The following is a 114,763-nucleotide window of genomic DNA, read 5'->3' on the forward strand; positions in this document are numbered from 1 at the left end:
CGCTTGTTGCCGGATTCTTCGAGCGATCCGGCGGGTACGAGCGCGCGGGTGAAGCCGAGCCGCGCGGCTTCGGTGAGCCGCCTCCGGACGTCCTTGACCGGCCGCAGCTCCCCGGCCAGCCCGACCTCGCCGAGAGCGACCAGACCGGAAGGCAGCGGTTTGTCACCCGCCGCACTGGCCACGGCGAGCATAACGGACAAATCCACCGCGGGGTCGGCAATTTTCAGCCCGCCGACCGTGGCGGTGAATACGTCGCACCCGCCCAGCTTGGCGTTGAGCCTGCGTTCGAGTACGGCCAGCACCAACTGCACCCGGTAGGAGTCGAGCCCCGAGGTGGTGCGCCGGGGCTGCTGCGCCTCGGTGCGCGCGACCAGCGCCTGGACCTCGGCGGGCAGCGGCCGGGTGCCTTCGACGGTCACGGTCACGCAGGTGCCGGGGACGGGCTTGCTGCGCTGGGAGACGAACAGCCCGGTGGGGTCGGTGATGCCCTCGATGCCGCGCTCGTGCAGGTCGAAGCAGCCCACCTCGTCGGTCGGCCCGAAGCGGTTCTTCACCGCGCGCACCAGGCGCAGCCGCGAGTGGCGGTCGCCCTCGAAGTTGAGCACCACGTCGACGAGGTGCTCAAGCGTGCGGGGCCCGGCGATCGAGCCGTCCTTGGTGACGTGGCCGACCAGCACGGTCGCCATGTTGCGTTCCTTGGCCAGCCGGACCAGGTTCGCCGCGACCTCGCGCACCTGGGTGACGCCGCCGGGCACGCCGGTGGCCTGCGCGGAGCCGATCGTCTGCACCGAGTCGACCACGAGGAAGCGGGGCTGGACCTTCTCCACGTGGGTGACCAGCGCGGACAGCTCGGTCTCCGCGGCCAGGTAGAGGTTGTCGCGCAGCGCCCCGATACGGTCGGCGCGCATCCTGACCTGCGCCGCCGACTCCTCGCCCGTGACGTAGAGAACGGTGGCGCGCTGGGCGATGGACGCGGCCGCCTCCAGCAGCAGCGTGGACTTGCCGATGCCGGGCTCGCCGGCCAGCAGGATGACGGCGCCGGGCACGACCCCGCCGCCGAGGACCCGGTCGAGCTCGCCCACGCCGGTGGTGCGCGCGGTCGCGAGCTCGGCCTTGACCTCGCCGATCGGTACGGCCGGCCCCGTCGTGGCTCCGGCCCGCACGACGTGGACGCCCTTGGCGCCCTCCTCGTCGACCGTGCCCCACGCCTGGCACTCGCCGCAGCGGCCGACCCACTTGAGCGTGCGCCAGCCGCACTCGGTGCAGCGATAACCCGTCGCAGTCTTGGCCATGCGGAGCAGGCTAGCGGGCGGGGGCGACAATCTTCGTCAGGAAGGCGGTCGTGCGCGGCTGGAGCTGCATGCTGCCTTCCGGGACCCGGTATCCGGGGATCACCGACATGTCGTACTCCTGTTGGTAGATGCGGATCTTGGCCTCGCCCGCGCGGAGCGTCAGCGTGACCTCGACGCCCTCGGCGGGCGGCGCGTGGAAGGCGAACCCGGCCCGCTCGCCCAGCTCGCGGCCCGCCACGGTGATCTTCGGCCGCTGTCCCTCGACGTCCAGCCCGACGACCGGCGCGGCCCCGGACGGGGTCAGGCGGAGCGCCATGGTCCTGACCTCGCCGGAGGTCGTGTCCTTCAGCACGGTCAGTCCGGGCGCGCGCAAGGGGGCCGCGGGGGCCCGGCTCGTGGTCAGGTCCTCCTCGCCGAAGAACCGGACGCCGTCGGCGTCGCCGCCACCGGGCCGTCCCCAGCGCGCCTCGCCGGTGCCGGCGTCGATCGCGTAGGAGAGGTGCTCCTGGCGCGGGTGGGCGGCGTCGAAGCGGTCCGCGAACAGTCCCGCCGCGATCAGCGCCGCCGCCGCGACGGGCAGCCCCACCCACACGGTACGGCCCGGCGGCCGCGCCACCACGGGCAGCGCCAGCAGCAGCAGGAGCGCGAAGTGCGGAGCCGACAGCATGCCGCCGATGCCCAGCCCGATGTCCAGCGAGGTCAGCGCGGTGCCGCCGAGCATGACCGCCGCCGGCGCCAGCCCGGCCGTCAGCGCCACGATCCCGCCCCGCGGCAGCTTCAGGGACACCAGCCACCCGAGCGCCGCGAACAACGCCGGCCAGGCGAACACGTGCGACCCTCCGGGCAGCAGCAAGGCCGACACCATCCCGAGCGACGCGACAAGAAGCAGCCCACCGCAGGCCGGCCCGCAGAGCACCGGCCCATCCGACCGGCGGCGGAACAGCGACGCGCACACCAGCACGATCGCCGCCGTGAACACCAGCAGAGCCGCCCAGTACAACCAGGGCCGGTAGGGGTCGCCGGTGAACATCATCGTGTAGTCGGGCCGCAGCGCCCCCAGCAGCGGCCACAGGGCGTATCCCCAGGCCCCGGCCAGGACCACGGTCACCAGAGACATCCCCAGCCCGGCGAGGGCCCCGGGCCATCTCACCAGCCCCCGCCGCCGCATCACGAACACCACGGCCAGAGCCATCACGAGGGCGAGCGCCGCGATCGGGATCTCCAGCCATCCCGGATACCTGACCAGCGCCCCGGGCACGGTGAAGAACACCGACTCGCCCGCGGACTCCAGCGTGCCCAGGTCCTTCGACCCCAGCGCCGCCGCCACGGCCAGCGCGTTGTCGCCCATCTGCTGGAGACTGCCCCGGTCCAGGTGGGCGGGGTCGTCGAGCGGGGTGTGGTAGTACGCGCCGCCGCCGACGAAGGCCGAGTCAAGACCCATCCACCGGGCCTGTTCGAAGACGTGGAAGTCGGTGTTGTTGGGCAGCAGGCCCATCAGGGAGGCGAAGGCGGAGTCCGCGGCGGGGTGCGGGGCGGCGGTGCCGTACACGTCGATGAGGCCACCGGAGGAGCGGAACATCTGCACGGTGCCGCGCACACCGCGGGCCTCGTGGTTGAGCACCACGACGGGGCCGTCGAAGCGGTTCTGGCGCGCGAAGGCCTCGGCGCCGAGCAGTCCTGCCTCCTCGGCGTCGGTGAGCAGGACGACGACGTCGTTGCGGAGGTTCGGCGGCAGGGTGCGGGCGACCTCCAGGACCGCCGCGGTCCCGGCGCCGTCGTCGGCGGCGCCGGGCGCGCCCGGTACGGAGTCGTAGTGGGCGGCCAGGATGATCCGGCCGGTGGAGGCGGTGCCGGGGCGGGTGGCGACGATGTTGCGGACCCGGCCGACGGGCGTGCTGCCCGTGTAGGTCAGGGGCAGCACGCCGACGCCCTCCTGGACGCGGGTGTCGAAGCCGATTTCCTTCAGGCGAGCCACGAGGTGGTCGCGGACGCGGTCGTTCGCGGCCGAGCCGGTCGGGTGCGGCGCCTTCGCGACCACCCGCACGTCCTCGAAGGCGCGGGCCGCGCTGAAGGCCGTGGCGCCGCTCCTGGGCGGCGCCAGGTCGAACATCGTGACCGCCACCAGCGCGGCCAGCGCGAGAAGACTGAGAACTCGGCTCATGACCGGCCACGTTAGGACGGTCACTCAGCGGAGCGGATCGCTCGCGATGAGGATCCGAACTACACAAAAGGGACTACGCGAGGCCCAGTTCGCGCTCCAGCAGGCGCTTGGGCTTGGCGCCGATGACCTGCTTGACCGGCTCCCCGTTCGCAAAAAGGATCATGGTCGGAATGCTCATCACTCCGAAGCGGGCCATGATCTCCGGGTTCTCGTCGGTGTTGAGCTTGCCGATCGCCAGGCCGCGCGTGGCCTCGATCTCCTCCAGCACCGGGGCGACCATACGGCAGGGCCCGCACCATTCGGCCCAGAAGTCCACGAGCACCGGCTTGTCGCTCTTCAGTACCTGCTCGTCGAAGTTCTCGGTCGTCAGCGTGATCATTTCTCTCCCTTGAAGACACATCCGGAGCACAGTTGCGCGGCCACCTCGGCACGGCGGGCGAGCAGCGTCCGGATCTCGGAGTCGATCTCCTCCAGCTTGCGCCGGTAGACCTCCACAGAACCGGCGCAGTCGCCGCCGGAGGAGTGGCCGGAGCGCAGGCATTCGACGAACGGACGGGCGTCGTCCAGCGTGAAACCGTTGGTGAGCAGTGTGCGGATCTCGCTGACCAGCCGGACGTCGTCCTCCTGATACTCGCGGTAGCCGTTGGCGGCGCGCCGGGCGCTGATCAGGCCGTGCTGCTCGTAGTAGCGCAGTGACCTGGTGCTCACGCCCGCCCGTCTGGCCAGTTCACCGATCCGCATGCCTCCACGCTAAACGTTGACACCAACGTCAATGTCAATAGGTACGCCACCGCAGCACGTTCGGATAGGCCACTTCCAGGCCCGGAGTCTCCCGGATCGCCTCGGCGGCCACCTCCGGCGTGAACTCGATGCGCAGCACCGCCTCCAGGTCGGCCCGCCGCTCGAAGGACATGCGCAGGTCGAGCGGACGGCGCAGCCAGCCCTGCCGGGTCCAGAAGGTCTCGACGGCCGTGGGGGAGTAGCTGGGCACGGTGCGCTGGAACCAGCGGCCGAAGTCGCCCCGGGTGGCGTCCAGGTCGACGACGAAGGCGGCGCCGCCCCGCCGTACCACGCGGTCGAGTTCGCGCAGGCCCGGCTCGCAGCCGGGACCGAAGAAGTACGCCCAGCGCGCGATCACGACGTCCACGCTCGCGTCGGGCACCGGCAGGCTCTGGGCGGTGGCGCGGTGCACCTCGACGCCGGGCAGGCCCGCGCAGCGCCGCAGGGCCAGCTTGACCAGGTCGCCGTGCGGCTCCACGCCGATCACCCGGGCGGCCTCCGCGGCGAGCGCGGGCAGGTGGTAGCCGGTGCCGCAGCCGATGTCGAGCACGACCGCGCCGTCTCGCGGACGGATCTCCCGCATCGCCGCGTCGGCCGCGCCATCGGGGTCGACGGCGCGGTTCTCCAGCTCGTAGACCTGCGGCGTGTTCCATATGTTGGGACTCGGGATGGCGCCGTGGGCAATGCGTGACATGGGTCAACCGTAGGCGCATGCGCCACGCCGCAGCCTCGCCCCGCTTAGGCTGGCAACGTGGCTGACGTCATCCGCGTGCCCAATGCGAAGATCGCATTGTCCACTGCTTCGGTATATCCGGAACGCACACCCGATGCGTTCGAACTGGCCGCGCGCCTGGGTTACGACGGGGTCGAGATCATGGTCGGCGCCGACCCTGTGAGCCAGGACATCGACGTGATCGAGCGGCTTTCGCAGCACTACGAGGTGCCCGTGCTGGCCATCCACGCGCCCTGCCTGCTGGTCACCCAGCGTGTCTGGGGGCGCGATCCGTGGGCCAAGCTGGTCAGGGCGCAGAAGGCCGCCGAGCGGCTGGGCGCGCAGACCGTCGTGGTGCATCCGCCGTTCCGCTGGCAGCGCGACTACGCTCGCGACTTCGAGACCGGCCTGGCGCGCATGCGCGAGGAGACCGACATCGTCTTCGCGGTGGAGAACATGTTCCCGCTGCGCGCCCGCGGCAACGACGTGGTGCCGTACTCGCCCGACTGGAACCCGGTCGACTACGACTTCCCCCACGTCACGCTCGACCTGTCGCACACCGCGGTCTCCGGCTCCGACGCCATGGAGATGGCGACCAAGCTGGGCGACCGGCTGGCCCATCTCCACCTGGCCGACGGCCTCGGCACCACCAACAAGGACGAGCACCTGGTGCCGGGCCGCGGCAACCAGCCGTGCGCGCCGATGCTGGAGCGCCTGGCGAGGAACGGCTACGACGGCCTGGTCGTGCTGGAGATCAACACCCGCAAGGCGGCCTCGCGGTCCGAGCGGATCGACGACCTCGCCGAGGCGCTCGCCTTCGCCCGGCTGTACCTGGCGGCGCGCACATGATCGAACGTGAACTCGGCAGGGTGTTCGACCGGGTCGCCGAGGCCTACGACGCGGCCCGCCCGCACTACCCCGACGAGGTTTACGGCGCCGTGTCCGAGATCACGGGGATCGAGCTCGCGGGCGCGACGGTCGTGGACGTCGGCGCGGGCACGGGCATCCTGACGCGTGCCCTGCGGGCCCGCGGCGCGCGGGTGCTGGCCGTGGATCCGGGCGCGGAAATGCTCTCCTACCTGGTCTCCCGCCTCTCCGGTACGGCCGGCGTCGCCGCGGTCGTGGCCGACGGCAACGCGTTGCCCGTGGGCGACGCCAGCGCGGACCTGGTCACCTATGCCCAGTCGTGGCACTGGCTCGACCCGGCCGTCTCGATCGCCGAGGCCCGGCGGGCGCTGCGCCCCGGCGGCGCGATCGCCGCCTGCTGGAACTTCGCCGACGCCGGCCAGGCCGAGTGGCTGGCTGCCTACGAGGCGAGGCTGTCGGCCGAGGCGCCGCGCTACTGGGGCCCGGCGCACGAGAAGTGGTCGCCGCCGCCGATCGCCGCCGCCTTCGAGGTGGTCGAGGAGCGCTGGATCCCGTGGAACCGGCTGGTCGGCATCGAGGAGTTCCTGCTCGACCTACGTTCCCACTCCTACATGGCGGCGCTGCCGGCCGAGCTGGCCGACGAGCTGGTGGAGCGGCGCCGCGGCGAGCTCAGGCTGGCCTTCCCCGACGGCATGCTGAGCGTGCCGATGCGCGTCTACCTGGCGGTGGGGAGATGACCGTCAAACGGCGCCCCGGCCGTCGGCCGGGGTCCGCGGACACGCGGGGCGAGATCCTCACCGCGGCCAGGACGGTCTTCGCCGAGAAGGGCTTCGACAAGGCGACGGTTCGGGGCATCGCCAGGGAGGCGAAGGTCGATCCCGCGCTGGTGCATCACTATTTCAACACCAAGGAGGGCATGTTCGCCGAGGCCATGCAGCTCCCGATCAATCCGGAGGAAGTGGTGCCGGCGCTCCTGGAGGGGCCGCGTGAGGAGGTGGGCGAGCGGCTGGTCCGCCTGTTGCTCACGCTGACCTCCGAGGAAGAGGCCCGCCAGCCGGTGATCGCGCTGATGCGCTCGGCGATGACCAACGAGGCGGCGCTGGCGATGCTGCGGGAGTTCATCACCAACGCCCTGCTCTTCCGGGTGGCCGACGGGCTGGGCGTGCCGCACCTGCGGATAGAGGCGGCCTTCTCGCAGATGTTCGGGCTGGTGATGGCGCGCTACGTGCTGCAGCTGGAGCCCTTGGCCACCGCCGACGACGAGGAGCTGGTGGCGCTGATAGCGCCGACGATTCAGCGCTATCTCACAGGCTAGAGCATTGTTCTAGAAGGCGGGTTGACCTTAGGGTGGGTCGCGTTGGGCCCGGAATGTTACTCGCGGGTAGGATTCTGGGCAGACCTGGTCATTGCGTGGATGACCGGCAACCGTACGCTGGCAGCCAACGCCGTCTGTGGGAGGACCCGTGCTCTGGGTAGCCGTGCTCGCGCTCGTCATGACCGTGGCGGCGGTGGCCGTCGCGGGCCGCAGGGCCCTGTTCCTGTTCAAGCTCGCGACCGTGGGACCACCGGCCCCCGAACGCATCGAGTACGCCAAGACCCACGTACCCGATGAGCTCAAGGCCCAGATCGTCGAGGTCTTCGGGCAGAAGAAGCTGCTGAAGTGGACGCCGTCCGGCGTGGCGCACTTCTTCGTCATGTGGGCCTTCTTCATCCTGCTGACCGTCTACATCGAGGCGTACGGCGGGATCATCCAGGGAGCTGTCACCGGGCGGCCGAACTTCCACATCCCGCTGATCGGGCAGTGGTCGGCGCTCGGCTTCCTGCAGGACTTCATCGCGGTGGCCTGCGTGCTCGGGCTCATCGCGTTCGCGGTCATCCGGATCAAGAACTCGCCGAAGACGCTGGGCCGCAAGTCCCGCTTCTCCGGTTCGCACCTGGGCGGCGCCTGGCTCGTCCTGTTCATGATCTTCAACATCATCTGGACGTTGTTCCTGGCGCGCGGGGTGGCTTCGGCCAACGGCAACCTGCCCTACACCGGCGGCGCGTTCGTCTCGATCGCGCTGGGCGAGATCCTGCCCGCCAGCGCGCTGCTGGAGGAGATCGCGCTGCTCCTGCACATCGGCTTCATGCTGGTGTTCCTGGTCATCGTGGTGAACTCCAAGCACCTGCACATCTTCACCGCGCCGCTGAACGTGTTGTTCTCGCGTCGCCCCGACGGCCTGGGCGCCGCCTCCGAGCTGCGGGTGGACGGCAAGCTCGTCGACTTCGAAGACGAGGACCTGGACCCGGAGAAGCTCGGCCGGGGCAAGATCGGCGACACGACCTGGAAGGGTTTCCTCGACTTCTACTCCTGCACCGAGTGCGGACGCTGCCAGTCGCAGTGCCCGGCGTGGAACACCGACAAGCCGCTGTCGCCGAAGATGCTGATCCTCGACCAGCGCGACCACGCCTTCAAGGTCGCCCCATATCTGCTGCAGGGCGCCGACACCAGCCACGCCGACACCGACGTGCTCGCGCTGCTGGAGAAGCCGCTGGTCGGCGAGGAAGGCATCATCCACCCCGACGTGCTGTGGTCGTGCACCAACTGCGGCGCCTGCGTCGAGCAGTGCCCGGTGGACATCGAGCACATCGACCACATCCTCGACATGCGCCGCTACCAGGTGATGGTGGAGTCGTCGTTCCCGTCCGAGGCGGGGGTGATGGTGAAGAACCTGGAGAACAAGGGCAACCCGTGGGGCATGTCCGAGATGAAGCGGGCCGACTGGATCGAGGAGCTCGACTTCGAGGTCGAGCTGGTCGAGGACAAGATGCCCGAGGACGCCGAATACCTCTTCTGGGTCGGCTGCGCCGGCGCCCTGGAGGACCGGGCCAAGAAGACCACCAAGGCCGTCGCCGAGCTCCTGCACATCGCGGGCGTGAAGTTCGCCGTGCTCGGCCCGATGGAGGCCTGCACCGGTGACCCGGCCCGCCGCCTGGGCATGGAGTACCTGTTCAACATGCTCGCCCAGCAGAACATCGAGACGCTGAACGAGGCCGGGGTCAAGAAGATCGTGGCCACCTGCCCCCACTGCTTCAACACGCTGGCCAACGAGTACCCGCAGCTCGGCGGCACCTTCGAGGTCGTCCACCATACCCAGCTGCTGTCGCACCTGGTCGACACCGGCAAGCTCACGCCGGTCACGCCGATCGAGGAGAAGATCACCTACCACGACCCGTGCTTCCTCGGCCGCCACAACAAGGTCTACTCCCAGCCTCGCGACATCATGTCGAAGGTGCCCGGCGTGCAGACCCAGGAGATGCACCGGCACAAGGACCGCGGCTTCTGCTGCGGCGCCGGCGGCGCCCGCATGTGGATGGAGGAGCGCATCGGCAAGCGCATCAACACCGAGCGCGTGGACGAGGCGCTGACCACCAACCCGGACACGGTCTCGACCGCCTGCCCGTTCTGCATGGTGATGCTCGGCGACGCCATCAACGAGAAGAAGAACAGCGGCGAGGCGAAGGAGTCGCTGGAGGTCGTGGACGTGGCGCAGCTCTTGATCAAGTCGGTCAAGGGTGTGTCCTGACGCGGGAAAGTCGGACTCCTTCACAGCCCTTGTGGAGGAGTTTCGCACGTCAGACCGGTCAAGCGCCGGAAATCCGCCATCCACATAACGGGAAAATCACGGTAACCTCAACGTCGCATGGCTTCATTCGACGGGGAGGGGGCTCGCGATGCGCGTCGTCGTCACAGACGCGGAAGTCACTCTGGCTGACGTGCTCTCCCTGCGACTCGCGATCGACGACCCGCTCGATGAAGGCACCGAACTGGTGCTGCGCCATCGGGGAACGGGCGTCGAGCGCGACGTGGTGCTCGGCAAGCCGGGAAGCAGGTCGCGCGAGGCCACGCTCGCGGTCTCACTCGCGCCGCTCGGCCTCATCGCCGGCAGATGGGACGCCTACCTGCGCCACGACGGCGCCAGGACCAGGCTCAGGAGCGTGGACCCCGGCTTCTCGCTGGACCACCTCGACACCTACGCGCTGTGCAAACGCACCTTCGCCTACCGCTCCTACCGCACGCGCAACGGCTTCCTCGCGCTCAAGATCGACGAGGCGGAGCCCGTGGCCGAGGTGCGCTCGGTGTGGTTCAGGGAGGGCCGGTTCGAGGTGATGGGCCTGCTCGCCTTCACCGGCCTGGACGACGACGACGCCCGCCACGAGGCCAGTCTCGCGCTGCGCCGCAGGCAGTCGGCCGCGCACCTGTCCGCGCGGGCCACCGTCCAGGGCGTGCGATTCCACGCCGCGGTCTCCCTCGTGGACGTCATCGCCGCAGACCCGGAGGCCTCCGGCACCTGGGAGCCGTCGCTGGAGGTCGAGGGACTGCCGGAGCCGCTGCGGCTGGGCTCGCGGCTCGACGACGTGGACGGCAAACGCCGCCGCCTGCACTATCCGGCGACCAAAGTGGACGGCGTGCCCGTCCGGCCCTGCTACACCGCCGACGACGAACTGCGGATCGAGGTGGGCGGGTGAAGGTCAGCCTGATGCTCCCCTCCGCGTACGGCATGCGCGGCGACATCCGGTCCACCCTCAACCTCGCCAGCGCCCTCGCGGAGCGGCACGAGGTCGAGGTGATCAGCATCAGGCGGCAGAAGGAGAAGCCCTTCTTCCCGGTCGGCTCCAAGGTCAGGCTCCGCTCGGTGGTGGACGTCCGGCCGGGCGTCAGGCACCTGTTTCCCAGCGGGCAGATGCGCACGGAGGTGGCGCTGTGGCGGACGTTGCGCGGGCTGAAGAGTGATGTTCTGATCACGACGCGGCCAGCATTGTCTGTCCAGGCCGCCAGGTACGGCCCGCGCGAGATCCTCCGCATCGCCCGCGAATGGGGCCGGCCCTCGGTGCCCGCCCCGGTGCGCAAGTTCTACCCCCGGCTCGACGCGGTCGTCACGGCCACCGAGTCGGCGCGGGAGGAGTGGACGCGGCTGGTCGAGGGCGGGCCGGAGGTGCTGGCCGTACCGGACGCGCTGCCCCGGGGGCCGTGGCCGCGCTCGCGGATGGACAACCGGATCGTGGCGGCGGGCGGGAGGTGGGTGCCGGCCAAGGCGTACGACCGGTTGATCAGGGCGTTCGCGATGGTGGCCGACAAGCGTCCCGACTGGCGGCTGCGGCTCTATGGCGGCGGGCCGGAGGAGCGGCGGCTGCGCGCGCTGGTGCGCGAACTGGATCTGCACAATCACGTGTACTTCATGGGCACCACGCCCGATCTGGCCGGCGAGTTCGCCAAGGCCTCGATCGTGGCGACGACCTCGCGTACCGAGGACCTGGGGATGACCGTGCTGGAGGCGATGGGCTGCGGGGTGCCCGTGGTGGCCTTCGACGGGGCCAGGGGGCCGAGCGAGTTCGTGGCGACCGGCTACAACGGGGTGCTCGTGCCCGAGGGCGAGGAGCGGCTGTTCGCCGCGGCGCTGCTGGCGCTCATCGACGACGAACGGCGGCGCCGTTCGCTGGCCGCGGGGGCGCTGGAGACGACCGCCCGCCACTCGGCCGACGGCGTGGGCGAGCAGTGGGAGAAGCTGATCAGCGAACTTCGCTGAACGCGGCCCGCGATACCGCTTACGGGTACCGTAGGACCATGCATGGGTACAGCGGAGACAAGCAGGCCTATCTCACGCGGCTGCGCCGGGTCGAGGGCCAGATCAGAGGCCTCCAGCGCATGGTGGAGGACGACGCCTACTGCATCGACATCCTCACACAGGTCTCCGCCGCCACGCGGGCGCTTCAGGCCGTGGCTCTCGGGCTGCTGGAGGAGCACATCTCGCACTGCGTGGCCGACGCGATCAACACGGGAGGACCGGAGGCGGACGCGAAGGTGAAGGAGGCGTCCGCGGCCATCGCGCGTCTGGTTCGCTCCTAGTCGAAGTGACTAGTCCTGTCACCGCGGTCCCGGACCCCTGGGGAGTCCGGGACTAGGTCTTTGTACTGGCCCATTTCAGTGACTCGCTGAAGTCCGCAATCCGAGCGCGTCGTCGAGCTCGGCCAAGGTGAGTCGCCGGTCGCTGATTGCCACGGCGGTCAGCACCTCGGCGTAGAGTGCAATCTCGTCCAACGCGACACGATCGTGGACCCGATAGTCCAGGTCATCGTGCCCCACCGCGTCGTCCTTCCTTCCGCAGCCCACACCCTCTACGAGGTTACGGCCCGGGGCCCTTCAGGCGACATGGCCCATCGGGGTCATTCCTTTCTGTACCGCCGGGCCCCATCAGGATCATTTCCCGTTTCCGAGATCACAATTCAGCCAATGCCCGGTTGTTCAGGAGAAAGAACGATATAGGGGGAGTAAGAGAGAAATTACGGTATTAGTGGTTTACGGGTGGATGTCGTCGCGCTCGTGCACGAGCCTGCGGACGATCGCCCGCGCCCCGGCCAGACCTTCCTCCGGCATCCGCGCCCCCGTCAGCCTGCACCACGTCAGCCCGGTCGCGTACGCCGCGCCCAGCACCGCCGCCGCCGAACCCCTGTCCGGCGGGGCGACCACCACCCCGCGCGCCGTCGCCGGCGAGGTCGCGCGCTCCGGCCAGCCGCCCGTCGCGCCCGTCCACAGAAACGCCGGTACGGCGAAGCCGTCGGGCTCGGTGTGCTCCCCGTACTCGGCGACATGCGCGGTGAGCTCGGCGTAGGCATGGCGGACCCGGTGGTCCAGCCAGTCGTGCAGCCGATCGCCCGCCCCCGGCAGGTCGGTCAGGAAGGACGCCGCCGCCCTCGGCGCGTCTGAGGTGAACGCCAGGGACTCCACAAGGTCGTAGACCGTGTGGCGGAAGGCGGTGCCGGGGTCGGTGTCGGGCAGGATCCACCTGGCCAGGTCGGCGGGTACACGGGCCAGCCACGCCCGCCGTACCGTGTCGTCGCCCCTGAGAGCCGCGGCGTGGTCGAGTGCGGGCTGGTGGAGCAAAGGCTTGAGCATGGCCAGCAGCGCGTGGGCACGGGGGGCGAAGCGCGGGTCGTCGGCCAGGATCTGCGCTGTGTCGGCCATGAGGGCCACCAGCCGCAGCCCGGCCTTCCCCGGAGTGTCCTTCCCGCTCCGCGCGCCGCCGGACGGTCCTGAGCCGCCGCCGTGGGAGTGCTCGGTCGTGCCGTACGCGGAGTGGCCCGTCGCGTGGGGACCGGACACCGAATGGCCAGACGTCGAGTGGCCGGACGTCGAGTGGCCGGGAGCCGGGTGGCCGGGGCCTGTGGAGCCGGGGGGCTCGTCCGGGCGGGTGTGCCAGGGGTAGGGGGCGGACAACTGCGAGGGGTCGGACCGGCCGATGGCGCGTACGCGCTCCGCGTACAGCGTGACCAGGGCCTCCAGGGAGGGGCGGGTGAGCCAGCGGACCCACTCGTCGCCGGGCAGGGGCCGCCGCAGGTACTCGCCGAAGATGGTGAGCAGGCGCTCGTTGCCGTCGAACGCGGGCGCGTACGCGCACCACATGATCGTGCCCCAGACGGCGGCGACCGTGCTCGGGACGTCGGCGGCGAAGACGTCCCTGAAGGAGGTCAGCGGGTAGTCGAGCTCCGACTTGCGGCCCGCACGACGCAGCAGGACCCGGATCTCCTCGGTGAGGCCCGGGTGCACGTCGGGGCCGATGAAGGCCTGGGTGGACCCGTCCGGGCCGATGAAGTCGGCCCCCGTGGGCAGCAGGCCGGGGTTCAGGACGGGCGAGCCGTGGCGGCCGGTGCGGACGGGCAGGCCGCGCGGCGGGGCGGCCAGGTGCCAGCGGCCGTCGCCGGGGTCGTGGAGGTACCAGCGGGCGTGGGCGCCGAAGAGCCAGCGGCCGCCGTCAGGGGTGACGACCGTCATGGTCGCCAGCGCCTCGGCCCTGAGGTGATCGGGGAGCCCGGCCCAGCGCGGGTTCGCCACGAGCGCGCGCACGTCCGCTTCGACGGCCGAGAAGGGGTCCAAGGGGTGCACGGCGGCCATCGTACTTCGCCGGTCCGCCACGGTCGGCGGCAATAGGGGGCAGAATGTCCGTTATGACGATCGGAGGGGGGACGCCGAACGGTGTCTGATCGCCTTGGCCATATAGGAATCCGGGGTACGCGCGAACGTGGCCCTGTCGTCGTCGGTGAGCTCGCGCACGACCTTGCCGGGGACGCCTGCCACGAGCACGCCCGGCGGGATCGTCTTGCCGGGGCCGACCAGCGCGCCCGCCGCCACGAGGGTGCCCGCGCCGACACGGGCGCCGCCGAGCACGATGGCGCCGATGCCGATCAGGGCGCCGGTCTCGACGTACGCCCCGTGGACCATCGCCTTGTGGCCCAGGCTGACCCGCGGCTCCAGGATCGCCGGCTCTCCCGGATCGGAGTGCAGGCAGCAGAGGTCCTGGACGTTGCACTCCTCCCCGATCTCGATCCGCTCGTCGTCTCCACGCAGGACGGAGCCGTACCAGATGGACGCCGCGCGGCCCACGCTGACGCGGCCCACGACGACGGCCCCTGGCGCTATGTACGCCTCGGGATGAATGTCCGGAACTGCCCCGTTGTCCAACGCTGCTATGTACACCCGGGACATCGTAATTCCTGCCCCAGGTGTGGCGTTCCGGTTGCGGACGTGGGCAGATGGCAGGAAAGTCGATTCCTGACGTCTCGTCGTCAGACACTCACAAATTGCAGTCCCCCGCCTCACGCAGACCATAGGTAACCCCCATGAAAAACCAGCACGAGAGCATCCCCGATCTGATGCAAGAGGACACCTTCGAGGTCGTGATGCGCGGCTACAACCGCCGTCAGGTCCACGACTACATGATGAGAACCCGCAATCAAATCCGAGATCTCGAAGAGCGGCTGGCACGGGCGATCGACCAGGCGGAGCAGGGTCGCATCGAACTGGCCGAGGCCAGGCGGCGCATGGTCGAGGCGCCGCAGAGCTACGAGGACCTGAGCCCGCGCCTGGCGCAGATCCTCAAGCTGGGCGAGGAGGAGGCGGCGGCCAAGAAGGAGGACGCCGCCAGCGAGGCCGCCAGCGTGCGGGAGAGCGCCAGGTCGGAGTCCGACCGCATGGTCACCTCCGCCCGTGAGACCGCCGACAACATCCTGACCTCGGCCCAGGCCGAGGCCGAGCGCCGCGTGGGCGAGGCCACCTCGGCCGCCGAGCGCATGCTGGCCCAGGCCGGCTCTGACGCGGAGGAGACCCTGACCACCGCGCGGGCCGAGGCCGAAGAGGCCCTGCGCGAGGCCAGGTCGGAGGCCGACCGTGCGGTCACCGCTGCCACGACGGAGTCCGAGCGCCTGGTCGAAGGGGCGCAGGCCGAGGCCGAGCGGACCACGAACGCGGCCAGGGCCGAGGCGGAGCAGACGCTCGACTCGGCGCGCGGAGAGGCCGAGTCGACGCTGACGGCCGCGCAGCAGCGGGCCGCCTCGCTGGACGAGCACGCCGGGCGCCGGGTCAGTTACCTCACCGACACCCATGGCGAGGTGGTACGCCGCCTGACCGAGATCAGCGCGGTGCTGGGCGACCTGATGCGCAGCGAGTCGGCCGCCGGGCCGCTGCTGGAGGGGCCGCCGGCCGTTCCCGCCGACGAGGCGCTCACGCTTCCCGCCCAGGAGACGCCCGCGGCTCAGGACGTGGTCACGTTTCCGGCTCAGGAGGAGCCCGCCGTACCCTCGCAGGAGGACGTGCGGGTGATCGTGGCCGACTCGATCGAGGAGCCCCAGCCCCAGCCCCAGCGGGCGAGTGACGACACGGACGTCAACATCGGCGGGTTGACCGACGTGCGCAAGTGACCGGCGGTGTCGCGGGCCCCGCTACGGCGGGGCCTGCGTCATGTCCAGGTACGCCCGTCCGCGCGGCGAGACGCGATAGCCGGTTTCGAGGCTGATGGTGAGGCCGAGGTTCTTGAGCTTGCGGACATTGATCTTGAATTCGCGCAGTTCCTGGCCGATCTCGGGAGCGAGGTCGCCGGCCCGCACTCCGGGGCGCTCGGCGATCAGGCGGAGCGTGGGCAGAGCCCAGGGACCGAAGCGGGCCATACGGGTACGAAGGCCGGCGAGATCGTCGGGGGAGAGCTCGGCGGAGTCGGCGAGCGCGTCGCGGGGGTCGCTCGCGTCGGCGAGGTGGAATGCGATGCGGTGGATCGGGTCGTCACCGCGGGCGTCGAGGTCGCGGCGGAGCGTCGCGGCGTCGGGGAAGCCCGCGGCGCGGGCGTCGGCGTCGGTGATGGCGGTGACCACCTCGACCGAGGAGACGCCGGCGATGCGGCCGTCGCCCATGCGGTAGCGGCCGCCGGGCTTGACCTGGCTGCGTTTCCAGCGCCGGAAGGCGAGGGTGACGGTGCCGTCGGCGATGCCTTCGCGCAGGCGCTGTTCGAAGAGCATGGGTCCGACGCTACTCCGTGGGCGGAAGCCTCCGCCCCCGATAGGGTCGGAGGCTTCCGCGACCTTGGCCCCGTTCTTTGGTGGCCCGGTGCCGGAGCCGCCGAGACGCTGGACCCGGCACCGGGCTGCTCATGTCGCCTGAACCGGCTGAACCGTGAGAACGGTCCAGCCGTCAGGCGGGCGGCGGGGTTCCCGCTCGCCTCTGCTGGTCCCGGAGCTGGTCGCGCAGACCGTCCGGGTCGTCGGCGTCGATCGTCATCGCGCACCCGGCATCACGCTGCTCGGCGCTGAGCGGGTGATGCCGAGTGGCCCACCAGCGTCCCGCGTCGCTCCGCCAGATGGTCCAGTGCGGAAACTCCCGGGCGATCTCCGCGAGGTGCCGGTCAAAGGACATGACCACCCTTCCCGGGACCCGCTGCTAGGCGATGATTCCTTCCCTTCCGACGATGGGGTACCTCTCTAGAGAAGGCAAGATCCGCGAGAGACAGGTCAACCTATCGCTTGACATTTCGGCTTGACCTAAGCATCGAAATCGTACTGAAGTACATAGGCTGCGGAGTCCAAAACCATCTCGTTCAGCTCGACCGGAAGTCCGCCGGAGGTGTAGGCGGTCCGGCAGACCTCGATGACGGGGGTGCCGCCGGGCAGGCCCAGGAGCCCGGCCTCGCGCGGGCGGGGCATCCTGGCGCGTACCTCCTCGGTGAAGTGGGCCGGGGGCAGCCCGAGGTCGCCCAGGCGGGCGTAGACGCCGCCGGGGCCGGTGTCGGCCACCGTGATCGCCGAGCCCTCGACCAGCGCGGCGGGGAAGTAGGAGGTGGCGAGCTGGACGGGGCGGCTGTCGACCGAATAGCGCCGCCGCCGTACCCAGACCTCACCGCTCTCCAGCACCGCTGAGACGTCTTCCGTGGCGTTCTCCCTGGCCACCTCCACCTCGTCGACAGTGAACGGACGGCCGCGCGTGTCGGCGTCCCAGATCGCCCGCCCCTGCCCCCACTGCTCGCGGGACAGGCGGCGGGAGCCGTGTCGTCGGATCGGTTTGAACAAGCGCACGTAGACCCCCGAACCTCGCTTGGGTACCGCCAGCCCTTCGTTGATGAGTACGGCAAGCGCCTGCCGAGCGGTGGCGCGTGCCACGTCGTGCTCTGCCATGAGCGCGTTCTCGCCCGGTAGCCGATCCCCGTCGCGCAATTCGCCGGCCATGATCCGCGCGCGGAGGCCGTCGGCGATCCGTCGATAGATGGGGGGCTCGTGGGGTACCGGGGATTCAGACACGTTTGACCACCCTCTGTCACCAACCGGGTTTGGCGTCTCCAGAGAACTTGCCCCGTCTTGTCCACGATCGCACAGATACGCAGGTTGGTCGCGTGCTTCTTTTGAGTGGATCGTGCCTGTGTGGTGATCTTCGGGGGTTTTCGCGGGCCGTTACCTTGGAACGGTCCTGCCCGGTATTGCGGGGGCCCACCAGCGGCGAGTAATCACGGCAGCCAGTACGGCCCCGGCCGTGTTGACCAAGACGTCGTCGGTGGCTGAGTCGCGGCCCAGTCGCAGGCCGTACTGGAGGGACTCGACGGTCATGGAGGCCAGTGCCGCGATGAGGGCGATGCGCGCCAGAGAGGTGAAGCGCGCCGAGCGGACCGGGAGTAGTCCCCCCAGGGCGGCGAATACCAGTAGATTCCCGCCAACCTGCACGAATGCCGTCTCCCACGGCCCGGAGGCGAGGTCGATCAAGACCTGGAAGGGGGCGAGTTCGACCGTGTTCCGGCGGCTGGAGGGGGTGAGGATCATCCAGATCCAGGGCGCGGTGCCGATGACGATCCCGACGTCGGCGACCGCGCTGCGGAGGGGCGCGGGATGCCCGCGGCGAGCGCGGCCGCGGGTGAGATGGAAGATCGCCAACGCCGCCGCCGGAACGGTCAGAAGCGTCGCGATGATGACATTTCCCCACATGGTGAAGATCTCTGTCACGGCTTCATCGTGGGGTACGGGGAAGTGGCGTACCAGACAGGGTGTGTGGGGGCCGTGTGCAGCTTCTGTGCACGCCTATTACGGTCGGACCGGAATGTGGTTCCCGAGAAAGTCGACGGCCACCCGCCAGAGGTCCGCCGCGGCCTCCTCGTGGTAGAAATCCGGGGCCTCATGGTTGTGGAATGCGTGTCCGGCCCGCTCGTCCACGTGCACCCGGACGTTGGGGCGGCCCGCCGCCGCCCGCTCCACCTCGGCCACCCGTTCGCGGGGGATGTAGGGGTCCTGGCCACCGAAGGCCAGCAGCAGGGGAGCTTCGATGCGCTCCATGAGGGCGAGGGTACCGGGCACCTGCGAGCCGTAGAACGACAGCACCGCGTCCATGGGCTCGTCGGCGGCCAGCGCGAAGTTCAGCGAACCGCCCAGGCAGATGCCGAGCGAGCCGACGCCGCCCGTGACCTCGGGCAGCGCGCGCAGGTGCGCCAGCGTCGTGCCGCTGTCGGCCACGCCCTGGGCGCCGTCGAACCGGCTCGCGACCTCGATCGAGGCCTGGAGCCCCGCCATGTCGTGGGCGCCCTGCCAGTTGCGCCGCACCCGCCAGAACAAGTCGGGGGCGGCCACGACGTAGCCGAGCGCGGCCAGGTCCTCGGCGACCTTCCTGATGTACGGCCCGACGCCCCAGACCTCCTGCAGCAGCAGGATGCCCGGCCCGCGGCCGGAGTCCGGCAGCCAGACGTGGACGTCGAAGGAGCCGTCATGGGCCTTCACCTGATCGATACGAGTCCGCATAACAGGCAGCGTAATTGGCATAGATCGCCCGCAGGGGAGACGATGACGAGAGCCCACCATCAGGCTGGAGTGATTCAGATGCACGATGAATGGTCGGAAGCGGTGGACGTGCGCACCCAGGCGGCCGACCGGCTGCTGGACGCGGCCACGTCGGGCAAGCCGTGCCCGCCGGTCCGCGACCTGGTCGGGTCGGTACGGGACGGCTACGCCGTACAGGAGATCAACACGCGGCGCGCGCTCCAGGAGGGGCGCAGGCTCGTCGGCCGCAAGGTCGGCATGACCAACGCGGAGGTCCGCGGCAGGTTCGGCATCGGTGAGCCGGACTTCGGGATGTTGTTCCAGGACCGCTGCCATCTCGACGGGCAGCCGATGCCGATCGGGGACTTCCTGCAGCCGAGGGTCGAGGGCGAGGTGGCGTTCGTGCTGAAGGAGGATCTGGAGGGCGGGCCGTTCACCACCGCCGAGGTGATCAGGGCGGTGGACTTCGCGCTCGCCGCCATCGAGGTGGCCGACTCCCGGATCGAGGGCTGGGACATCACCCCGGCCGACACGATCGCCGACAACGCCTCAAGCGGCGCCTTCCTCCTGGGCGGCGACCCCCGGGATCTGCGCGGGCTCGACCTGCGCACGGCGGCCATGACGATGACGCGCAACGGTGAGCAGGTGTCGTCGGGGTCGGGGGCGCAGGTCATGGAGCACCCGCTCAACGCGCTGGTCTGGCTGGCGGGCGCGACGGGACGCTCGGCGTTCCCGCTGCGCGCGGGCGACGTGGTCCTGACCGGGACGCTGGGGCCGTTCGTGGAGGCCGTCAGCGGGGACGTCTTCGAGGTGCGGATCGACGGGCTCGGCTCCGTGCGCGCCGTGTTCGGGTAGGGAGGAGCGGGAGACTTCCGGTGGTACTGCCGGGAGTACGGGGCCCAGGCGCACGAGGTGGAACTCCAGGTACGCGACGTCGTCAAGGACCTGCCGCCGGTTTTCGCCGCCTTCTACGCCGACCAGGCGGCGCGGACCTGCCGCGACTGCGGAGCGCTGCATTCGGGCAAGGGATGGCGCTCTTCCCTTCTGCCGCCGCACGCGCGAGGATCTCGGAAACGCTAGCGGCAGCGGGAGCCTCCGATGAGATTTGCCTTGCTCGCTCTGGCCGTCGCGCTGGCCGCAGGGTGCGGTGGCGCGGCCACTCAGCAGGCGGCCGACGACTCCGTGGTGAAGGTCGGCGCGATCATCTCGCAGACCGGCGTGTACGCGGCGCTCGGTGACGACATGGAGGCCGCCATGCGCCTCTACCTGGACGAGCACGGCGGCGAACTCGGCGGGAAGACGGCCAGGCTGGTGGTCGCCGACGACGCCGGCACCCCGGAGACCGGCCAGCAGAAGGCCAGGCAGCTCACCCTGCAGGACCAGGTGAACGTGATCACCGGGCTGATCGCCTCCCCGGTCGCGGTGGCCGTGGCCAAGGAGGCCGACGCCCAGAAGACGCCCGTGGTCATCGCCAACGCCGGCGCCGACGCGCTGGGCGGCCCCGGCGTCTTCCGCGTCTCCTACACCAACTACATGCACGGGTACGCGGCCGGCCGCTACGCCGCCGAGTCGTACGGCAAGGACGGCGCGGTGCTCATGGGCGCCGACTACTCCGCCGGCACCGAGACGCTGAAGGGCTTCGCCGAGGGCTACGCCAAGGGCGGCGGCGCCAAGCCGCTGAAGCAGATCCTCACCCCGTTCGGCAAGACCCAGAACTTCCAGCCGTACCTCAGCCAGATCCCCGCCGAGGCGAAGTTCCTCTACGTCTTCTACGCCGGCGGCGAGGCCATCACGTTCGCCAAGAACTTCAAGCAGTTCGGCTACGACACCAAGCTCAAGCTCCTGACCTGCCAGAACATCACCGACGAAGACGTACTGCAGGCGATCGGAGCCGACGCGGAAGGCATCACCAGCGTCGGCCTGTACTCGCCCGCCCTCGACAACCCGGACAACCAGGCCTTCACCGCCAAGTGGAAGGCGAAGACCGGCAAGAACCCGTCGGTGGTCGCGCTGCAGAGCTGGGACGCCATGAGCCTCATCGACCGGGCCGCAGGGCGGGGCGGCGACCTCGCCCAGGCACTGGGCCAGGTGGGGGAGATCGCCAGCCCGCGCGGCCCGTTCACGCTGGACGCCAAGCACAACCCCGTCCAGAACTGGTACGTCCGCGAGTACTCCGGCGGCGTGAACAAGGTGATCGCCACCATCGCGCCGGAGGCCTCGTGAGCCTGCTCGTCAACGCGTTCGACGGGCTGGCGTTCGGGGCGCTGCTGTTCGTGCTCGCGGTCGGGCTGACGCTGATCTACGGCATGCTCGACGTGCTCAACCTGGCCCATGGCGCGCTCTACATGGCCGGCGGCTACGTCGCCTTCCTGCTGCTCGGCGGGGTCTCGGTCTCGCTGGGCCTATGGGCGGGGGCCGCGCTGCTGGTTGCCGCGCTCGGCGTGGCGCTGGGCGGCGTCCTGTCGGCGGCGATCCTGCCGCTGCGCGGGCGCGGCCATCTGGACCAGGCCCTGCTCACGCTGGGGCTGGCGATCCTGCTCTCGGAGTTTCTGCTCGGCGTGGTGGACCGGGGGTTCCATACCCTTCCGCCGCCCGGCGGGCTGGACGGGAGCGTCCTCGGCAGCTATCCGGTCTACAGGGTGGCGGTGATCGGGGCCGGTCTGGTCATCGGCGGGATCGTGTACTGGGTCTTCGAGCGGACCAGGGCGGGGGCGCTGGTCCGGGCCGCGGTGGACGATCCCGGGATGCTCGCGGCGATCGGCGTGGACGTCGCGCGGGTCCGATTATCGGTCATGCTGGCCGGCTGCGGGCTGGCCACGTTCGCCGGGGTGCTGGGGCTGCCGCTGCTCAACCTGCGGGCCGGGCTGGACAGCGAGGTGCTCGTGCTGGCGCTGATCGTCATCGTGATCGGCGGTCTCGCCTCCGTCCGCGGGGCGGTGGTGGGAGCCCTGCTGGTCGGGCAGGTGCAGACCGTCGGGGTGGCGCTGGTGCCGGAACTGGCGGCGTACCTGCTGTTCGCGGTCATGGCGGCGGTGCTCCTGTGGAACCCGTCCGGGATGTTCGGGCGGGCCAGGTGAAGGCGATCCTGGCCGCCGCCGTGCTGGCCGCGATGCCGTTCGTCCTGGGGGCCTACCAGCTCAGCCTGCTCACCGGCGGGCTGGCCTACGGGCTGATGGCCGCGAGCCTCGCCCTCCTCGTCGGACACGCGGGGCTGCCGTCGCTGGGGCACGCGGCCTTCCTGGGAGTGGGCGCCTATGCCGCGGGGCTGACGGCCAAGCATCTCAGCGAGTCGGCGGTGGTGCAGCTGAGCGCGGCGGTGCTGGCGGGGGTGGTGTTCGCGCTGGTCACCGGGTGGTTCGCGGTGCGTACTCGGGGGTTCTTCTTCCTGATGTTCACGCTGGCGATCGGGGAGATCGCGGTCCAGGCGGCCACGCGGGCCGGCCGGGTCACGGGCGGGGACAACGGCCTGGCCGGCATTCCGGTCAGCACGTTGTTCGGGCTGGAGACGGCCATGCCGTACGCCGTGGTGTTCTACTGGTGGGCGCTGGCGGTGGTCGCGGCCGGGTTCGCGGTGCTGGCGGTGGTGCGGCGCGGGCCGCTCGGCGCGGCCATCGCGGGCACGCGCGAGAACGAGGCGCGGATGGCCGCGTTCGGTTACTCCGTTCCGGGGGTACGGCTGGCCGCCGTCACCGTGGCCGGAGCGGTGTGCGCGGCGGGCGGCGCGCTGGTGGCGCAGAAGGACACCTTCGTCGCCCCGACCCACCTGGGCGTGGGCGTCTCGGTGCTGCTGCTGGTCATGGTGCTGCTCGGCGGGCGCGACTCGCTGGCCGGGCCGGCGCTGGCCGCGGCCGGCCTGATCGCGCTGCGCGAGGCCACGTCAGGCGCGCTGGGCGACAAATGGCTGCTGGTCGAGGGGGCGTTGTTCGTGCTGTGTGTCTACCTGCTGCCCGAGGGGCTCGCCGGGCTGTGGAGGAAACGTGCTCGTGCTGCGTGAGCTGACCGTCCGCTTCGGCGCGCTGGCCGCCGTGGACCGGGTCTCCCTGTCCGTCGAGGAGGGTGAACGGCGGGCGCTCATCGGGCCCAACGGCGCGGGGAAGTCGACGGTGTTCGCGGCGGTCGCCGGGGCGCTGCGGCCGTCGGCGGGGCGGATCGAGTTCGCCGGGCGGGATGTGACCAAGCTCTCCGAGTCGCGCCGGGCCAGGCTCGGGATCGGGCGGACCTTTCAGCACAGCAGCCTGTTCACCGGGCTGACGTGCCTGGAGAACGTGTCGCTCGCCGTACGGGCGAGGCAGGGGCTGAGGCTGCGGGCGTGGCTGCCGCGCGGGCGGCGCGCGGAGATCGAACGGGAGGCGGCCGGGCACCTGGCGGCGATGGGCGTCGAGCCGGGCGGTCCGGCCGGCGCGCTCTCGCACGGGCAGGGGCGGCGGCTGGAGCTGGCGATGGCGCTGGCGGCGCGGCCCAGGCTGCTGCTGCTCGACGAGCCGGCGGCGGGCATGTCGGCGGCCGAGAGCGCTGAGCTGGCCTCGCTGGTGCGGACGTTGCCCCCGGAGCTGACCGTGATGATCGTGGAGCACGACCTCGACCTGGTCTTCGCCGTCGCCTCACGGGTGACCGCGCTGGCGGCGGGCCAGGTGATCGCCGACGGCACGCCCGCGCGGGTTCGGGCCTCGCGCGAGGTCCAGAAGGCCTATTTGGGGACATGATGCTGACCGTCCAGGACCTCACCGCCGGATACGGCACCGCCCAGGTGCTGCACGGCGCCGATCTCACCCTCGGCGAGGGCCGGGCCGTGGCCGTGCTCGGGCGCAACGGGGCAGGCAAGACCACGTTCGTGCACGCGCTGATGGGTTTGGTCAGGCCATGGGCCGGGTCGATCAGCCTGGCCGGGCGCGAACTGTCCGGCCTGGACACGCGGCGCATCGCCCGCTCGGGCGTGCGGATCGTCCCGCAGGGGCGCCGGGTGTTCCGCTCGCTCACGGTCGAGGAGACGCTGGCGATCTCCCGCGTTCCTGGCGACTGGACGGCCGAACGCGTTTACCAGATCTTCCCCGCCCTGGCCGCGCGCCGCCGCCACCGCGGCGACCAGCTCTCCGGGGGCGAGCAGGAGATGCTGGCCATCGGGCGCGCGCTGCTCGGCAACCCGCGGCTGCTGCTGCTCGACGAGCCGTCGGAGGGCCTGGCGCCCCGGCTGGTCGAGGAGTTCGGCGTCGTGCTGGCGGGGCTGCGTGAGACGGGGATCTCGGTGGTGCTGGTCGAACAGAACCTCCGGCTGGCGCTGGAGGTCGCCGACGAGGTCAGATGCATGGTGAAGGGCCGGTTCGTATACGCGGCGGCGGCCGGGGAGTTCGCCGGTGACGACGCGGCGATCGCCGCGTACCTGGGAGTGGGGTCGTGAGGACGGACCTGTGCGGGGGGCGGGTCGTGAGGACGGATCACGTCGCCTAAGATTAGGTCTGCCCACAAGGCATATTTGTGTTCACCCGCGTTCTCGTGCGGCCTGCGCACCAGCGGGTTGGCGGGAGCGCGCCCCCAGTGCTTCCGGGAGACCCCCGCCATGCTGCTGACCTTCTCGGTCACCGCCCTGATCATGATCATGATCCCCGGGCCCGACGCCGCGCTCATCATGCGCAGCTCGCTCGCCCACGGCCGCACCGCTGGGCTCCTCACCATGACCGGTGGGCTGCTCGGGCTCGGAGTGCACGCCGTCGCCGCCGCGATCGGACTGTCGGCATTGCTCGCCGCCTCGCCTACCGCCTTCTCCGTGTTGCGGTGGCTGGGGGTGGCGTACCTGTTCTGGCTGGGCGTACAGGGACTCAGGGCCCGTGCCGCCGTCGCGCCGGTCACCGAGCCCGCCGCCGCGGGTACGGGGCTGCGGCACGTGCGCAACGGGTTTCTGTCGAACCTGCTCAACCCCAAGGTGCTGCTGTTCTTCGTGACGTTCTTGCCGCAGTTCATGGAGGGGGCGGCGCCGATGCTGCTGTCGGCGATCTTCGCGGCCCTCTACGCGTTGTGGTTCAGCTTCTACAACGTGGTGGTGGACAAGGTGGGCGCGTTGCTGCGCCGGCCGAAGGTGCGCGCGCGGGTGGAGCGGGTGACGGGGGTGCTGCTCGTCGGGTTCGCGCTACGGCTGGCCGTCCAATAACCCTTCGCGCTGTTACGGCGGGCCGCGCGGGTATCGCCTTTGGCGTTGCCACCGCTGGCGGCTTTTGACGCTGCTACGGCGGGCGGTCCAAGAGCTTGATGGCCCGTTTCGGGGCGATCGCCCGGTAGCTCTCCTCGACCCAGTCGAGCAGGATCTCGGTCTCGGGCAGCTCGCTCATGAACGGGACCGTGACCCACCCGGCCTTGCCGAGACCGTAGCCGCTGGGCTCGGCGCCTTCGACGGTGAGCGCGTGGCCGTGGGTCTCCGACAGGAGCTTCACGCCGAAGGTCGGGTCCCACTTCTCGGTCGGCTCGTCCATGCCGAGGAAGAGGAACACCTTCTTGTTGACCTTGATGACCGATTCGCCCCATGGATGGTCTTCATGAGTCTCCGGCAGGCCAAGTGCGAAATTTCGTAGCTCGTCTCTTATGTCGTGCCAGTCGCGCATGTGGTAGACGCTATCCCGTGACGGTCGACGAACTCATGGACATCCTCACCCGCTGCGAAGACGCCTGGGACAGCCCCGACCGTACCGGCGACCCGGTGGCGCTGCTCGACCACGGCCTGCAGGTCGCGGCCGTGGTGCGCGAGTGGCATCCCGACGATCTCGAACTGCAGGTCGCCGGGCTCGTCCACGACATCGGCCACCTGCTGCATCCGGGCGACGAGGCGGGACACGCGAACGCCGGCGCCGACGCCGTCCGGCCGCTGCTGGGCGAGCGGGTCGCCGGCCTCGTGGAGCTGCACGTGCCGGCCAAGCGCTATCTGGCCACCGTCGAGCCGTCGCGCGCGCTGTCCCCGGAATCCGCCCGGACGCTGGAACTGCAGGGTGGGCTGATGTCCGACGCGGAGGTGGCCGCCTTCGAGACCCACCCGTACGGCCTGGCCGCCGTCACCCTCCGCCGAGCCGACGACCTGGGCAAGGTGATCGGCCTGACCAGGCCGCCCCTGGAAGAACTGGGCACGTGGCGCCCCATCATCGAACACCTCACCCACCCGCTTCCGGCTTGACCCCCGACCGACGCATCAACCACGATGTCCCTCCGTGTCGGAGCGCCGGACGACCTGCCGTTGTGCTGTTACCCGGTTCGGAGGGCGCCCGTCAGCCGTGGCCGGCGCCATGGCCCCGCCGCCTGACCCGCGGCAGACCGGGCCGTCCCCTCGAACCTGCCGGCTGAGATACTGACCGGCACGGATTGGGCTGCCCGGCGAAGGGAAAGGCTGTGCGTCAGGCCATCGACACCGCGCTGCTGTCCATCATCGGCTACGCCAACCAGGCGGTTTTCGCGATCTCCAGGGGCCACGTGGTGCTCTATCGCTTCCACGGCCTGCCGGGGGCGCTCCTCACCGTCACCGGCCAGGATGAGCACGTCGGCGAGACCATGATGGTGGGCTACCTCCCCGACGGTGACGAGTACATCGTCCTGGCGACCGAGGCCGAGACCGCGATCTCGGCCGCACTACAGACGGCCACCGCCGCGACCCTCTTTGATCAGCAGGTTCCCGTCGACATCACCATGCTGACCGACGCCACAGAACGCACTGCCGCGCTCAAGCGGGTCCTCAAGCAGGCTTCCCTTTCCGAACGCCACGAAGCGACGAAGCACCACGAGATCCCCATCGCCCGACTGACACCGCACGACCAGCCCACACCCCGTAGCCCGGTCGCCATTGCCAGGCTGCCCTGAAGACGTTCACCCGCTCCGGCTATCACTGAGTGGGCCCCAAGGGCCCTGCTCCACCCGGGAGACTCCTGTTCACCGAGTCCCTTTCCTTGCTCGGCAGGCAGGCATTCTCGGGGCGGCTCGATGGTGGTTTGTCCTTGCACGCCGTTGGTCCTATCCCCGGATGGGGGCGCGCCGCACATCCCCGGGCTCCAGGCTGTCGACGGCGCTTGCTGCGAGTTCATATCTTCCATGTATGTCGCAAGCTGAAGACGCGAAGCCCGGCAGCTTACCGATGATTGGCGGCATCTTGCTGCTGCTTCTTTCCGCGAGCCTCGCCGGTGTGGCATGGGTGGGCTACGAACGTGGCGTTCCCGGCGTGCCGGACACACCTCCCGAACAGGCAGGAGGAGTGGTCTTATATGCGCCGCCCGACGTTGAATTCGATACCTGGGTCTCCTATTCCCAGAAGGGCTCCCCGAACAGCCCCCTGGCACCCCTGGAAGGGGACTCCATCCTGATCCAGATCAGGTTCACCACCACGCACCGGTCACCGTTCGTGATCGTCGCTGGTTTTCGAGGCGACGCCCGGCTCACCCAGAGCAGCTTCCCCGGTGAGAAGGCGTTTGACGTGGACGAGGCCACCATCGGCAGGTATGACGACCGGCTCTTCTGGCCCTTGAACGGTCAGCGGGGCCTCAGCGGCGAAGGCGACAACGCGCCAGGCCCCACCACTATCCGATACACCTACAAAATCGCCGAAGAGACGGTCACCGCCGGAAACACCATGGTCATTGCCGGTGGCGCGCTCGCCCATCCGGTCTTCAGCTCCGACAATGCGAGAACCGCGATACGCACCAAACGCCTCTACCAGGTGGCCCGCTGCCCAGCATTGAACGACCCGGCCGCGGCCACGTCTTTCAGTCGCGAGCAATGGCTCAGCGCGGTCCTTCCTGCCTGCCGATCCGATTCCGGCCTCACCGATGAGGATCGGCGACGCAATCGCCGCCAGAAATCCGCGATCAATGTCGTACCCGCGTTCTCCAACCCCCGGCTGGACTTCGTAACACGCCCTGTCTCGGGCGATACCGTCCTCGGCTGGCAATTCCCAGGTGACGAGACGGCCCGCGTCAGCGCCAGCTTGACCGACCTTGATGAGGAAGCCCGCGGACAGTCCTCTTTGTTCGCCTCCGGCGTCGCAGTCGGCCTGGCCACCAGCCTTTTCCCCGGCAGCGTGAAAATCATCTACGACCAGCTCAACCAGCGACGCCGATGGCGGCGACAACAGGCACGGCAAGACCCGTTGCCGGACCAATCCATGTAGGCACGGCCGACTCCGGCGCGGCTGGATCAACTCGCACCCGCGCCGCGCGGACGACTTGCCGTCGGGCAGGAGGCGGGATCGCCAAGGCCGGGCACGACCATTGTGACGACGCGCAAGACCTGACGGCGACCGTCGGGGACCCAGAGCCCAGACCATTTGCATGCTTCTCGCCGAGAGGGCGCCTGAACAACTCAGCTCGAAACCGTTCAGACCAAAGGGTCGTGCCGCACGCCAGGACCTGTCCTGGCACGTGAGCTTCATTCGGAAGGGACCGGTATGTCGGCAAAGGTGCCAGCCGCCGCGGCCACGGGTGATCAGCTTGAGGGCATGGGCACCGCACCGACACCCGGATTCCGGCAGCTGCGGAGCCTCCCCGATCAAGATGGTGGTGCAGGCCGGCCTCTGGCGTTTGGTCACGTGGTGTTCTTGTACGCCGCTGGTCATGCCTGGGCTTGCCCCCTGATTGGGGCGCGCGAGCGGAGCGACCACCATGCTTTTAGGGGCGGTATTCGGCCAGTTTGGTGGCTATCTTGTCGCGGATGCGGTCGCGGGCTTCCTTGCGGGGGACGCCGGACATGAGGAGGCGGTCGTAGTCGGTGTCCAGGTGGCGGATCGAGGCCACCACCGCCAGGGTGATCGCGTTCTCGTCCAACGCTCTTGCCGCTGCTGACCGGCCCACTCTGCCGCTGCCGCGTTGTCCCGCGTGCTCGGCGATTTCGCGGGTTCGTTCGGGTGGGCAGCCGGGGAAGAGGCGGGCTATCTCGGTGGCCATCCGGGTCTGGTATTCGACGTCCTGCTCCGCCCGCCTTACCCGGTCGCGGTCGCGGCGGCGTAGCCGTACCTCTTCGTCGGCCAGGCAGGACTCCTCGGCCAGCGCCAGGGCGGACTCCTCCACCAGCACGCCCACGCGCTGGTAGATCTTGCGTCTGCGGTTGTACTCGACCACCACGGCGGACAGGCCGCTTTCCTTCTTGGCTCGGCGGCTCAGTGTGGCGTTTCCTGCCGGTAGCAGGACCAGGCGGTCCAGGTCCGCGCACGTGAGGCAGTGCGGGCGCTCCTCTTCCATGATCAAGTAGTCGCCGGTGTCGCCGCATTCGGCGCAGGTCCAGGCGTCCACTGGCTTCACGGCCACCAGGTCGGGGGCTTTGGCCTGGCGTTCGGTGATCTGTTTGACGCGGGCTTCGCTCAGGTCGGGGGAGAGCCAGTGGGTTCTGTAGGGCTCCTGGTCTCCGTCTCTGGTGAAGCGCAGGTCGCGGCGGTCGCGGCTGCCGGACACGTACGGCGTCGCCACTGGCCGCAGCCCCTTGCCCAGCGCCCATTCCCGCAGGTGCGCGGCGGCGTCGAGCAGCCGGTCGTCGTCCACCGCGGCCAGTTCGGCCAGCGTGGCGGCCCGGCCCTGGCGCCAGGTGTCGACGTGCCGCGTGTGCAGCCAGCGCAGGCCGGTGACGACGTCGACGAAGGTCACGTATTTGCGGTGGGTCAGCGCGATCTCGGCCGCTTCCGCCACCCGCCGCGCGAGGTTGGGCCTGCTCACCCACCCAGCATGCCGCATCCTGAGACCGTGTGGTTTTGGGGGTAGATGCCAATCCCTTGGAGTGATCGCGGCAAAGAAGCGAAGTGTGCGACTGATCTGTTTTGCCGCAATCCTGCTCGCCGTCTCATGCGGGCTCACCGCTTCCTGTGGGCTCGCCGCCTCCTGCGGGCTCACCACCTCCTGCGGGCTCGCCGCCGCCACCCCGAGGGTGTCCGGCGCCTTCGGCACCAAGCCGGTCATCAGCCTGCCGACCGGGCGCCCGGACCGGGAGCCGCGGGTCACCGTGCTCTGGGAGGGCGGCGGGCGGGTGACGCAGAAGGGCGACGTGGTGGTCACCGATGTCGAGGTACGCCGCTGGGAGGGCAACAAGCCGTACATGAACACCTACGACACCCGCCAGCCCGCCACCGTGGTGCTCGGCGGCGGGCAGGTGCCGGACGCCTGGCGCGAGGCGCTGGCCGGGCACGCGGCGGGCAGCCGGGTGATGCTGGTCGGCCCGGCGGGCGACGGGGCGCCGACGGGCGTCGGCCCGGGGGAGACGCTGGTGGCGGTCTTCGACATCCTCGGCGGCTACCCGGCCGACGCCCGCCTGCTCGGGGAGGGGCTGCCCGAGCTCCCGGCGGACCTCCGGGCGCCGGGCCCCTCGCGCACGCTCATCGACGGCTCCGGTCCCGTGGTCGAGGCGGGAGCCAAGGTCGTGGTGCAGTACGTCGGCGCCAGGTGGCCCGCGCGCACGGTCTTCGACTCCTCTGTCCGGCGCGGCGGTCCGCGCGGCTTCACGCTCGTACCCGGGGCGGTGCCGCCCGGCTGGGTCGAGGCGCTGACCGGCAGGGCCGTCGGCAGCCGCGTGGCCGTCACCGTCCCGGCCGCCAAGGGCTTCACGACCACGGGCGGCATCGGCGTTCCTGGCGGTGGACCGCTCCTTTATGTCGTGGACATCATCGACACCTTCTGACGGGTCTGGACAACAGGTGGTGCGGGCTGCGCAATCTTGACCGGTGAGCCGCACCTTCAACCTGGCCGACCTGTTCGAGAGCGTGGCGCGGGCGGTGCCCGGCCGTACGGCGCTGGTCGCGGGCGAGCGCCGCCTCACCTACCGCGAGCTGGACGAACGCGCCACCAGGTTCGCCTGCCACCTCAGCGGGATGCGGGTCGGGCGGGGTGACAGGGTCGGCATCCTCGCGCGTAACCGGGCCGAGTGGAAGGAGAGCGAACTGGCCTGCTTCAAGCTGCGCGCGGTGCCGGTGAACCTCGACCACCGCTGCCGCGAGGACGACCTCACCCACGTGCTGCGCGACTCCGGGTGCGCCGCTCTGGTGGGCGAGGCGGGTCTGCTGCGGCGGGTGCCGTGGTTCACGAACACGATCGCGTACGGCCGGCCGTACGAGCGGGCGGTGGCCCTTCCCCGCACTCTGCCGGAACCCCAGGAGCGCTCCGGCGACGATCGCTACCTGATCTACACCTCCGGCACGACCGGCCGCCCGAAGGGTGTGCTCTGGCGGCAGGAGGACGTGTTCTTCGCCGCGATGGGATCGTTCGTGAGTGAGCCGGTCGCCTCGCCGGAGCAGGTCGCCGAGAACGCCGCTGCCGGGGCCGGGCTGCGGATGCTGGTCTGCGCGCCGCTCGCCCAGGCCGCCGGGCAGTGGCTCGGCTGGACCTGTCACACCACGGGCGGCACGCTCATCCTGTGGACCGGGCACGGCTTCGACCCCCGCGCGGTCGTCCGGCTGGCCGAGGCGGAGCGAGCCCAGGTCATGGTGCTGACCGGTGACGCGATGGCCAGGCCGCTGCTGGCGGCGGTGCGGCCGGGGGAACTGGCCGGGCTCATGGCGGTGGTGACGGGCGCGGCGGCCATGTCGGGGCGGACCAAGGCGGGGTTGCGGGCGGCGGTTCCCGGTCTCGCGGCGATCGTGGACGCGCTGGGGGCCGCCGAGTCCGGGCTGGCCTGCCAGGCGATGGGCGCGGGGTTCGGGCTGGCGGACGGCGCGGCCGTACTGGCTGATGGTCTTGAGCCCGCCGCGCCCGGTGAGGAGGGGGTGCTGGGCAGGACCGGGCGGGTCGCGCGCGGCTACTGGAACGGCGCGGACTTCCCGCGCGACGCCCAGGGCCGCAGGTGGGCGGTGCCGGGCGACCTGGCCAGGGTCGAGGACGACGGGAGCGTCACCCTGCTCGGCCGCGCGGCCAACGTGATCCGCACCGGCGGAGGGAAGGTGCGCGCCGAGGAGGTGGAGGCGGTGGTGCGGACGCATCCGGCGGTGTATGACGCGGTGGTGGTCGGCGGTCCCGGGCAGCGGGTGACGGCGGTCGTGGCGCCCGTCGCGGCGCTGTCGCTGGAGGACCTGGCCGCGCACTGCGAGGGGAGGCTGGCCGCGCACGCGGTGCCGGGGGCGTTGCGGCTGGTCAGCGAGATCCACCGGAGTCCGGCCGGCCAGCCCGACTACACGTGGGCCAGATCCGTGGCCGGCACATAGAAGGGGAGCGCGGCGAGGCGCCGCGCTCCCTCAGGAGGTTTCTAGCCGCAGTGTTCGAACGGGCTCGTGTAGGTGGAGCTGCCCGCGGAGCCTCCCCACTTGACGCACTTGTCCGGTGCGGCAGCTCTGACCGGTCCGGCGTAGTAGGAGAAGCTGCCGGAGTCGGTGGTCCTCGGGCTGCCCTGGACTTCAAGGAAGGCGCTGGTCGCGGTGGCCGTGCCCAGCGACGTGTGCTTGATCGTGACCACGCAGTTGTTGCCGTTGGTCGGGTTGTAGAGCAGGTAGACCGTGCCGGCGCTGCCGAGCGCCTGCGAGTCGATGATCTTGTAGCCGCTGCCGCAGACCGACTCGGGCGTGTGCGGGTTGCCGCTGCCGCCGGTCACGTAGCTCATGTACTTGTTCCAGTCCCAGTTCGGGCCCGGGTCGGTGTGGTCGTTGCCGGGCACCTCGACGTGGCCCACGATGTTCGAGCGGGTCTTCGGGATGCCGTAGCGGTCGGCGATGTTGCGGGTCAGCGCCGCCGACGCGCGGTACATCTGGTCGGTGAACCACGAGGCGTCGCTGATGTAGCCCTCGTGCTCGATGCCGACGCTGTTGGTGTTCGCGCCCTTGACGTGCCAGGCGATGTCCTTCTCGCGCACCATCTGCGTGATCTGCCCGTCGGACGAGCGGACCACGTAGTGGGAGGAGACCTTGGCGGCCGGGTTCTTGAACCAGGAGATCGTCCCGGCGTAGGAGCCCTGCGCGACGTGGATGACGATCTTGTTGATCGCCGCGCTGGACGGGCGGCTGGCGACCGTGTAGTTGGAGGAGCTGGCCGCCGACCACAGCGCGCCGGGGTAGTCGACCGCCGCGGCGGCGAACGGCGTGTAGTCCTCGCCGCGCTCCGGCTGCACGGCCTGCGGCTTGACGCGCACGCCCTTGGCCTCGAAGCCGCTGGACAGCGCCTCGTAGACGGCGTCGGCGTAGATGGTGGCGGTGCTCTTCGCGCCGCCGTACGCGCCGATCGCCGCGTACCACCGCGCCGGGTCCTTGCGCGCGCTCGCGTCCATGCCGAGCGCGTCGGCCTTGGCCCGCAGTACGGCGGCGCCGCCGAGCACGTTCGCCGCGTCGTCGGTCCTGAGCTGGTCGGCCGGGGTGGAGGTGAGCTTGGCCGCCTCCTCAAGGGCCTTCGGAACCAGGTGCATCAGGCCGTATCCGCCGCTGGCGCTCGGCTCGCCCCGGTGGCCGTCGAGGTGGGTTTCTGCGTAGGCCAGCGCGGCGAGGAGGTCGCGCGGGACGTCGTAGCCGCTGGCCGCCTTGTCGAAGGCGTCGGCGAGCGGGCTGGATTCAGCGGAGGCCGTTGCGGCCTGCTGGCCGGACATCACGAGAAGTCCGGCCAGCAAGAGGATTCTCAGTTTCATGATCCACAGTGCTCGAAGGGAGAGTCGTACACGGCTGTTCCGGCCTTGCCGCCCCACTTGACGCACTTGCCGGGGGCCGCTGCCCTGACCGGGCCCGCGTAGTAGCTGAAGTTGCCCGAATCCGTTATCCGGGCGCTTCCTTGGACTTCCAGGTAGGCCGCGACCGGGGAGGCGGTCCCGAGCGAGGTCTTCTTCAGCGTGACCACGCAGTTGTAGCCGTTGGAGTTGTTGTAGAGCAGGTAGACGGTGCCGCTGGTGCCGAGGGCCGCCGAGTCGACGACGCCGTAGCCGGCGCCGCAGACCTGCTCGGGGGTGTACGGGTTGCTGGACCCGCCGCAGTTCCTGGAGGTCAGCGTCTGGACCGGGTAGCCGAAGGTGGTGCCGTTGAAGACGGCCTTGCGGATGTTGCCCGGGTAGCCTTCGCCCTGCCGTACCTCGTAGTGCAGGTGGGCGCTGATGTTGTTGCCCGGCTTGCTGGTCTTGCCCACCGTGCCGATCTGCTGGCCCTGGGAGACGGCCTGGCCGGCGCTGACCGAGCGGACGTTCAGGTGGGCGTAGTAGGTGGTCCAGCCGCTCCCATGGTCGATCTTGACCAGGTTGCCGTAACCGTTGGTGGAGCCCTGGTGCGCCGAGATCACCACGGTGCCCGACGCGGCGGCGACCACGGGGTCGCCGAGGTCGGCGTCAGCGCTGCCACCGCGGTTGAAATCGATCTCCCACGACTGGTGCGCGCTGCTGGCGCTGGAGTTGCCCGTCCAGCTCTGTCCACAGGGGAACGGCAGCTGGAAGTTGGTGGCAAGGATCTCCGCTTCCGCGGAGAACGGCTCTGGGTCGGCCGACGCGACTGACCCTGTGGTCAGCATCGCGCCGAGGCTGAGTAAGAGGGTGACGCCTGCGACCACTGCTCCTCTGAGCTTCATGGTGATCCTCTCGGGGGGTTCTGGGATCTCTGAGACCAGGGTGTGCATAAGCCGCACAAGAAACGTCCAGAACAGATACAAAGGGCTGTCAGGTCTCCATAAAGGAGCGGATGCGGTCATGTCGGTCACTTTTCATGTGCTCGGACCGTTGGAAGTCAGGTCCGCCGGCGACCCCGTGCGGGTCTCCGGCAAGAAGCCCCGCATGCTGCTCGCCACCCTCCTGCTGAACGCCGGACACGTGGTGGGCGCCGACCAACTCGTCGAGATCCTCTGGCCGGAGCGGCCGCCGCGCTCGGCCCAGGCCAACATCCGTACCTACGTCAGCTCCTTACGCACCGACCTCGGCGGCGGCCACCTGCGCGGCGACGGCAGCGGCTACGCCATCGACGTGCCCGGCGGCGCGCTCGACCTGCTCGTGTTCGAGGACCTGGTGACCCGCGGCGACTACGCCGGCGCGCTCGCGCTCTGGCGCGGCGCGCCGCTGGCCGACCTGCCCGGCAGCCCGCTCTGGGACCGCCGCCTCGAACCCCTCCTGGAGGTACGGCTGCGCGCCGCCGAGAACCTGATCGCCCACCACCTGGAAAGCGGCGACCAGCCCGGCGCCATCGCCCTGCTGAGAAGCCTGATCGCCGAGCACCCCTACCGCGAGGACCTGTGGCAGCAACTCCTGCTGACCCTGCACCGCGGCGGCAGGAAGGCCGAGGCGCTCAAGGCGTACGGCCTCATCCGGGCCCAGCTCGTCGACGAACTCGGCGTCGAACCCGGGGCCGACCTGCGCCGGGCCTACGAGACGATCCTCGCCGACGAGGGCACGCCGGTCGTGCCCAGGCAACTGCCGCCCGACGTGCCGGACTTCACCGGGCGGGCCGAGCCGCTCGCGACCCTGGCGGAGCCGTTCGAGGTGGCGATCGTGTCGGGGCCGCCGGGGGCGGGCAAGACGGCGCTGGCCGTACATGCCGGGCACGCGCTGCGGGAACGCTACCCCGCCGGGCAGCTCTACCTGGACCTGGCCGGAAGGGAACCCGCCGAACTGCTCGCCGAGGCGCTGCGGGCGCTGGGGGTGGACACGCCGCCGCCCACGGCGCACGAGCGGTCGGCGCTGCTGCGCACGGTGCTGTCCGAACGGCCGATGCTCATCCTGCTCGACGACGCCGACGGCGCGGACCAGATCCGGCCGCTGCTGCCCGGCAACGGCTGCGCGGTGATCGTCACCAGCCGCAGGAAGATCACCGAGCTGCCCGGCGCCCTCCAGCTCGACCTGGGCGAGCTGCCGCCCGCCGACGCGCTGCGCCTGCTCGGCCGGATCGCCGGCGGCGACCGGGTGGCCAGGGAACCGCGGTCCGCCCGCGCGATCGTGGCCGCCTGCGGCGGGCTGCCACTGGCCGTGCGCAGCGCGGGGGCCCGGCTGGCCGCCCGGCCCGGGTGGTCGCTGGCCGTACTGAAGGAAAGGCTCGAAGAGGACCTGCTCGGCGAGCTCAAGGAAGTACGCGCCAGCCTCGACCGTAGCTACGCGGCGCTGCCCGACGAGGCGGCGCGCACGCTCGGCACGCTCGGCCTGCTCGGCGGCCAGGCGCAGCCCGGCTGGGTGGTCGGCGCCGTGCTCGACCGCCCGCGCGCCGACGACGTGACCGACCTGCTCGTCGACGCCAACCTGCTCAGGCTCGTCGGCACCGACCCCGTGGGCCAGCCGCGCTACGTGGTGCCCGGCCTCATCGGCGCCCACGCGCTCGAACGGCACGCCGACCCAGCAGCCCTCGGCCGCGTGCTCGCGGCATGGACGGCCACCACCGAGCACGCCATGACCCGCCTGCCCACCGTCGTCTTCAGCCTCACCTCCGACCGGGCGCCGCGCTGGCAACTGCCCGCCCGCACGCTCGACCGGCTGACCGCCGACCCCACCGGCTGGTTCGAGGCCGAGCACGACACCCTGGTCGGCGCCGTGCGCGTGGCCGCCGAGGCCGGTCTCGCGGCGTCGGCGTGGGGGCTGGCCGCCGCGATGGTCCCCTACTTCGACCTGCACTGCCACTTCGACGCCTGGTCCCGCACGCACGCGCTCGCACTCGCCGCCGCACGCTCCTCAGGCGACAGGTACGGCGAGGCCGCCATGCTCAGAGGCCTGGCCCAGGTCAGCCTCTACCAGGACAGATACGAGGAGTCGGCCGGCCAGTTCAGCCGCGCCCGCCGCATCTTCCGCGAACTCGGCGACACCAGGGCCGAGGCCACCACGTTGTGCGGCCTCGGCGCCGTGCGGCAGTTCCGGGGCGACGTGGCCAAGGCGCTCGGCCACTACCGGCGGGCGCTCGCCATGTTCCTGGCCGCCGGCGACCAGAACGGCGAGGCCTTCGTCCGCCAGGCCATCGGCCGCCTCTGCCTCAGGAACGGCGACCTGGCCCAGGCGGGCAAGTGGCTCAAGCAGGCCATGCGGCTGGCCCAGGAACTCGGCGACTCCCACCGGGAAGGCTGCGTGAGCCTGCAGATCGGCCGGCTCCAGCAGGCCGTCTCCTTCCACCGGCACGCCCTCGACATCTTCGAATCGCTCGGCGACCGGCACTGCGGCGCCTACGCCAGGCAGAGCCTCGCCGGGCTCCAGGTGGCACGCGGCGAGTGGGCGCCGGCCTCCGCCGGTCTCGAACGTTCCCTGGAGGTCTTCCAGGAACTCGGCGACCGCAGCGGCGAGGCGCAGACCACCGAGATGCTCGGTGAACTGCACCGCTCGGCCGGACGCACCCATCTCGCCAACGACTACCTGGAGCACGCGAGCACGCTGCGCCGCAGCCTCTAGTTGAGGTCGGCGCGCAGAATGCTGTACAGAACACCGTCCTGCCACTGGCCGGCCCGGAAGCCGATACCTCGAAGGACGCCCTCCCTCGTGAACCCGGCCTTCTCCAGCGCCCGCTGCTCGGCCAGGTTGGACAGCTCGGTGGCGGCCTGGATCCTGTTCACCGTCGAGTGGTCGAACAGGTATCCGACCAGCAGCCGCTGGGCGAGCGTGCCGTAACCCCGGCCGCGGGACCCGGGAGCGACGATGAGTCCCATCTCGTAGCAGAAGGAGACCCTGCTGGTCATCTTCTTGTGCCACGACACGAAGCCGAGCCGGTCGTCGTCTCTCGTGATGATCAGATAACCGCCCTCGTCGTTGAGGAAGCCGTTCTCCTCCCAGCGCCGGCGGTGGTGGTGCGGGTCGTGCCAGCCGTACCACTGGTGGGCCCCCGAGCCCTCTAGGTCGTTGGTCAGGTGATTGAGGAAGGGTAGGTCGTCTTCGCGCACAGGACGCAGTGAAACATCCATGATCAAGACAGTACGCGGCGGAAGAGGCGCCTGAGACGGGATTCCTGACGAATGCCTTCCAGGGACGCCAGGCTGTCCGCGGCGGTGGGCCGCTTGGCCGGAGCGTCGTCGAGCATCCTGGCCACGACCTCGGGGACGTCCTTGGCGTCCGTGTCCTCCGGCAGGCCGCCGGTCAGGAGCTGGTAGGCGATCACCCCCGCGGCGTACACGTCCGAGGCCGGGGTCATGCGGTCCGGGCCCTCCTGGCACTCCGGCGCCACGTAGTGCATGTCGAGGACGTTGCCGAGTTCGTGGGCGACGGTGAAGTTGCGGGCGCCCGGCTTGGCGTAGTCGAAGCCCGTCAGCACCGCGTGACCCTCGTCCGTCACCAGCACGCTGGCCGGGGTGAGGGCGCGGTGGATGACGCCGTTGGCATGGGCGTGGGCCAGGCCGCGCAGCATGTCCTGGACGACGGTCAGGCGGGCGCTCTGCCGTACGTGCAGGGCCTGGCCGTGCACGTCGTCCAGGACCAGCACGAAGCGGCTCTCGTCGTCGATGGCGAAGAAGTCGCGGGAACGGACCACGTTCGGGTGGGGCGGGATGCGGGTCAACGACTGGTAGGCGTTGGCTATGCGCTGGCGTTCGGCGACCCGGCTCGGCTGGTCGGCCAGGGGGTCGGCCTGGTAGACGCGGAGCAGGACGGTCTCGCTGCCGGGGAGGGTGGCGTTGAAGGCCCGGTACTCGGTCACCTTGGCGTCGCCGCCCAGTTGTTCCTCCACCTCCCAGTTGCCGAACCTGGGTGGGGCGGTGCTGCGCCGTACGGACTGGTGGAGGGCGTCCAGGATCGCGGTCACATAGAGGCGTACGTCGGGGCTGCCGCCGCGGCGCACCCGCGTCACGTCGGCCAGCGTGGAGATCAGGGCGTCGAGGTCGGCCACGTTGACGGCGTCGCGGCCGGACGGGTCGTGCAGTTCGGCGTCGGGCGAGGTCAGGACCACGAGGCTGTCGACGTAGACGCGCTCCAGCCTGCGGTGGGCGTCGACCAGCAGGCCCTTGAGCGCCCTTGCCGTGCCTCTGAGCTTGGTGACCGGCGAGCCGACCGCGCCGCCGCGCTGCGGGAACCACCGTCCGCCCGAGACCTCGATACGGCCCCGCGTGCCTTTGACGTCCACCACCACGAGGGAGTGGGGCGTGAGGACGATCAGGTCCACCTCGAACAGATCGTCGCCCCGGGGGACCTCGACGTTGTGCAGCAGGAGCCAATCGTGGGGGGCGTGGTCGCGTAGGTGGGCGATCACCCTTCGCTCGGCGTCGTTGACCGGAATGCCTCCGCCGACGATCTCTGCCATAGGGGCCATCCTCGCACGCCCCCCACCCACTCCCCGCCCGCCTCCAGCCCGCTGGGACCCGCGCCCCTCGCCGCCCGCATCCGCCGAAGACCCCAACCTCGTACCTCCTCGCCGCCCGGCTCCCTGGACCTCGAAGGGCACCCCGACCCCGGGGCAGGACGCCGCAGAGACATGGAGCTGTGGGCCCCCGGACAGCGGAGCTTGAGGGCGCGGGGTCCGAAGGCGCAGGGAGCGCAGGGATCGAGGCTCGGGGGCACGGGGTCCGGGGTTAGAAAGCGCGGTCCTGTCCCGGAGGGCGGAGGTCTCGGGAGGCGGGAGCTTGTGGGGAGATGGACCATTTCGAGAGTTGACAGCATGCTGTCGTCATGACAGAATACTGTCATGACGAAAACAGTTCACCACGCCGTGTACGACACCCTCGCCGACTGGGAGACCGGGCACGCCACCGCCCACCTCCGCAACGGTGCCTGGCACCGCGAGCCCGGCGGGTTCGAGATCGTCACGGTCGGCGAGACCCTCGACCCGGTCGTCACCTCCGGCGGCATGCGGATCGTGCCCGACATCACGCTCGACCAGCTCTCTCCCCAGGACAGCGAGCTGCTGATCCTGCCCGGCGCCGACACGTGGGTGAGCGGGGAACTTGACGCGTTCGGGCGCAAGGCCAAGGAGTTCGTGGCGGCGGGCGTCCCGGTCGCGGGGATCTGCGGCGCGACGGTGGGGCTCGCGAGGCAGGGGCTGCTCGACGAGCGCGCGCACACCAGCAACGTGCTGGAGTTCCTGACGATGACGGTGCCCGGATACAAGGGCGCGGAGCTCTACGTCGAGGCCGACGCCGTAACCGCGGACACCGTCATCACGGCGGGTGCGACCGAGCCCGAGGCGTTCGCCCGCGAGATCTTCGCCCGGCTCGGCGTCTACGAGCCCGAGGTGCTGGACGCGTGGTTCCGGCTGTTCAAGAACAGTGACGCCTCGGCCTTCGCGGTGCTCGAGGCCGCCGGGCAGTCGTGAGCGAAGAGGCGGATCTGCTGTCCGGGAGCGCGATCACCTCGTTCCGGCTCAACGGCCAGTTCCTCGCGATCGCCGAGGAACTGGCCCGCCCGGCCGGGCTCACCGCCGCCTGGTGGCAGGTGCTGGGCGCGGTGCTGCGCGAGCCGCTGCCGGTGGCGGGCATCGCCCGCGTCATGGGGATCACCCGGCAGAGCGTGCAGCGGATAGCGGACCTGCTGGTGGAGAAGGGGCTGGCCGAGTACCTGCCCAACCCGGCACACCGCCGGGCGAAGCTCCTCCGGCCCACCCCCGAGGGCTTCTCCGCCGTGGAACGGATCGGCCCGGACCACCAGAAGATGGCCGAACGGATCGCCGACGCGGTGGGCGACGACTGGCCCGCCTGCCTGGCGGCCATGGAACGGCTCTCGCAAGCCCTCGACACCCTCACCGACCAGCAACGGTAGCCACCCCAACGCCCGCCATGGCTCCGGCCACGGCGGGCTTGGGGGTGTGGTGGTTCCGTCTCCATCAAGTGATTGACTGAGGGAAATGTCCGGAATATGGTGACTGGGTGCATCCCCAGGAGAACATCGTCAAGGTGGCCACGCAGCTGTTCGCGGCGCTCGGCTACGACGGCACCTCCACCCGCCAGATCGCCGACGCGGCCGGGCTCAACATCGCCACCGTCAACTACCACGTGGGCGGCAAGCGCGAGCTCTACCTCACCGTCATGGAACGCGCCCACACCGCCGAGCGGGCCACGCTGGAAGCGTCATTGGCCCGGTTGTCCGGGGCCGATCCGGTCGAAGCGATCCACCGCCTCGTCGACGACTACCTCGACTTCTGCCTTGAGCACCCCGAGGTGCCCGCGCTGTGGATGCACCGCTGGCTGTCCGACGCGAGCGACCTCACCGACCTGGAACGCCAGTACGTACGCCCGCTCGTCGACGCCGTCACCCGTGCCCTGGAACCCGCCGTCACCGCCGGGGTGATCGACCGGGGCGTGGACGTCGAGATGGCCATGTGGTCGGTCATCTGGTGCGTGCACGGGTTCGCCAAGGGCGGGATCCTGGACGCCGACGGCAACCGCAGGGGCGCGGGCGACCGGGCCGCGTCCCGCCGCTTCCGCACCCACCTGCACCAGACCGTCCACCGCACCCTCGCCCTCCCCGGCATCCTGCCGTGACCCCGCCGCCCAGCAACGGCCCACAAAAGCCACAAACCGACGGCACCCAGCAAGGGCTCGGCCGGGGCAGGTTGTTCGGTTATGGGGTCGGGTCCGTCGGGACCGGGGTGTTCTCGGCGGTGCCCGGCCTCCTGCTGCTCTACTACCTCACCGACGTCCTCGCCGTCCCGGCCGCCATCGCGGGCGCCGTGCTGGTCGCGCCCAAGATCTGGGACGTCCTGCTCAACCCCCTGGTCGGCGCCGCCAGCGACCGTGAGGCCGTACGCACCGGCCGCAGGACCAGGCTGCTGCTGGCCGGCGCGGTCGCGCTGCCGGTGGCCTTCGCCCTGATGTTCGCGGTACCGGCCGGTGGCACGGGGTTCGCCGTGGCCTGGGCCGGAGGAGCGTTCCTGCTGGCCGCCACGGCGTTCGCGTGCTTCCAGGTGCCGTATGTCGCGCTGCCCGCCGAGATGGCCGGGGACCAGCGCGGCCGGACCAGGATCATGTCGTGGCGGGTGGTCTGCCTGACGGCGGGCATCCTGGTGGCGGGCGGGCTGGCCCCCGCGGTGGTGGATCTGGCGGGCGGCGGCAGGGCCGGGTACGCGGTCATGGGGGTCGCGGTCGGCGCGGTCATGGCGGCGGCCCTGGTCGGGGCCACTCTGGGCACCCGCTGGGTCACGTCGAGTCCGGGAAAGCACCAGCTCGGCCCGGTCGCCGCGTTCCGCATGGCGCGGGGGAACCGGCCGTTCTTCGCGCTGCTGGCCGCCTTCGTGACGCAGGCTCTCGGGGTCGCGGTGATGCTGGCCGGCGCCCCGTACGTGGCCGCGCACCGGCTGGGCGACTACAGCCTGACGTCGCTGATGTTCGTCTGCCTGGTCGGGCCGAGCCTGCTGGCGGTGCCCGCCTGGTCCCGGCTGGCCCGCGCCTACGGCCATGTGCGCTGCTACGTCGCCGCCACGCTGGGTTTCGGGCTGGCCGCGCTCGGCATGGTCCCGGCGATCGCCGCGCGCTCGCTGGCCGTCACCCTGGCCCTGACCGCCCTGGCCGGGGTCTGCTACGCCGCGCTGCAACTGCTGCCGCTCTCGCTCCTGCCCGACACCGTCCACGCCGACACCGCCCGCACCGGCCAGGCGCAGGCGGGCGCGTTCACCGGCCTGTGGACGGCGGGGGAGACGGCGGGGCTGGCACTCGGGCCCGGCCTGTTCGCCGCGGTGCTCGCCCTGTCGGGCTTCACCTCGGCCGCTGCCACACAAGCCGCCACACAGGCCGCCGTGCAGACCGAGCCGGCGCTCACCGGCATGCTGCTCGGCTTCACCGCGCTCCCGGCCGCGCTCATGCTGCTCAGCCTTCCCCTCATCAGCTGGTACGGCCAGCTCGCCGTACCCCGTGCAGAAGCCCAGAAGGAGACCGCGTGAGGACCGCCGAGGAGTTGCTGGCCGAGATCGCCGCGCTGAAGCGGCACGACCTGCCGGTACGCGGCGGCCAGGTGACCGCCTACGTCTACGACACGGGCCGGCCGGAGGTGCACGATGCCGCGGCCCGCGCCTACTTCGAGATGCTGGAGGTCAACACTCTCGACCCGACCGCCTTCCCCAGCGTGGCGGAGATGGAGAAGCAGGTCGTCGGCGAGGTGGCGGCGGTGCTCGGCGGCGGGCACGGGATCTTCACCAGCGGCGGCACCGAGTCGATCATGCTGGCGGTCAAGGCGGCGCGGGACGCGGCGGGACGGGGCAGGCCGAACATGGTGGTGCCGGTGACGGCGCATCCGGCCTTCCACAAGGCGGCGCACTACCTGGGCGTGGAGGTCAGGGCGGTGCCGGTGGATCTGGAGACGTTCAAGGTGGCGGCGGCGGCCGTACGGGAGAGGATCGACGGGGACACGGTGCTGGTGGTGGCGTCGGCGCCGTCGTATCCGCAGGGTGTGGTCGATCCGGTGGCGGAGGTCGCCGCGGTCGCGGCCGCGGCGGGGGTGCCGTGTCACGTGGACGCGTGCGTGGGCGGGTGGCTGCTGCCGTGGCTGCGGGAGGCGGGGGCGGAGGTGCCGCCGTTCGACCTGTCGGTGCCGGGGGTGACGTCGATCTCGTGCGACCTGCACAAGTTCGGCTACGCGCCCAAGGGCGCCTCGGTGGTGCTGTTCGCCGATCCGGCGATGCGCAGGAAGGCGTACTTCGCCTCGGCGGCCTGGCCGGGTTACACGGTGATCAACGCGACCGTGCAGAGCTCGAAGTCGGCGGGGCCGCTCGGCGGCGCGTGGGCGACGCTGCGGATGCTGGGTCACGACGGGTACCGGGAGCTGGGGCGGGACACGCTGGAGGCGGCGCGGCGGCTGCGTGAGGGGCTGGCGGCGATCGCGGGGTTGCGGGTGCTCGGGGATCCGACCGGGTCGCTGATCGCGTTCACCTCAAGCGAGATCGACGTCTTCGTGCTGGCCGACGAGGCGCGGGCGCGCGGGTGGTTCATCCAGCCGCAGCTGTCGTACGCCGGAATCCCCGCCAACCTGCACATCACGGTCACCGGCGCCACGCTCAAGGGCGTGGACGCGATGCTTCAGGTGATCGCGGAGTCGGCGGAGGCGGCCAGGGAACGCGGACCGGCGCAGGTGCCGGACGGCCTGGTCGAGATGGTGGCTGAGCTGGATCTCGACGCGCTCGGCGACCGGGAGTTCGGCGACCTGGCGGCGGCGGTCGGGGTGGATCTCGGGGGCGGCGGCCAGCCGGGGATGGCCGTGGTCAACACGATCCTGGACGCGCTGCCCGCGGCCAAGCGGGAGGAGATCCTGGTCAGGTTCCTGGCGGTCATCTACACCTGACACGATGGGCCCATGGCCAAGCGTCCCTGTCCCTGCGGGCTGCCCGCCCTCTACGCCGAGTGCTGCGGGAAGCTGCATCGCGGCCAGGCGCGGGCGGTGACCGCCGAGCAGCTCATGCGCTCGCGCTACAGCGCCTTCGCCGTCGGCGACTCCGCCTACCTGCTGCGCTCCTGGCACCCGCGTACCCGGCCCGGCCGGGTGGAGATCGAGCGCGGGCTGCGCTGGGACCGCCTGGAGATCGTCGCGGCCACGGCGGGCAGCGCGATCCACACCGAGGGGACCGTGGAGTTCCGCGCCCACTTCACCCAGGCGGGCACGGCGGGCTACACGCATGAGGTGAGCAGGTTCGTCAGAGAGGGCGGCGCCTGGGTCTACCTGGACGCCGCCCCCTCCTAGCCACCTAGGCGAACGCCCAGGTGAACAAGTGCATGGCGCCTTCGGGAACGGGTCCGAAGGTCAGGCTGCGCACCTGCTTCGACGGGTCCAGCGCGATCGGCTGGGCGGCGAACAGATACGACGGGATCGGCTGGAAGGCCCACGAACCGCCGAACAACCGGTTGGGGAGCGTGGCCACGATCTCGTTGCCGTGTCGCGGCTGGGCGCTGCTGAAGTTCAGGATCCAGTCGCTGAAGCCCAGCTTGCCGGTGCCCGTGGTGCCATCGGTGTAGGTGATCGTGACGTCCACCTCGGGGTAGCCGAACGTGGCCGAGCCCAGGAACGCGACCTTCGAGGCCCCGGCCGGCGCCTTCACCTCGACCGGCCCGTTGCCCACCCGAAGATGGTCCCACTCGCCGGGCTTGCGGTCGGGCCAGGTGAACTCGAACTCCTTCCACTTGTACGGCTTGCCGGGCACGAACCCGTTGGCCGCCAGCCCCTCGTTGGAGTAGCTGAAGTTGAAGCCGTCGAGGTTGGCGATGCCCGGATGGTCCGGGTCGCCGACGCCGGCGCCGTTCTGCGCCCAGGCCACGGTGCCGCGCTGGGCGACGTTGAGCCGCACGCCCGCGCTCACCTCACCGGCCACGATGTCCCCTGTCGTAAAGTCCACCTCCTGGAACCCGGTGGCCATGCCGGGACTCACCGAGATGACCACCTTCTGCGTGGCCTTGCCGCCCGCCGGGACGCGCAGGGTCCCCGAGGCCGGCGTCACGGTGATCCCGGCCGGCGCCTTGGCCGTCCAGGCGACGGTCTGCGCCCGCCCGGACGACTGCACGGCCAGCTCGCTGCTGAAGCTGCCGCCCGGCTCGACCGGACCGCTGCCCGGACTCAGCCCGGCCAGGTACGTCTTGACGCCGTCGCCGAAGCTCGGGGGCGCGTTCCAGGGCTCGCTGCCGAACTGGGTGTTGGGCTGGGTGCCGAGCGTGAAGTCCAGCCGCCCGCCGCGCTGCGCGAACGACTCGGGCAGCCAGGCCTTGCCGGTGGCGGCGCCGTTCACCCGCAGTGTCTGCACGTAGGGGTTGGTGGCTGCGCCGGGCGCGTTGACCGTGATCGTGCCCTGCGGCCTGGTGACGGTGACGCTGTCGAACAGCGGCGTGTTGACCATCAGCTCGGCCCGGCCGGGGATCGCGGGGAAGAGCCCCATCGCCGACCACACGTACCAGGAGCCCATGGCGCCCAGGTCGTCGTTGCCGACCAGCCCGTCGGGGCCCGACTTGAACAGGTCCTGCTGCACCCGGCGCACGAGCTCCTGCGTCCGGTACGGCCGGCCCGCCCACGCGTAGAGCCACGGCGTGGCCAGCGAAGGCTCGTTGCCCAGGTAGGCGAACGGCTCGTGCGGGCCGGCGTTGAGCTTCTTGAAGAAGGCGTCCAGGCGCGGCACCACCTGAGCGTTGCCGCCCATGACGTTGAACAGCCCGCGCACGTTGTGCGGCACCATCCAGTGGTATTGCGCCCCGTTGCCCTCCACGTACAGCTGCATGCTGGCCGGGTCGAACGGCGAGACGAACGAGCCGTCCTTGGCCCTCGGCTGGATCCAGGCGTTGGCCGGGTTGTAGAGGTTCTGCCAGTTCTGCGACCTGGCGTTGAACTCCTGCGCGATCTGCGTCTGCCCGAGCCGGGCGGCCAGTTGCGCGATGCCGAAGTCGGCGACCGTGTACTCCAGGGTGGTGGCGGGGTCGATCGGCACGTAGCCCTGGCTCATGTAGGCGGCGTTGCCGGGGCGCTCGTCGTAGCCGAGCAGCGGGCTGCCGATGTCCTGCGGGCCGACCCTCCTGGCCGCCTCCGCCATCGCCTGGACCGCCTTCTGGGCGTCGAAGTCGCGGGCGCCGAAGGCGTACATGCTGGCCAGGATGGAGTGGTAGGGGTCGCCGACCATGACGCCGGTGATCGCGATCTGGTGGGACCAGCGGTCCCAGACGTTGCCGACGGCCTGGGCGTTGTCGTACATCGACTGTGCGATGTCGGCGCCGACGACCGGGTCGAGCAGGGCGATCAGCTGGACCTCGCTGCGGTAGATGTCCCAGCCGGAGAAGAGCGCGTAGTGGTGGCGGCCCGGCCGTACCTGCTTGGGCTTGTGGTCGAAGCCGGGGTACTGGCCGTCGACGTCGTCGGCGACGTGGGGCTGCAGCAGCGCGTGGTAGAGGTTGCTGTAGAAGGTGCGCTGACGGTCCTCGCCGCCGCCGGTGACCCGGATCTGGCCGAGCCGCTTGTTCCAGGCGGCGAAGCCCTGGTCGCTGATCTGGTCGAGGTTCTGCGCGCCGACCTCGGCGGCGAGGTTCTTCTTGGCGCCGTCGAGGCTCACGTAGGACAGGCCGACGCGCATCTGGACCGGCTGGCCGGGGTCGAACTGCAGGTAGGCGCCGGATCCCGGACCGCTCGTGACGACGTCGCCGTCGCCGACGGTCTCGGCGTTCGCGACGCGGGCGGGGCCGTTGTTCTTGACGCTGGCGGCGCCGGGGGTGACCGTGTCGTTCTTCCACGTGCCGTACGCGGTGACGGGCCGGTCGAAGGTGGCATGGAAGTAGACCTTGTAGCGCATAGGCGGGCCGCAGAAGCCGCCGGTCTGGATCCAGCCTTCGACGGTGTTGCCGCTGACCCTGGTCTCGCCGTCGTCGACGCCGTTGATGGAGCCGCTGGTGTTGAGCAGCACGGTGCCCGGCTTGCCGGTCGGGAAGCTGAAGCGGCCGACGCCGGCGCGGCTGGTGGCGGCCAGTTCCACTCCCACGCCAGTGTCGAGCGTGGCCGAATAGGAGCCGGGCCGGCCTTTCTCATTCTCGTGCTTGAACGTCTGGACGTAATCCCAGCCATTGGTGGCCGGGGAGCGGCCGATGACACCGGAGAACGGCATGATCGGGAAATCCTGGGCGCCGTTGCAACCGGGACCGGATATGTGCGTCATGGAGAATCCGCGCAGGCGGTTGTCCTCCCACGCGTATCCGCCGCCGGCCTCTCTGACGGTGTCAGGGCTCCACTGCATCATGCCGAACGGCAGGACGGCGCCGGGAAAGGTCATCCCTCCGCCACCGCCGTGCCCGAAGTCGGGGGCCGCTTCCTTGGTGCCGTGGAAGACGTTGACCAGGGCGGCAGGGTCGGTCTGCGGGGAATGGATGGTGGCCCCCGGCGGAACCGCCAGCGAGACCAGAAGCGCGGAAACGATAGGTAAGGACCATTGGGACACGTCAGTCCTCCAAAAGTGAAGATCCCGATATGGAAGCGCCTATGACGAACTCCGGTCAACGCGCAGAAAGGGCGGCAACAAGCTGTCATCGGTAACCGGACAATAAGGGTTGGCAGGGCGTTGTGATCTTGGCACTTTTGCCATTAACCACTGCCGAGCGTCAGGAAATCTCCAGCGATGACAGTTCTGTCAGAACGAATCACTGATACGAGAGCGCCGTCGGTCCGCCTTTCCCGCCTGCTCGACCCCGACACCGCCGTCCCGCTTCACGAGGAGGACGGCAGCGGCGTCACCGCTGTTCGCGGCCTGGTGGACGGGGCGCCCGTGGTGGCCTTCTGCACCGACGCCACGCTCAAGGGCGGCGCGCTCGGCGCGGCCGGGGCCCAGCACATCGTCGAGGCGATCGACGTCGCGGTGCTCCAGGGGTCCCCTGTGATCGGTCTGTGGCACTCGGGGGGCGCCCGGCTGGCCGACGGGGTGGAGTCGATGGACGGCGTCGGCCGCATGTTCGCCGCCATGACCAAGGCCTCGGGCGTGGTGCCGCAGATCTCCGTCGTGCTCGGCCCGGCCGCCGGCGCCGCCGCGTACGGCCCGGCGCTGACCGACGTGATCGTCATGACGGAGGACGCCCGCCTGTTCGTGACCGGCCCCGACATCGTCAAGACCGTCACCGGCGAGCAGATCGACATGGCCGGGCTCGGCGGTCCCGCCGCCCACGGGCCCAAGTCGGGCGTCGCCCACATCACGGTCACCGACGAGGAGGAGGCCTACCGCAGGACCCGCCGCCTGGCCGGGTTCTTCACCCGGCACGGCGCCTTCGACTTCACCGAGCTGAGCGAGCCCAGGGATCTCGGCTCCCTGCTGCCCGACTCGCCGCGCCGCGCGTACGACGCCCGCAAGCTCGTCCGCGCCATCGTGGACGACGGCTTCGAGGAGCTGCAGCCCAAGTGGGCGGGGAACATGTGCACGGGCCTCGGCCGCCTCGGGGGGCGCACGGTCGGCGTGCTGGCCAACAACCCGCTGCGCAAGGGCGGCTGTCTCGACTCCCTGTCGGCCGAGAAGGCCTCCCGCTTCGTGCGCATGTGCGACGCGCTCGGCGTCCCGCTGCTCGTCCTGGTGGACGTGCCCGGCTACCTGCCGGGCGTGGACCAGGAGTGGGGCGGGGTCGTACGGCGCGGCGCCAAGCTTCTGCACGCCTTCGCCGAGTCCGTCGTCCCCCGCATCACGCTCATCACCCGCAAGTCCTACGGCGGCGCCTACATCGCCATGAACTCCCGATCGCTCGGCGCCACGCGGGTCTTCGCCTGGCCGGGCTCCGAGGTGGCCGTCATGGGCGCCGAGGCCGCGGTCGGCATCCTGCACCGCAAGGTCCTGGCCGCCGCGCCGGAGGAGGCGCGGCCGGAGCTGCTGGCCCGCCTGACCGAGGAGCACCAGCGGGTGTCCGGCGGCGTGCAGCGGGCGCTGGCGATGGGCGCCGTGGACGAGGTCATCGCCCCCGAGACCACCCGGCTGCGGCTGGCGGAGGCTCTCGCCGAGGCGCCGTCGTCGAGAGGGCGCCATTCCAACATCCCCCTCTGAAAGGAGGCAGTCATGTCCCAGTTCAAGGTCATCCTGCTCGGCGGCCCGCCGCACCTGCCCGCCGACCGCCGGATCCAGCGGGTCGTCGCCGTCGAGGAGACGTTCAAGCTGCCGCTGGGCGCCGGGTACGAGCACTTCCGGCACCAGGGCGAGAACACCTCCGTCGACGGCGAGGACCTGCCGGTTCTGCGCTGGGTCATGCACACCGCCATCGCGGAGTGAGACCCGATCAGGTGTGCTCACGGGCCAGGCTCGTCGGCAGATCGGTGCGGCGGGTGACGCTGAGCTTGCGGAAGATCCTCGTGAGGTGCTGCTCCACGGTGCTGACCGTGATGAACAGCTTCCCGGAGATCTCGCGGTTGGTGAAACCCTCCGCGGCCAGCGTCGCCACCCGCAGTTCGGCGTCGCTGAGCACCGGGCTCTCGCCGTGGTGCTCGGGCTCGGGCGCCGGGTCGGTCCTGCGCCCGCGCGACAGGGCCCGGCTCAGCGGGGCGGCGTGGCAGGCTTCGGCCAGGACGCGGGCCCGCCGCCCGAGCATCCCGGCCCGGCGCGCCTCGCCCTTGGCGTGGTAGGCCTCGGTGAGATCGAACAGCGCTCTGGCCAGCTCGTACCGGTCGCCGCACGACTGCAGCAGGTCGCTCGACTGGCGCAGCAGCATCGGCCGGGTACGCGGCTCGCTCACCGAGGCCAGCACCCGCAGCGCGATGCCGTGGACCCGGTTCGACCGGCCGCGGCAGCGGGTCAGCTGGTCGTCGATGAGCCGGCGGGCCTCCTCGGTCTGGCCGAGCTGGATCAGCGCCTCGGCCGCGTCCACCCGCCAGGGCAGGAACCCGGGCACGTCCATCTCCCACTTGCGGATCAGCTCGCCGCAGTGCATGAAGTCGCGCAGTGCCTGCCTGGGCTGGTCGGCCGCGAGGTTGAAGCGGCCCCTGCCGTAGAGGTACTGCAGGCCGTAGCGCGTCTCCAGCATCGCGTCGGGAACGGGCTCGTCGAAGCGCGACAGGCACTCGTCCAGGCGGCCCATGGCGGAGCCGGCCAGCAGCAGGGTCCCGAGCGGGCTGCCGACGGCCACGCCCCAGCTGCCGGCCGGGATGATCTCCAGCGCCCGGGTGGCGTCCTCGGCGGCCGCGGCCAGATCTCCTCTGCGCAGCGCGATCTCGGCGCGGATGGCCGACAGCCGGGCCTGCCTGCTCGGGGCGCGGCGGGCCGCCGCCTCCTCGATGAAGGCGTCGCACCAGGGCGCGGCCTTGCCGGAACGGTCGGTGTAGGTGAGCGTCAGCAGGGCGCTCTCGACCGTGTCCATGGACATCTCGTCCAGGTGCGAGCCGCGCAGGATCTGCTCGGCCGTGGCGATCGTCTCCTCCTTCGGGCCCTCGGCCAGCACTCCGGCCAGCGCCTCCGCCGACTCCATCCGGCGGCCCACCCGCAGCGACGAGGCGGCGCTGCCCGCCTGCTCACGGGTCAGGCCGGGCAGATGCCGCAGGAACGAGGGGTAGGTGCCGCGGAACCACGGCCGGGCGGCGGCCACCTCCGCCACCGCCTCCTGATCGAGCCGGTCGGGCTCGGCGAGGTGGCCGAGCACCTCCTTGGCGTCGCCGGCGTGGCCGTGCCACAGCAGTGCCTTGGCCAGCACCACCGCGTCGGAGCCGCCCAGGTTGCCCTTGTGCAGGGCGTCGGTGAGCTCGGCCAGCTGGCCGGTCGGCGTACTGGGGTCGATGCGCCACTTGGCGCGCACCAGCATGGTCGCGATCCTGGCCCGCCGCCGCTGGTCGTCGCAGGCGCGCGAGGCGAGCTTCAGGTACTCGATCGCGATCTCCACGCCGTCGTCGCGCAGCGCGTGCGAGGCCGCCTCCTCCAGCACCGACAGCGCCCACGGCTCCTCCGCGTGCCCGGCCTTCAGCAGGTGCTCGGCCACGACGGCCACCGGCGCGCCCTCGTCGTAGGTGAGCTCGGCCGCCTGGCGGTGCAGGCCGACGCGCTCGCCGGGGTCGAGTTCGCCCAGCACGGCCGACCTGGCCGTCTCGTGGCGGAAGCGGCCCTCGTCGAGCAGGCCGACGCCGTCCAGGGCCATCAGCGCCTTGGCGGTGGCCGGCTCGCTCTCGCCGAGCAGCCTGCCCAGGCGCTCCGGCTCGCCCAGCACCGCCAGGCCCCTGGCCGTCACCAGCATGCGCAGGTCGGCCCGGTGCAGGCAGGTCAGGACGGCGTCGCCGTAGCGGGTGGCGGGGGCGCCGGTGTCCTGGAGGTCCTCCAGCAGCGCGTCGGCCAGCAGCCGGTTGCCGCCGCTGAGCTCGTGGCAGGTGGCCGCGTGCAGCTCGGCCGCCTCGGCGCCGGCGCGCTCGGCCACCCGCTCCGCCACGCCCTCCGCCGACAGGTGCGACAGGCGCACCGGGCGGCAGTGGGGCTGGCGCAGGACCTCGGTGTGGAAGAGGCTCTGCAGGTGCGGGCTGTGGTCGGCGGCGCTGAGGACCAGCATGATCTTGGCGAACCTGACCCGGCGCGCCAGATAGGACAGGCACAGCTGGGAGCCCCGGTCGGCGTAGTGGACGTCGTCCACCATGATCACCAGCGGGCAGCGCTCGGACAGGTCCAGCAGAACCCTGGCCAGCGCGTCCACGACCTGGACGTCCATGTGCTCGATGGCCTCCGAGCGCGGGTCCATGCCGAGCTTCGCGCGGGCGTCCTCGCGCATCAGGCCGAGCGTGGTCTCCTGCTGCTCCTCCGTCAGCGGTGCGCTGTGGATGAGCTGGGAGAGAACGCCCAGCGGGACCTCGGACTCGGCCCGGGAGCCGGTCGCGGTCAGCGGGAGCGCGCCCTGCTCGAAGACGCCTTCGGCGAAGCCGTACAGGAGCTTGCTCTTGCCGGTGGCGACGGCCCCGGTGACCATCGCGATGCGCCCTTTGCCGGACACCGTTTCGTCCAGCAGCGCGCGCAGAGTGGCCAGTGACATCGCTTCTCCCCGTTCCTAGTGCCCCACCGCGGCGACGCTCACGGCACGGCTGGTGTGGGTCTCGCGGACCAGGCGCGTCCCGGCGGCCCGAACGGCCAGGAAGGCGGCGGTGGCGATGTCGGCGTCGATGCCGACGCCCCAGGCCACCTCGTCGCCGAGCGCGCACTCCGCGTAGATCACGGTCTCTTCTCGCGAGCAGCCGCCGAGCAGCCGCTGGTGGGGTTCGAGCTCCTCGTGGTCGAGGGATCGGCCCGTACGGTGGACGACGCGCACCTGGATGCCCCAGGGACCGAGGAGCGCGCCGAGCGTGCGGAACGTGTCGGCCCGCGGGCCGCAGCGGTCGAAGGCCCCGTCCACGTACAGCGACGCGGTGATGGGCGTGTGCCAGCCGACCGCCTCGGAGGCGTCCCCGTGGTACAGGTACTCCTGCACGAACAACGTGCCGATCAGGCTCGGCGACAGCTCGCCGCCCATCGTGTCCGCGTGCGCCTGCACCTTCGCGGCCAGGTCGCTCTGCAGGCCGCGCGGCAGGTTCATGCCGTGCCACGCGCTCATTACGTAGGCGACGCCGCCCTTGCCCGACTGGCTGTTCACGCGCACGACCGCCTCGTAGGTGCGGCCCACGTCCTTGGGGTCCACCGGCAGGTACGGCACCCGCCACGGCAGCTCACCGGCGGGCAGGTCACGCGCGAGCGCCTGCCGTTCCAGCTCGTCGAAGCCCTTCTTGATGGCGTCCTGGTGTGAGCCGGAGAAGGCGGTGTAGACGAGGTCGCCGCCGTAGGGGTGGCGCGGGTGGACGGGAACCTCGTTGCAGATCTCGACGGTGCGCCGGATCGCGCTGATGTCGGAGAAGTCGAGCCCGGGGTCGACGCCGTGGGAGTACATGTTCATGCCGAGCGTCACGAGGCAGACGTTGCCGGCCCGCTCGCCGTTGCCGAACAGGCAGCCTTCGACCCGCTCGGCCCCCGCGAGCAGGGCGAGTTCGGCCGAGGCCACGCCGGTGCCGCGGTCGTTGTGCGGGTGGACGGACAGGCACACGTGCTCGCGCCTGGACAGGTTGCGGCCGAGCCACTCGATCTGGTCGGCGAAGACGTTGGGCAGCGAGCGCTCGACCGTGGTCGGGAAGTTCAGGATGATCCCGCGTCCCTCGCCGGGCTGCCAGACGTCCATGACCGCCTCGCAGACCTCCAGGGAGAAGTCCAGTTCGGTCTCGTTGAACAGCTCGGGGGAGTACTGGAAGGCCACGTCGGTGCCGCGCAGCAGGCGTTCGGCGCCGTCCATCATCACGCGGGTGGCCCGCACGGCCATCTCCTTGCAGCCGTCGCGGTCCATGCCGAAGACGACCTCGCGGAAGACCGGGGAGGTGGCGTTGTAGATGTGGATCATCGCGCGGTTCGCGCCCTTGAGGCAGTCGATCGTCTGCTCGATGAGCTCCTCGCGCGCCTGGGTGAGCACGGTGATGCGGACGTCGTCGGGAATGCGGTCCTGCTCGATGAGCATGCGCACGAAGTCGTGGTCGCTCCGGCTGGCCACGGGAAAACCGACCTCGATCTCCGTGAATCCCATATCCACCAGAAGCTCGAACATCATGAGCTTGCGCTCGGGGGTCATCGGATTGGCGAGGGACTGGTTGCCGTCGCGCAGATCCGTCGACAGCCAGCGCGGCGCGGTCCGAATTCGATTGCCGGGCCATGTGCGGTCGACCAGGTCGATGGGCGTGAATCCGGCGTAACGCTCGACACCCTTCATCGGTTTTCCTTTCGCAGGCCTTTTCAATGCAGAGCGGGGAGGTCGAACGTGGGCTTCACGCCCAGCTCGGCGTCCAGGAGAATGCGCAGCCCCTCGTAGGCGCGCCGGGCGTCGGTGCGCCGGCCGGCGCGCGTGAGCGCGGTTATGAGCTGGGAGTGGAAGGTCTCGTTCAGTGGATGCGCGGCGACGAGCGCGCGCACTTCCTCGATCAGCTCCGTGTGCCTGCCGAGTGTGATCCGCAGGTCGATGGAGGTCTCCTGGGCGCGCAGCCGCTGCTGGTCGAGCGCGGTCGCGGGCGGGCCGAGAACGAAGCCGAGCGGTACGTCGGCCAGGGCGGTGTAGCCGCTCCAGAGGCCGAGCGCCCGCTCCAGCAGCCGTTCGGCGGCGGCGGTCCTGCCCTCGCGGGCCTGCTCCCCTGCCCGCGCCACCAGGCGGGGGAAGACGAGGGCGTCGACGCGGTCCGCGTCGGCGTGCAGCACGTAGCCGGCGGGCCTGGTGACGACCAAAGGCCCCGCCGCGGGCCCGAGCATTCTGCGCAGGTAATAGATGTGGGTCTGCAGGGTCTTCAACGCGTCTTTCGGCGTCCTGGCCGGCCACAATTCATCGATGAACTGATCGAACCCGACAGTACGGCCGGCGTTGAGCGCCAACAGGGAAATGGCCTGGCGAATCTTCGGGCCACGCAGTGCCAGTATTCCAGCGTATTCGTCGCGCACCTCTACAGGCCCGAGCAGCTTGAAATCCGGCATGACATTCCCTATCGTCGCGTTGGGTCGACTTGAGGCGAAGCTAGCCGGGGTTTCGCGGGCCGGGCAAGATGGATTCCCGGGAGGTTGTAGTCCGGGTATCCGAGGAATCATCCGGGACTACAACTTTCGTATCACCCCCTTATCTTCGCGGGTGCCGGGGGCAAGAATCCGGCCATGGCTGGAGTAACCGCGTCAAGGAACGCGACAGGTTCGATCCCTTCGATGCTGGTGATGTGCGTGGCCGAGGCCAGGCCCGCCGTCCTCACCGTGTCCGCGATGCGCTTCCTCACCGGAGTGGTGCTGGCCCTGCCGGTGACGGCGGTGGCTCCAGAGCCGATCAAGGTGCTGCAGGGCGTCGCGGCGTGGGTCCTGTCGATCTTCGCCATCTACCTGTTCAACGGGGTCACCGACGTGGCGGGAGACCGCGTCAACGGATCGGCCAGGCCGATCGCCCGAGGGGCGCTGGATCCGGGGTCGGCGCTGTTCGTGGCGGGTGTGGCGGCGGTGCTGTCGCTGGCCGTCACGCTCGACCTGCCGGGCCCGATGACGCTGATCGTGGGGGCCAACCTGGTGCTGGGCTACCTCTACTCCGGCCCGCCGGTGCCGCTCAAGGGCAGTTCCGGCGGCACCGTGGCGGTGCTGGTGCTGTCCGGGCTGCTGTCATACCTGGGGGGTTTCACGCTCGCCGCAGGGGGGCGGGCCGTCGCCACCCCTATCGGGCTGCTGGTGTTCGCCGCCGCCTCCGTCTACTGGATGACGCTCGTCGGCGTGCCGGCCAAGGATCTGTCCGACCGCGAGGGGGACGCCGCGGCGGGGCGGCGCACGGTCGTGGTGACCAGGGGTGAGCGGGCCTGCAGGTGGTTCATGTCGGTGGCGGCATCTGTGCTGGTCGTGGCGTTGTTCGCGGTGGTCGTGCTGCTGGGGGTCGAGCTGGCCTGGGTGGTCGTGGCGATGGCCGCCGGGGCGGTCGCGGTGGTCGTGGCCGGCGCGGGGCGGGTGCGCTTGGGCGGGGGAAGCCGCCGCGAACAACGCCGGCCGTACCGCGCGTTCATGGCCACACAACACCTGGTTCACATTACCGCGCTGATATCTGGCATTTGACGTTATATGTTGCCAGGATGGCCGGGCTGCGAGATAGTTGAGTGCTCGGTCCCATGGGCGGAAGGGACATCCTTGGATGCGGCATACGGGGTTGGGGGCGACCCGGCGCGAATCGTTGACGCATGTCGGGAAGAAATCCTCGTCGAATTCGAGGCCGCCCTGCTCGCCGCCGGCAACGTTCTGTACACGGATCCGCAGGCCAAGCGACAGGCCCTAATGACCGCGCGTTACGTCCTGGACGATGTGGCGGCTACTCTCCGTGCAGGAAAGGTGCAGATTAACAACCTGTATAAATTCCATGCGTGGGAAGTGGGCAGCCGCCGTGCCGCCACCGGCGTACACCCGAAAGCTTCTCTTGAGGCAGGCTCACTTTTCTTTCGTGTCGCGATGACACGACTCGCCCTTCAGGTCGCCGCGGAATCGGAATCGCCGGCCGAGGCATTCACGCTGGTGGCCACCGGCATGGAGGAGAGCCTGTCGCTGCGCATCCGCGAGGCGTCGGAGAGCTACCACGGCTTCCTGCTCAACCAGGTCCACGAGGCGCAGGAGGACGAGCGCCGACGGATCGCCAGGGAGTTACACGACCGGATCGGCCACGGCATCAGCGTCGCGCACCAGCAGCTCGCGCTGGCCGAGGTCTACCGGGTCACCAACGCCGCCCGCGCCTCCACCAAGATGGGCGTCGCCCAGCAGGCCATCCAGGAGACGATGGAGAACCTGCGCCAGATGACCTCGGAGCTGCACCCCCAGGTGCCGCTGAAGAGCCTGGAGAAGGCGCTGCTCGGTTTCCTGGAGTCGGTCGAGGACGACACGGTCTCCGTCGGGCTCCACGTCAACGGCGACGAGGGCTGGGCCGACGCCCGGGTCCTCGACGAGGCCTTCCTGGTCGTCAGGGAGGCCGCCCGCAACGCCATCAACCATGCCGCGCCCACGATGATCCTCATGCGCGTGGACATCGCCCCTCACGAGCTCGTCGCCACCGTGCAGGACAACGGCAGGGGCTTCGACCCGGCCGTGGTGCGCGGCAAGGGCGGCGTCGGGCTGAGCTCCATGCGCGAGCGCACCGAACTGCTCGGCGGCCGGGTCACGATCTCCAGCGCCCCCGGCAGCGGGTGCCTCGTGGAGGTGTTCATCCCACTGAAGAAGCGGCACGATGACCACGACCCCGGGTAACGCGCTGATCTCCGTCGGCATCGTGGACGACCACGCCCTCTTCAGGGAGGGGCTGCGCGAGATCCTGGAGGCCGGCGGCGACATCGGCATCGTCGGCGAGGCCGGCGACTCGGCGGGCGCCGTCGCCATGGTCGGCGCCACGAAACCGGACGTGCTCCTGCTCGACGTCGAGATCCCCGGCGACGAGGTCACCGAGACCGTCGGCAAGGTACGCAGGATCTCACCCGAGACCCAGATCATCATCCTCAGCATGTACGACGGGCCGCAACTGCTCACCCGGCTGCTGGCCGCCGGCATCCGCGGCTACCTGCTCAAGAGTGTGCACCGGCACGAGCTGATCGCGGCGGTCAAGAGCGTGCACGAGGACCCGTCCAGGGTGGTGCTCGCGGTCTCCCGCCACAGCCTGGCGCACGTGGAGTCGGCGCCGCCCTCCGGCGGGCTGAGCGAGAAGGAGCTGGAGGTCCTGCAACTGGCCGCCCAGGCGCTCAGCAACGCCCAGATCGCCCGCCGGCTCGGCCTGGCCGAGGCCACCGTGAAGCGCCACATGCGCAACATCTTCGTCAAGCTCAACGCGGTCTCGCGGATCGACGCCGTCAACAAGGCCGTCGCGGCCTCGCTGCTCGCGCCTCAGAGCAGGAGCGAGGGCGAGTAGTCGGGGAAGATCCCGGTCAGCTCGTCGCGGGTCTCGCGGCCCAGCGCGACCGTGGTGGCGGCCAGGTTCATCTCCAGGTGCACCTGGTCGCGGGTGCTGGGCACCGGCACCACCCGCGCGTCCTGGGCCAGCAGCCAGCCCAGCGCCAGCCGTCCGGCGCCCAGGTCGAGCTCGGCCGCCGCGGCCTCCAGGCGGCGCAGCGCGGGCACGTCGCGCTCGGGCAGGAAACGGGCGTCGCCGTGACGCCAGTCGTGGGGTCCGAGCACGGCGGCGGATCCGATCCGGCCGGTGAGGAAGCCCCGGCCCAGCGGGCGGGCGGCGAGCACGCCCACGCCCAGCCGTTCCGCCTCGGCCAGGAGGGCGGCGTTGGCCCGCCGTACCCACAGGGAGAACTCCACCGCCAGCGCCGTCACGGGATGGACGGCGTGCGCCCGGCGCAGTTGCGCGGCCGTCGCGCCCGACAGGCCGATGTGGCGGATCTTCCCCGCGGCCACGAGCGCGGCCAGCGCGCCCATGCTCTCCTCGATCGGCACGCGGGGGTCCTGGCAGTGCAGGAAGTAGACGCCGACGCTCTCGACGTCCAGGCGCTTCAGCGAGGACTCGCAGGCGCGCTCCAGGTATTCGGGCCTGCCGTCGAAGTCGATCGTCCTGCCGAGGACGCGGGCGCCGCCCCTGGTGCAGACGACGACCTCGTGCCCGCGTCCGGCGACGGCCCGGCCGACCACGCGTTCGACCTGGCCGGCGGCGTAGAAGTCGGCGGTGTCGACGAGGGTCACACCGGCGTCGAGCGCGCGGCGGATCAGGCCGGCCGCCTCGTGCTGGTCGGCGTGGCCGTAGGCGCCGGCCAGGGCCAGGGAGCCGAGCCCCATGCGGGACACGGCCGGTCCCGCCCGCCCCAACCGCGTATAGCGCATCCTCCTTGATAGCGAATGCCGCTCAAAAAGCGGTCAAATTCCGGGTTAACTCGCACACCGTCGCCCCTATAGGACCGACCCCTAATTCCGCGAACCGGCCCCGGAATCATCTTTGCCGCCCTATTGGAGAATTGCCTCGCATGGGTAAGTTGGCTGGGTGATCGAGGACATCCTCCCCCCGGAGGTCGAGGCCTTCGAGACCTTCGACGATCCTCCCGGCACCGTGCTCTTTCCCGAGGAGGAGGCACTGATCGGGCGGGCGGTGGAGAAGCGCCGACGCGAGTTCGCGACCGCGCGCTACTGCGTCCGGCGGGCCATGGGGAAGCTGGGGATGGCGCCGGTGGCCGTGCTGCGCGGCCCGCGGGGCGAGCCGACCTGGCCGCCCGGCATCGCCGGAAGCATCACGCACTGCACCGGCTACCGGGCCGCCGCGCTCACCAGGAAGCCCGCCATGCTCGGCATCGACGCCGAGCCCGACGCCCCGGTGGGCGACGACGTGATCGAGGCGGTCTCGCTGCCGCACGAGCGCGACATGCTGCGCCGGCTGGCGGCGGCCAGCCCCGGGCCCTGCTGGGACCGGCTGCTGTTCAGCGCCAAGGAGTCCGTCTACAAGGCCTGGTTCCCGATGACGAACCGGTGGCTGGGCTTCTACGACGCCGAGATCGACGTGGACCCGTTCGGCGGCACGTTCTCGGCCCACATCATGGCGGAAGGCCTGCGGTGGCAGGGGCGGTGGCTGATCCGCAACGGCCTGATCGTCACCGCGATCGCGAGGATCGGGATGACATGATCAGATTCGGCGTGGTGCTCATCACCGAAGGCTGCTCCAGGACCGAGTGGATGGACAAGTGCCGGCGGGCGGAAGCGCTCGGCTACGACGTCGTCGCCGTCCCCGACCACCTGAACCTGCTGGCGCCCTTCCCCTGCGCCGTGCTGGCCGCCGAGGCCACCACGCGCCCGAGGATCGGCACGTACGTGCTCAACTCCAGCTTCTACCTGCCCGCGCTGCTCGCCAGGGACGTGGCCACCACCGCCCAGCTCCTCGGCGACCGGCTGGAGCTCGGCCTCGGCACCGGCTACGTGAAGGCCGAGTTCGAGAAGGCGGGCATCCCGTTCGGCACCGCGTCCTCCCGCGCCGACCGGCTGGAGAGCCTGGTCAAGGAGCTCGACGCGGCGCTGGGGGAGTCGGCGCCGCCCTTGATGATCGGGGGGCACGGCGACCGCATCCTGCGCCTGGCCGCCCAGCGCGCCCAGACGGTCAGCTTCACCGGCGCGCCGTACCGGGCCGAATACGGCAGGACCGCGCTCGTGGACGCGGACGCGCTCGCCGAGCGCGTGGCCTTCGTCAGGGCCGAGGCGGGCGGTCGCGAGCCCGAGCTGAACCTGTTGCCCAAGGCCACCGTGCTCACGCGCGAGCGCCGCGCGGGCCTGGAGAGCCTGCGCCGCTACGCGCCCGACCTCACGGCCGAGCAGCTCCTGGAGGTCCCGACGCTGCTGGTGGGCACGCCCGCGCAGCTCGCCGAGCAGGTCCTGCGCGACAGCGAGAGGTACGGCTTCGCCTACTTCACCGTGACCGAGGCGGCCATGGAGGACTTCGGCAAGGTCATCGAGCGGCTGCGCTGAGACTGTCGAGGCAGGCGCTCAGCGTGCGGGCCTGGACGTTGAGGTAGTAGCTGTGCCGCAGCAGTTCCACGACCTGGTGCATGGCCAGCCAGCGGAAGTCGGGGTGGCCGGGGGCCAGGTCGTCGCCGGTCTCCACGATCAGGTAGCGGTTCCTGGCGTGGTAGAAGCGCCCGCCCTCCTCCGAGAGCACCGTGTCGAAGCGGATGCGGCCGGGCGCGGCGCCCAGCACCTCGTCCAGGAACAGCGGGCGGGCGGCGGGCGGCAGGTGGTCGTAGTTCTCCGGCACGCACTGCACGGTCGGCGCCAGTTCCACCACGTCGGTGTAGCCGGGCTCGACGCGCGCGTGGACCAGCGCGTGCAGGACGCCGCCGATCTGGCGCACGAGGAAGGCGATGACGCCGGTGCCCACCGGCTCGATCATCGGCTGTGTCCAGCCGCTCACCTCGCGCCCGCTGGAGGAGACGCGCACGCCGATGATGTCGAAGAAGCGGCCGCTGTCGTGCGAGATCCGCCCGTCGTCGCGGCGCCATTGCCGCAGCCGGTTGAGCGGGATGGGCTCGGTGCTGATGTCGACGGTCGAGCGGATGCCGCTGAGCCAGCTCAGCACCTCGTCGATCCCGTGCACGGCGCTCTGGCGCGGGTCGCGGGAGCGGATCAACGCCGCGCGGAAGCCGTCCTCGCGCGGGAGCGGCGTCTCCAGCGCCGGCATGCAGGCCAGTACGGTGCGCGCGTCCATGTTCACCAGGTCGGGCACGGCCAGCATCTCGTGGACCCGTCCCAGCGGCAGCCACCGGAACCCGTCGAGCACCTCGACGTCCGCTGCGGTCTCCACGACCATGTTCCTGTTGCGCTTGCGGTAGAACCAGGCGCCCTGCTCCGACTGGCGCACGTCCGCCAGCACCCGCCCGCTCGGCTCGCGGAAGTGTTCCAGGTACGGCACCGGCCGCCCCTGGTGCACGCGGGTGTAGTTGCTCCTGGTGGCCTGCACGGTGGGCGAGACCTGGGGGCCGTCGTGGTTGCCGGGCTCGTTCTTGGCCTGCATCAGCAGATGCGGCACGCCGTTCACGCGTTTGACGAGGATGCCGAGGATGCCCACCTCGGGCTGGTTGATGATCGGCTGGGTCCAGGCGTCCACGGGGCTGCCGGGAAAGCGCACGTCGAGCCCCTGGACGGTGAAGAACTTGCCGCTGTTGTGGCTGATGTTCCCGGTGCTCTCACACCGGCGCCATCCGCCCAGCTCTTCCAGAGGAAGCCGCTCCACCGCCATCGCGGTGTGCTCGGCGACTTCCTCGAACCAGCTCCTGACGTCAAGAATGGCGGTCTCCTAACAACAGGCCTTTACCGCCGAAGCTCGCATGAGCCCTCATAACACCTCAACCCCTGCTTTTCGGTGATGGAAAATAGGGGTTATCTCTGGGACCGGCCATTCATACGCTCTTAGGGTGGACGCCATGACCGATCGTCCGGAAATCCGAGCCAGTGACCAGGATCGCGACAGAATTGCGGAAATGCTGAGAGTCGCGGTCAGCGAGGGACGCATCGACCTCGAAGAGCTGAACGAGCGCCTGGACCGCACCTACGGCGCGCGTACGCTCCGTGAGCTGGACGAGGTCGTCGAGGACTTACCCCAGAGCGGCCCGCCGCCCACGGCGCTGCTTCCCGCCACCGTGGTGGCCGCTCCGTTGCCCGCCGCCCACCCCGGTGACGTGCTGGAGCTGCACACGCGCAGCGGCAAGATCCGCCAGGACGGGCGCTGGGTGGTGCCGCCGCTCATCACGACCAAGGCACACAGGTTCGGCACCGTGCGCGTCGACTTCACCAGGGCCGAGTGCGCCTACCGTGAGGTGACCGTCGACGTGCAGATCACCTCGTGGTTCGGCGACGTCGTCATCGTCGCCCCCTACGACTGGTGGGTGCAGGACGACGCGGTGACCCGCCGGCTCCTCGGCGCCGTCCACAACAGGCCCATCGTCTCGCCCACCCAGGCCGCGGTCGTCGTGCGGCTCACCGGCTACGTGCAGACCGGTGACGTGTGGGTGAGGTACCGCCGCTGACGGCAATCTTCAGGAGGATCGTATGGCGTGCCGCATCTGTTCCGGCCGGCTCCGCGAGTTCGCGGACTTCGGCCGGCAGCCGATCTCCGACGCCTTCGTCGAACCCGGTGACCCACGCGAGGAGTTCTTCTTCCGGCTCGCGGTCGGCGTCTGCGAGAGCTGCACGATGGTGCAGCTGCTCGAAGAGGTGCCGAGGGAGCGCATGTTCCACGAGGGCTACCCCTACGTCTCCTCCGGCTCCTCGGTCATGCGCGAGCACTTCCACACGCTGGCCAAGCGGCTGCTGACCACCGAGCTGAGCGGCGATGACCCGTTCGTCGTCGAGCTCGGCTGCAACGACGGCACCATGCTGGAGGTCGTCGCCGACGCCGGGGTCAGGCACCTCGGCGTCGAGCCGTCCGGCGGCGTGGCCGACCTGGCCGCCGCCAAGGGCGTGCGCGTGACCAAGGACTTCTTCGAGGCCGGGACCGCCGCCCGCGTACGCGCGGAGGACGGCCCCGCCGACGTGATCTACGCGGCCAACACCCTGTGCCACATCCCCTACATGGACTCCATCCTCAGCGGCGTCGACACGCTGCTGAAGGTGGACGGCGTCTTCGTCTTCGAGGACCCCTACCTGGCCGACATCGTGGCCCGCTCCTCCTTCGACCAGATCTACGACGAGCACTTCTACTTCTTCTCCGCAGGCTCGGTGAGCCGGATGGCCGCCCGCCACGGCTTCGAGCTCGTGGACGTCGAGCGCCTGCCCGTGCACGGCGGCGAGGTGCGCTACACGCTCGCCAGGACCGGAGCCAGGACGCCCGCTCCCGCGGTCGCCGCGATGCTGGCCGAGGAGGACGAGGCCGGCCTCACCCGGCTGTCCGCGCTCGACCGCTTCGCCGCCACCGTCGAGGGCAACCGCGACCGGCTCACGGCGCTGCTGAAGGGGCTGCGCGCCCAGGGCGCCACGATCTACGGCTACGGCGCCACCGCCAAGAGCGCCACCGTGCTCAACTACTGCGGCATCGGCCCGGAGTTGCTCACCTTCGTCAGCGACACCACCCCGGCCAAGCAAGGACGGCTCACGCCCGGCTCGCACATCCCCGTGCTCGGGCCCGAGGCCTTCCGCGACCCCTACCCCGACTACGCGCTGCTGCTCGCCTGGAACCACGCCGAGGAGATCATGGCCAAGGAGACGGGCTTCCGCGAGTCCGGCGGCCGGTGGATCCTGTACGTCCCCGACGTCCACGTCGTGTGATGCGCCATCGCGAACTCGCCGTCGCCGGCGCCTTCGAGTTCACCCCTGCGGTCTTCCCCGACGAGCGCGGGTCGTTCGCCTCGCCGTACCAGGAGGGGGCCTTCATCGCCGCGACCGGGAAGGCGCTCTTCCCGGTCGCGCAGGCCAGCAGGAACGTCTCCCGGCGCGGTGTGGTGCGCGGCATCCACTACACGCTCATCCCGCCGGGCACGGCCAAGTACGTGTACTGCGCGGCGGGGCGGGTGCTGGACTACGCGGTGGACCTCAGGGTGGGTTCGCCGACGTTCGGGCGGTGGGAGGCGGCGGAGCTGAGCCTCGCCAACGGGCGCGCCGTCTACTTCCCGCCGGGCGTGGGGCACGCCTTCGCCGCGCTGGAGGACGACTCGGTGGTGTGCTACCTGCTGTCGGCGGAGTACCGCAAGGAGAACGAGCTCACGCTGTCGGTCTTCGACACCGACCTCGCCCTCGGCCTGCCCGCCGAGCCGGCGCCGGTCCTGTCGGAACGCGACGCGGCCGCCCCCACGCTGGGTGAGGCGGCCGCGCTCGGACTGCTTCCCGAGTGGTGATCTAGAGGTGGGGTCTAGAGCACCTCGCGCAGGGCGGCGATGACCTTCTCCTGCACCTCGACCGGGAGCGACGGGTACATGGGCAGCGAGAAGATCTGCCCGGCCAGCTCCTCGGTCACCGGCAGGCTGCCGGGACGGTAGCCGAGGTGGGCGAAGCCGGTCATCGTGTGGACCGGCCACGGGTAGGAGATGTTGAGGTGGATGTCGTAGGCGCGCAGCGCCTCGATGATCTCGTCGCGCCGGGGGTGGCGCACCACGTACACGTAGTAGACGTGCTCGTTGCCCTCGGCGGTCGCGGGCAGCACCAGCTCGGTGTCGCCCAGGGCCCGCTCGTAGCGTTCGGCGACCGCGCGGCGGCCGGCGAGGTAGGCGTCGAGGCGGGTGAGCTTCCGGCGCAGGATCTCCGCCTGCACCTCGTCCAGCCGGGAGTTGTGGCCCGGTGTCCGCACCACGTAGTAGGTCTGCTCCATGCCGTAGTAGCGCAGCCTGCGCAGGCTGGCGTCCACGACGTCGTCGGAGGTGATCGTCGCGCCGCCGTCGCCGTAGGCGCCGAGCACCTTGGTCGGGTAGAAGGAGAACGCCGCGGCCCGGCCCATCGAGCCGGCCACACGGCCGTGGTGCCTGGCGCCGTGCGCCTGGGCGCAGTCCTCCAGGATCACCAGGTCGTACGCCTCGGCCAGGCGCTCCAGCGGAGCCATGTCGACGCACTGGCCGTACAGGTGGACGGGCAGCAGGCAGCGGGTGCGCGGCGTGATGGCCGCCTCGACCTGCTCGACGTCCATGAGGTAGGTGTCGCGGTGCACGTCGGTGAAGACCGGGGTCGCGCCCACGCCGTCGATGGCGACGACGGTCGGCGCCGCCGTGTTGGACACGGTGATCACCTCGTCGCCCCTGCCGACCCCCAGAGCCTGGAGGCCGAGCTTGAGCGCGTTGGTGCCGTTGTCGACTCCGGTGCAGTGGCGCGCGCCGTGGTAGGCGGCGAACTCGGCCTCGAAGGCGCGCACGCTCTCGCCGAGCACGAGCTGGCCGGATTGGAACACGGTCTCGACGGCGTCGATCAGATCGTCCCGTTCGACGTCGTATTCCGGCAGGTAGTCCCAGACACGAGTGGCCATGACTCAACGTAATCACCGGGCCCCGTACCGGCGGTACCCCTATCACGGGGTTAGGGGTGACACGTTATGCCCCGTCCTCACTAGCTTTGTGCGTATGGCACGGCATTACCTCTTCATGTGTCAGCCCGATCATGGCCACGTGATTCCGAACTTGGCCGTGGTCGCCGAATTGGTGCGCCGGGGAAACCGGGTCACCTACGTCACCGGTGAAAGCATGGCCGACGTCGTCCGCGCCGCGGGCGCCACCGTCATCGGCTACGACTCCATTTATCACAAGGCCGATCTGCGTCGGCTCGAAGACGATCCGCTCGGGCTCATCTCGCTGTTTCTCGACGAGAGCCGGGTCATGCTGGAAAGCGTTGGATCTGAAAAGGCCGACGTGGTGGTGTATGACATCTCCGTTCTGCACGCCGGGCGGATTCTGGCGCGTAAGTGGGGGCGGCCGGCCGTACAACTCATTCCGGTTTTCGCGTCGAACGAACATTTCTCCTACCTTTCCTCCATCTACGGCGACGGCGGCGCCGGCGGCGCGCTGCCCGGCTGGGTGGACGACATGCTGGCCAGGACCGCCTCGCTCGCGCACGACCACGGCGTGGACGTGCCGCCGGCCGACCTGTGGTGGCAGGTGCAGGACTTCAGCCTGGTCAACCTGCCGCGCTCCTTCCAGTTCGCCGGGGAGACCTTCGACGAGCGCTTCGCCTTCGTCGGGCCCTGCCTGGGCGAGCGGAACTTCCTGTCGGACTGGACGCCGCCCGGCGACGGCCGCCCGATCGCGCTGCTCACCTTCGGCACCGTGGCCAGCAGCCGTCCCGACCTGTTCCGCACCTGCGTGCGGGCCTTCGGCGACCTGCCCTGGCACACCGTGGTGACCGTGCCGGAAGCCGTCGACCTGGGGCCGTTGCCCGCCAACGTCGAGGTCCGCCGCTGGGTCTCGCACATGAGCGTGCTGCGGCACGCCGACGTGGCCGTCACCCACGGCGGCATGGGCACCGCCATGGAGGCCCTGTACTGGGGCCGCCCCACGGTCATCGTCCCGGCCACCGCCATCGACGGCCCGCCCGCCCGCCGCGTCGCCGAACTCGGCCTCGGCCGCGTCGTCGACCCCGCCGAGCTGACGCCGGAGCGCCTGGTCGCCGACGTGCTCGCGGTCGTCTCCGATGACCGGGTACGGCAGGCCACCGCCGCCATGGCACGGGAGATCCGCGAAGCTGGCGGCACGACCAGAGCGGCCGACGAGTTAGAGCGGTACCCGGCATGAGCCGGCCCTTCGAGTTCGGCGTCCTCGGCCCGCTCAAAGTCGCCAAGGACGGCGCCGAGCTGCACATGAGCGCGAACAGGGAGCTGGCGATCCTGGCCAGCCTGCTGCTCAACGCCAACCGGGTGGTCAGCGTGGACCGCCTGGTGGAGACGGTGTGGGCGGGCTCCGCCCCGGCCAGCGCGTGGCGGCAGATCGCCATCTGCGTCTCGCGGCTGCGCCGTACGCTGGGGGCGGGTGTGATCGAGACGTCCAGCCCCGGCTACATGCTGCGCGCCGAGCCGGACAGCATCGACTGGCTGCGCTTCGGCGCGCTGGTGGCGCGGGCGCGCGCGACGGCGTCCGACGGCGAGCGCGAGGCGGCGGTCAAGCTGCTGCGCGAGGCGCTGTCGCTGTGGCGGGGCAACCCGTTCGAGGACATCAGGGGCCTGCGCTACGACGTCGCCAGGATGGAGGAGTCGAGGCTGGAGGCCATGGAGGCCTGCCTGGAGCTGGAGATCGAGCTCGGCCGCCACCACCAGGTGATCCCCGACCTGCTGGCCCTGGCGAACGAGTCGCCCTTCCGCGAGCGGGTGCGCGCCCAGCTGATGCTGGCCCAGTACCGCGCGGGACGGCGGGCCGACGCGCTGCGCACCTACCAGGAGACGCGCCGCTACCTGCTGGAGCAGATCGGCCTGGAGCCCGGACCCGCGCTGCGCCGCCTGCACGACCAGATCCTCAGGGACGAGGTCGCGCTCATGCGTCCGGTGCCGCGCGTCCCGGCGCCCGCGCAGGTGGTCCCGTCGCAGCTGCCGCCGCAGATCCTGCCGTTCGTCGGCAGGGAGCGGGAGTTGGCGGCCCTGGACGCGGCCCTGAGCCACGACCAGGCGGCGGCACCGGCCACGACCGTGGTCAGCGGGCCGGCGGGCATGGGCAAGACCGCCTTGGTGCTGCGGTGGGCGCACGAGCGGATCGACTGGTTCCCCGACGGGCAGCTGTTCGCCGACATGGCGGGGGCCAAGCCGGAGACCGTGGTCGAGCGGTTCCTGCGCGCGCTCGGCGTGCCCGCCGCCGACCTGCCCCTCGACGCCGACGAGAAGCTGGCGCTGTACCGGTCCTGGACCGCGCGGCGCAGGCTGCTGGTGGTGCTGGACAACGTCACCGACGCCGAACAGGTCGTGCCGCTGCTGCCCGGTGGCGCGCACTGCCGGGTCGTCGTGATCAGCACGGACCCGCTGGACGACCTGGTGGCCAGGCAGGGGGCGCACCGCGAGTTCGTCCGGCCGCTGCCCGCGACCGACGCCCGGCGGCTGGCCGACCTGCTGGTGGGCACGGCCCGCGGACGGGTCCTGGCCGCGACCTCGGGCAGCCCGCTGTCGCTGCGCCTCGCCGCGGCCAAGATGCGCACCCGCTCACGCCCCCACCACGACCCTGTGCGCCTCGACCCAGCAGCCCGCCACGATCCGACGGCCCGTCACGATCCCGTACGCCACGATCCGGCCCGTCACGATCCTGTGCGTCACGATCCGGCCCGCCATGATCCGGCCCGTCACGATCCTGTGCGTCACGATCCCGCACGTCTTGATCCGGCCCGTCACGATGCGGCTCAGCCGCACCGTGACCTGGCCCATCACGACCGTGCCAGGATCGTGTCCAGCGCCTCCAGCAGTTCCGCCTGCGAGGGTTGCCCGGTGCACGAACGCCACCCCACGTGACCGTCGGGGCGGATCAGCACCGCCCCGCTCTCCTCCAGGCCGTACTCCCCGGCCCAGGTCGGCGAGGTCAGCCCGCCGGACCCGTCGGCGGAGATCTCGACCGCCGCGATCACCACACCGCTCGACTCGGCCGCCTCCTTCGCCGCCTGCAGCCAGCCGCTCCCGGCCGGCGTCAGCAGCGTGAACCCGGGCCCGAACAGGTCGAGCGTGGAGATTCTGCCGTCCTCGCCGGTCAGCCAGGCGTGCGGGGCGCGGTGGCCGGGGCGGGCGGCGGGGACGTAGGTGCGGTAGGGGTCCTCGGGTCCGGGGGCGGGCGTGCCGTCGGCGACCACGGCCGCCGACTCGTAGTGGAAGCCCAGGACCAGGCCCTCCGAGCTGCGCCGGCCCGCCTGCTGCTCGATCGCCTCGGTCATCGACAGGTGCCCTTCCATCATGTGGAAGGTGATCAGCGCGTTGTTCAGGCTCTCGTCCACGGTCCTGGCCGCGATCGGGCGCCGCTCCGCGGTGTAGGTGTCCAGCAGGTACGGCCCCGCCGTACCGTGGAGCACGGCGGCGAGCTTCCAGGCCAGGTTGTGCGCGTCCTGGATGCCGCAGTTCATGCCGAACCCGCCCTGCGGCGTGGCCACGTGCGCGGCGTCCCCGGCGAGAAAGACGCGGCCCTTCTGGAAGGTGGTCGCCACCTTGGCCTGCTGCAGCCAGGGCATGACGCCCAGGATGTCCACCGGCAGGCCGGGCACGCCGACGGCGCCGCGTACCGCGTCGAGGCAGACCTGCGGGGTGAAGTCGGCGGGGCTGCCGCCCTCCTCGGGTTCGTAGCCGGTCTGCACCATCCAGCGCCTGCCGCCGTCCACGGCCTCGACCGCGCACGGCGGGTTGCGCAGGAACGACAGCGCGGCCCGGCGCTCGGACGGCAGGAAGCTCAGGTCGGCCTCGAACATGATGCTGATCATGTGGCCGAGCGTGGGCGGGCCCTCGACCTCGATGCCGAGCTGCTCCCTGACGCCGCTCCTGGCGCCGTCGGCGGCCACGGCGTAGCGGGCGCGCACCAGCGTACGGCCCCGCCCGTCTTCGACGACCGCCTCGACGCCGTCGCCGGCCCCGCGCAGCCCGGTCATCGTCGCGCCATAGCTGACCTGGGCGGACGGCATCGATTCCGCCAGCCGGCGCAGGATCACCTCCAGGTGGTCCTGCGAGCACAGGTAGGCGTAGGTGGGGCTCTGCGGCGCGTCGCGCTCGATCGCGGCCGCGGAGCGGATGAAGTCGTCGGAGGACAGCGAGCTGCCGACGCCCACGGCGAGGAACTCCTCGCGCGGCATTCCGGCGCGTTCGACGTCCGCCACGATTCCCCAGGCGCGGAAGATCTCCATCGTCCTGGTGGTGATGAGTCTGGCCTTCGGGAATATCGAGGTGCCCGCGTGTTTCTCGACGAGCAGCGTCGATATTCCGTGGCGCGAGAGCTCAATGGAGGCGGACAGGCCGACCGGGCCGCCGCCGACGACCAAAACTTCTACGTCGAGCTCGTCCATGATGCAAGGGTGATATATCCAATTTCCCCAGTCAATGCACTAATAACTGAATGATACAGGCGTGATATCGCCCTTTAGTAACTTGTTGAGTGAAGATCCAGATAATGTGCAGTCGAATTCCTGGAGAACGAAGATGCTCTTTGCCGAAGGCTCAGTGGCCCTGGTGACGGGCGCCTCACGCGGAATCGGCCGGGCGGTCGCGCTCGATCTGGCCAGAGAAGGCGCTCATGTCATCGTCAACTACGCCAGGTCGGAGCGGGACGCCAAAGAGGTCGTGGCGCTCATCCAGGAGGAGGGCGGCAGCGCCGAGGCCGTGCAGGCGGACGTCGCCGACGAGGACGCCGTGCGGGAGATGTTCCGCGGCATCCGTGCCGACCACGGCCGCCTCGACGTCCTCGTGACCAGCGCCGGCCTCACCCTCGACCGCTACCTCATCACGATGAGCCAGGAGCAGTTCCGCACCCCGCTCGACGTCAACGTCGTCGGAACCTTCCTGGCCTGCCGCGAGGCGCTGCGCCTGATGCGCAACCACAAGCGCGGCTCCATCGTGACGATCTCCTCCACGAGCGGGCTCGACGGAGGCTTCCCCGGCCAGACCAACTACGTGGCATCGAAAGGCGCGATCATCGCCTTCACCTCGGCCCTGTCGAACGAGGCCGCGCCCCACGGGATCAGGGCCAACGTGGTCGCCCCCGGCTTCGTGTCCACCGACATGACCCGCAAGGTGCCCACGGACATCAGGAAGCAGTACGAGTCCCGCATCCGCCTGGGCCGCATGGGCCGCCCGGAGGAGATCGCGTCGATCGTCAGCTTCCTCGCCTCGGACAAGGCGTCGTACATCTCCGGCTCCGTGATCGTCGCCCACGGCGGCGGCCTCGGCTGACCCCGGTCACTACTAGGAGGACAGATGACCATCGACGAGCTTCGCGCGAAGGCCGCCGAGCGCCAGCAGACCTGCACCCAGATCAAGAAGATGATCGTCTCCCGGCTCGACCTGGAGATCGAGCCCGACTGGATCACCGACGACCAGCCGCTGTTCGGCCGCGGCCTGGAGCTCGACAGCCTGGATGTGCTGGAGCTCTACGTGGCCATCGAGGCCGAGTTCGGCGTTGCCCTCTACGACAGCGAGATGGCCGTCTTCGGATCGGTCTCCCGCCTGGCCGACGAGGTCAACCCCGCGCTGCGGGCGTCATGACCGCGACGACGGCGCCGCCGGTCCTGACCGGCCTCGGCCACGACCAGATCCGGGCCGTGCTCCCGCACCGCTGGCCCATGCTCCTGCTCGACCGGGTCACCCGGGTCGAGCCGGGCGTCAAGGGCAGCGCCACCAAGAACGTGGCCGGCACCGAGCTGTGGTTCCAGGGCCACTTCCCGAACGAGGCGGTCCTGCCCGGCATCGTGATCATCGAGTCGCTGGCCCAGCTCGCCGGCGTGGTCTTCGCGCTGGCCGGCGCGAGCGAGATCAGCTACCTGGCCGGAGTCCGGTCGATGCGCTTCCGCCGTCCCGTGGTGCCCGGCGACCAGCTCGTGCTGAGCGCCGAGCGGACCGCGGGCGGCAGGGGCTTCGCCGAGTACAAGGTCTCGGCCCGGGTCGACGGCCAGATCGCCGCCGAAGGAAACCTCACGATCGCAGACCCGAAAGGTGTGAAGAATGGCTAGCGTCCTCGCGAACCTTCATCCGGAGGACACCGTCTACGGCGACGTGGGCGACGCCTCCCTGCCGCGGCGCTTCTCCGCCGCGCCCGACGCGCTGTCGGCCGAGTACAAGGTGCTGAGGGAGCGCGCCGCGATCCTCGACCTGAGCGCCCACCTGCTGATCGAGGTCACCGGAGCCGAGGCGATCGACTTCGCGCAGCGGGTGCTGGCCCGCGACGTGGAGTACCTCACCTCCGAGCGCTGCATGATGAGCCTGGTCCTGGACGAGTCCGGGCAGGTCGTCGACCAGGTCCTGGCCTTCGGCCGGGAGGACGGCATCCTGCTGGAGAGCTCGGCGGGCGCCGGCGCGCGGCTGCTGGAGCACCTGCGCACCCACAACGACGAGGGCGTCGAGATCACCGAGCGCGACGACCTGACCGTCCTCGGCCTGGAGGGCCCGTACGCCTGGGGCGTCGTCGGCCGCCTGATCGACGGCGAGCTGGCCGCGCTGCCGTTCGAGTCGGTCGTCGACACCACCTGGAACGACTCCGAGATCATCTTCGCCCGCACCGGCTTCACCGGCGAGTACGGCTACCAGATGCTCGTGCCCAAGGCCGCCGTGGGCGAGCTGTGGACCCAGTCGCTGGAGCACGCCCAGGCGGCCGGCCAGGACGCCCTGGAGCTGGCCATGCTGGAGGTACGCCAGCCGATCCCGCGCCACGAGGTCACCGGCGGCGCGAACGTGATCGAGATCGGCGCCAACTGGCTGGTCGACGTCACCAAGGACGCGTTCGTGGGCAAGGACGCCGTGCTCGAGGCGTTCGAGTCCGGCGCCGGCCGCCGCACCGTCGGCTTCGTCGGCGGCGAGGGCGTGCCGACCCCCGGCACCCGCGTGTACGCGGGCGGCGAGGACGTCGGCGAGGTCGTGCACGCCGTGCACAGCGTCGGCCTGGGCACCACGCTCGGCCTGGTCAGGGTGGACGCCGACCTGGCCGCCGCCGGTCTGGAGTTCACCGTCGCCGGTTCCGACGTCACCACGCTCACCAGCCCGTACATCGTGCCCAAGAGCTGGAGCATCCCGATCATCTGAAGGAGAAGGCAATGGCGCTGCGGCCCATCGTCGTCACCGGTCTGGGGATCATCTGCGCCGCCGGGCGCGACCCGGCCGAGTTCTGGCAGCGGCTCCTCGCTGGCCAGGGCGGTCTCGCCCCGGTCGAGGACGAGGCTTACGCGGTGTTCGAGGCCAGGTACGCCGGCCAGGTCCCGGACGCGTGGATCACCAGTCAGCTCACCGGCTCCGACGCCGACCTGGACCGCACCGCCCAGCTGGCGCTCATCGCCGCCAGGCAGGCGGTCGAGCAGGCGGGTCTGAGCGGGTTCGACCAGGACCGGTTCGGGATCATCCTCGGCAAGTGCCAGGCGACCCCCGACGCGGCCGGGCTCTACCAGCCCATGCACCGCACCCAGGACGTGGTCGCCGAGCGCCTCGGCCTGGGCGGCCCCCGCATCCTCGTCTCCACGGCGTGCGCGGCCGGCGGCAACGCCGTCGGCCTCGCCAAGGACAAGATCCTCACCGGCGAGGCCGACGTCGTGCTCGCGGGCGGCGTCGACCCGCTGCTCTTCGGCACGTACGCGGGCTTCGCCGGCCTCCAGGCCCTCAGCACGGGACCCTGCCGCCCCTACAGCCACTCCGACGGGCTCAACCTGGGCGAGGGCGCCGCCTTCCTTCTGCTGGAGCCGCTCGACCTGGCCCTGGCCAGGGGCGCGACGCCGCTGGCCGAGGTCGCCGGCTACGGGCTGTCGGCCGACGCCTACCACGCGACCGCGCCCGACCCCACCGGCCGGGGCGGCGCCAGCGCCGTCCGGCGGGCCCTGGCCGACGCCGGCCTCACCACCGCCGACGTGGGTTACGTCAGCGGCCACGGCACCGGCACCCCCGCCAACGACGCGATGGAGGCCAAGGTCATGCGGGTCGTGTTCGGCGAGCGCGCCGGACGGGTCCCGACCAGCAGCATCAAGTCGTACGTCGGCCACACGCTCGGCGCCGCCGGCGCCGTCGAGGCGGTGGCCAGTGTGCTGGCGCTGCGCCACGGCGTCGCGCCGCCCACGATCGGCTTCGACGACGACGCCGAGCCGCGCGACCTGGACTTCGTGCCCAACACGGCCAGGCCCATGCCCATCGACACCGTCGTCTCCAACAACTACGCCTTCGGCGGCAACAACGTCTCGCTGGTGCTGACCACCCCCCAGCCGCCACGCGAGTACGAGGAGTTCCCGCACCGCGAGGCCGTCATCACCGGCCTCGGCCCCGCCATCGGCTCCGCCACCGGCATCGCCGAGCTCAGCGCCGCCATCCTGACCGGTCGCGAGGCCACGGGCGAGGCGCCGACGCTCGAAGGCCGCACGTTCGCGCCGCGCTCGCTGTGGCGGCACATGAACCAGCTCTCCCGCATGGCCATCGCCGCCTCCCGGCTGGCCTGGGAGGACTCGGGACTCAAACTGCCCAGGAAGGAGCTCGACGACGTCGGCCTGGTCTTCGCGACCGGCGCCGGATCGGCGGAGAGCACCGGCGGCTTCGACGAGAGCATCGCGCTCAACCCCAACAAGCCGGCCGTGCTGAGCTTCTCCAACGTGGTGCTCAACGCCACCGGAGGCGCGGTCTGCCAGACGCTCGGGCTGCGCGGGCCGACCACCACGATCTGCAACGGCGCCGCCTCCGCCTCGATCGCGCTGGACTGCGCGGTCGAGATGATCAGAGCGGGCAAGGCGGAGGTCGTGCTCGTGGTCGCCGCCGACGAAGCCGCCTACGGTACGGCCCGGCCGCCGGGCGAGCCGGTGAAGGGGTCGGGGGCGGTGGCCTTCGTGGTCGAGTCCGCCGACCACTGCGCCGGGCGGGACGGCACGCCGTACGCCAAGATCCTCGGCACCAGCCACCTGCCGGGCGACCCCGAGCTCACCCGAGGCATCGACCGGTTGCACGGCGCCGAGCCCGCGCTCACCCGCGGTCTGGAGCGGCTGCGTGGCACGGAGCCCGCGCTGGTGCTGGGAACCGGTGGCGCGGGTGAGGCGGCGGCGGTGCGTACGGCGCTGCCGCACGCGGCGCTGACCACGAGCATCGGGCTGGCGGGCGACTGCCAGGCGGCCTCGGGCGCGCTCAACCTCGCGCTCGGCGCTCTGGCGATCCGCGACGGAATCGCCCCGGCGCACGCGGGCACCCCGGAAGAGCAGGGCGGGTTCGTGACCGAACCGGAGCTCGGTGCGCCGGTCGCGCGGGCGCTGGTGTTGTCGGAGTCGCCGGGATCGGTACACGGCGCCGTGCTCCTGGGGGCGATATGACCGCCCCGGTGGAGATCATGGCCGGCCTTCCGTTCGACGTGACCGAGACCGACCGCCTGCTGACCACCACCCGGTCGGTACGCCGCCGCCTGGACCTCGACAGGCCGGTGCCGCGCGAGGTGGTGGAGGAGGCGCTGGAGATCGCCATCCAGGCCCCCAGCGCCAACAACCACCAGAACTGGCGGTGGATGGTGGTCACCGACGACGGCGTCAAGAACCGCATCGCCGAGCTGACCTCGTTGTCGTGGCAGTTCCACCGCATGGACATGTGGACCAACGCCGGCCGGCGGCGTACCGACCGGCAGGCGCGCAAGAACTACGAATCGGCGCAGGCGCTGGCCGAGGCGATCGCCCGGGTACCGGTCCTGGTCATCCCCTGCGTGCTGGGGCGGCCGCCGGACATCTCGGCCATCGACGAGGCGTGGCGCCGGCGGATGGCGACCAAAGAGGACGACGACCCCGGCCACCGCTCCACCCACGGCTCCATGCGGGCCAGCATCTTCTACGGGTCGATCTTCCCCGCCATCTGGTCCTTCCAGCTCGCGCTGCGCAGCAGAGGGCTCGGCAGCACGATCACCTGCCTGCACGTGGCCCACGAAGGGCCGGTCGGCGAGCTGCTCGGCATCCCGTCCGGCGTCACGCAGGTGTGCATGATCCCGGTCGCCTACACGGTGGGCACCGACTTCCGCCCGGCCGATCGCGTCAGCGCCAAGGAACGCACGTTTTGGGAGAGGTGGGAGTCATGACCGACGTCGTCATCGTCGGCGGTGGCATCGCGGGAGCGTCGGCGGCGTGCAAGCTGGCCGCCGGAGGGCTCTCCGTCGTGTTGCTGGAGAAGCAGGAGAGCTACAACGACCTGGTCCGCGGCGAGTGGCTGGCCCCGTGGGGCATCAGGGAGGCCCAGCGCCTGGGCGTCTACGACTGCTTCGGGGCGGGCGGCGCCTGGGAGATCCGCGAGTGGATGACCTGGGACGAGGCGGTCGACCCGCATGAGGTCGAGGCCGTGGACATGACCCGGTTCATCCCGGGGATCGGCGGGCCGTACTCGTTCCCGCACCACCAGGTCTGCGAGCTCATGGCGGCCCAGGCCGCCGACAGCGGCGCCACGCTGATCATGGACGCGGGCAAGATCGAGGTGACCGCCGGCCCCCGCCCGTCGGTCACCTACCTGAACTCCGAGGGCCGCCGCGAGGAGATCCGGCCCAGGATCGTGCTCGGCGCCACCGGCCGCGGCTGCACCGTCGGCCGCCAGGTCGGCATCACCATGAGCAACCACATGCACCACTGGGGCGGCGGGGTGATGGTCGAGGGCCTCGACGACTGGCCCGCCGACGTCCAGGCGATGGGCACCGAGGGCGACGTCATGTTCATGGTCTTCCCTCAGGGGTACGGCCGCGCCCGCCTCTACCTCAACTTCGGCACCAAGGACAGCCGCAAGTACCGGGGCCCCGGAGCCATGGACCGTTTCCTCAAGGCCTTCGAGCTGGAGTGCCTGCCCGACCGTGGCCGTGCCGTCGTGGAGTCGCGTCAGGCGGGCCCGCTGTCGGTGTGGCCGTCGGTCTCCAGCGTGCCGGAGGGCCCGCCGCTGACCGAGGGCGTCGTGCTCATCGGCGACGAGGCGGGCAACGCCGACACCGTGCTCGGCACCGGACTGTCGTGTGCCATGCGGGACTCCAGGACCGTGTGCGAGATCCTCCTGGACTCCGACGACTGGTCGCCGCCGGTCTTCGAGCCGTACGTGAAGGAGCGCGAGTTCCGGCTGTCGCGGCTGGACTTCGGCGCCCAGATCATCAGCCGGCTGCACGTGGAGTTCGGTCCGGCCGCCGTCGAGCGGCGGCGCAGGGTCCGCAAGCTGATGGCGAAGAACTTCGCCGCGCAGGTGACCGGGTTGCTCAACATGGTCGCCCCCGAGGAAGTGCCCGAGTTCGGTTTCAGCGAGTTCTTCGCCGAGCGGTTGTTCAGGGAGTCCGCATGACCGAGAAGAAGCTCATCCACGTCAACGACGTGGACATCGCCTACGTGGACGAGGGGGAGGGCGAGACCGTCATCCTGCTGCACGGCTTCCCCGACTCCTCCTACCTGTGGCGGCACCAGATCCCCGCGCTCGTCGAGGGCGGCTTCCGGGTGATCGCGCCGGATCTGCGGGGCTTCGGGGACTCCAGCAAGCCGCAGGAGATCGAGGCCTACACGATGCAGACGATCGTCAACGACATCGTCGCCATGACGATCCAGCTCGGCATCAAGCGGCCGCACGTGGTCGGCCACGACTGGGGCGCCGCGATCGCCTGGATGTACGCGTTCCTGATGCCGCGCCGCATCGACCACCTGGCGGTGCTGTCGGTCGGGCACCCGGGCGTCTTCTCCTACCCGACCCTGGAGCAGCGCGCGGCCTCCTGGTACATGCTCTTCTACCAGTCGCCGGCCGCCGAGGAACTGCTCAAGCGCAACGGCTGGCGGCTGTGGAAAGAGATCATGGGCCGCGAGGGCGACTACGACCGGCACCTGCGCGACATGGCCAGGCCGGGCGCGCTGACCGCGGGCCTGAACTGGTACCGCGCCAACCGCTCGCCTGAGGCCGAACTGCGTCACCAGCGGCCCTTCCCGCCCATCTACGCCCCGACGCTCGGCATCTGGTCGACGGAGGACAAGGCGCTGCTGGAGGAGGGCATGGCCAACTCCGGCAAGTTCGTCAAGGGCCCCTGGCGCTACGAGCGCGTCGAGGACGCCGGCCACTACATCCCGCTCGACGCCCCAGAAACGGTCAGCAAACTCCTGCTGGGCTTCCTCGGCACGGAGCAGCCCGCAGAGCCGGAGCGGCGGCCCCGGCGCCGCCTCTAAGGAGCAGATCATGGTCGGCTACCTCTTCCCCGGGCAGGGCACGGTCCGCGTCGGCATGGGCGCGTGGCTGCGGCGCAACCCGGTGGCCAGGAGAGTGCTCGACGAGTTCGACGAGCGGCTGTCCCGGCCGATCTCGCCCATCTGCACGCGCGGGCCGCTGGACCGGCTGGTCTCCACCGAGCACGCCCAGATCGCCGTCACCGCCTGCAACCTGGCCACGCACGCCGTACTGGAGGACGAGGGATTCCAGCCGCACGTGGTCGCCGGGCACAGCGTCGGCGAGCTGAGCGCGCTCTACGCCGCCGGCGTCCTGGACCTGGCCGAGACCGCCCGGCTCGTGGAGCTGCGGGCCCGGCTGATGTCGCGGGTGAACGTCATCGGCGGCATGCAGGCGGTGATGGGCCTTGAGGTCGAGCAGGTCGAGGAGATGGTCGGGTGGGCGGCCGGACCGGACGAGCCGCTCGTCGTCGGGCTGGAGAACGCGCCCGGCCACGTGGTGGTCTCCGGCGCCATGGGCGCGCTCGACCGCCTGGCCAAGCTGGCCACCTCGGCCAGCAAGATTGTGGAGCTGGCGGTGGGCAACGCCTTCCACTCGCCGCTCATGGACCCGGCCGTGCCCGAGTGGAGCGCCGCGGTCGAGGTGGCCGCGATGCGCCCGCCGTCCGTGCCGGTGGTGCCCAACGTCACCGCGGAACCCACCACCGACCTGGACGTCATCAGGCGGGCGCTGGTCGGTCAGCTCACCGGGCGGGTCCTGTGGACGCGCACCGTGGCCGTGGTCGACGCGCTCGGCCCGAGCGTCGAGGTCGGCGACAGCAAGGTGCTGGCCGGGCTCTCGCGCCGCTCCGGCGCCCGCTGCCTCAGCATGGCCGAGCCCAGCACGCTGCGCCGGCTGGCCAGGGAGGTGGCGGCGTGAACCGGTGGGGCAGCGCGCTCGTCCGATTCGGCGGCTTCACCAGGCCGCAGGACCTGGTCGGGGCGATGGCGCTGGAAGCCGTCTACACCCCGGCGGAACGGGTCAGGTCGGGAGCCGGCCGGACGCTGCAGCACTGGGCCGGGCGCCTCGCCGGCAAGTACGCGGTCCTGCGGCTGCTGGACCTGCCGCCGACCGCCGAGCTTCTGGGCTCGGTCGAGGTGCTGCCCCGGCCCACGCCCGCGTGCGAGCAGTCGGCGGCCTGCCTGGACGGGCATCCGCCGGCCGTACAGCTGAGCGGGGAGCTGACCGCGCGGGCGAGGTCGGGGGAGCGGATCCGCATCTCGCTCAGCCACACCGACGGCCACGCGCTCGCGGTCGCGGTCGCGGCCGCGCGGCTTCCGGAGGACGACTGACATGGACGCCAGGAAGATCGCCGAGGAGCACTTGGACGCGTGGCGGCGCGAGGACGCGGCCATGGTGGCCGGTCGCGTCACCCGCTACGAGGACCCCGACTCCGGCGGGCCGCTGAGCGGCGAGGAGCTGGCCGCGCACGCCGCCGCTCTGATGGAGAGCTTCAAGGGCCTGCGCTTCGAGGTCGGGCGGATGACCGGCGACGCGGACGCCGTGACCGTCTCCTGGACGCTCACCGCCGACCACCGCGCCGCCTACCTGGGCATGCCCGCGACCGGCGGCGCCGCCCGCGTGTCCGGCACCGACCTGGTGACGGCCGACGGGCAGGTACGACGGATCTTCGACCGGCTGGCGCTGGCCGAGACGCTCGGCTACTCGGCGCGGTTCGTGCCGGAGGCCGATGACGTGCGCGAGTTCGGGGTGAGCGCAAGGACGGCGAGCGGGCGTACCGATCGGCCCGGCGCCTTCTCCCTGACCTGGCTGGAGATCCGCGACGCCGCGGAGGCGGCCGACGTGGACCTGCTCAGCGTCGAGATCGTCAAGTCGCTGCGCGCCTCGCGCGGGTTCCTCGGCGTGACCACCGTCGACGTCGGCAACCGCAAGTACACCCTGAGCGCCTTCGACCGGCCGGAATCGGTACGCGCCGTGCACGCCAGGCCCCACCAGCGGGCCATGCGCCGCTTCTTCAAGAGCGGGCTGTGCACCCGCGTCCACACGAGCATCTGGGTTCCCGCCAAGTCGCGGGAGTACGCACGCTGCCCGAGCTGCGAGTCGGTCGTCCCGGTCGGTGCCGGTACGGCCTGCGGCTGCGGATGGATCCCCGACGACGCCTCCCTGCTGTGAACCACACCTGTGAACGGAGCCCCGATGACCGACTTCACGACCGAGCACCGGCTGGACGGCGGGTCCAGGCCGGCCGTCGTCTTCATGTCCGCTTTGTTCGCCGGCGGCTGGATCTGGGAGCACCCCTACCGCCGCCTGGAAGAGCAGGGCTGGCCGGTGCTGCGTACCCACGAGGCCATCTGCGCGCTGGACCGCCGGGTGGCGGGCTCGATCGAGCGGCTCGGCGACTCCTTCCTGGCGGCCTGTGACGAGGCGGGCGCCGGCGAGGTGATCGTCTGCGCCAACTCGCTCGGCGGGCTGGTCGCCATCGACCTGGCCGGACGCTACCCCGAGCGGGTACGCGGCATCGTGGTCAGCGGCGCCCCCGGCCTGACCCCGGACCCGGACGTCGGCCTCAGCTTCGACCGGCGCGGCAGCGTGCAGCCCTTCGGCCAGGAGTTCGGCGACCGTATGCTGGCCGCGCTCTTCCACGACCGCTCGCGCGCCTTCTCCGACGAGCGCAAGGACGAGGTCGGGGAGATGCTGCGCCGGCCCGAGTCGATGGTCAGCATGGCCCGCAGCCTCAAGGCCACCCGCACCTACCAGGTCAAACCCGCCCTCGACCGGGTGGCCTGCCCGTCGATCTACATCTGGGGCCGCCACGACCGCATGACGCCGGTCGACCCGTGGCTGGACGTACTGGCCGGCTACCCGGTCGAGATCGTGGTCGTCGAGGACAGCGGCCACATCCCGATGATCGAGCGCGGCGACGAGTACACCGCGGCGCTGGAAGGCTTCGCCGGGCGTTGCGCGGGGGCGCTGGCATGAGCGTGCCCGCCGTCCTCCTTGGGGTCGACATCGTCGCCGCCGACCGGCTCGCCACGGCCGCCCGGCGCGGTGGCGAGACGTTCGACCGCGTCATGGGCGGCGGCGGGCCGACCTTCTCGGTCAAGGAGAGCTTCATCAAGGCCGTCGGCGGGCGTCCGCCGGGCTTCAGCTGGCACGACTTCCAGGAGACCGGCGAACGGCCGGCCGGCTGGGCCGGCCGCCTGCTCGACGAGGCCGCCGCGGAGCTGATCGCCTCCACCGGTCTCGACCTGCCCGGACGCGCGGTCTTCACCGTCAGTGGCGCCAGCGAGAAGGCCGCCCTCGTACGGCTCCCGCCGCACGCCGGCCGCGTCACCGGCGCCGCCCGCTGGGGTCACGGCTCCGGCCTGTTCGTCTCCCTCGCGATCGTTTACGTCCGTCGGAAGGGAACCCACTGATGCACGTGGTCAAGCCGGGCGAGTCCATCCAGCGCGCGCTCGACGAGTCGGGCCCCGGCGCCGAGATCCTCCTTGAGGAAGGCGTCTACGCGGAGACCGTCTGGATCAGGCACGACGACGTCACGCTGCGCGGCGCCGGCATGGGCAGGACGGTCCTGGTCCCGGGCGGCGACGTGCTGCCGGACATCCCCAAGCTGCACGACGCCGACGCGAGCGTGCTGAGCGGCATCAGCGCCAACGGCGTCGCCCGCGTGAAGATCTCCGGCCTGACCGTGCGCGGCTTCACCGGCGCGGGCGTCTACGCCCACACGGTCGCCGGCGTCGCGGTGCGCGAGGTGGAGGCAGCAGACAACGCCGTGTGGGGCGTCTACCTGCGCGAGTCGAGCGGGTGCGAGGTCGTGGCGTGCCGCGCCTACGGCACCCAGTACGGCGGCATCGCGCTGAGCTTCTGCCCGGACGCCGGCGGCGAGGTCACCGGCAACGAGGTCGTCCGCAACGCGTTCGGCATCTTCGTCGACAACTCCTCGCGCACGCGGGTGCTGCGCAACTCCTGCCACGAGAACGCGATCGGCATCATGCTCCTCAACCAGATCTACGAGGGCGAGCCCGAGGGCGGCGTCCGTGACTGCCTGGTGGCGGGCAACGAGCTGTTCGGCAACAACCTGGCGGCCGGCATCCAGCCCGACGGGCTCGGCGCGGCCGGGCCGCCGATCTCCGGCGTGGGCCTGGCGCTGATCGGCACCCACCGGGTGAGCGTGGTGGACAACCGCGTCCACGGCAACCACCCGAGCGGGGAGTCGGTCATGGGCGCCGCCTTCACCGTCGGCTCCTCCAAGGACTGGGGCGGCGACGACGCCTTGGACAACCACATCCTGTGGAACCGCGTCACCGGCAACAGCCCGCTCGACTACCAGCTCGGCTGCGATCTCGACCGGCAGACCATCTGGGGCAACCGCGCCGACAAGGGCGAGCCCGTGGACGCTAAGGGGTGGAACCCGTGAGCGCGACCCTGTCCTGCCACGGCCTGAGCAAGCGCTACGGTGACGTCGTCGCCGTACGGGACGTCGGCTTCTCCATCGCGCCCGGTCAGGCGTACGGGCTGCTCGGCCCGAACGGCGCGGGCAAGACCACGACCATCTCCATGCTGGTCGGCCTGCTGCGTCCCGACTCCGGGAGCGTCACGGTCGGCGGCGTGGACCTCGGCGCCGAGCCGCTGCGGGCCAAGGCCAAGATCGGCTACGTGCCGCAGGAGATCGCCCTCTACCCCGAGCTGACCGGCCGGGAGAACCTGCGCTTCTTCGGCCGCCTGTTCGGCCTGCCGCGCAGGCGGCTGGCCGGCCGCGTGAACGAAGTACTGGAACTGGTCGGCCTCACCGACCGCGCCGACGGCAAGCTCGACACCTACTCCGGCGGGATGAAGCGGCGCATCAACATCGGCGCCGCCCTCCTGCACCGCCCCGAGATCCTCATACTCGACGAGCCCACCGTCGGCGTCGACCCGCAGAGCCGCAAGGCCATCCTGGACGGCGTCGAGCACCTGGTCGCCGAGGGCATGGCGCTGCTCTACACCTCCCACTACATGGAGGAGGTCGAGCGGGTCTGCGACCGCGTGGCCATCATCGACCACGGCCAGATCGTCGCCGAAGGCACCCGGCAGGAGCTCGTGGCCATGGTCGGCAGCGCCGACAAGATCGAGCTGGTGCTCGACGGCGACGTGGACGCCGCGTTCGCGAAGCTCCGTACCGTCGAGGGCGTGCTGGAGGCGGCCAGGACCGGCGACGGCTCGGTGCGCCTGCTGGCCGAGGGCGGCAGGTACCTGCTTCCGGCGCTCATCACCGCCGTGGAGGGCTACGCCACCGTCACCGCCACCGAGGTCATCGAACCCGACCTGGAGGCGACCTTCCTCCACCTGACCGGCAGCACGCTCAGGGACTGAGGATGATGCGACCCCTGCTGACAGTGAGCGCCCTGGAGCTGCGTACGCGGCTGCGGGACGGCACCGCGCTGATCATCGCGGTCATCGTGCCGGTGGCGCTGGCCACGTTGTTCGGGCTGGCGCTCGGCGGCGACGACCCGCCGCTGCGCGCGACCGTCGGCGTCGTGGACCTCGACCGCGGCCGGCTGCCCGCCGACGTCCGGCGGGAGATCGCCGCGGCGGAGCAGTTCAAGGGCGTGCTCACGCTGCGCGACCTGCCGAGCGAGCAGGCGGCGCGGCGGGCCGTGGACAACGGCGGCGTCGGCGCGGCGATCGTGTTCGGCCGCGACTTCAGCCGCACGGTCGGCGCGGGCGGCGCGGGACAGGTCTCCGTGCTCACCACGCCCGAGTCGCCGCTGGCCGGAGTGGTGGCCAGGTCGCTGGTGGAGCGGATCGCGGTGATGGTGGAGTCCAGGGCGCTGACGGAGCGGTTCGCCGCGGGCCCGGCGCAACCGCTGAGCGTGGTGAGCGACCCTCTCGCCGGGGGCAAGGTGGACCTTTCCGTCTACTACGGCTCCGGCATGGCGGCGCTGTTCGCCTTCTTCGTGGTGGGCGCCTCCTTCCGCAGCCTGCTCACCGAGCGCAAGCTGGGCACGCTCAACCGGATGCGCGCCGGACCGCTGGCCCCCTGGGTGCCGGTCGCCGGCAAGGCGATCGTGGGCTTCGCGCTCGCGCTCTTCGGCGTCTGCGTGACCTGGGCCTCCTCGACACTGATCTTCGGCACCACGTGGGGCGACCCGGTGGCCGTCTTCGCGGTCCTGTGCGCGCACGTGCTGGCCGCCGCCGCGATCACCATGCTGGTCGCCAGCCGGGTCAAGACCGACGCGCAGGCCGACGGCGTGATCATGGCGGTCTCGTTCGTGGCCGCGTTCTTCGGCGGCAGCCTGGTGCCGATCCCCAACCTGCCCGACGCCCTGCAGGTCGTGGCCCTGTTCACGCCCAACGGCTGGACCTCGCAGGCGCTGGTCGGCCTGGCCGGCTCCGGTGACGGACTGGCCAGCGTGGCGCTGCCGATCGGCGTCCTGTGCGCGATCGCGCTGACCGCGGGCGGCCTGGCCGCCGCAGGACTCAAGAAGGGACTGCTCGGATGAGGCCCCGTCCCGTGCTGGCGCTCGTGCTGGCCAACCTGCGCCGCCACACCCGCGACAGGACCGGCCTGTTCTTCATGGCGGTCATGCCGTTCGTCTCGATCATCTTCGTCGGCATGGCGCTGGGCGGCGGCACCGTGGGCGAGCGGCTGTCCGTCGGCGTCGTCGCGCCCGGCGGCGACCCCGTCACCGCCGCGGTGCTGGCCGAGCTCCGCCGCCACCCCGACCTGGAGATCACGCCGGTGGCCGCCAAGTCCGAGCTGGAGTCGGGCGTGCGCGAGGGCTCGCTGGCCGCCGGTCTGGTGGTCACCCCCGGTTCGTCCCGCCTCGACCTCGTCGCGACCGAGAACAACGGCAGCGGCGTGGCCGCGCGCGCCGCCGTCGAGGTCGCCGTCGGCCGCGTCTCGGGCGTCCTCGCCGCCTCGGCCGCCGCCGAGCGCGCGGGCTCCACACCCCACCAAGCCGCCCTCCTGGTACGGCAGGCGCAGGCGCAGACCGGCCGCGTCACCGTCGTCGACACCGAGTCGCCCGGCGGCGAACCCCGCGGCTTCGCCTACACCGCCCCCGCCAACCTGCTCCTGTTCACGTTCATCAACTCCATGGCCGTGGCCGCCGCCATGGTCGAGAGCCGCCGGCTCGGCATGCTCCAGCGGGCGCTGACCGCCCCGGTGAAGCGCGGAGCCGTACTCATGGGCGAGGCGCTGAGCCGCTTCGCGGTCGCGATCGCGCAGGCCGCGCTCATCGTGGTGGTCAGCTCGCTGGCCTTCGGCGTGCGGTGGGGCGACCCGCTGGGCGTGGCCGCGGTGGTGGGCGTGTTCGCGCTGGTGGCGACGGCGGCGGCGATCCTGGTCGGCACGCTGCTGAACAACCCCGACCAGGCCCCGGCGATCGGCCCGTCGCTCGGCGTCGTGCTCGGCATGCTGGGCGGCTGCCTGTGGCCACGCGAGGCGGCGGGCGAGACGCTCAACACGATCGGCCACTTCTTCCCGCACGCGTGGGGCATGGACGCGCTGCTCGCGCTGTCGCGGCCGGGCACCGGCCTGCTCGCGGTGCTCCCCGAGCTGGCGGTGCTGGCCGCGATGGCCGCGCTGCTGCTGGGCGCCGCGCTCATTCTCTTCAGCCGGCGTACGAGAGCGGGGACCTGATCGCCATGCGCACCCTCGTCACCGGCGCGGCCGGCTTCATCGGTTCCGCCTATGTCAGGCACCTGCTCGGCCGTCCGGCCGGGCGGGTCACCGTGCTGGACAAGCTCACCTACGCCGGTGATCCGGCCAACGTGCCGGCCGGCCCGAGGGTGCGCTTCGTCAAGGGCGACGTGTGCGACACCGGGCTGCTGGCCGAGCTGGTCCCGGGCCACGACATGGTGGTGAACTTCGCCGCCGAGACCCACGTGGACCGCTCGATCGCGGGCGCGGCGGAGTTCGTCCGGACCAACGTGGCAGGCACCGAGGCGTTGCTGCGGGCCGCACTGGACGCCGGAGTAGGGCGATTTATCCAGATATCTACGGACGAGGTGTACGGCTCCATCGACACCGGCTCCTGGGACGAGACCTGCCCCCTGAAGCCCAACTCGCCCTACGCCGCCGCCAAGGCCGCCGCCGACCTCATGGCCCTGGCCTACCACCACACCCACGGCCTGGACGTGCGCATCACCCGCTGCGGCAACAACTACGGCCCACGCCAGTACCCCGAGAAGCTCATCCCGCTGTTCGTCACCAACCTCCTGGCCGGCAAGAAGGTCCCCCTGTACGGCGACGGCCGCAACGTACGCGACTGGGTCCACGTGGACGACCACTGCAGAGGCATCCTCCTTGTCGCCGAGAACGGCGCGCCCGGCGAGGTCTACAACATCGGCGGCGGCACCGAGCTGACCAACCACGAGCTCACCCACCTGCTCCTGCGGGCCTGCGGCGCGGGCCCCGACATGATCGACCACGTCGCCGACCGGCCCGGCCACGACCGGCGCTACTCGCTCGACGACTCCAAGATCCGCGGTCTGGGCTACCGGCCCGAGGTGCCCTTCGCCGAAGGGCTGGCCGCGACCGTCCAGTGGTACCGAGCGAAAGGCGGACCACGATGAAGGGGATTCTCCTCGCCGGCGGGCGCGGCACGAGGCTGCTGCCGACCACGCTGGCCGTCTCCAAACAACTCCTCCCGGTCAACGACAAGCCGCTCGTCTACTTCCCGCTGTCGGTGCTCATGCTGGCCGGCATCCGGGAGATCCTGGTCATCTCCACTCCGGAGGACCTGCCGCAGATCCGCCGGCTGCTGGGCGACGGCTCCCAGCTCGGCCTGCGCCTCGACTACACCGAACAGCCCGAGCCCAACGGCATCGCCGAGGCGTTCGTGCTCGGCGCCGAGCACATCGGCGACGACAGCGTGGCCCTGATCCTGGGCGACAACGTCTTCCACGGCTACGACTTCCAGGGCGTGCTGCGCCAGGAGTGCCGGGACGTGGACGGCTGCGTGCTGTTCGGCTACCCGGTCAGCGACCCCCAGCGGTACGGCATCGCCGAGACCGCCCCCGACGGCCGCCTGCTCTCCCTGGAGGAGAAGCCGGCCGTACCCAAGTCCAATCGCGCGGTCGTGGGCCTGTACCTCTACGACAACGACGTGGTCGACATCGCCAAGAACCTCGCCCCGTCCGCGCGCGGCGAGCTGGAGATCACCGACGTCAACCGCGACTACCTGCGACGCGGCAAGGCCACGATGGTCGACCTCGGTCGCGGCTTCGCCTGGCTGGACGCCGGGACGCCCGAGTCCCTGCTCCAGGCCGGGCAGTACGTGCAGCTTCTGGAACAGCGCCAGGGAGTGCGGATCGCCTGTCTCGAGGAGATCGCCCTGCGCATGGGATACATCGACGCCGAGGCCTGCCACCGGCTCGGCGTCGCACTGGAGAAGTCCGCGTACGGCCAGTACGTGATCTCGGTGGCCGAGCAGTTCGCAGAACAGGGGAGGTAGATCATGACGACGAGTGCGTTCTTCACGGGACGGGCGCCGGTCGAGGGGGACCACGTGTCGGCGGTATACCGATATGCGGCGCGTAAGGGGGCGATCGAGGCCGTCGAGGTGGCCGCGGCCGACCTGGGCATCGGCATCCATGAGATGCGGGAGGCGGTGGACCAGCTCGTCGGCAGCCGCCTGCTGCGGCCCGGCGACGGGAGGGGCCAGCGGTTCCTGCCCGTCGATCCCGAGGTGGCCGCCGCCTCTCTCGTGTCCTACGTGGAGCGGGAGATCTACCAGCGGCGGGAGCTGATCGACCAGATCAGGGAGCGGATCGACATCTTCCGCCAGGACTACGCCGGCGACGGCGCCACGCCCGGCGGCTCGATCGACTACCTGGTGGGCAGCATGGAGGTGCGCGGCTTCCTGAAGATGGCCGGTGACGCCTGCCGCGACGAGGTCCTGGTGCTGCAGTCCAGCGGGATCGACGGGGACGAGCTCGCCCAGACGTACCTGACGCTGCTCGGGCGCGGCATCTCCGTCCGGATCATCTGCCAGCACCGCAACCGTGCCGACCTCGCCACCCGGATGAAGATGAAGCGGCTGACCGAGGCGGGGGCCACGGTCTACACCGTCAGCCACATCCCGCGTTCGGCGATCGTCTTCGACCGTTCGCTCGTCGTGCTCTTCGGCGTGGCCGACGGCGAGGCGAACGTGGCGCGGGTGCACAACCAGGGAGTGGCCCAGTTCTTCCTGGACCTGTTCAACCACCTCTGGGAGACGGCCACGCCGCTTGAGGGCATCGAGGCCGGGTACGCCGACGTCGCCGACGACCTGCAGCAGTCCATCGCCGCCCTGATGGCCAAGGGGTACACCGATGAGGTGGTGGCCCGCAAGCTCGGCATGTCCGTGCGCAGTTGCCGCCGGCACATCGCCACGCTCATGCGGGACCTGGACGCCACCAGCCGCTTCCAGGCCGGCGTCCAGGCCGCCCGCAAGTTCCTGCCCAACGGCCACTGACTCACCTCCTTCCCGGGCCCGACGACCACACCGGCCGTCGGGCCCTTCCCGTTCCGGCACCCCCGGGCCGTTCCTTCCGGGTCGTAACCCCAAGCCCGCACTCCAGCGCGTGCCGCTCCTTCGGGGGTGCCGCCCTTTCGGGTGGTCCCTGGCTGGGTTGGTCGTGGCGGGGTCAGCGGTAGTGGGCGGAGGCGCCGGTGACGACCTCGGCGAGGCCCCTGGCGCGTTCGCACACGAGCTCCAGCCCCGTCACCAGATCCTCCTCCGACAGTTGCGGGCTCAGGCAGATGCGGACCGAGCTGTTGGCGTCGTCGGCCGTGACGCCGATTGCGGTGAGGACGTAGGACGGCTCCTGGGAGTCGGAGTTGCACGCCGACCCGGTCGACAGAGCCACCCGGTGCAACCCGGACACCAGGCTCTCCCCGCGGACCCCCGGCAGCACCACGTTCAGGACGTGCGGCACCGAGATGTTCGGGTCGCCGTTGAAGCGGAACCCCGGCACCCTGTCCGACAGCACCTTCAGCGCCACCTCGCGAAGGCGCGTGATGGCCGACCAGTTGTCGTTCAGGCGCCGCTGGGCCAGCCGGCAGGCCGCGCCCAGGCCGACGACCAGATGGGTGGGGATCGTGCCGCTGCGCAGTTCGTGCTGGCCGCCGCCGTACATGACGGGGCGCAGCCTGCGGCGCACCTCCCGGCGCGCGTACAGCGCGCCGACGCCCTTCGGGCCGTGCACCTTGTGGGCGGACAGCGACAGCGTGTCGATGCCCTCCGCGGTCACGTCGATCGGGATACGGCCGGCCGCCTGCGCGCCGTCCACGTGCAGCAGCGCGCCGGCCTCGTGGCAGAGCGCGGCCATCTGGGCGATCGGCTGGATGGTGCCGATCTCGCTGTTGACCCACGCCGCGGTGGCCACCCGGGTGTGGGCGTCGAGCTTGGCGCGCAGGTCGGCCAGGTCGGCCTGGCCGTCCTCGCGCACCGCCATCGTCCTGGTGTCCACGCCGCGGGCGGCCAGCGCGCCCCCGATCGACAGCGAGGACTTGTGGTCGGTCGGGCAGAAGACCGCGTTGACCGGCGCCCGGTCGTCGTGCTCGAACAGGCCGAGCAGGGCGACGTTGTTGCTCTCCGTAGCGCCCGAGGTGAAGACGATCGTGCTCGGGTCGGCGCCGAGCAGTTCGCCCACCGACGCGGCGGCCAGGTCGACGGCGCGGCGGGCGCGCTTGCCCAGGACGTGCGGCGAGGACGGGTTGCCGAAGTCCTCGCGCAGGTAGGGCAGCATCGCGTCGAGGACTTCCTCGTCCACGCGCGTGGTGGCGCAGTTGTCCAGGTAGATGATGTTCACGGAATCAGCTCCTGATGGTGCACACCGTGACGAGTCCACCGAAGATCTCGTCGGCCGACATCTCCCCGCTGCCGCCCGGGTCGGTGATGATGACGGTCATGCCGGGCAGGCCGTACAGGCTGAGGGCGATGTCGACGCCGGTCTCGACCGGGTTCAGGCACTCGCCGGGGGCGTAGACGAGCAGCGTGCGGTAGCCGGCGTTGTAGACCTCGGCCACCATCTCGGTCATCTCGCCGGCGCAGCCGGTGATGCCGCAGCTCATCAGCGTGCGGTAGTTGCCGTTGTCGTCGAGGAAGGAGACCTCGGGCTTGCTCTCGCCCGCCTCCAGGTAGCGCTTCTCCAGGCGGCCCTGCTTGACGAGCTTGGCGGCGGTCTTCTGGAAGCGGTACTTCAGCCAGGTCTCGGGGAAGGCCAGCGGGTGCTTCCTGCTGGGCAGCATGCTGTCGGGGGACAGGCCCACGCTGCGCAGCTCCTTCTCGTAGGAGGAGGGGAGCTGGTTGAAGCCCTCGTAGTACTCGGCGCGCAGCTCGCTTGCCGGCCGGCCGTTCTGGGGGACGTACTGCCAGTCGTTGATGAGCAGCAGCAGGCGGGCCTCGGGATGGTCGCGCAGCAGGTCCACCGACAGCCGCCAGGTGTAGCCGGGAAAGATGCCGACGCGGCCGGCGATGCGGCGCTTCATCACCTCGGAGTCCTGCTCTTCGATGATGCCGGAGACCAGGTTGCCCTCCTCGTTCTCGAAGAGCATGAAGTGGCCACCCATGATGACCAGGTCGGAGCCGGCGCCGGCGCCGGCCAGTTCGCGGTTGACGACGTCACGGAGCTCCTGCTCGGACGCCACCAGCTCGTGGTGCTTGGAAACGCTCATGATGTGACCACTCCGAGTCTGTTCCGATCTTGCGTGGAAAGGGGGACGAGCCGTCGGGCCAGCGCCCGGAGCGGCATGGGACCGGCGAGCTGGCAGACGTCGAGTCCGGTCCAGCCCTGGGCGCCCAGTTCTGCCAGCACGCGCGGGATCCGCAGGGCGCGGCCGCCGGCGAGCGTGTAGCTGCGCGTGAGGTCCGTCTTCCGCAGGCCGTTCACCTGCCGGACGATCTCCGCGAGATCCTGCTCGGCCGCCGGGTCGGCGTCCGAGGTTCCGAGGTACGGCCGCGCGCCCCCGCACCCGGCGGCGGTCTTCCCCTGCTCCGGCGCCTGGCCGCCCGGAGGCGTGAAGCCCGCGAGCCGGGCCGCTTCCGAGAGCCGGAGGCCGTCGTCGCGGGCGGCCACCAGCACGGCCTCGAAGCCGCGCAGGAACCGCTCCACCGCGTCGCCGTCCATGACCGTGGAGGCCGCGTGCAGCGAGACCGCCACCGCGTCCTTCCACTCGTCCACCCGCACGTAGGTGTCGGTGCCGGTGTGCGCCCACGACTCGGGCACCGGGTTCGAGGTGAACGCGGTCCGCGTGCCCTTGTACTCGCGGGAGGCCTGCTTGATGAAGTTGAACTCCGAGGCGAGCCGTACCGGATGGGCGCGGCGTGAGCCCTCGCGGGACAGCAGCTCGACCACCTCGTCGTAGGGCAGGTACGCGTGCTCCTGGGCGAGCGTGAACGCGGCCGAGACGCGCGCCAGCAGCTCGCCGAACGTGGGGTCGCCCGAGCAGTCCACCCGCACGAGCGTCGGCGAGAACATGCAGGTGAGCACGTCGCCGAAGGGGTGGGAGTCGCGGTTGCCGACGAACGACAGGTGCCCGACGGTGTCGCTGCCGGTGTAGGCGGCCATGGTCGCCGTGTAGGCGGTCAGGTGAATGAGGGACGGCCACGCCCGGTGCGCGGCGGCCAGTTCGCGGGAGACGGACAGGAGCGCGGGGGAGATGAGCGTCGCGTGGCGGCCCGGCGGGCCCTCCGGGCGGGTGCGCCGGGCGGCGAACAGGTCGTAGGGGAGCTGGGCGATCTCGTTCTCCCAGTGGGCGACCGCGCGGGCGGCGGTGACGGCCGCCTCCGCCGAGGCCTCGTAGCGCGCCAGGTCGGCCGGTTGGTGCCGGACCGGCTGGATCGCGGCCGGGCGGCGGCCGGCGAATCCGGCGCGCTGCATCCGCAGCTCGCGTTTGAGCTCGCCGATCGTCCAGACGTCGACGGCCAGGTGGTTGAGCACCACGACCATCTGCTTGGGCACGCCGCCGGTGGTGATCACGCAGGCGCGGATCGGCCACTCGGACTCCAGGTCGAAGGGGCGGCTCGACAGGTCCTCGACCACCTCGGCGGGCGAGGGGGTGCCGTCCCGCTCGGTGCTCACCTCGATCGCCCGGACCGGTCCAGGGGGGTTGACCTTCTGATAGGGGTCGCCGTCGCCGTCGAGGTGGAAGGTCGTGCGCAGCGCCTCGTGCCGGCGGGCCAGGTACGTGAGCGTGGCCCGGCAGTTGGCCAGCGTGATGCCCTCGTGCACGCCCAGCCTGAGCACGACGTGCGTCTCGTGGCGGTGAGCAGGGGGTAACTGGTGGAATCGCAGCCACATGTAGCGCTGACCCCAGCACAGCTTCGCAGTCTTCACGCTTTCAGAATTGGGTTTCTCTGGGGTTACCACAATGGGTGCGCGGTGGCCGCTAGGGGATAGCGAGAAGCTGCCACTAGCGGTACCCCTTATGAATAGGGGACGGTTAGTGGTAGGCAGATTTATTGCGAGGTGGCATATGTTGGAAATACCTGCTGACTTTCAGCGTCTCCTGCGTCCGCACCTGCCGTACGCCGATTCCGGGGCGTTCTCGGCCCGCGACGAGCTGGCCGGGCTCGGGCTCGACTCGATGGGCGTGGTGCAGCTGCTCGTCGACATCGAGAACGGCTACGCGGTCGCGCTGCCGGACGACATCCTGGACGAGGAGACGTTCGCCACGGTCGGCTCGCTATGGGAGGCGCTGGCCGTACATATCGGCTAGGGCGCGCCGGTCGACCTTCCCGTTGCCGTTCAGCGGCAGCTCGTCCAGGACGGTCACCGCGCGCGGCACCATGTAGCGCGGCAGGACCTGCGCGACGCCCCTGAGCAGGGTGGCGGTGTCGACGCCCGCGCCCGTGCAGGCGGCCTCCAGGACCAGCTCGCCGTCAGCGCCGGGCAGGGCCAGCACGACGGCCTCGCTCACGCCCGGCTGCCGGCGCAGCGCCGCCTCGATCTCGCCGAGTTCCACGCGATGCCCCGCGATCTTGACCTGCTGGTCCAGCCGCCCGTGGTGCACCAGCAGCCCGTCCTCCCAGGCCACCCGGTCGCCCGTGCGGTACCACTCGCCGAGGAAGCGGCCTTCGTCGTCGGCCGGGTCGAGGTAGCCGGGAAAGCGCTGCACGCCCTTCAGGCACAGCTCGCCGTCCATGACCGTGTGCTCCACGTGCGGGTACGGCACGCCGATCGGCACCGTCCCGTTGGCCGGCTCCGGCCAGTCGGCCCGCTCGGCGGGCAGGCGGTACTGGGTGCAGCTGATGGTCAGCTCGGTCGGCCCGTACAGGTTCTCCAGGACGCTGTGCGGCGCGGCCGCCCGCCAGGCGTCGGCCTGCTGCAGTGTCAGCGGCTCCCCGCAGAACAGGCTCCAGCGCAGCGACGGCATCGTGCCGGTCCCCAGCCGGCGCAGCCGCGCCGCCACCGAGACCACCGACGGGACCGAGAACCAGTGCGTCAGCTCGTGCCTGGTCACGAACGTCACCGGCTTGAGCAGGTCGTACTTGAGCGGCACGACCAGCGTCGCCCCGCTGCCCCACGTGGCGAACATGTCGAAGACCGACAGGTCGAAGGTCAGGTCGAAGGTCTGCGACACGCGGCAGCCGGGCCCCAGCTCGTAGCGCGGGATCACGTACGACAGGTAGGCGTCCACGCTGCTGTGGCGCAGCGGCACGCCCTTGGGCACGCCGGTGGAGCCCGAGGTGAACAGGATGTAGGCGAGGCCGTCCGGATCCTGGGCGCCCGCGGGCGCGGCCCGCCCGGCGGGCGCGGGCGTGGCGAGCACGAGGCCGGCGGCGCGCGCGATGGTCTCGTTGCGTGCCTGCGGCGCGGCCGGGTTCAGCGGCACGACCGTGCGCCCGAGCCGCTGGATCGCCAGGTAACCGGCATAGGCCAGCACCGTGCGGTCGGCGCGCAGCCCGACCCGGGGAGCGTCGCCGCCGATGCCGGCGGCGATCCGCCCGGCCAGCTCGTCGAGCTCGGCGTAGGTGAGCCGGTCGCCGGCCACCTCCAGCGCCACGGCGTCACCGTGGCGGGCGACGCTGTCGGCGAACCACTGGTACAGGGTCCGTGCCACGGCATATCTCCCGGAAGTGGCTCAGCGCGTGGGTCCGTCGGCCTCGCGCGGGAACAGGGACGGGTCGAGCTCCTTGCCGCTCCACAGCTCCTTGAGCCCGGTCTCCGGCTCGCTCACCGCCAGCTGGACCCCGTGGCCCACGCCGCGCAGGATGTCGAGCATGCCGTCGGCGGGGACGACGTCCGGGTCGGCGAGCATCAGCAGCGAGGTCCTGCCGCGCTGCACCTGCACACGGACGCGGAACGGCTGGCCGTACTGCTGGGCCAGCGGTGTCCACACCAGCTCGGCGGGGCTGTCGTCGGCCGGGTCGGCGACCTTGTCGTCGATCTGCAGGTAGTTGAACCAGCAGCGCAGCAGGTGGTTGAACCAGCAGCCGTGCTCGGGCCTGCCGTACTCGGCGGCCACCTCGGCCATGCGGTCGATGTCGTAGCTGCCGTGCCGGTAGGCCTTGGTGGCGGCCCAGTGCAGCCCGCGTACGTGCTCGGCGAGGGTGGCGCCCTGGTCGACGGGCAGGACGACCGGGACGAGCTGGTTGAGCGTGCCGACGGCGCGCTGGTCGCCGGCGGAGAACCGGTTGGAGGCCATCAGGCTCATCGTGACCCGGTCCGCGCCGGTCTGCCGGGCGACGCCCGCCGCGACCAGCGCCATCACGACGGCGGGTGCGGTGACGCCGAGGCGTTTGGCGGCCGCGTGGGCCAGCCCGCCGATGCGCCGCGAGTGGAGCGTCGCCTCCAGGCGGTTGCGGTAGGCGCGCGCGGGCAGCGTGGGCAACTCGTCCATGAGCCCGTCCTCCAGCACGCCGCGCCAGTGGCGCTCGGCGCCCGTCCGGCGGGCCGCCCACTCCTGCCCGCGCTGGGTCGGCGCCAGAGTGCGGGGGACGGGGCCCAGTTCGGCGGTGGCGTCCGGGTCGCCGGCCAGCGCGCGGAACTGTGTCCGCAGGTGCTGCACCGACCAGGCGTCGAGGATCAGGTGGGAGATCGACAGCGCGAGGAACTTCGGCTCGCCCTTCACGCAGACCAGCAGGCCGCGCCAGTTGAGGTTCCCCTCCATGGGGAATGGCCGCCCGATCAGCTCGGCCGCGGTGCGCTCCGCCTCCTGCTGGTCGCCGCCGTCGCGCTCGACGAGCTCGATCGGCAGCGCCACCGTCTCGTGCACTCTCTGGTACGGCACGCCGTCCCGCACGTGGTAGGTGGTGCGCAGCGCCTCATGCCGCTCGACCAGGGCGCGCAGCGCGTCCGTCACCCTGCCGAGCGTCAGCCCGCGCAGGTCCCACATCGCCGGCAGGTTCGCCTCGTGGATCCAGTCGTGCGGGTGCCGCTCGATATCGCGCCAGCTGAACAACTGGCCGAATGTGAGTGCAGCTTCTACGGGCATGTTGCCATTCATTGCCCAGCGGTGCCCACACCGTCAACCGTAGGTGGGCGGCCAACAGTTGCGGTAACTACGTGCCAGCGTCCTTCCATGTGCCTCAGCAAAGTCCGCGATTAGGGTCTTAATTACTGGCCAATAGTCGCGAATATTCAATACCCCGGCTTGAGGTGGCGCATTGATGGTTGGTGAGTCGAATCAGCTGGCTGGGATCGCCGTCGTCGGCATGTCCTGCAGGCTCCCTCAGGCTGCCGACCCGGCCCGGTTCTGGCACCTGCTGCGTGATGGAGTGGACGCGGTCACCCCGGCCCCCGAGGACCGGTGGCCGAACGCCGCCGGTTACCGCTTCGGCGGATTCCTGGAGGACGTCGAGGGCTTCGACGCCGCGTTCTTCGGGATCTCCCCGAACGAGGCCGCGGCCATGGATCCGCACCAGCGCCTCGTGCTGGAGCTGGCCTGGGAGGCCCTGGAGAACGCGCGGGTGCTGCCCGCGGAACTGAGCGGCAGCGCGGCGGGCGTGTTCCTGGGCGCGATCTCCAACGACTTCGCGTCCCTGGGAGCCGGCGGCCGGCACGGCTACACCGGCGCCAACCGGGCGATGATCGCCAACCGGGTCTCCTACCTGCTCGGCCTGCGCGGCCCGAGCCTCACCCTGGACGCCGGTCAGTCCTCCTCGCTCGTGGCCGTCCAGATGGCGTGCGAGAGCCTGCGCCGCGGCGAGATCGGCCTGGCCGTCGCCGGCGGCGTCAACCTCAACCTCCTGGGCGAGACCACCAACGCCATCGGCGAGTTCGGCGCGCTGTCACCCGACGGCCGCTGCCACACCTTCGACGCGCGGGCCAACGGCTACGTACGCGGCGAGGGCGGCGGACTCGTCGTGCTCAAGCCCCTCGCCGCGGCCATAACCGACCGGGACGTCATCCACGCGGTGATCCTGGGCGGCGCGGTCAACAACGACGGCGGCGGCGAGGGTTTGACCGTCCCCAGCGGCCGGGCGCAGGCCGAGGTCATCGAGTCGGCCTGCGCTCAGGCGGGGGTCGCGCCCGGTGCCGTGCAGTACGTGGAGCTCCACGGCACCGGGACCAAGGTCGGCGACCCGATCGAGGCCACCGCCCTCGGTTCCGTGTACGGCAAGGCCCGCCCGGCCACCGAGCCCCTGCTCGTCGGCTCGGTGAAGACCAACATCGGCCACCTGGAGGGCGCGGCGGGCATCGCCGGGCTGCTCAAGGTCGTGCTGAGCCTGAAGCACCGCGAGCTGCCCGCCAGCCTCCACTGCGAGACGCCCAACCCGGAGATCCCCTTCGACTCGCTGCGCCTGCGCGTCGTCCCCGAGACCCTCCCGTGGTCCGCGCGCCGCCTGGTCGCGGGCGTGAGCTCGTTCGGCATGGGCGGCACCAACTGCCACCTGCTCGTCACCGAGCCGCCGCGCCTCAGCATCGGCGGCTCCCGGCGTCCGCCCGCCCACAAGGAGCCCGACGGCGGCGCCCCCTGGGTGTTCTCCGCCCGGTCCCCCGGCGCGCTGAAGGAACGGGCCGAGCAGCTCGCCGACGTCGAGGCCGACCCGGCCGACGTGGCGTGGAGCCTGGTGCGCAGCCGCGCCGCCTTCGAGCACCGCGCGGTGGTGCTCGGCACCGCCAAGCGGGAGGCGCTGCGGGCGCTGGCCGGCGGCCTGCCGCACGACGCGGCCGTCACCGGTTCCGGCGCCGGGCGCACCGCCTTCGTCTTCCCCGGCCAGGGCGCCCAGTGGCCGAGCATGGCCCGTGAGCTGCTGTCCGGCTCGCCCGCCTTCGCCGAGCGGGTCGCCGAGTGCGCGCTCGCGCTCGCCCCGTTCACCGACTACGACCTCATGGACGTGCTGCGCGAGAAGCCCGGCGCGCCCGGCCTCGACCGGGTGGACGTGGTCCAGCCCGCGCTGTGGGCCGTCATGACCGGCCTGGCCGCGCTCTGGCAGTCGCACGGCCTGCGTCCCGACCTGGTCATCGGACACTCCCAGGGCGAGATCGCCGCCGCCACCGCCGTCGGCGCCCTGTCCGCCCAGGACGGTGCCCGCGTCGTCGGACTGCGCAGCAAGGCCATCGCCGGGATCGCCGGCAAGGGCGGCATGATGTCGCTGGCCGCGCCCCTCGGCGTGATCGAGAGCACGATGGCGCGCATCTCCCGCCACCTGGCCGTCGCCGCCGTCAACGGGCCCACGTCCTTCGTCGTGTCCGGCCCGCACGAGGCGCTCGCCGAGCTGAAGTCGCGGCTGCCCGAGTACCGCAGCCGAATCATCCCGGTCAACTACGCCTCCCACTCCGCCGAGGTCGAGCAGGTCCGCGACGAGGTCCTCGCCGCCCTCGCCCCGGTACGGCCCGCGTCCACGTGCACCACCTTCGTCTCCACGCTCACCGGCCGGCCCATCGACACCGCCGAGCTGGACGCCTCCTACTGGTATGCCAGCCTGCGGCGGCCCGTCCGCTTCGGGCAGGCGGTCAGGGTCGCTCTGGAGCACGACGCCGGGGTGTTCGTGGAGTGCAGCCCGCACCCGGTGCTGGTGTCGGGGGTGAGCGAGACCGCCGAGGCCGCGGGGCGCGAGGTGGCCGCCGTCGGCACCCTGCGCCGCGACGACGGCGGGGCGGAGCGGGTCATGCGCTCGCTGGCCGAGGCCTATGCCGGGGGAGCCGAGGTCGACTGGGCCGGCCCCTGCGGGGGCGGGCGGCTGGTCGACCTGCCGACCTACCCGTTCCAGCGCCGCCGTCACCGGCTGGCCGTACCCGCGGAAGGCGCCAGGGCCGCGCGGGCGGCGCTCAACGGCGGGACGCACGCTGACCACGCGAACGGCGCGCACCCGAACGGCGCGCACCCGAACGGCGCGCACCCGAACGGCGCTGACCACGCGGACGGTGCTGAGGGCGCGGGGTTCACCGGGGATGTCCGGGAGCTGGTGCTGACCACGCTGGCCGGGCTGCTCGGGCACGAGGACGCCGCCGGGATCGAGCCCGCCAGGACGTTCAAGAACCTCGGCGTCGAGTCCGCCACCGCGCTGGACCTGCGCAACCGGCTGCGCTCGGCCACCGGGCTGCGGCTGCCGACGAGCCTGCTGTTCGACCACCCGACCCCGCAGAAGCTGATCGACCACCTGCGCGCGCTGCTGGCGCGGGAGGCGCCGCGGGCGACCGTCCAGGAGCGTGCCCGCCTCGACGACGACCCGGTCGTGGTGGTCGGGATGGGCTGCCGGTATCCGGGTGGCGTGGCCTCGCCCGCCGACCTGTGGAAGCTGGTCAGCGAGGGGACCGACGCGATCACCGAGTTCCCGGCGAACCGGGGCTGGGACATGGCGGCGCTGTTCGCCACCGGTCAGGACCGTTCGGGCACCAGCGACACCGGCCACGGCGGCTTCCTGCACGACGCCGACCGCTTCGACGCCGCCTTCTTCGGCATCAGCCCGCGCGAGGCCGCCGCCATGGACCCGCAGCAGCGGCTTCTGCTGGAGATCAGCTGGGAGGCGGTCGAGCGGGCCGGAATCGACCCGGCCGAGCTGCGTGACACGGCGACCGGGGTGTTCGTGGGCGCGATGGCGCCCGACTACGGTCCCCGGCTGCACCTGTCCGGCGGCGTCGCCGACGGTCACCTGCTCACCGGCACCGCGCTCAGCGTGGTCTCCGGCCGGATCGCGTACACGCTCGGCCTGCGCGGCCCGGCGCTCACCACGGACACGGCCTGCTCGTCGTCGCTGGTCTCGATCGTCCTCGCCACGCAGGCGCTGCGCCGCGGCGAGTGCACGATGGCGCTGGCCGGCGGGGTGACCGTGATGTCCACGCCCGGCATGTTCGTGGAGTTCAGCCGCCAGGGCGGGCTGGCCCGCGACGGCCGCTGCAAGGCCTTCTCCGCCGCCGCCGACGGTACCGGCTGGGCGGAGGGCGCCGGGATGCTCCTGCTGGAGCGCCTGTCCGACGCCCGGCGCAACGGCCACCCCGTGCTCGCCGTCATCAGGGGCGGCGCGGTCAACCAGGACGGCGCCAGCAACGGCCTCACCGCGCCCAGCGGGCTGGCCCAGCAGGCGGTCATGCGCCAGGCGCTGGCCGACGCCCGCCTCACCTCCGCCGACGTGGACGTCGTGGAGGCCCACGGCACCGGCACCACGCTCGGCGACCCGATCGAGGCCGAGTCCGTCATGTCGGTCTACGACGACGTGTGGCTCGGCTCGCTCAAGTCGAACCTCGGCCACACGCAGGCCGCCGCGGGAGTCGGCGGCGTCATCAAGATGGTGCAGGCGCTGGAGCACCGCGTGCTGCCGCGCACCCTGCACGCCGACGAGCCCAGCCCGCACGTGGACTGGTCGGCCGGGAACGTCAGGCTGCTGACCTCGCCCGTCGACCTGCCCGAGGGCCGCACGCTGCGGGCCGCGGTCTCCAGCTTCGGCATCAGCGGCACCAACGCCCACCTGATCATCGAACAGGCCCCCACCGCCCCGGAACCCGCGCTCATCGCCCCCGAGCCCGCGCCAGAACGCGCCTCAGAAGCCGCGCCGGAACATGCCCAGGAGCGGTACGCCTCGGAGCCCGCGCCGGAGTCCGGTCAGGAGTCCGATCAGGAGTCCGGTCAGGAGCTTCTGGCCTGGGTGTTGTCGGCCAGGTCCGAGAGCGCGCTGCGCGCCCAGGCCACCCGGCTGCGCGAGGTCGCCGCCGGGGCGTCCGACCTGGCCGCCGCCGGACGGGCGCTGGCCAGGAAGGCCGGGTTCGCCTACCGCGCCGTCGTGGTCGCCCGCGAGCGCGGCGACCTGCTCGCCGCCCTGGACGCGCTGGCGGAAGGAGCCCCGCACGCCGCTCTCGTGACCGGCGTCGCGGACAGGGACGTCCAGCCGGTCTTCGTCTTCCCCGGCCAGGGCTCGCAGTGGGCCGGGATGGCCGTCGAACTGCTGGACTCCGACGAGGTCTTCCGCACCGAGCTGCGCCGCTGCGACACGGCGCTCAGAGCGCACACCGGCTGGTCCGTCGAGGACGCGCTGCGCGCCGAGGGCAAGCTGGAGGGCTCCGACGTCATCCAGCCGGTGCTGTTCGCGGTGATGGTGGCGCTGGCGAAGGTGTGGCGTGCGCTGGGCGTCGAGCCGTCGGCGGTCGTCGGGCACTCGCAGGGCGAGATCATCGCCGCCTGCGTGGCCGGCGCCCTGTCGCTGGAGGACGCGGCCAAGGTCGTGGTTCTGCGCAGCCGGGCCCTGACGCGGCTCGGGGACCGTGGCGGCATGGTCGCCCTGCCGGTCCCGGCCGAGCGGGGGCGCGAGCTGATCGAGCCGTGGGCGGGCCGGCTTTGGCTGGCCGTACACAGTGGGCCGGAGAGCTGTGTGATCGGCGGGGACGCCGACGCGCTGGAGGAGTTCACCGCCGCGCACGGCGAGAGCCTGAACGCCCGGCGGGTCGCGATCGGCTACGCCGCGCACACCCCGCACATCGAGGCGCTGCGCGAGGAGATCCTGTCCGCGCTGGACGGCATCAGGCCGCGCGCCGGCGAGGTCGCCTTCTGCTCCTCCTACGCGGGCGGCCCGGTCGAGCACGCCGAGCTGACCGCCGAATACTGGTACACGAGCCTGCGCAACCCCGTCCGTTTCCAGGAGGCCGTGGAGTCGTTCGCGGGGACGCCGCTGTTCGTCGAGACCAGCCCGCACCCGGTGCTGACCGGGCACGTCCAGGACACGCTGACCGCCGCGGGCCGCCCCGGCGGCGCCACCGGCACGCTGCGGCGCGGCGACGGCGGGCGCGCCCGCCTGCTCACCGCGCTGGCCCAGGCCCACGTCCTCGGCGCCCCGGTCGACTGGCCCGCCGCCTTGGGCGACGGACCCCTCGCCGAGCTGCCGACCTACCCCTTCGAGCGGCAGCGCTACTGGCTCGACGGTACGGCCGGCGGCACCGACGTGTCCGCCACCGGCCTGGACGCGGCCCGTCACCCGCTGCTCGGCGCGGCCGTCCCGCTGGCCGCCGGCGACGGGCACCTGCTGACCGGCAGGCTCTCGCTCGCCGCCACCCCGTGGCTGGCCGACCACGCCGTGGACGGCACGGTCCTGCTGCCCGGCACCGCGTTCGTGGAGCTGGCCCTGGAGGCCGCCGCCACGGTGGGGGCCGCGACCGTCGAGGACCTGACACTGGAGGCTCCGCTGCGCCTGGCCACCGCTGAGGCGGTCCAGATCCAGCTGACCGTCGGCGCTTCCGGCGAGGGCGGCCACCGCGACCTGTCCGTCCACGCCCGCCCGGCGGGCGACCCCGACGCCCCGTGGACCCGCCACGCGACCGGCACGCTCTCGGACAGCGCACCCGCCGCAACCGGCGGGGCGGGCGCGCCCGCCGCAGTCGAGCCGCTGGCCGTCTGGCCGCCGGCCGACGCCACGGGCGTGGACCTCGACGACGCCTACGAGCGCCTGGCCGAGCGCGGCTACGGCTACGGGCCCGCCTTCCAGGGTCTGCGCGCCGCCTGGCGTGCGGGCGCGGACGCCTATGTCGAGGTGGACCTGCCCGACCACGTCGGCGAGGGTGCCGACCGGTTCACCTTGCACCCCGCGCTGCTCGACGCCGCGCTCCACCTGCTGGTGCTCGACGCCGCGGGCGAGCCGGGGACGCTGCTGCTGCCGTTCGCGTGGAGCGGCGTGCACGCGAGCACCGGCGGCGCGCGCGCCCTCCGCGTACGGCTGACGCCCCAAGGCCAGGACCGCCACGCCCTGACCGTGTACGACGTGTCCGGCACCCCGATCGCCTCGGCCGAATCGCTGACCCTGCGCGCGGTCCCGCGCACCGGCGCGGCCCCGTCCGCCGAGACCTACGGCATTGACTGGACCGAGCTGCCCGAGCCCGAGCGCGGCGTCGTCACCTGGGCCACGGTCGGCTACGACGCCTTCGCCGACGAGGTCGGCGGTCAGCGCTACTACGACCTGGCCTCGCTGGCCGACATGAGCGTGGACGCGCCGCGGGCGGTGCTGGTCCCGTTCGAGCCGGACGCCGATGACCTGCCCTACTCCGTGCACGACGTCCTCTACCAGGCCCTCGACCTCGTGCAGGGCTGGGTGGGCGACGAGCGGTTCTGGCAGTCCCGGATGGTCTTCGTGACCAGGGGATCCGCGGTCGTCACCGGCCCTCTGTGGGGACTGGTGCGCTCCGCCCAGGCCGAGCACCCCGGCCGCTTCGCGCTGGCCGACGTGGACGCGGGCTTCACCGACTGGGAACTGCTGGCCGCCACCGACGAGCCCCAGGTGCGGGCCCGCGGCGGCAGCCTCCAGGTTCCCCGCCTGACCCGACGGACCGGGGGTCCGGCGGGCGCGACGCCGGCGAACCCGGGCACGGTGGACCCGGGCTCGCCGGCCCCCGCTCCCGACCACGCTCCGGCGATGGCGACCGATCACGCTCTGACGCGGGCTCTCGCGGGCACCCTGGCCGGGGGGACCGTGCTGGTCACCGGCGGCACCGGTGCGCTGGGCGGGCTGGTGGCCGAGCGGCTGGCCGCGCGGCACGGCGTGCGCGACCTGGTGCTGGTCTCCCGGAGCGGCGCGGGCGCGCCTGGCGCGGCCGAGCTGACCGGGCGGCTGGAGTCGCTGGGCGCCCGCGTCACGGTCGCCGCGTGCGACGTCTCCGACCGGGACGCGCTGGGCAGGCTGGTCGCCGGGATCCCCGAGCTGGGCGGGGTCGTGCACACGGCCGCGGTCCTGGACGACGCGACCGTCGCCGGACTGTCGGCCACGCAGCTCGACACCGTGCTCGCGCCCAAGGCGGACGCCGCGTGGCGGCTGCACGAGCTGGCCGGGGACCGTCCGCTGATCCTGTTCTCCTCGGTGGCCGGCGTGATCGGCACCGCGGGGCAGGCCGGCTACGCCGCCGCCAACGCCTTCCTCGACGCCCTCGCCGAGCACCGCCACGCCCTGGGGCTGCCCGCGGTGTCGGTGGCGTGGGGCGCGTGGGAGACCGGGATGGCCGGTGAGCTGTCCGGCGCCGACGTCGCGCGGATGTCGCGCGCCGGTGTCGCCGCCCTCTCCGCCGAGCAGGGCCTCGACCTCTTCGACGCCGTCCTGACCGCTCCGGCCGCCGAGGCCGTGGTCGTGGCGGCCCGGTGGGACGCGGCGGCGCTGCGGCAGCGGGCCGAGGCGGGGGAGCTCGCCTCGATCCTGCGGGGGCTGGTGCGCGCGCCCCGCCGTACCGCGGAGAAGGGCAGTGCCGCGAGGAACGGCACGGCGCCAGCGGCCGGGCCGGTGGCGCTGGTCGAGCGGCTGGCCGTCATGGCCGAGCCGGACGCGCGCAACCACCTGACCGGCCTGGTCCGCTCGCACGTGGCGGCGGTGCTCGGGCACGACGGCGCCGACGGCGTCGGCGTGGACAAGTCGTTCAACGAACTGGGCTTCGACTCGCTCACCGCGGTCGAGCTGCGCAACCGGCTCAACGCCGACACCGGGCTGCGGCTGCCGGCGACGCTCGTCTTCGATCACCCGACGGTCAGCGCGCTGGCCGAGCACCTGTTCCAGTCCCTGGCCCCGCAGACGCCCTCGCCCGAGGACACGCTGCGCGGCGCGGTGGAGAAGGTCGAGTCGATGCTGCTGGCGGCCAACGGGGAGGGCGAGGGGATCAAGGGACGGCTGGTGGCCATCCTGCAGAGCGCCCTCACCCGGTTCGGCAGCGGTGGCACCGCGGCGAACGGCGCCGCCGAGAAGATCGTTTCGGCCTCCGACGAGGAGATCTTCGCCTTGATCGACAACCGGAGCATGGCGGAAGGACCCGATCATGGCAACTGAGGAAAAGCTCCGCGATTACCTTAAGCGGGCCACGGTCGAACTCGCCGAGACCAGGCAGCGCCTGGCGGACGCGCAGGCGCGCAGCCACGAGCCGATAGCGATCGTGGGCATGGCCTGCCGCTATCCGGGTGGGGTGTCCAGCCCGGAAGAGCTGTGGGACCTGGTCAGGTCCGGTGTGGACGCGATCAGTGAGTTCCCCGCCGACCGAGGCTGGGACGAGGACGTCTACGACCCGGACCCGGAGGCTCCCGGCAAGTCGTACACCAGGCACGGCGGCTTCGTGCACGACGTGGCGAGCTTCGACGCCGGCTTCTTCGGGATCAGCCCGCGCAACGCGCTGGCCACGGACCCGCAGCAGCGGTTGTTCCTGGAGGCGTCGTGGGAGGCGTTCGAGCGGGCCGGGATCGACCCGGCGACGTTGCGCGGCAGCCGTACCGGGGTCTACGCGGGGTGCATGTACAACGACTACTCGGTCAGGTTCACCCACGGCGCGATCCCGCAGTCGGTCGAGGGCCTGCTGCTGACCTCCAGCACGCCGAGCGTGCTGTCGGGGCGGGTGTCCTACACGTTCGGTCTTGAGGGTCCGTCGATCTCGGTGGACACCGCCTGCTCCTCCTCGCTGGTGGCCGTCCACCTCGCGGTACGCGCGCTGCGCGACGGCGAGTGCGGGATGGCGCTGGCCGGGGGCGTGACGGTGCTGGTGCCGCCGGACACGTTCGTGGAGTTCTCGAAGCAGCGGGGGTTGTCTCCCGACGGGCGGTGCAAGTCGTTCTCCTCGACCGCCGACGGGGTGGCGTGGGGGGAGGGCGCCGGGGTGCTGCTGCTGGAGCGCCTGTCGGACGCGCGCCGGAACGGCCGGCCGATCCTCGCGGTCATCCGCGGCACCGCCGTCAACCAGGACGGCGCCAGCAACGGCATGACCGCCCCGAGTGGGCCGGCCCAGGAGCGCGTGATCGCGCAGGCGTTGTCCGACGCCAGGCTGACCACGGCGGACGTGGACGTGGTCGAGGCGCACGGGACCGGCACCAAGCTGGGCGACCCGATCGAAGCACAGGCCATTTTGTCCACATATGGACGTAATCGTGCGGCGGATCAGCCCCTGTGGCTCGGCTCGGTGAAGTCGAACATCGGACACGCCCAGGCCGCCGCCGGAGTCGCCGGCGTGATCAAGGCCGTGATGGCGCTGCGGAACCGCGTCATGCCGCCCACCCTGCACGTGGCCGAGCCGACCCCGCACGTGGACTGGTCGGCGGGCGCCGTCAACCTGCTCACCGAGGCCCGCGAGTGGACGGCGCGCGACAAGCGGCCCCGCCGCGCGGGCGTCTCGGCCTTCGGCATCAGCGGCACCAACGCCCACGCCGTCCTGGAGGAGTACGACCAGGAGCCCGTCCCCGCCGCCACCGCTCGGGCCGGTCATGGCCCGCTGGTCTGGGCGCTCAGCGCGCAGACCGCCACGTCGCTGCGCGGGCAGGCCGCCAGGCTGCGTGACTTCGTGCTGGACCGGCCCGAGACCGGCGCCCAGGACGTGGCCCACTCGCTGGTCACGCGCCGCGCCGCCTTCACGCACCGCGTCGCCGTACTCGGCGGCGACCGGGAGGCGCTGCTGGCCGGGCTCGGCGGGCACCTGCGCGGCGAGGCCCCGGCCGAGGTCGTGGAAGGGCAGGCCAAGGAGCACCTCAAGCTCGCCTACCTGTTCACCGGCCAGGGCGGCCAGCGGCACGGGATGGGCCGCGAGCTGTACGCCGCCTTCCCCGCCTTCGCCAAGGCGCTCGACGAGGTCTGCGCCGAGCTGGACCGCCACCTGGACCGCCCGTTGCGCGAGGTGATGTGGGCCGAGCCCGGCACCCCCGAGGCCAAGCTGCTCAACGAGACCTCCTACACGCAGCCCGCGCTGTTCGCCTTCGAGGTGGCCGCCTTCCGGCTGCTGGAGTCGCTCGGCGTGCACCCCGGCATCGTCGCGGGCCACTCGGTGGGCGAGTTCGCCGCCGCGTACGCCGCGGGCGTCTGGTCGCTGCCCGACGCCGCCCGGCTGATCGCCGCCCGCGGCCGTCTCATGCAGGGACTCGACACCCCGGGCGCGATGGTCGCGATCGAGGCCACGGCCAAGGAGATCGCCTCGTCGCTGGCCGGGCAGGAGCACCTGATCGGCGTCGCCGCCGTCAACGGGCCCAAGAGCATCGTCGTCTCCGGCGAGGTCGCGGCCTGCCTCGCGCTCGCCGAGCACTGGACGGACCTCGGCCGGCGCATCCACCGCCTCGCCGTCAGCCACGCCTTCCACTCACCGCTCATGGAGCCGATGCTGGCCCCCTTCGCCGCCGTGCTGGAGGACGTCGAGTTCGCCGAGCCGAAACTGGAGTTCGCCACCAACCTCAACGGCGGCTCGTGGGCCGACCGCGAGTACTGGCTGGCCCAGATCCGCCGCGCGGTCCAGTTCCAGGCCATGATCGAGCGGCTGGACTCGCTCGGCGCCGACGCCTACCTGGAGATCGGCCCGCAGGCCGTGCTCGCCGGGATGACCCACGACTGCCTGGACGGCCGCGAGGCCGCCGTCCTCACGCTCAGCCGCCGCAAGCGCCCGGAAACCGACGCCCTCGTCACCTGCCTCGCGCAGGCCTGGGTGATCGGCGCCCGCGTCGAGTGGCCCTCGATGACCGGCCCCGGCGCCCCGGTCGACCTGCCCACCTACGCCTTCGACCGCGAGCGCTTCTGGCTCGACCCGCCCGCCCGCGTCGCCGACCTGTCCGCGACCGGCCTGCGCGAGGTCACCCACCCGCTGCTGAGCGCCGCGCTCGACGTGGCCGGCGACGGCGTGAGCGTGCTCACCGGCCGCCTGTCGCTGTCCGACTCGCCCTGGCTGGCCGACCACGCCGTCAACGGCGCCGCCGTACTGCCCGGCGCGGCCTTCGCCGACCTGCTCCTGGAGGCCGGCGGCCAGATCGAGGAGCTGGTCTTCGAGGCGCCGCTCGTGCTCACCGAGCGTGGCGGCGTGACCGTCCAGGTCGTCGCGGACACCCCAGACGACCAGGGTGTACGGCAGGCCCGCGTCCTCTCCCGCCCCGCGGCGGACCCCGACGCCCCCTGGACCCGCCACGTGCGCGCCACCCTGTCACCGGAGCCCGCGGCCCCCGCCGCCTGCGACTGGGCGGCGACCTGGCCCCCGCCGGGCGCCGAGCCGGTCGAGGTGGCCTATGGCCCGCTGGCCGACGCCGGCTACGAGTACGGGCCCGCCTTCCAGGGCGTGCGCGCGCTGTGGCGCTCCGGTGAGGAGCTGTTCGCCGACGTGGCCGTGGGCGAGCTCGACGTGACCGGCCACTGGATTCACCCGGCGCTGTTCGACGCGATGTTCCACGTGCTGCTGATCGGCGCGCCCTCGGCGGAGCTGCGGCTGCCGTTCGAGTTCCGCGGCGTACGCCTGGTGACCCCGGGGGCGACGGCGCTGCGGGTGCGGCTGCTGCGCGACGGCCAGGACGGATGCTCGATCGAGGCGGCCGACGCCTCGGGCCTGCGGGTGTTCGCGCTGGAGTCGGCGCGCATCCGCGCGGTGGCCGCGGGCGCGCTCGGCGGCCACTCGACCGGTCCCGCGCCTTACGGCCTGGACTGGGTGGAGGTCGCGCCGGCGGGCGAGCCGGTCGGCGCGTTCACGGTGGTGCCGCTGGCCGAGGGCACGCCGCGCGAGCTGACCACCCGGGCGCTGGCCGCGATGGCCGGGGAAGAGCGCCTGGTGGTCTTCGCGCCGCGCGGCCTGGACGCCGCGGTGGTCCGGGGCCTGGTGCGGACGGCGCAGACCGAGCAGCCCGACCGGTTCGTCCTGGCCGACGTCCCGGACGGCTTCACGGACTGGGAGCGGGTGCTGGCCACCGGCGAGCCGCAGGTGCGGGTGTCGGACGGCAAGGTGCTGGCCCCCCGCCTGACGCGCCGGACCGTGGAGGGGCCGGTCACGCTCGGCTCCGGCACGGTCCTGGTCACCGGCGGGACCGGCGACCTGGGCGGCCTGATCTCCCGCCACCTGGTAGAGCGGCACGGGGTGCGAGACCTGGTGCTGCTGTCCCGGCGCGGCGCCGACGCGCCGGGGGCGGCGGAGCTGAAGGCGGCGCTCGAAGAGCTGGGCGCCAAGGTGAAGGTGCTCGCCTGCGACGTGGCCGACCGGCAGGCGCTGGCCGCGGTCGTGGACGGAATCGCGGACCTGACCGGCGTCGTGCACACGGCCGGGGTCCTGGACGACGCCACGATCGACGGGCTGACGCCGGAGCGCGTCGACCGGGTCTTCGCCCCCAAGCTGGACGCCGCCCACCACCTGCACGAGCTCACCAAGGATCGCGACCTCAAGGCCTTCGTGCTCTTCTCCTCGCTGGCCGGCATCCTCGGCAACGCCGGCCAGGGCAACTACGCCGCCGCCAACACCTACCTCGACGCGCTGGCCGAGCAACGCACCGCAGAAGGACTGCGCGCCGTCTCCATCGCCTGGGGGCTCTGGGACGGCGGCATGGGCGGCGAGCTCACCGACCTGGAGATCGCCAGGCTCGCCCGCGCCGGTGTCGCCCCGCTCGGGGCCGAGCACGGGCTGGCCCTGTTCGACGCCGCGCTGGCCGGGGACGAGCCGGTGGTCGTGGCGGCCCGATGGGACATGGTCGGCCTGCGCGCCAGGGCCGAGGACGGCAGCCTGCCACCCCTGTTCAGGGGGATGGTGCGGGCGCCGCGCCGTACCTCGTCGCAGAAGAAGGGGACGGGGCGGCTCACCGAGCGGCTCGCGGCGCTCACGGAGTCCGAGGCGATGCGGCTGCTCACCACGACGGTCCGCGGACACGTGGCCGCGGTGCTCGCCCACGCCAGCGCCGACCACATCGACGTGGACAGCGCCTTCAACCAGCTCGGGTTCGACTCGCTCACCGCGGTCGAGCTGCAGAACCGGCTCAACGCCGAGACCGGCCTGCGGCTGCCCGCGACGCTCGTCTTCGACCACCCGACGGTCTCGGCGCTGGCCAAGTACCTGCACGAGACCCTGGCACCCGCCACGCCGTCGCCCGAGGACCTCCTGCGCGGAGTCCTGGAACGCGTCGGCTCCATGATCACCACCGCCAAGGACAACGGCGAGGACATCCGCGGCCGCCTGGTCGCCGTGCTGCAGAGCGGCCTGACCAGGTTCGGGGGCACCGCGAGCAATGACGACGAGGGCGTCGACATCGACACCGCCTCCGATGAGGAGATCTTCGCACTCATCGACAAGGAACTGTGAACCATGACAGGAAAGGCCCGAGCGATGGGTACCGAGGACAAGCTCCGCGACTATCTCAAGCGCGCCACCGTCGAACTGGCGGAGACCCGCAGGCGCCTGACCGAGGACGAGAGCCGTCGCCACGAGCCCATCGCCATCGTGGGCATGGCCTGCCACTTCCCCGGCGGCGTCAGCAGCCCCGAGGAACTGTGGGAGCTCGTGCGCTCCGGCCGCGACGCCATCGGGGACTTCCCCGACGACCGCGGCTGGAACCTCGATGACCTGTACGACCCCGACCCCGACGCGATCGGCAAGAGCTACACGCGCAACGGCGGCTTCATCCCCGACGCGTTCGACTTCGACGCCGCGTTCTTCGGCATCAGCCCGCGCCACGCGCTCGGCACCGACCCGCAGCACCGGCTGTTCCTGCAGGCCACCTGGGAGGCGTTCGAGGCGGCCGGGATCGACCCGGGGACGCTGCGCGGCAGCCGTACCGGCGTGTACGCGGGCGTGATGTACGAGCACTACTCCAACCGCTTCCTCGACGGCTCCCCCGAGGCGATCGAGGGCACGCTGTTCACCTCGTCCGTGGCCAGCGTGCTGTCCGGCCGCGTCTCCTACGTCTACGGCCTGGAGGGCCCGTCGATCTCGATCGACACCGCCTGCTCCTCCTCGCTGGTCGCCATCCACCTCGCCACCCAGGCGCTGCGCCGGGGCGAGTGCACGCTGGCCCTGGCCGGCGGCGTGACGCTGATGCCGTCGCCGGTGCCGTTCGTGGAGTTCTCCCGCCAGCGGGCGCTGTCGCCCGACGGGCGCTGCAAGGCGTTCTCCTCCACGGCCGACGGGGTGGCCTGGGCGGAGGGCGCCGGGGTGCTGCTGCTGGAGCGCCTGTCGGACGCGCGCCGCAACGGCCGCCGCATCCTGGCCGTCGTCCGCGGCAGCGCGGTCAACCAGGACGGCGCCAGCAACGGCATGACCGCCCCGAGCGGACCCGCCCAGGAGCGCGTGATCGAGCAGGCACTCGCCGACGCCCGCCTCGACCTTCACGACGTGGACGCGGTGGAGGCGCACGGCACCGGCACCACCCTCGGCGACCCGATCGAGGCGCACGCCCTGCTGGCCACCTACGGACGCAGGCGGCCGGCCGACCGGCCGCTCTGGCTGGGCTCGCTCAAGTCGAATCTCGGGCACGCCCAGGCGGCGGCCGGGGTCGGCGGCGTGATCAAGATGGTGAAGGCGCTGGAGCACCGGGTGCTGCCACGCACGCTGCACGTGGCCGAGCCGACGCCGCACGTGGACTGGTCGCAGGGCGGCGTACGGGTGCTGACCGACGAGGTCGAGCTGCCCGAGGGCGAGCGCCCGCCGCGCGCGGGTGTCTCCAGCTTCGGCGTGAGCGGCACCAACGCGCACCTGATCCTGGAGCGCGGCCCCGACGAGGAGCCCGCCCCCGAGACCGGCGCGCCGCTGGTGTGGATCGTGTCGGCCAAGACCGGCAGCGCGCTGCGCGCCCAGGCCGCCAGGCTGCGCGGGCGAGCCGCGACCGCGCCGCTCGCCGACCTGGCCGCCGCGGGCCCGGTGCTCGCGCGCCGGGCCAGGTTCGCCCACCGCGCCGTCGTGATCGCCGGCGACCGCCTCGAACTGCTGGCCGGCCTCGACGCGCTCGCGGACGGCGCCCCGCACCCCGCCGTCCTGGAGGGCGTCGCCGCCGCGGCCCGCACCATCTTCCTGTTCCCCGGCCAGGGCTCGCAGTGGCCGGGCATGGCCGTCGAGCTTCTTGAGGCCAGCGAGGTCTTCCGCGAGCGGCTGCGCGCGTGCGACGAGGCGCTCAAGCCGCACACCGGCTGGTCGGTGGAGGACGTGCTGCGCTCGGGCGAGAAGCTGTCCGGCTCCGACGTCGTCCAGCCCGTGCTGTTCGCGGTGATGGTCGCGCTGGCCGAGCTCTGGCGCTCGCTCGGCGTCGAGCCCGCCGCGGTCGTCGGCCACTCGCAGGGCGAGATCGCCGCCGCCTGCGTCGCCGGGGTCCTCTCGGTGGAGGACGCCGCCCGGATCGTCGCGCTGCGCAGCCGGATCATCGTCGAGCGGCTCGGCGGCACCGGGGGCATGCTCTCCGTCGCGCTGCCGTCCGAGCGGGTCCGCGAGCTGCTCGCGCCGTACGAGGGACGGCTGTGGATCGCCGTGGACAGCGGGCCGGGCGGGTGCGTCGTCGCCGGCGACGTGGACGCGCTCGACGAGGTGGCCGCCGCCTGGGAGGAGCCCTACCGGGCGCGCAGGATCGCGGTGGACTACGCCTCGCACACGCCGCACATCGAGGTCCTGCGCGACGAGCTGCCCGCTCTTCTGGGCGAGGTACGGCCGGGCCGTACCGACATCGCGTTCTGCTCCTCGATGGCCGGGGACTTCATCGACGCCGACCGGCTGACGGCCGGCTACTGGTTCGACAACGTGCGCAACCCGGTGCTGTTCCGGCAGGCGATCGGGTCGGTCACCGGAGCGCCGCTGTTCGTCGAGGTGAGCCCGCACCCGGTGCTCCAGGCGGACGTGGCCGAGATGAACGAGGCCGCGGGCATCTGCGGCACCCTGCGCAGGGGCTCGGGCGACTGGCGGCGTTTCCTGGCCGCGCTCGCCCAGGCGTTCGTGCTGGGCGCCGAGGTCGACTGGGCCGCCGCGCTCGCCGCCATCCCCTTCCGGCACGTGGACCTGCCGGCCTACGCCTTCGACCGGCAGCGCTACTGGCTGGACGCCGGCGCGCGGGCAGGGCGCGTCCCCGGCGTGGACGGCTCCGAGCACCCGCTGCTGAACGCGGTCGTGCCGGTGGCCGACGGCGGGCTCGTGCTCAGCGGCCAGCTGTCCACCAAGGTCGCGCCCTGGCTGGCCGACCACGCGGTCGAGGGCGGCGTCCTGCTGCCCGGCGCCGCCTTCGCCGAACTGGCGCTCGAAGCGGCCGCCGCCGCCGGCTGCGAGCTGGTCGAGGAACTCATCATCGAGGCGCCGCTGATCCTCACCGCAACCGCCCGCCTCCAGGTCGTCGTCTCCGCCGAGTCCGACGGCCGGCGCGGCCTCACGATCTTCTCCGAGACCGGCGACGCCTGGGTCCGTCACGCCTCCGGCGCCCTGGCCGTCACCGGACCCGCCTCTCCCGGCTGGGCGGCCACCTGGCCTCCCGACGGCGCCCAGCCGGTGGAGGTGTCCTACGAGCGCCTGGCCGCCCAGGGCTACGAGTACGGGCCGGCCTTCCAGGGCGTGGGCGCGATGTGGCGCGCGGGCGAGGAACTGTTCGCCGAGGTCAGCGCCCCCGACGGGGTGGACGTGACCGGGTTCGGCATCCACCCCGCGCTGCTGGACGCCTCCTTCCACCCGCTCGTGCTGGCGGCCGATGAGGGCGCGCTGCGGCTGCCGTTCGCCTTCCGCGGCGTGCGCCTGTCGGCCGCGCGGGCCTCCCTCCTGCGCGTACGGCTGACGCCGCGCGGCGCCGACGACGCCGGGATCGAGGCGGTGGACGCCGCCGGTCACCCGGTCTTCTCGATCGACTCCCTCCGCGTACGGCAGGCCGCACCCCGGGCGGCCGCCGCCCAGGTGGCCCCGCACGGCCTGGACTGGGTGGAGGTCGCGCCCACGGCCGATCCGGCGGGCTCGTTCACGGTGGTGCCGCTGGCCGAGGGCACGCCGCGCGAGCTGGCCGCCCGCGTCCTGGCGGCGGTGGCCGGCGAGGACCACCAGGTGGTGTTCGCGCCCAGTGGCCTGGACGCCGCAGTGGTCCGGGGCCTGGTGCGGACGGCGCAGACCGAGCAGCCGGGCCGGTTCGTCCTGGCCGACGTCCCGGACGGGTTCGCCGACTGGGAGCGGGTGCTGGCGACCGGCGAGCCGGAGGTGCGGGTGCGCGACGGCAGGCTGTTCGCCCCGCGCGTGGCCCGCAGAACCGCCGGGGAACCGGAGCCCATCGGCTCCGGCACGGTCCTGGTGACCGGCGGGACCGGCGGCCTGGGCGGCCTGATCTCCCGCCACCTGGTCGAGCGGCACGGGGTTCGTGACCTGGTGCTGCTGTCCCGGCGCGGCGCCGACGCACCGGGAGCCGGGGAGCTGCGCGCGGAGCTCGAAGAGCTGGGCGCGCGGGTCGAGGTGCTCGCCTGCGACGTGGCCGACCGGCAGGCGCTGGCCGCGGTGGTGGACGGGATCGCGGACCTGACGGGCGTGGTGCACACGGCCGGGGTCCTGGACGACGCCACGATCGAGGGGCTGACGCCGGAGCGGATCGACCGGGTCTTCGCCCCCAAGCTGGACGCGGCCTGGCACCTGCACGAGCTCACCAAGGATCGCGACCTCAGGATCTTCGTGCTCTTCTCCTCACTGGCCGGGATCCTGGGCAACGCCGGTCAGGGCAACTACGCCGCCGCCAACACCTACCTGGACGCGCTGGCCGAACTGCGCAGGGACGAGGGGCTGCCGGCCGTCTCCATCGCCTGGGGACTCTGGGACACCTCCACCGACCTCACCGGCGGGCTCAGCGCCGCGGACCGGGGCAGGCTGGCCCGCTCCGGCGTCGCACCGCTCGACTCCACTCAGGGGCTGGAGTTGCTGGACGCGGCGCTGGCCACCGACGAGGCCGTGGTCGTGGCGGTGCGCTGGGACACCGCCGGGCTGCGGGCCAGGGCGGAGAACGACGACCTTCCCGCCATGCTGCGCGGGCTGGTGCGCGGGCCCCGCCGTACCGCGTCGAACGTGACGGTCGCGGGCGGGCTGGCCGAGCGGCTGGCGGCGCTTCCGCACACCGAGAGCCTGCGCCTGCTGACCGCCACCGTCCGCGCGCACGTCGCGGCCGTGCTCGCCCACGCCAGCCCCGACCAGATCGACGTCGGCACCGCCTTCAGCCAGCTCGGGTTCGACTCGCTCACCGCGGTCGAGCTGCGCAACCGGCTCAACGCCGAGACCGGCCTGCGGCTGCCCGCGACGCTCGTCTTCGACCACCCGACCGTGACCTCCCTGGCCGACTACCTGTTCCGCACGCTCGCCCCCAGGACGCCCTCGCCCGAGGACGTGCTGGAAAGCGCCCTGGAGCGCGTCGAGGCCATGCTCACCAGCGCCAACGGGGAGGGCGAGGCCATCCGCGGCCGGCTCGTCCCGATCCTGCAGACCGCCCTCGCCCGGTACGGCGCGGGCCAGAACGACGCCGACGGCATGGTCGAGAAGATCGACGCCGCCTCCGATGAGGAGATCTTCGCGCTCATCGACAACGAACTGTGAACCCATGACTCCCGTTACCGGAAAGGTTCGCCCGATGGGGACCGAGGAAAAGCTGCGCGCCTACCTCAAGCGTGTGACCGTCGAACTGGCCCAAGCGCGCCGGAACCTCACCGAGGCCGAGGACCGCCGCCACGAGCCCATCGCCGTCGTCGGCATGGCCTGCCGCTACCCGGGCGGCGGCGACACGATCGAGGGCCTGTGGGAGCTGCTGCGCGAAGGCAGGAGCGCCGTCGGCGAGGTGCCGCCCGCCCGCTGGGACATCGATGACTACTACGACCCCGACCCGCAGAAGCCGGGCGGCATGTACACGCGCTACGGCTGCTTCCTCGACGACGTGACCGGCTGGGACGCGGAGTTCTTCGGCATCTCGCCGCGCGAGGCGCTGCGCATGGACCCGCAGCAGCGGCTGCTGCTGGAGCTGGCGTGGGAAGGCTTGGAGAACGCGGGCTTGGCCCCCGACCGGATGGCCGGCAGCAGGACCGGCGTGATGGTCGGCTACATGGACACTCTCCAGTACGGCCGGCTCCAGATGGAGCTCCAGGGCCGGGACGCGGTCGCCGACCCGTACCTGGGCCAGGGCGCCATCTCCAGCGTGGCCGCCGGCCGGATCGCCTATCAGCTCGACCTGACCGGCCCCACGATGAGCGTGGACACCGCCTGCTCCTCCTCGCTGATCGCCGTGCACCTGGCCGTCGAGAGCCTGCGCAGGGGCGAGTGCGACCTGGCCTTGGCCGCGGGCTGCTCGCTCACCCTGCACCCGTCGATGTTCATCCAGGCGTGCGCGGGCATGATGATGTGCTCCGACGGCCGGTGCAAGACCTTCGACGAGGGCGCCGACGGCTACGTCATGGGCGAGGGCGGCGGCCTGGTGGTGCTGGAG

97 protein-coding genes (2 of these 97 only partly in view) are annotated in these 114,763 nt (G+C 71.6%); 65 read left to right on the top strand and 32 right to left on the bottom strand.

Annotated features, from left to right (window positions below; genetic code table 11):
* The 5 genes from radA to ACIBHY_RS33820 all read right to left on the bottom strand — a co-directional run.
* Nucleotides 1-1,292, bottom strand: the 5' portion of a protein-coding gene (gene radA, locus ACIBHY_RS33800) for a DNA repair protein RadA (RefSeq protein WP_184971344.1). The gene continues 106 nt to the left of window position 1, outside the view; only the first 1,292 of its 1,398 coding nucleotides appear in the window; its start codon is at nt 1,290-1,292; its stop codon lies off the left edge, out of view.
* A gap of 10 nt (nt 1,293-1,302) precedes the next feature.
* Entirely contained in the window at nt 1,303-3,453 is a 2,151-nt protein-coding gene (locus ACIBHY_RS33805) for a M20/M25/M40 family metallo-hydrolase (RefSeq protein ID WP_397308813.1), read from the bottom strand.
* Between the two features lie 73 nt (nt 3,454-3,526).
* Nucleotides 3,527-3,832: a thioredoxin gene (gene trxA / locus ACIBHY_RS33810; protein ID WP_397308814.1), complete on the bottom strand. Its 306-nt coding sequence runs from the start codon at nt 3,830-3,832 to the stop codon at nt 3,527-3,529.
* Entirely contained in the window at nt 3,829-4,194 is a 366-nt protein-coding gene (locus tag ACIBHY_RS33815) for a MerR family transcriptional regulator (protein ID WP_379611921.1), read from the bottom strand. Before ACIBHY_RS33815 ends, trxA begins: the two co-directional genes overlap by 4 nt.
* Before the next feature lie 34 nt (nt 4,195-4,228).
* Entirely contained in the window at nt 4,229-4,927 is a 699-nt protein-coding gene (locus ACIBHY_RS33820) for a class I SAM-dependent methyltransferase (RefSeq protein WP_397107101.1), read from the bottom strand.
* Nucleotides 4,928-4,984: 57 nt separating this feature from the next.
* Between ACIBHY_RS33820 and ACIBHY_RS33825 the strand changes: the two genes are divergently transcribed.
* From ACIBHY_RS33825 to ACIBHY_RS33855, 7 genes are all read left to right on the top strand, one after another.
* On the top strand, nt 4,985-5,794 hold the full coding sequence (locus tag ACIBHY_RS33825) for a sugar phosphate isomerase/epimerase family protein (RefSeq protein ID WP_397252753.1): 810 nt from the start codon (nt 4,985-4,987) through the stop codon (nt 5,792-5,794).
* Entirely contained in the window at nt 5,791-6,549 is a 759-nt protein-coding gene (locus tag ACIBHY_RS33830) for a class I SAM-dependent methyltransferase (protein ID WP_397252752.1), read from the top strand. The genes ACIBHY_RS33825 and ACIBHY_RS33830 overlap by 4 nt, the downstream gene beginning before the upstream one ends.
* Nucleotides 6,546-7,127, top strand: a complete 582-nt coding sequence (locus tag ACIBHY_RS33835; protein WP_397252751.1) for a TetR family transcriptional regulator — start codon at nt 6,546-6,548, stop codon at nt 7,125-7,127. Before ACIBHY_RS33830 ends, ACIBHY_RS33835 begins: the two co-directional genes overlap by 4 nt.
* A 148-nt stretch (nt 7,128-7,275) precedes the next feature.
* Nucleotides 7,276-9,378 carry a (Fe-S)-binding protein gene (locus ACIBHY_RS33840; RefSeq protein WP_397308815.1) on the top strand — a complete coding sequence of 701 codons (2,103 nt, stop codon included), beginning with the start codon at nt 7,276-7,278 and terminating at the stop codon, nt 9,376-9,378.
* Nucleotides 9,379-9,568: 190 nt separating this feature from the next.
* Complete coding sequence (locus ACIBHY_RS33845) at nt 9,569-10,321, top strand: hypothetical protein (RefSeq protein ID WP_397252749.1); 753 nt, start codon at nt 9,569-9,571, stop codon at nt 10,319-10,321.
* Entirely contained in the window at nt 10,318-11,379 is a 1,062-nt protein-coding gene (locus ACIBHY_RS33850) for a glycosyltransferase (RefSeq protein ID WP_397252748.1), read from the top strand. Before ACIBHY_RS33845 ends, ACIBHY_RS33850 begins: the two co-directional genes overlap by 4 nt.
* 38 nt (nt 11,380-11,417) lie before the next feature.
* Nucleotides 11,418-11,699, top strand: coding sequence for a metal-sensitive transcriptional regulator (locus ACIBHY_RS33855; RefSeq protein ID WP_184971324.1), 282 nt, complete (start codon nt 11,418-11,420; stop codon nt 11,697-11,699).
* A gap of 75 nt (nt 11,700-11,774) precedes the next feature.
* Here the strand turns inward: ACIBHY_RS33855 and ACIBHY_RS33860 are convergent, their stop codons facing one another.
* The 3 genes from ACIBHY_RS33860 to ACIBHY_RS33870 form a co-directional block, all read right to left on the bottom strand.
* Complete coding sequence (locus ACIBHY_RS33860) at nt 11,775-11,936, bottom strand: hypothetical protein (RefSeq protein WP_379638691.1); 162 nt, start codon at nt 11,934-11,936, stop codon at nt 11,775-11,777.
* A gap of 213 nt (nt 11,937-12,149) precedes the next feature.
* Complete coding sequence (locus tag ACIBHY_RS33865; protein ID WP_397308816.1) at nt 12,150-13,742, bottom strand: hypothetical protein; 1,593 nt, start codon at nt 13,740-13,742, stop codon at nt 12,150-12,152.
* 51 nt (nt 13,743-13,793) lie between these two features.
* On the bottom strand, nt 13,794-14,333 hold the full coding sequence (locus ACIBHY_RS33870) for a gamma carbonic anhydrase family protein (RefSeq protein ID WP_397252746.1): 540 nt from the start codon (nt 14,331-14,333) through the stop codon (nt 13,794-13,796).
* Between the two features lie 134 nt (nt 14,334-14,467).
* Between ACIBHY_RS33870 and ACIBHY_RS33875 the strand changes: the two genes are divergently transcribed.
* Entirely contained in the window at nt 14,468-15,544 is a 1,077-nt protein-coding gene (locus ACIBHY_RS33875) for a hypothetical protein (RefSeq protein WP_397252745.1), read from the top strand.
* Between the two features lie 21 nt (nt 15,545-15,565).
* On the opposite strand, the gene ACIBHY_RS33880 is transcribed toward ACIBHY_RS33875, so the two are convergent.
* The 5 genes from ACIBHY_RS33880 to ACIBHY_RS33900 form a co-directional block, all read right to left on the bottom strand.
* Nucleotides 15,566-16,135, bottom strand: coding sequence for a hypothetical protein (locus ACIBHY_RS33880; protein WP_397308817.1), 570 nt, complete (start codon nt 16,133-16,135; stop codon nt 15,566-15,568).
* 172 nt (nt 16,136-16,307) lie between these two features.
* Entirely contained in the window at nt 16,308-16,529 is a 222-nt protein-coding gene (locus ACIBHY_RS33885) for a hypothetical protein (protein WP_184971314.1), read from the bottom strand.
* Nucleotides 16,530-16,654: 125 nt separating this feature from the next.
* A complete protein-coding gene (locus tag ACIBHY_RS33890) occupies nt 16,655-17,407 on the bottom strand; it encodes a GntR family transcriptional regulator (protein WP_184971312.1) in 753 nt (250 codons plus the stop codon).
* Nucleotides 17,408-17,557: 150 nt separating this feature from the next.
* A complete protein-coding gene (locus tag ACIBHY_RS33895) occupies nt 17,558-18,100 on the bottom strand; it encodes a VanZ family protein (RefSeq protein ID WP_397252743.1) in 543 nt (180 codons plus the stop codon).
* Between the two features lie 78 nt (nt 18,101-18,178).
* A complete protein-coding gene (locus ACIBHY_RS33900) occupies nt 18,179-18,886 on the bottom strand; it encodes a dienelactone hydrolase family protein (RefSeq protein ID WP_397308818.1) in 708 nt (235 codons plus the stop codon).
* A gap of 78 nt (nt 18,887-18,964) precedes the next feature.
* Here ACIBHY_RS33900 and ACIBHY_RS33905 point away from each other — a divergent pair, with 78 nt between their 5' ends.
* From ACIBHY_RS33905 to ACIBHY_RS33940, 8 genes are all read left to right on the top strand, one after another.
* Nucleotides 18,965-19,759, top strand: a complete 795-nt coding sequence (locus ACIBHY_RS33905) for a 2-keto-4-pentenoate hydratase (RefSeq protein ID WP_397252741.1) — start codon at nt 18,965-18,967, stop codon at nt 19,757-19,759.
* A gap of 57 nt (nt 19,760-19,816) precedes the next feature.
* A complete protein-coding gene (locus tag ACIBHY_RS33910) occupies nt 19,817-19,984 on the top strand; it encodes a hypothetical protein (RefSeq protein ID WP_397308819.1) in 168 nt (55 codons plus the stop codon).
* Nucleotides 19,985-20,002: 18 nt separating this feature from the next.
* A complete protein-coding gene (locus tag ACIBHY_RS33915; RefSeq protein WP_397308820.1) occupies nt 20,003-21,127 on the top strand; it encodes an ABC transporter substrate-binding protein in 1,125 nt (374 codons plus the stop codon).
* The gene (locus ACIBHY_RS33920) at nt 21,124-21,981 is read left to right on the top strand and encodes a branched-chain amino acid ABC transporter permease (protein ID WP_397308821.1); all 858 of its coding nucleotides are present in this window, start codon (nt 21,124-21,126) and stop codon (nt 21,979-21,981) included. The genes ACIBHY_RS33915 and ACIBHY_RS33920 overlap by 4 nt, the downstream gene beginning before the upstream one ends.
* A complete protein-coding gene (locus ACIBHY_RS33925; RefSeq protein ID WP_397308822.1) occupies nt 21,978-22,898 on the top strand; it encodes a branched-chain amino acid ABC transporter permease in 921 nt (306 codons plus the stop codon). Before ACIBHY_RS33920 ends, ACIBHY_RS33925 begins: the two co-directional genes overlap by 4 nt.
* Nucleotides 22,882-23,607 (top strand): ABC transporter ATP-binding protein, encoded by a 726-nt coding sequence (locus tag ACIBHY_RS33930; protein WP_397252736.1) that lies wholly within the window; start codon nt 22,882-22,884, stop codon nt 23,605-23,607. The genes ACIBHY_RS33925 and ACIBHY_RS33930 overlap by 17 nt, the downstream gene beginning before the upstream one ends.
* Nucleotides 23,604-24,299 carry an ABC transporter ATP-binding protein gene (locus tag ACIBHY_RS33935; RefSeq protein WP_397308823.1) on the top strand — a complete coding sequence of 232 codons (696 nt, stop codon included), beginning with the start codon at nt 23,604-23,606 and terminating at the stop codon, nt 24,297-24,299. Before ACIBHY_RS33930 ends, ACIBHY_RS33935 begins: the two co-directional genes overlap by 4 nt.
* 159 nt (nt 24,300-24,458) lie before the next feature.
* Entirely contained in the window at nt 24,459-25,046 is a 588-nt protein-coding gene (locus ACIBHY_RS33940; protein ID WP_397252734.1) for a LysE family translocator, read from the top strand.
* A gap of 73 nt (nt 25,047-25,119) precedes the next feature.
* Here the strand turns inward: ACIBHY_RS33940 and ACIBHY_RS33945 are convergent, their stop codons facing one another.
* Nucleotides 25,120-25,494, bottom strand: coding sequence for an MmcQ/YjbR family DNA-binding protein (locus ACIBHY_RS33945; protein ID WP_397308824.1), 375 nt, complete (start codon nt 25,492-25,494; stop codon nt 25,120-25,122).
* A gap of 17 nt (nt 25,495-25,511) precedes the next feature.
* Between ACIBHY_RS33945 and ACIBHY_RS33950 the strand changes: the two genes are divergently transcribed.
* The 3 genes from ACIBHY_RS33950 to ACIBHY_RS33960 all read left to right on the top strand — a co-directional run bounded on the left by ACIBHY_RS33950 (nt 25,512) and on the right by ACIBHY_RS33960 (nt 28,034).
* A complete protein-coding gene (locus ACIBHY_RS33950; protein ID WP_397308825.1) occupies nt 25,512-26,057 on the top strand; it encodes an HD domain-containing protein in 546 nt (181 codons plus the stop codon).
* Nucleotides 26,058-26,269: 212 nt separating this feature from the next.
* A complete protein-coding gene (locus ACIBHY_RS33955; protein ID WP_397252731.1) occupies nt 26,270-26,734 on the top strand; it encodes a hypothetical protein in 465 nt (154 codons plus the stop codon).
* Nucleotides 26,735-26,966: 232 nt separating this feature from the next.
* Nucleotides 26,967-28,034 (top strand): hypothetical protein, encoded by a 1,068-nt coding sequence (locus tag ACIBHY_RS33960; protein ID WP_397308826.1) that lies wholly within the window; start codon nt 26,967-26,969, stop codon nt 28,032-28,034.
* A gap of 496 nt (nt 28,035-28,530) precedes the next feature.
* Here ACIBHY_RS33960 and ACIBHY_RS33965 read toward each other — a convergent pair whose 3' ends face one another.
* Nucleotides 28,531-29,568 (bottom strand): DUF2293 domain-containing protein, encoded by a 1,038-nt coding sequence (locus ACIBHY_RS33965; protein ID WP_397308827.1) that lies wholly within the window; start codon nt 29,566-29,568, stop codon nt 28,531-28,533.
* A gap of 85 nt (nt 29,569-29,653) precedes the next feature.
* Here ACIBHY_RS33965 and ACIBHY_RS33970 point away from each other — a divergent pair, with 85 nt between their 5' ends.
* Together ACIBHY_RS33970 and ACIBHY_RS33975 are read left to right on the top strand one after the other, a co-directional pair.
* Complete coding sequence (locus tag ACIBHY_RS33970) at nt 29,654-30,523, top strand: FKBP-type peptidyl-prolyl cis-trans isomerase (protein ID WP_397252728.1); 870 nt, start codon at nt 29,654-29,656, stop codon at nt 30,521-30,523.
* 43 nt (nt 30,524-30,566) lie between these two features.
* Nucleotides 30,567-32,039 (top strand): AMP-binding protein, encoded by a 1,473-nt coding sequence (locus ACIBHY_RS33975; protein ID WP_397252727.1) that lies wholly within the window; start codon nt 30,567-30,569, stop codon nt 32,037-32,039.
* A 41-nt stretch (nt 32,040-32,080) separates the two neighbouring features.
* Here ACIBHY_RS33975 and ACIBHY_RS33980 read toward each other — a convergent pair whose 3' ends face one another.
* Both ACIBHY_RS33980 and ACIBHY_RS33985 read right to left on the bottom strand, forming a co-directional pair.
* Nucleotides 32,081-33,442: an N-acetylmuramoyl-L-alanine amidase gene (locus tag ACIBHY_RS33980; RefSeq protein WP_397252726.1), complete on the bottom strand. Its 1,362-nt coding sequence runs from the start codon at nt 33,440-33,442 to the stop codon at nt 32,081-32,083.
* Nucleotides 33,439-34,362: a M23 family metallopeptidase gene (locus tag ACIBHY_RS33985; RefSeq protein ID WP_397308828.1), complete on the bottom strand. Its 924-nt coding sequence runs from the start codon at nt 34,360-34,362 to the stop codon at nt 33,439-33,441. The genes ACIBHY_RS33980 and ACIBHY_RS33985 overlap by 4 nt, the downstream gene beginning before the upstream one ends.
* 148 nt (nt 34,363-34,510) lie before the next feature.
* Here ACIBHY_RS33985 and ACIBHY_RS33990 point away from each other — a divergent pair, with 148 nt between their 5' ends.
* Nucleotides 34,511-37,144, top strand: coding sequence for a tetratricopeptide repeat protein (locus ACIBHY_RS33990; protein ID WP_397308829.1), 2,634 nt, complete (start codon nt 34,511-34,513; stop codon nt 37,142-37,144).
* Here ACIBHY_RS33990 and ACIBHY_RS33995 read toward each other — a convergent pair.
* The gene (locus ACIBHY_RS33995; protein ID WP_397308830.1) at nt 37,141-37,650 is read right to left on the bottom strand and encodes a GNAT family N-acetyltransferase; all 510 of its coding nucleotides are present in this window, start codon (nt 37,648-37,650) and stop codon (nt 37,141-37,143) included. The genes ACIBHY_RS33990 and ACIBHY_RS33995 overlap by 4 nt on opposite strands.
* 2 nt (nt 37,651-37,652) lie before the next feature.
* Nucleotides 37,653-38,978, bottom strand: coding sequence for an NERD domain-containing protein kinase family protein (locus tag ACIBHY_RS34000; RefSeq protein ID WP_397308831.1), 1,326 nt, complete (start codon nt 38,976-38,978; stop codon nt 37,653-37,655).
* 381 nt (nt 38,979-39,359) lie between these two features.
* Between ACIBHY_RS34000 and ACIBHY_RS34005 the strand changes: the two genes are divergently transcribed.
* The 6 genes from ACIBHY_RS34005 to ACIBHY_RS34030 all read left to right on the top strand — a co-directional run bounded on the left by ACIBHY_RS34005 (nt 39,360) and on the right by ACIBHY_RS34030 (nt 44,335).
* Entirely contained in the window at nt 39,360-39,986 is a 627-nt protein-coding gene (locus ACIBHY_RS34005; RefSeq protein ID WP_397308832.1) for a type 1 glutamine amidotransferase family protein, read from the top strand.
* The gene (locus ACIBHY_RS34010) at nt 39,983-40,429 is read left to right on the top strand and encodes a MarR family winged helix-turn-helix transcriptional regulator (RefSeq protein WP_397308833.1); all 447 of its coding nucleotides are present in this window, start codon (nt 39,983-39,985) and stop codon (nt 40,427-40,429) included. Before ACIBHY_RS34005 ends, ACIBHY_RS34010 begins: the two co-directional genes overlap by 4 nt.
* Before the next feature lie 107 nt (nt 40,430-40,536).
* Nucleotides 40,537-41,151 carry a TetR/AcrR family transcriptional regulator gene (locus ACIBHY_RS34015; RefSeq protein ID WP_397308834.1) on the top strand — a complete coding sequence of 205 codons (615 nt, stop codon included), beginning with the start codon at nt 40,537-40,539 and terminating at the stop codon, nt 41,149-41,151.
* Between the two features lie 119 nt (nt 41,152-41,270).
* Entirely contained in the window at nt 41,271-42,545 is a 1,275-nt protein-coding gene (locus tag ACIBHY_RS34020) for an MFS transporter (protein ID WP_397308835.1), read from the top strand.
* Entirely contained in the window at nt 42,542-43,939 is a 1,398-nt protein-coding gene (locus ACIBHY_RS34025; protein WP_397308836.1) for a pyridoxal phosphate-dependent decarboxylase family protein, read from the top strand. Before ACIBHY_RS34020 ends, ACIBHY_RS34025 begins: the two co-directional genes overlap by 4 nt.
* A gap of 12 nt (nt 43,940-43,951) precedes the next feature.
* A complete protein-coding gene (locus ACIBHY_RS34030) occupies nt 43,952-44,335 on the top strand; it encodes a YchJ family protein (RefSeq protein WP_397252715.1) in 384 nt (127 codons plus the stop codon).
* Between the two features lie 4 nt (nt 44,336-44,339).
* On the opposite strand, the gene ACIBHY_RS34035 is transcribed toward ACIBHY_RS34030, so the two are convergent.
* On the bottom strand, nt 44,340-47,552 hold the full coding sequence (locus ACIBHY_RS34035) for a GH92 family glycosyl hydrolase (protein WP_397308837.1): 3,213 nt from the start codon (nt 47,550-47,552) through the stop codon (nt 44,340-44,342).
* Nucleotides 47,553-47,729: 177 nt separating this feature from the next.
* Here ACIBHY_RS34035 and ACIBHY_RS34040 point away from each other — a divergent pair, with 177 nt between their 5' ends.
* Complete coding sequence (locus tag ACIBHY_RS34040; RefSeq protein ID WP_397308838.1) at nt 47,730-49,130, top strand: acyl-CoA carboxylase subunit beta; 1,401 nt, start codon at nt 47,730-47,732, stop codon at nt 49,128-49,130.
* A gap of 12 nt (nt 49,131-49,142) precedes the next feature.
* Nucleotides 49,143-49,352 carry a DUF5988 family protein gene (locus ACIBHY_RS34045; protein WP_379611873.1) on the top strand — a complete coding sequence of 70 codons (210 nt, stop codon included), beginning with the start codon at nt 49,143-49,145 and terminating at the stop codon, nt 49,350-49,352.
* Nucleotides 49,353-49,359: 7 nt separating this feature from the next.
* On the opposite strand, the gene ACIBHY_RS34050 is transcribed toward ACIBHY_RS34045, so the two are convergent.
* The 3 genes from ACIBHY_RS34050 to ACIBHY_RS34060 are packed head-to-tail and all read right to left on the bottom strand — an operon-like array spanning nt 49,360 to nt 54,686.
* Complete coding sequence (locus tag ACIBHY_RS34050; protein WP_397252712.1) at nt 49,360-52,077, bottom strand: AAA family ATPase; 2,718 nt, start codon at nt 52,075-52,077, stop codon at nt 49,360-49,362.
* A gap of 15 nt (nt 52,078-52,092) precedes the next feature.
* A complete protein-coding gene (locus ACIBHY_RS34055) occupies nt 52,093-53,826 on the bottom strand; it encodes a 2-isopropylmalate synthase (RefSeq protein WP_397308839.1) in 1,734 nt (577 codons plus the stop codon).
* Between the two features lie 23 nt (nt 53,827-53,849).
* On the bottom strand, nt 53,850-54,686 hold the full coding sequence (locus ACIBHY_RS34060; protein WP_397308840.1) for a BTAD domain-containing putative transcriptional regulator: 837 nt from the start codon (nt 54,684-54,686) through the stop codon (nt 53,850-53,852).
* Between the two features lie 111 nt (nt 54,687-54,797).
* Here ACIBHY_RS34060 and ACIBHY_RS34065 point away from each other — a divergent pair, with 111 nt between their 5' ends.
* The 3 genes from ACIBHY_RS34065 to ACIBHY_RS34075 all read left to right on the top strand — a co-directional run bounded on the left by ACIBHY_RS34065 (nt 54,798) and on the right by ACIBHY_RS34075 (nt 57,501).
* Entirely contained in the window at nt 54,798-55,676 is an 879-nt protein-coding gene (locus ACIBHY_RS34065; protein ID WP_397252709.1) for a UbiA family prenyltransferase, read from the top strand.
* 387 nt (nt 55,677-56,063) lie between these two features.
* Nucleotides 56,064-56,849 carry a sensor histidine kinase gene (locus ACIBHY_RS34070; RefSeq protein ID WP_397252708.1) on the top strand — a complete coding sequence of 262 codons (786 nt, stop codon included), beginning with the start codon at nt 56,064-56,066 and terminating at the stop codon, nt 56,847-56,849.
* A complete protein-coding gene (locus ACIBHY_RS34075; RefSeq protein WP_379611867.1) occupies nt 56,830-57,501 on the top strand; it encodes a response regulator in 672 nt (223 codons plus the stop codon). Before ACIBHY_RS34070 ends, ACIBHY_RS34075 begins: the two co-directional genes overlap by 20 nt.
* Here the strand turns inward: ACIBHY_RS34075 and ACIBHY_RS34080 are convergent.
* Nucleotides 57,477-58,415, bottom strand: a complete 939-nt coding sequence (locus ACIBHY_RS34080) for an aldo/keto reductase (RefSeq protein WP_397252707.1) — start codon at nt 58,413-58,415, stop codon at nt 57,477-57,479. The two genes, ACIBHY_RS34075 and ACIBHY_RS34080, sit on opposite strands and share 25 nt — an antisense overlap.
* 157 nt (nt 58,416-58,572) lie before the next feature.
* Here ACIBHY_RS34080 and ACIBHY_RS34085 point away from each other — a divergent pair, with 157 nt between their 5' ends.
* Both ACIBHY_RS34085 and ACIBHY_RS34090 read left to right on the top strand, forming a co-directional pair.
* The gene (locus ACIBHY_RS34085; protein ID WP_397107189.1) at nt 58,573-59,205 is read left to right on the top strand and encodes a 4'-phosphopantetheinyl transferase; all 633 of its coding nucleotides are present in this window, start codon (nt 58,573-58,575) and stop codon (nt 59,203-59,205) included.
* Nucleotides 59,202-60,038: a TIGR03621 family F420-dependent LLM class oxidoreductase gene (locus tag ACIBHY_RS34090; protein WP_397252706.1), complete on the top strand. Its 837-nt coding sequence runs from the start codon at nt 59,202-59,204 to the stop codon at nt 60,036-60,038. Before ACIBHY_RS34085 ends, ACIBHY_RS34090 begins: the two co-directional genes overlap by 4 nt.
* Here the strand turns inward: ACIBHY_RS34090 and ACIBHY_RS34095 are convergent.
* The gene (locus tag ACIBHY_RS34095) at nt 60,019-61,353 is read right to left on the bottom strand and encodes an NDP-hexose 2,3-dehydratase family protein (RefSeq protein ID WP_397308907.1); all 1,335 of its coding nucleotides are present in this window, start codon (nt 61,351-61,353) and stop codon (nt 60,019-60,021) included. The genes ACIBHY_RS34090 and ACIBHY_RS34095 overlap by 20 nt on opposite strands.
* A 136-nt stretch (nt 61,354-61,489) precedes the next feature.
* Here ACIBHY_RS34095 and ACIBHY_RS34100 point away from each other — a divergent pair, with 136 nt between their 5' ends.
* The 3 genes from ACIBHY_RS34100 to ACIBHY_RS34110 are packed head-to-tail and all read left to right on the top strand — an operon-like array spanning nt 61,490 to nt 63,895.
* Entirely contained in the window at nt 61,490-62,092 is a 603-nt protein-coding gene (locus tag ACIBHY_RS34100; protein ID WP_397252705.1) for a DUF1707 domain-containing protein, read from the top strand.
* Nucleotides 62,093-62,114: 22 nt separating this feature from the next.
* Nucleotides 62,115-63,329, top strand: a complete 1,215-nt coding sequence (locus ACIBHY_RS34105; protein ID WP_397252704.1) for a methyltransferase domain-containing protein — start codon at nt 62,115-62,117, stop codon at nt 63,327-63,329.
* Complete coding sequence (locus ACIBHY_RS34110) at nt 63,329-63,895, top strand: dTDP-4-dehydrorhamnose 3,5-epimerase family protein (RefSeq protein WP_397308841.1); 567 nt, start codon at nt 63,329-63,331, stop codon at nt 63,893-63,895. Before ACIBHY_RS34105 ends, ACIBHY_RS34110 begins: the two co-directional genes overlap by 1 nt.
* 14 nt (nt 63,896-63,909) lie before the next feature.
* Here the strand turns inward: ACIBHY_RS34110 and ACIBHY_RS34115 are convergent, their stop codons facing one another.
* The gene (locus ACIBHY_RS34115) at nt 63,910-65,010 is read right to left on the bottom strand and encodes a DegT/DnrJ/EryC1/StrS family aminotransferase (RefSeq protein ID WP_397308842.1); all 1,101 of its coding nucleotides are present in this window, start codon (nt 65,008-65,010) and stop codon (nt 63,910-63,912) included.
* 115 nt (nt 65,011-65,125) lie between these two features.
* On the opposite strand from ACIBHY_RS34115, the gene ACIBHY_RS34120 reads away from it, so the two are divergent.
* Together ACIBHY_RS34120 and ACIBHY_RS34125 are read left to right on the top strand one after the other, a co-directional pair.
* A complete protein-coding gene (locus ACIBHY_RS34120) occupies nt 65,126-66,268 on the top strand; it encodes a macrolide family glycosyltransferase (protein ID WP_397308908.1) in 1,143 nt (380 codons plus the stop codon).
* Nucleotides 66,265-67,959, top strand: coding sequence for a BTAD domain-containing putative transcriptional regulator (locus ACIBHY_RS34125; RefSeq protein WP_397308843.1), 1,695 nt, complete (start codon nt 66,265-66,267; stop codon nt 67,957-67,959). Before ACIBHY_RS34120 ends, ACIBHY_RS34125 begins: the two co-directional genes overlap by 4 nt.
* Here the strand turns inward: ACIBHY_RS34125 and ACIBHY_RS34130 are convergent.
* Complete coding sequence (locus ACIBHY_RS34130) at nt 67,875-69,485, bottom strand: FAD-dependent monooxygenase (RefSeq protein ID WP_397308844.1); 1,611 nt, start codon at nt 69,483-69,485, stop codon at nt 67,875-67,877. The two genes, ACIBHY_RS34125 and ACIBHY_RS34130, sit on opposite strands and share 85 nt — an antisense overlap.
* A gap of 133 nt (nt 69,486-69,618) precedes the next feature.
* On the opposite strand from ACIBHY_RS34130, the gene fabG reads away from it, so the two are divergent.
* Genes fabG through ACIBHY_RS34230 form a run of 20 tightly spaced genes read left to right on the top strand, consistent with a single transcriptional unit; the run spans nt 69,619 to nt 87,734 of the window.
* Nucleotides 69,619-70,368 carry a 3-oxoacyl-ACP reductase FabG gene (fabG, locus tag ACIBHY_RS34135; RefSeq protein ID WP_379611855.1) on the top strand — a complete coding sequence of 250 codons (750 nt, stop codon included), beginning with the start codon at nt 69,619-69,621 and terminating at the stop codon, nt 70,366-70,368.
* A 24-nt stretch (nt 70,369-70,392) separates the two neighbouring features.
* Complete coding sequence (locus ACIBHY_RS34140) at nt 70,393-70,680, top strand: acyl carrier protein (RefSeq protein WP_157251764.1); 288 nt, start codon at nt 70,393-70,395, stop codon at nt 70,678-70,680.
* Complete coding sequence (gene fabZ / locus ACIBHY_RS34145) at nt 70,677-71,144, top strand: 3-hydroxyacyl-ACP dehydratase FabZ (protein ID WP_184971230.1); 468 nt, start codon at nt 70,677-70,679, stop codon at nt 71,142-71,144. Before ACIBHY_RS34140 ends, fabZ begins: the two co-directional genes overlap by 4 nt.
* Nucleotides 71,137-72,210: an aminomethyltransferase family protein gene (locus ACIBHY_RS34150; RefSeq protein ID WP_397252698.1), complete on the top strand. Its 1,074-nt coding sequence runs from the start codon at nt 71,137-71,139 to the stop codon at nt 72,208-72,210. The genes fabZ and ACIBHY_RS34150 overlap by 8 nt, the downstream gene beginning before the upstream one ends.
* An 11-nt stretch (nt 72,211-72,221) precedes the next feature.
* A complete protein-coding gene (locus ACIBHY_RS34155; protein WP_397252697.1) occupies nt 72,222-74,456 on the top strand; it encodes a beta-ketoacyl synthase N-terminal-like domain-containing protein in 2,235 nt (744 codons plus the stop codon).
* Nucleotides 74,453-75,202 carry a nitroreductase family protein gene (locus ACIBHY_RS34160; protein ID WP_397252696.1) on the top strand — a complete coding sequence of 250 codons (750 nt, stop codon included), beginning with the start codon at nt 74,453-74,455 and terminating at the stop codon, nt 75,200-75,202. Before ACIBHY_RS34155 ends, ACIBHY_RS34160 begins: the two co-directional genes overlap by 4 nt.
* Nucleotides 75,199-76,431: an NAD(P)/FAD-dependent oxidoreductase gene (locus ACIBHY_RS34165; RefSeq protein ID WP_397107209.1), complete on the top strand. Its 1,233-nt coding sequence runs from the start codon at nt 75,199-75,201 to the stop codon at nt 76,429-76,431. The genes ACIBHY_RS34160 and ACIBHY_RS34165 overlap by 4 nt, the downstream gene beginning before the upstream one ends.
* Nucleotides 76,428-77,294 (top strand): alpha/beta fold hydrolase, encoded by an 867-nt coding sequence (locus ACIBHY_RS34170; RefSeq protein WP_397252695.1) that lies wholly within the window; start codon nt 76,428-76,430, stop codon nt 77,292-77,294. The genes ACIBHY_RS34165 and ACIBHY_RS34170 overlap by 4 nt, the downstream gene beginning before the upstream one ends.
* Before the next feature lie 10 nt (nt 77,295-77,304).
* Nucleotides 77,305-78,210, top strand: coding sequence for an ACP S-malonyltransferase (locus tag ACIBHY_RS34175; RefSeq protein ID WP_397252694.1), 906 nt, complete (start codon nt 77,305-77,307; stop codon nt 78,208-78,210).
* The gene (locus ACIBHY_RS34180) at nt 78,207-78,623 is read left to right on the top strand and encodes a phosphopantetheinyl transferase (protein WP_397252693.1); all 417 of its coding nucleotides are present in this window, start codon (nt 78,207-78,209) and stop codon (nt 78,621-78,623) included. Before ACIBHY_RS34175 ends, ACIBHY_RS34180 begins: the two co-directional genes overlap by 4 nt.
* A 1-nt stretch (nt 78,624) precedes the next feature.
* On the top strand, nt 78,625-79,464 hold the full coding sequence (locus ACIBHY_RS34185; RefSeq protein WP_397308845.1) for an ester cyclase: 840 nt from the start codon (nt 78,625-78,627) through the stop codon (nt 79,462-79,464).
* A 24-nt stretch (nt 79,465-79,488) separates the two neighbouring features.
* Nucleotides 79,489-80,271 (top strand): alpha/beta fold hydrolase, encoded by a 783-nt coding sequence (locus ACIBHY_RS34190; RefSeq protein WP_397308846.1) that lies wholly within the window; start codon nt 79,489-79,491, stop codon nt 80,269-80,271.
* Nucleotides 80,268-80,708, top strand: coding sequence for a hypothetical protein (locus ACIBHY_RS34195; RefSeq protein WP_397252690.1), 441 nt, complete (start codon nt 80,268-80,270; stop codon nt 80,706-80,708). Before ACIBHY_RS34190 ends, ACIBHY_RS34195 begins: the two co-directional genes overlap by 4 nt.
* Entirely contained in the window at nt 80,708-81,709 is a 1,002-nt protein-coding gene (locus tag ACIBHY_RS34200; RefSeq protein ID WP_397308847.1) for a nitrous oxide reductase family maturation protein NosD, read from the top strand. The genes ACIBHY_RS34195 and ACIBHY_RS34200 overlap by 1 nt, the downstream gene beginning before the upstream one ends.
* Nucleotides 81,706-82,644, top strand: coding sequence for an ABC transporter ATP-binding protein (locus ACIBHY_RS34205; RefSeq protein WP_397308848.1), 939 nt, complete (start codon nt 81,706-81,708; stop codon nt 82,642-82,644). The genes ACIBHY_RS34200 and ACIBHY_RS34205 overlap by 4 nt, the downstream gene beginning before the upstream one ends.
* Nucleotides 82,645-82,646: 2 nt before the next feature.
* A complete protein-coding gene (locus tag ACIBHY_RS34210) occupies nt 82,647-83,774 on the top strand; it encodes an ABC transporter permease (RefSeq protein WP_397308849.1) in 1,128 nt (375 codons plus the stop codon).
* Entirely contained in the window at nt 83,771-84,916 is a 1,146-nt protein-coding gene (locus tag ACIBHY_RS34215; RefSeq protein ID WP_397308850.1) for an ABC transporter permease, read from the top strand. Before ACIBHY_RS34210 ends, ACIBHY_RS34215 begins: the two co-directional genes overlap by 4 nt.
* 5 nt (nt 84,917-84,921) lie before the next feature.
* Nucleotides 84,922-85,851, top strand: coding sequence for a dTDP-glucose 4,6-dehydratase (gene rfbB, locus ACIBHY_RS34220; RefSeq protein WP_397308851.1), 930 nt, complete (start codon nt 84,922-84,924; stop codon nt 85,849-85,851).
* Nucleotides 85,848-86,732: a glucose-1-phosphate thymidylyltransferase RfbA gene (rfbA, locus tag ACIBHY_RS34225; RefSeq protein ID WP_397252684.1), complete on the top strand. Its 885-nt coding sequence runs from the start codon at nt 85,848-85,850 to the stop codon at nt 86,730-86,732. Before rfbB ends, rfbA begins: the two co-directional genes overlap by 4 nt.
* A gap of 3 nt (nt 86,733-86,735) precedes the next feature.
* Complete coding sequence (locus ACIBHY_RS34230) at nt 86,736-87,734, top strand: hypothetical protein (protein ID WP_397252683.1); 999 nt, start codon at nt 86,736-86,738, stop codon at nt 87,732-87,734.
* A 172-nt stretch (nt 87,735-87,906) separates the two neighbouring features.
* Here the strand turns inward: ACIBHY_RS34230 and ACIBHY_RS34235 are convergent, their stop codons facing one another.
* The 3 genes from ACIBHY_RS34235 to ACIBHY_RS34245 are packed head-to-tail and all read right to left on the bottom strand — an operon-like array spanning nt 87,907 to nt 91,599.
* A complete protein-coding gene (locus ACIBHY_RS34235) occupies nt 87,907-89,073 on the bottom strand; it encodes a cysteine desulfurase family protein (protein WP_397252682.1) in 1,167 nt (388 codons plus the stop codon).
* Between the two features lie 4 nt (nt 89,074-89,077).
* Nucleotides 89,078-89,938 (bottom strand): LPD16 domain-containing protein, encoded by an 861-nt coding sequence (locus ACIBHY_RS34240; protein WP_397252681.1) that lies wholly within the window; start codon nt 89,936-89,938, stop codon nt 89,078-89,080.
* Nucleotides 89,935-91,599, bottom strand: a complete 1,665-nt coding sequence (locus ACIBHY_RS34245; RefSeq protein WP_397308852.1) for a condensation domain-containing protein — start codon at nt 91,597-91,599, stop codon at nt 89,935-89,937. Before ACIBHY_RS34245 ends, ACIBHY_RS34240 begins: the two co-directional genes overlap by 4 nt.
* Nucleotides 91,600-91,738: 139 nt before the next feature.
* Here ACIBHY_RS34245 and ACIBHY_RS34250 point away from each other — a divergent pair, with 139 nt between their 5' ends.
* Complete coding sequence (locus ACIBHY_RS34250) at nt 91,739-91,981, top strand: phosphopantetheine-binding protein (RefSeq protein ID WP_184971190.1); 243 nt, start codon at nt 91,739-91,741, stop codon at nt 91,979-91,981.
* Here the strand turns inward: ACIBHY_RS34250 and ACIBHY_RS34255 are convergent.
* Both ACIBHY_RS34255 and ACIBHY_RS34260 read right to left on the bottom strand, forming a co-directional pair.
* Entirely contained in the window at nt 91,949-93,325 is a 1,377-nt protein-coding gene (locus ACIBHY_RS34255) for an AMP-binding protein (protein ID WP_397308853.1), read from the bottom strand. The genes ACIBHY_RS34250 and ACIBHY_RS34255 overlap by 33 nt on opposite strands.
* Nucleotides 93,326-93,346: 21 nt before the next feature.
* Nucleotides 93,347-94,699, bottom strand: a complete 1,353-nt coding sequence (locus ACIBHY_RS34260) for a condensation domain-containing protein (protein WP_397252678.1) — start codon at nt 94,697-94,699, stop codon at nt 93,347-93,349.
* Nucleotides 94,700-94,874: 175 nt separating this feature from the next.
* Between ACIBHY_RS34260 and ACIBHY_RS34265 the strand changes: the two genes are divergently transcribed.
* The 4 genes in view from ACIBHY_RS34265 to ACIBHY_RS34280 are tightly spaced (at most 34 nt apart) and all read left to right on the top strand, a layout consistent with a single transcriptional unit that may run on beyond the window.
* Complete coding sequence (locus ACIBHY_RS34265) at nt 94,875-103,433, top strand: type I polyketide synthase (protein ID WP_397308854.1); 8,559 nt, start codon at nt 94,875-94,877, stop codon at nt 103,431-103,433.
* A complete protein-coding gene (locus ACIBHY_RS34270) occupies nt 103,423-108,666 on the top strand; it encodes an SDR family NAD(P)-dependent oxidoreductase (RefSeq protein ID WP_397308855.1) in 5,244 nt (1,747 codons plus the stop codon). The genes ACIBHY_RS34265 and ACIBHY_RS34270 overlap by 11 nt, the downstream gene beginning before the upstream one ends.
* A 24-nt stretch (nt 108,667-108,690) precedes the next feature.
* Nucleotides 108,691-113,883 (top strand): SDR family NAD(P)-dependent oxidoreductase, encoded by a 5,193-nt coding sequence (locus tag ACIBHY_RS34275; RefSeq protein WP_397308856.1) that lies wholly within the window; start codon nt 108,691-108,693, stop codon nt 113,881-113,883.
* Between the two features lie 34 nt (nt 113,884-113,917).
* On the top strand, nt 113,918-114,763 hold the 5' end (the start) of the coding sequence (locus tag ACIBHY_RS34280; RefSeq protein WP_397308857.1) for an SDR family NAD(P)-dependent oxidoreductase. It continues 3,912 nt past the right edge of the window; only the first 846 of its 4,758 coding nucleotides appear in the window; the start codon lies at nt 113,918-113,920; the stop codon falls past the right edge of the window.

This window comes from Nonomuraea sp. NPDC050547 (genome assembly GCF_044457345.1).
Taxonomy (GTDB): Bacteria; Actinomycetota; Actinomycetes; order Streptosporangiales; family Streptosporangiaceae; genus Nonomuraea.

Coding starts and splice junctions, on each gene's coding strand:
- ACIBHY_RS33805 (WP_397308813.1), bottom strand. CDS start 3,453: ATGAGCCGAGTTCTCAGTCTTCTCGCGCTGGCCGCGCTGGTGGCGGTC.
- trxA (WP_397308814.1), bottom strand. CDS start 3,832: ATGATCACGCTGACGACCGAGAACTTCGACGAGCAGGTACTGAAGAGC.
- ACIBHY_RS33815 (WP_379611921.1), bottom strand. CDS start 4,194: ATGCGGATCGGTGAACTGGCCAGACGGGCGGGCGTGAGCACCAGGTCA.
- ACIBHY_RS33820 (WP_397107101.1), bottom strand. CDS start 4,927: ATGTCACGCATTGCCCACGGCGCCATCCCGAGTCCCAACATATGGAAC.
- ACIBHY_RS33830 (WP_397252752.1), top strand. CDS start 5,791: ATGATCGAACGTGAACTCGGCAGGGTGTTCGACCGGGTCGCCGAGGCC.
- ACIBHY_RS33835 (WP_397252751.1), top strand. CDS start 6,546: ATGACCGTCAAACGGCGCCCCGGCCGTCGGCCGGGGTCCGCGGACACG.
- ACIBHY_RS33855 (WP_184971324.1), top strand. CDS start 11,418: ATGCATGGGTACAGCGGAGACAAGCAGGCCTATCTCACGCGGCTGCGC.
- ACIBHY_RS33865 (WP_397308816.1), bottom strand. CDS start 13,742: ATGGCCGCCGTGCACCCCTTGGACCCCTTCTCGGCCGTCGAAGCGGAC.
- ACIBHY_RS33870 (WP_397252746.1), bottom strand. CDS start 14,333: ATGTCCCGGGTGTACATAGCAGCGTTGGACAACGGGGCAGTTCCGGAC.
- ACIBHY_RS33875 (WP_397252745.1), top strand. CDS start 14,468: ATGAAAAACCAGCACGAGAGCATCCCCGATCTGATGCAAGAGGACACC.
- ACIBHY_RS33880 (WP_397308817.1), bottom strand. CDS start 16,135: ATGCTCTTCGAACAGCGCCTGCGCGAAGGCATCGCCGACGGCACCGTC.
- ACIBHY_RS33885 (WP_184971314.1), bottom strand. CDS start 16,529: ATGTCCTTTGACCGGCACCTCGCGGAGATCGCCCGGGAGTTTCCGCAC.
- ACIBHY_RS33900 (WP_397308818.1), bottom strand. CDS start 18,886: ATGCGGACTCGTATCGATCAGGTGAAGGCCCATGACGGCTCCTTCGAC.
- ACIBHY_RS33905 (WP_397252741.1), top strand. CDS start 18,965: ATGCACGATGAATGGTCGGAAGCGGTGGACGTGCGCACCCAGGCGGCC.
- ACIBHY_RS33915 (WP_397308820.1), top strand. CDS start 20,003: ATGAGATTTGCCTTGCTCGCTCTGGCCGTCGCGCTGGCCGCAGGGTGC.
- ACIBHY_RS33935 (WP_397308823.1), top strand. CDS start 23,604: ATGATGCTGACCGTCCAGGACCTCACCGCCGGATACGGCACCGCCCAG.
- ACIBHY_RS33940 (WP_397252734.1), top strand. CDS start 24,459: ATGCTGCTGACCTTCTCGGTCACCGCCCTGATCATGATCATGATCCCC.
- ACIBHY_RS33945 (WP_397308824.1), bottom strand. CDS start 25,494: ATGCGCGACTGGCACGACATAAGAGACGAGCTACGAAATTTCGCACTT.
- ACIBHY_RS33960 (WP_397308826.1), top strand. CDS start 26,967: ATGTCGCAAGCTGAAGACGCGAAGCCCGGCAGCTTACCGATGATTGGC.
- ACIBHY_RS33980 (WP_397252726.1), bottom strand. CDS start 33,442: ATGAAACTGAGAATCCTCTTGCTGGCCGGACTTCTCGTGATGTCCGGC.
- ACIBHY_RS33985 (WP_397308828.1), bottom strand. CDS start 34,362: ATGAAGCTCAGAGGAGCAGTGGTCGCAGGCGTCACCCTCTTACTCAGC.
- ACIBHY_RS33995 (WP_397308830.1), bottom strand. CDS start 37,650: ATGGATGTTTCACTGCGTCCTGTGCGCGAAGACGACCTACCCTTCCTC.
- ACIBHY_RS34000 (WP_397308831.1), bottom strand. CDS start 38,978: ATGGCAGAGATCGTCGGCGGAGGCATTCCGGTCAACGACGCCGAGCGA.
- ACIBHY_RS34005 (WP_397308832.1), top strand. CDS start 39,360: ATGACGAAAACAGTTCACCACGCCGTGTACGACACCCTCGCCGACTGG.
- ACIBHY_RS34030 (WP_397252715.1), top strand. CDS start 43,952: ATGGCCAAGCGTCCCTGTCCCTGCGGGCTGCCCGCCCTCTACGCCGAG.
- ACIBHY_RS34040 (WP_397308838.1), top strand. CDS start 47,730: ATGACAGTTCTGTCAGAACGAATCACTGATACGAGAGCGCCGTCGGTC.
- ACIBHY_RS34045 (WP_379611873.1), top strand. CDS start 49,143: ATGTCCCAGTTCAAGGTCATCCTGCTCGGCGGCCCGCCGCACCTGCCC.
- ACIBHY_RS34050 (WP_397252712.1), bottom strand. CDS start 52,077: ATGTCACTGGCCACTCTGCGCGCGCTGCTGGACGAAACGGTGTCCGGC.
- ACIBHY_RS34055 (WP_397308839.1), bottom strand. CDS start 53,826: ATGAAGGGTGTCGAGCGTTACGCCGGATTCACGCCCATCGACCTGGTC.
- ACIBHY_RS34060 (WP_397308840.1), bottom strand. CDS start 54,686: ATGATTCCTCGGATACCCGGACTACAACCTCCCGGGAATCCATCTTGC.
- ACIBHY_RS34065 (WP_397252709.1), top strand. CDS start 54,798: ATGCTGGTGATGTGCGTGGCCGAGGCCAGGCCCGCCGTCCTCACCGTG.
- ACIBHY_RS34070 (WP_397252708.1), top strand. CDS start 56,064: ATGACACGACTCGCCCTTCAGGTCGCCGCGGAATCGGAATCGCCGGCC.
- ACIBHY_RS34075 (WP_379611867.1), top strand. CDS start 56,830: ATGACCACGACCCCGGGTAACGCGCTGATCTCCGTCGGCATCGTGGAC.
- ACIBHY_RS34080 (WP_397252707.1), bottom strand. CDS start 58,415: ATGCGCTATACGCGGTTGGGGCGGGCGGGACCGGCCGTGTCCCGCATG.
- ACIBHY_RS34090 (WP_397252706.1), top strand. CDS start 59,202: ATGATCAGATTCGGCGTGGTGCTCATCACCGAAGGCTGCTCCAGGACC.
- ACIBHY_RS34100 (WP_397252705.1), top strand. CDS start 61,490: ATGACCGATCGTCCGGAAATCCGAGCCAGTGACCAGGATCGCGACAGA.
- ACIBHY_RS34105 (WP_397252704.1), top strand. CDS start 62,115: ATGGCGTGCCGCATCTGTTCCGGCCGGCTCCGCGAGTTCGCGGACTTC.
- ACIBHY_RS34110 (WP_397308841.1), top strand. CDS start 63,329: ATGCGCCATCGCGAACTCGCCGTCGCCGGCGCCTTCGAGTTCACCCCT.
- ACIBHY_RS34115 (WP_397308842.1), bottom strand. CDS start 65,010: ATGGCCACTCGTGTCTGGGACTACCTGCCGGAATACGACGTCGAACGG.
- ACIBHY_RS34120 (WP_397308908.1), top strand. CDS start 65,126: ATGTGTCAGCCCGATCATGGCCACGTGATTCCGAACTTGGCCGTGGTC.
- ACIBHY_RS34125 (WP_397308843.1), top strand. CDS start 66,265: ATGAGCCGGCCCTTCGAGTTCGGCGTCCTCGGCCCGCTCAAAGTCGCC.
- ACIBHY_RS34130 (WP_397308844.1), bottom strand. CDS start 69,485: ATGGACGAGCTCGACGTAGAAGTTTTGGTCGTCGGCGGCGGCCCGGTC.
- fabG (WP_379611855.1), top strand. CDS start 69,619: ATGCTCTTTGCCGAAGGCTCAGTGGCCCTGGTGACGGGCGCCTCACGC.
- ACIBHY_RS34140 (WP_157251764.1), top strand. CDS start 70,393: ATGACCATCGACGAGCTTCGCGCGAAGGCCGCCGAGCGCCAGCAGACC.
- fabZ (WP_184971230.1), top strand. CDS start 70,677: ATGACCGCGACGACGGCGCCGCCGGTCCTGACCGGCCTCGGCCACGAC.
- ACIBHY_RS34150 (WP_397252698.1), top strand. CDS start 71,137: ATGGCTAGCGTCCTCGCGAACCTTCATCCGGAGGACACCGTCTACGGC.
- ACIBHY_RS34155 (WP_397252697.1), top strand. CDS start 72,222: ATGGCGCTGCGGCCCATCGTCGTCACCGGTCTGGGGATCATCTGCGCC.
- ACIBHY_RS34160 (WP_397252696.1), top strand. CDS start 74,453: ATGACCGCCCCGGTGGAGATCATGGCCGGCCTTCCGTTCGACGTGACC.
- ACIBHY_RS34165 (WP_397107209.1), top strand. CDS start 75,199: ATGACCGACGTCGTCATCGTCGGCGGTGGCATCGCGGGAGCGTCGGCG.
- ACIBHY_RS34170 (WP_397252695.1), top strand. CDS start 76,428: ATGACCGAGAAGAAGCTCATCCACGTCAACGACGTGGACATCGCCTAC.
- ACIBHY_RS34175 (WP_397252694.1), top strand. CDS start 77,305: ATGGTCGGCTACCTCTTCCCCGGGCAGGGCACGGTCCGCGTCGGCATG.
- ACIBHY_RS34185 (WP_397308845.1), top strand. CDS start 78,625: ATGGACGCCAGGAAGATCGCCGAGGAGCACTTGGACGCGTGGCGGCGC.
- ACIBHY_RS34190 (WP_397308846.1), top strand. CDS start 79,489: ATGACCGACTTCACGACCGAGCACCGGCTGGACGGCGGGTCCAGGCCG.
- ACIBHY_RS34195 (WP_397252690.1), top strand. CDS start 80,268: ATGAGCGTGCCCGCCGTCCTCCTTGGGGTCGACATCGTCGCCGCCGAC.
- ACIBHY_RS34200 (WP_397308847.1), top strand. CDS start 80,708: ATGCACGTGGTCAAGCCGGGCGAGTCCATCCAGCGCGCGCTCGACGAG.
- ACIBHY_RS34210 (WP_397308849.1), top strand. CDS start 82,647: ATGATGCGACCCCTGCTGACAGTGAGCGCCCTGGAGCTGCGTACGCGG.
- ACIBHY_RS34215 (WP_397308850.1), top strand. CDS start 83,771: ATGAGGCCCCGTCCCGTGCTGGCGCTCGTGCTGGCCAACCTGCGCCGC.
- rfbB (WP_397308851.1), top strand. CDS start 84,922: ATGCGCACCCTCGTCACCGGCGCGGCCGGCTTCATCGGTTCCGCCTAT.
- rfbA (WP_397252684.1), top strand. CDS start 85,848: ATGAAGGGGATTCTCCTCGCCGGCGGGCGCGGCACGAGGCTGCTGCCG.
- ACIBHY_RS34230 (WP_397252683.1), top strand. CDS start 86,736: ATGACGACGAGTGCGTTCTTCACGGGACGGGCGCCGGTCGAGGGGGAC.
- ACIBHY_RS34240 (WP_397252681.1), bottom strand. CDS start 89,938: ATGAGCGTTTCCAAGCACCACGAGCTGGTGGCGTCCGAGCAGGAGCTC.
- ACIBHY_RS34250 (WP_184971190.1), top strand. CDS start 91,739: ATGTTGGAAATACCTGCTGACTTTCAGCGTCTCCTGCGTCCGCACCTG.
- ACIBHY_RS34260 (WP_397252678.1), bottom strand. CDS start 94,699: ATGCCCGTAGAAGCTGCACTCACATTCGGCCAGTTGTTCAGCTGGCGC.
- ACIBHY_RS34265 (WP_397308854.1), top strand. CDS start 94,875: ATGGTTGGTGAGTCGAATCAGCTGGCTGGGATCGCCGTCGTCGGCATG.
- ACIBHY_RS34270 (WP_397308855.1), top strand. CDS start 103,423: ATGGCAACTGAGGAAAAGCTCCGCGATTACCTTAAGCGGGCCACGGTC.
- ACIBHY_RS34275 (WP_397308856.1), top strand. CDS start 108,691: ATGGGTACCGAGGACAAGCTCCGCGACTATCTCAAGCGCGCCACCGTC.